This window comes from Pseudoduganella violacea (assembly GCF_014191875.1).
In the GTDB taxonomy this organism is placed as follows: domain Bacteria; phylum Pseudomonadota; class Gammaproteobacteria; order Burkholderiales; family Burkholderiaceae_D; genus Rugamonas; species Rugamonas violacea_A.
Genome location: NZ_JACHXD010000003.1, coordinates 1 through 111,315 on the forward strand (window position 1 = coordinate 1; position 111,315 = coordinate 111,315).

103 protein-coding genes and 3 tRNA genes (1 of these 106 only partly in view) are annotated in these 111,315 nt (G+C 64.9%); 38 read left to right on the forward strand and 68 right to left on the reverse strand.

Annotated features, from left to right (window positions below; translation table 11 throughout):
• Window positions 1–223: 223 nt before the first annotated feature.
• The 6 genes from FHS03_RS05705 to FHS03_RS05730 all read right to left on the reverse strand — a co-directional run bounded on the left by FHS03_RS05705 (window position 224) and on the right by FHS03_RS05730 (window position 4,676).
• Window positions 224–610, reverse strand: coding sequence for a hypothetical protein (locus FHS03_RS05705; RefSeq protein ID WP_183440077.1), 387 nt, complete (start codon window positions 608–610; stop codon window positions 224–226).
• On the reverse strand, window positions 598–1,101 hold the full coding sequence (locus FHS03_RS05710; RefSeq protein ID WP_183440078.1) for a GNAT family N-acetyltransferase: 504 nt from the start codon (window positions 1,099–1,101) through the stop codon (window positions 598–600). The genes FHS03_RS05705 and FHS03_RS05710 overlap by 13 nt, the downstream gene beginning before the upstream one ends.
• A 166-nt stretch (window positions 1,102–1,267) precedes the next feature.
• Complete coding sequence (locus FHS03_RS05715; protein ID WP_229426088.1) at window positions 1,268–1,834, reverse strand: nucleotidyltransferase family protein; 567 nt, start codon at window positions 1,832–1,834, stop codon at window positions 1,268–1,270.
• 114 nt (window positions 1,835–1,948) lie between these two features.
• Entirely contained in the window at window positions 1,949–3,532 is a 1,584-nt protein-coding gene (locus FHS03_RS05720; RefSeq protein ID WP_183440080.1) for a methyl-accepting chemotaxis protein, read from the reverse strand.
• A gap of 13 nt (window positions 3,533–3,545) precedes the next feature.
• Window positions 3,546–4,031, reverse strand: a complete 486-nt coding sequence (locus tag FHS03_RS05725; protein WP_183440081.1) for a chemotaxis protein CheW — start codon at window positions 4,029–4,031, stop codon at window positions 3,546–3,548.
• Window positions 4,032–4,169: 138 nt separating this feature from the next.
• Window positions 4,170–4,676, reverse strand: a complete 507-nt coding sequence (locus FHS03_RS05730) for an energy transducer TonB (RefSeq protein WP_183440082.1) — start codon at window positions 4,674–4,676, stop codon at window positions 4,170–4,172.
• 130 nt (window positions 4,677–4,806) lie between these two features.
• Between FHS03_RS05730 and FHS03_RS05735 the strand changes: the two genes are divergently transcribed.
• The 4 genes from FHS03_RS05735 (at window position 4,807) to FHS03_RS05750 (ending at window position 8,603) form a co-directional block, all read left to right on the forward strand.
• Complete coding sequence (locus FHS03_RS05735; RefSeq protein ID WP_183440083.1) at window positions 4,807–5,472, forward strand: HD domain-containing protein; 666 nt, start codon at window positions 4,807–4,809, stop codon at window positions 5,470–5,472.
• The gene (locus tag FHS03_RS05740; protein ID WP_183440084.1) at window positions 5,469–6,755 is read left to right on the forward strand and encodes an MFS transporter; all 1,287 of its coding nucleotides are present in this window, start codon (window positions 5,469–5,471) and stop codon (window positions 6,753–6,755) included. Before FHS03_RS05735 ends, FHS03_RS05740 begins: the two co-directional genes overlap by 4 nt.
• A gap of 67 nt (window positions 6,756–6,822) precedes the next feature.
• The gene (locus FHS03_RS05745) at window positions 6,823–7,662 is read left to right on the forward strand and encodes a substrate-binding periplasmic protein (RefSeq protein WP_183440085.1); all 840 of its coding nucleotides are present in this window, start codon (window positions 6,823–6,825) and stop codon (window positions 7,660–7,662) included.
• Entirely contained in the window at window positions 7,659–8,603 is a 945-nt protein-coding gene (locus FHS03_RS05750; RefSeq protein ID WP_183440086.1) for an EamA family transporter, read from the forward strand. The genes FHS03_RS05745 and FHS03_RS05750 overlap by 4 nt, the downstream gene beginning before the upstream one ends.
• Here FHS03_RS05750 and FHS03_RS05755 read toward each other — a convergent pair.
• Window positions 8,600–9,271, reverse strand: a complete 672-nt coding sequence (locus FHS03_RS05755; RefSeq protein ID WP_183440087.1) for an SDR family oxidoreductase — start codon at window positions 9,269–9,271, stop codon at window positions 8,600–8,602. The genes FHS03_RS05750 and FHS03_RS05755 overlap by 4 nt on opposite strands.
• Window positions 9,272–9,439: 168 nt before the next feature.
• Here FHS03_RS05755 and FHS03_RS05760 point away from each other — a divergent pair, with 168 nt between their 5' ends.
• Window positions 9,440–10,390, forward strand: a complete 951-nt coding sequence (locus FHS03_RS05760; protein ID WP_183440088.1) for an AraC family transcriptional regulator — start codon at window positions 9,440–9,442, stop codon at window positions 10,388–10,390.
• Here FHS03_RS05760 and FHS03_RS05765 read toward each other — a convergent pair.
• Entirely contained in the window at window positions 10,377–12,302 is a 1,926-nt protein-coding gene (locus tag FHS03_RS05765) for a CocE/NonD family hydrolase (protein WP_183440089.1), read from the reverse strand. The two genes, FHS03_RS05760 and FHS03_RS05765, sit on opposite strands and share 14 nt — an antisense overlap.
• 155 nt (window positions 12,303–12,457) lie before the next feature.
• Here FHS03_RS05765 and FHS03_RS05770 point away from each other — a divergent pair, with 155 nt between their 5' ends.
• The 3 genes from FHS03_RS05770 (at window position 12,458) to FHS03_RS28610 (ending at window position 14,728) form a co-directional block, all read left to right on the forward strand.
• Window positions 12,458–12,874, forward strand: a complete 417-nt coding sequence (locus tag FHS03_RS05770) for a YXWGXW repeat-containing protein (protein WP_183440090.1) — start codon at window positions 12,458–12,460, stop codon at window positions 12,872–12,874.
• Window positions 12,875–13,087: 213 nt separating this feature from the next.
• Complete coding sequence (trpS, locus tag FHS03_RS05775) at window positions 13,088–14,101, forward strand: tryptophan--tRNA ligase (RefSeq protein WP_183440091.1); 1,014 nt, start codon at window positions 13,088–13,090, stop codon at window positions 14,099–14,101.
• 3 nt (window positions 14,102–14,104) lie between these two features.
• A complete protein-coding gene (locus FHS03_RS28610; protein WP_371871603.1) occupies window positions 14,105–14,728 on the forward strand; it encodes a DUF1294 domain-containing protein in 624 nt (207 codons plus the stop codon).
• Here FHS03_RS28610 and FHS03_RS05785 read toward each other — a convergent pair.
• On the reverse strand, window positions 14,681–16,024 hold the full coding sequence (locus tag FHS03_RS05785) for an erythromycin esterase family protein (protein WP_183440092.1): 1,344 nt from the start codon (window positions 16,022–16,024) through the stop codon (window positions 14,681–14,683). The genes FHS03_RS28610 and FHS03_RS05785 overlap by 48 nt on opposite strands.
• A 94-nt stretch (window positions 16,025–16,118) precedes the next feature.
• Here FHS03_RS05785 and FHS03_RS05790 point away from each other — a divergent pair, with 94 nt between their 5' ends.
• Complete coding sequence (locus FHS03_RS05790; RefSeq protein ID WP_183440093.1) at window positions 16,119–17,075, forward strand: DMT family transporter; 957 nt, start codon at window positions 16,119–16,121, stop codon at window positions 17,073–17,075.
• Between the two features lie 72 nt (window positions 17,076–17,147).
• Here the strand turns inward: FHS03_RS05790 and FHS03_RS05795 are convergent, their stop codons facing one another.
• The 3 genes from FHS03_RS05795 to FHS03_RS05805 form a co-directional block, all read right to left on the reverse strand.
• Window positions 17,148–17,441 carry an H-NS histone family protein gene (locus FHS03_RS05795; RefSeq protein ID WP_050408272.1) on the reverse strand — a complete coding sequence of 98 codons (294 nt, stop codon included), beginning with the start codon at window positions 17,439–17,441 and terminating at the stop codon, window positions 17,148–17,150.
• A 276-nt stretch (window positions 17,442–17,717) separates the two neighbouring features.
• Window positions 17,718–19,796 (reverse strand): TonB-dependent receptor family protein, encoded by a 2,079-nt coding sequence (locus FHS03_RS05800; RefSeq protein WP_183440094.1) that lies wholly within the window; start codon window positions 19,794–19,796, stop codon window positions 17,718–17,720.
• Window positions 19,797–19,925: 129 nt separating this feature from the next.
• Window positions 19,926–22,175, reverse strand: a complete 2,250-nt coding sequence (locus tag FHS03_RS05805; RefSeq protein ID WP_183440095.1) for a TonB-dependent receptor plug domain-containing protein — start codon at window positions 22,173–22,175, stop codon at window positions 19,926–19,928.
• A gap of 154 nt (window positions 22,176–22,329) precedes the next feature.
• Here FHS03_RS05805 and asd point away from each other — a divergent pair, with 154 nt between their 5' ends.
• Both asd and FHS03_RS05815 read left to right on the forward strand, forming a co-directional pair.
• A complete protein-coding gene (gene asd, locus FHS03_RS05810) occupies window positions 22,330–23,175 on the forward strand; it encodes an archaetidylserine decarboxylase (RefSeq protein WP_183440096.1) in 846 nt (281 codons plus the stop codon).
• 73 nt (window positions 23,176–23,248) lie between these two features.
• Entirely contained in the window at window positions 23,249–23,569 is a 321-nt protein-coding gene (locus FHS03_RS05815; RefSeq protein WP_183440097.1) for a hypothetical protein, read from the forward strand.
• 7 nt (window positions 23,570–23,576) lie between these two features.
• Here FHS03_RS05815 and FHS03_RS05820 read toward each other — a convergent pair whose 3' ends face one another.
• On the reverse strand, window positions 23,577–24,485 hold the full coding sequence (locus FHS03_RS05820; RefSeq protein WP_183440098.1) for a LysR family transcriptional regulator: 909 nt from the start codon (window positions 24,483–24,485) through the stop codon (window positions 23,577–23,579).
• Between the two features lie 141 nt (window positions 24,486–24,626).
• Here FHS03_RS05820 and FHS03_RS05825 point away from each other — a divergent pair, with 141 nt between their 5' ends.
• The 3 genes from FHS03_RS05825 to FHS03_RS05835 all read left to right on the forward strand — a co-directional run bounded on the left by FHS03_RS05825 (window position 24,627) and on the right by FHS03_RS05835 (window position 26,798).
• Window positions 24,627–25,226, forward strand: a complete 600-nt coding sequence (locus FHS03_RS05825) for an FMN-dependent NADH-azoreductase (protein WP_183440099.1) — start codon at window positions 24,627–24,629, stop codon at window positions 25,224–25,226.
• Window positions 25,227–25,254: 28 nt separating this feature from the next.
• Window positions 25,255–26,163, forward strand: a complete 909-nt coding sequence (locus FHS03_RS05830; protein WP_183440100.1) for a pirin family protein — start codon at window positions 25,255–25,257, stop codon at window positions 26,161–26,163.
• 167 nt (window positions 26,164–26,330) lie between these two features.
• Window positions 26,331–26,798 (forward strand): hypothetical protein, encoded by a 468-nt coding sequence (locus FHS03_RS05835; RefSeq protein ID WP_183440101.1) that lies wholly within the window; start codon window positions 26,331–26,333, stop codon window positions 26,796–26,798.
• On the opposite strand, the gene FHS03_RS28370 is transcribed toward FHS03_RS05835, so the two are convergent.
• The 5 genes from FHS03_RS28370 to FHS03_RS05855 all read right to left on the reverse strand — a co-directional run bounded on the left by FHS03_RS28370 (window position 26,795) and on the right by FHS03_RS05855 (window position 30,414).
• Window positions 26,795–26,923 carry a hypothetical protein gene (locus tag FHS03_RS28370; RefSeq protein WP_260108775.1) on the reverse strand — a complete coding sequence of 43 codons (129 nt, stop codon included), beginning with the start codon at window positions 26,921–26,923 and terminating at the stop codon, window positions 26,795–26,797. The two genes, FHS03_RS05835 and FHS03_RS28370, sit on opposite strands and share 4 nt — an antisense overlap.
• Window positions 26,923–27,330 (reverse strand): DUF1444 domain-containing protein, encoded by a 408-nt coding sequence (locus FHS03_RS05840; RefSeq protein ID WP_183440102.1) that lies wholly within the window; start codon window positions 27,328–27,330, stop codon window positions 26,923–26,925. The genes FHS03_RS28370 and FHS03_RS05840 overlap by 1 nt, the downstream gene beginning before the upstream one ends.
• Window positions 27,287–27,508 carry a hypothetical protein gene (locus tag FHS03_RS05845; RefSeq protein ID WP_183440103.1) on the reverse strand — a complete coding sequence of 74 codons (222 nt, stop codon included), beginning with the start codon at window positions 27,506–27,508 and terminating at the stop codon, window positions 27,287–27,289. The genes FHS03_RS05840 and FHS03_RS05845 overlap by 44 nt, the downstream gene beginning before the upstream one ends.
• Before the next feature lie 109 nt (window positions 27,509–27,617).
• Complete coding sequence (locus FHS03_RS05850) at window positions 27,618–29,111, reverse strand: TonB family protein (RefSeq protein ID WP_183440104.1); 1,494 nt, start codon at window positions 29,109–29,111, stop codon at window positions 27,618–27,620.
• Between the two features lie 157 nt (window positions 29,112–29,268).
• The gene (locus FHS03_RS05855) at window positions 29,269–30,414 is read right to left on the reverse strand and encodes an acyltransferase family protein (protein ID WP_183440105.1); all 1,146 of its coding nucleotides are present in this window, start codon (window positions 30,412–30,414) and stop codon (window positions 29,269–29,271) included.
• An 81-nt stretch (window positions 30,415–30,495) separates the two neighbouring features.
• Between FHS03_RS05855 and FHS03_RS05860 the strand changes: the two genes are divergently transcribed.
• Together FHS03_RS05860 and FHS03_RS05865 are read left to right on the forward strand one after the other, a co-directional pair.
• Entirely contained in the window at window positions 30,496–31,455 is a 960-nt protein-coding gene (locus FHS03_RS05860; RefSeq protein ID WP_183440106.1) for a succinylglutamate desuccinylase/aspartoacylase family protein, read from the forward strand.
• A gap of 80 nt (window positions 31,456–31,535) precedes the next feature.
• The gene (locus tag FHS03_RS05865; RefSeq protein WP_183440107.1) at window positions 31,536–32,315 is read left to right on the forward strand and encodes a substrate-binding periplasmic protein; all 780 of its coding nucleotides are present in this window, start codon (window positions 31,536–31,538) and stop codon (window positions 32,313–32,315) included.
• 67 nt (window positions 32,316–32,382) lie between these two features.
• On the opposite strand, the gene FHS03_RS05870 is transcribed toward FHS03_RS05865, so the two are convergent.
• Window positions 32,383–32,796, reverse strand: a complete 414-nt coding sequence (locus FHS03_RS05870) for a helix-turn-helix domain-containing protein (RefSeq protein ID WP_183440108.1) — start codon at window positions 32,794–32,796, stop codon at window positions 32,383–32,385.
• A gap of 59 nt (window positions 32,797–32,855) precedes the next feature.
• Between FHS03_RS05870 and FHS03_RS05875 the strand changes: the two genes are divergently transcribed.
• Window positions 32,856–33,707 (forward strand): class I SAM-dependent methyltransferase, encoded by an 852-nt coding sequence (locus FHS03_RS05875; protein WP_183440109.1) that lies wholly within the window; start codon window positions 32,856–32,858, stop codon window positions 33,705–33,707.
• A 26-nt stretch (window positions 33,708–33,733) separates the two neighbouring features.
• Here FHS03_RS05875 and sugE read toward each other — a convergent pair whose 3' ends face one another.
• Complete coding sequence (sugE, locus tag FHS03_RS05880; RefSeq protein WP_183440110.1) at window positions 33,734–34,054, reverse strand: quaternary ammonium compound efflux SMR transporter SugE; 321 nt, start codon at window positions 34,052–34,054, stop codon at window positions 33,734–33,736.
• A 207-nt stretch (window positions 34,055–34,261) separates the two neighbouring features.
• On the opposite strand from sugE, the gene FHS03_RS05885 reads away from it, so the two are divergent.
• Both FHS03_RS05885 and FHS03_RS05890 read left to right on the forward strand, forming a co-directional pair.
• Window positions 34,262–34,558: an ArsR/SmtB family transcription factor gene (locus FHS03_RS05885; RefSeq protein WP_183440111.1), complete on the forward strand. Its 297-nt coding sequence runs from the start codon at window positions 34,262–34,264 to the stop codon at window positions 34,556–34,558.
• A gap of 27 nt (window positions 34,559–34,585) precedes the next feature.
• Window positions 34,586–35,641, forward strand: coding sequence for an alkene reductase (locus FHS03_RS05890; protein WP_183440112.1), 1,056 nt, complete (start codon window positions 34,586–34,588; stop codon window positions 35,639–35,641).
• A 28-nt stretch (window positions 35,642–35,669) separates the two neighbouring features.
• On the opposite strand, the gene FHS03_RS05895 is transcribed toward FHS03_RS05890, so the two are convergent.
• The 7 genes from FHS03_RS05895 to FHS03_RS05925 all read right to left on the reverse strand — a co-directional run bounded on the left by FHS03_RS05895 (window position 35,670) and on the right by FHS03_RS05925 (window position 43,333).
• Complete coding sequence (locus FHS03_RS05895; protein WP_183440113.1) at window positions 35,670–36,629, reverse strand: MBL fold metallo-hydrolase; 960 nt, start codon at window positions 36,627–36,629, stop codon at window positions 35,670–35,672.
• A gap of 73 nt (window positions 36,630–36,702) precedes the next feature.
• Window positions 36,703–38,064: an acetate kinase gene (locus tag FHS03_RS05900; RefSeq protein ID WP_183440114.1), complete on the reverse strand. Its 1,362-nt coding sequence runs from the start codon at window positions 38,062–38,064 to the stop codon at window positions 36,703–36,705.
• Window positions 38,065–38,091: 27 nt separating this feature from the next.
• The gene (locus tag FHS03_RS05905; protein ID WP_183440115.1) at window positions 38,092–38,583 is read right to left on the reverse strand and encodes a hypothetical protein; all 492 of its coding nucleotides are present in this window, start codon (window positions 38,581–38,583) and stop codon (window positions 38,092–38,094) included.
• 10 nt (window positions 38,584–38,593) lie between these two features.
• Entirely contained in the window at window positions 38,594–39,280 is a 687-nt protein-coding gene (locus FHS03_RS05910; RefSeq protein WP_183440116.1) for a C39 family peptidase, read from the reverse strand.
• Window positions 39,277–39,738 (reverse strand): hypothetical protein, encoded by a 462-nt coding sequence (locus tag FHS03_RS05915; RefSeq protein WP_229426089.1) that lies wholly within the window; start codon window positions 39,736–39,738, stop codon window positions 39,277–39,279. Before FHS03_RS05915 ends, FHS03_RS05910 begins: the two co-directional genes overlap by 4 nt.
• 73 nt (window positions 39,739–39,811) lie before the next feature.
• Window positions 39,812–41,713: a hypothetical protein gene (locus FHS03_RS05920; protein WP_183440117.1), complete on the reverse strand. Its 1,902-nt coding sequence runs from the start codon at window positions 41,711–41,713 to the stop codon at window positions 39,812–39,814.
• Between the two features lie 258 nt (window positions 41,714–41,971).
• Window positions 41,972–43,333, reverse strand: coding sequence for a sigma-54 dependent transcriptional regulator (locus FHS03_RS05925; RefSeq protein WP_183440118.1), 1,362 nt, complete (start codon window positions 43,331–43,333; stop codon window positions 41,972–41,974).
• A gap of 237 nt (window positions 43,334–43,570) precedes the next feature.
• Between FHS03_RS05925 and FHS03_RS05930 the strand changes: the two genes are divergently transcribed.
• On the forward strand, window positions 43,571–44,140 hold the full coding sequence (locus FHS03_RS05930; RefSeq protein ID WP_371871604.1) for a 1-acyl-sn-glycerol-3-phosphate acyltransferase: 570 nt from the start codon (window positions 43,571–43,573) through the stop codon (window positions 44,138–44,140).
• Between the two features lie 50 nt (window positions 44,141–44,190).
• Here the strand turns inward: FHS03_RS05930 and FHS03_RS05935 are convergent, their stop codons facing one another.
• The 3 genes from FHS03_RS05935 to FHS03_RS05945 form a co-directional block, all read right to left on the reverse strand.
• Window positions 44,191–45,945 (reverse strand): DUF885 domain-containing protein, encoded by a 1,755-nt coding sequence (locus FHS03_RS05935; RefSeq protein WP_183440120.1) that lies wholly within the window; start codon window positions 45,943–45,945, stop codon window positions 44,191–44,193.
• Entirely contained in the window at window positions 45,942–47,588 is a 1,647-nt protein-coding gene (locus FHS03_RS05940; RefSeq protein WP_183440121.1) for a SulP family inorganic anion transporter, read from the reverse strand. The genes FHS03_RS05935 and FHS03_RS05940 overlap by 4 nt, the downstream gene beginning before the upstream one ends.
• Before the next feature lie 198 nt (window positions 47,589–47,786).
• Entirely contained in the window at window positions 47,787–49,277 is a 1,491-nt protein-coding gene (locus tag FHS03_RS05945; RefSeq protein ID WP_183440122.1) for a GGDEF domain-containing protein, read from the reverse strand.
• Window positions 49,278–49,479: 202 nt separating this feature from the next.
• Between FHS03_RS05945 and FHS03_RS05950 the strand changes: the two genes are divergently transcribed.
• Both FHS03_RS05950 and ku read left to right on the forward strand, forming a co-directional pair.
• Window positions 49,480–50,469, forward strand: a complete 990-nt coding sequence (locus FHS03_RS05950; protein ID WP_183440123.1) for an SDR family oxidoreductase — start codon at window positions 49,480–49,482, stop codon at window positions 50,467–50,469.
• A gap of 4 nt (window positions 50,470–50,473) precedes the next feature.
• Entirely contained in the window at window positions 50,474–51,418 is a 945-nt protein-coding gene (gene ku / locus FHS03_RS05955) for a non-homologous end joining protein Ku (protein ID WP_183440124.1), read from the forward strand.
• Here ku and FHS03_RS05960 read toward each other — a convergent pair.
• On the reverse strand, window positions 51,318–52,229 hold the full coding sequence (locus FHS03_RS05960; RefSeq protein ID WP_183440125.1) for a LysR family transcriptional regulator: 912 nt from the start codon (window positions 52,227–52,229) through the stop codon (window positions 51,318–51,320). The two genes, ku and FHS03_RS05960, sit on opposite strands and share 101 nt — an antisense overlap.
• 131 nt (window positions 52,230–52,360) lie before the next feature.
• Between FHS03_RS05960 and ycaC the strand changes: the two genes are divergently transcribed.
• Window positions 52,361–52,987, forward strand: coding sequence for an isochorismate family cysteine hydrolase YcaC (ycaC, locus tag FHS03_RS05965; RefSeq protein ID WP_183440126.1), 627 nt, complete (start codon window positions 52,361–52,363; stop codon window positions 52,985–52,987).
• Here ycaC and ligD read toward each other — a convergent pair.
• Window positions 52,977–55,475 (reverse strand): DNA ligase D, encoded by a 2,499-nt coding sequence (ligD, locus tag FHS03_RS05970; protein ID WP_183440127.1) that lies wholly within the window; start codon window positions 55,473–55,475, stop codon window positions 52,977–52,979. The two genes, ycaC and ligD, sit on opposite strands and share 11 nt — an antisense overlap.
• A gap of 188 nt (window positions 55,476–55,663) precedes the next feature.
• Here ligD and FHS03_RS05975 point away from each other — a divergent pair, with 188 nt between their 5' ends.
• Window positions 55,664–56,041, forward strand: a complete 378-nt coding sequence (locus FHS03_RS05975) for a hypothetical protein (RefSeq protein WP_183440128.1) — start codon at window positions 55,664–55,666, stop codon at window positions 56,039–56,041.
• A 193-nt stretch (window positions 56,042–56,234) separates the two neighbouring features.
• The gene (locus FHS03_RS05980; protein ID WP_183440129.1) at window positions 56,235–56,417 is read left to right on the forward strand and encodes a hypothetical protein; all 183 of its coding nucleotides are present in this window, start codon (window positions 56,235–56,237) and stop codon (window positions 56,415–56,417) included.
• Between the two features lie 75 nt (window positions 56,418–56,492).
• On the opposite strand, the gene FHS03_RS05985 is transcribed toward FHS03_RS05980, so the two are convergent.
• From FHS03_RS05985 to FHS03_RS06010, 6 genes are all read right to left on the reverse strand, one after another.
• Complete coding sequence (locus tag FHS03_RS05985) at window positions 56,493–56,969, reverse strand: cache domain-containing protein (protein ID WP_183440130.1); 477 nt, start codon at window positions 56,967–56,969, stop codon at window positions 56,493–56,495.
• 200 nt (window positions 56,970–57,169) lie between these two features.
• Entirely contained in the window at window positions 57,170–58,660 is a 1,491-nt protein-coding gene (locus FHS03_RS05990) for an efflux transporter outer membrane subunit (RefSeq protein ID WP_183440131.1), read from the reverse strand.
• Window positions 58,660–61,842 carry an efflux RND transporter permease subunit gene (locus FHS03_RS05995; RefSeq protein ID WP_183440132.1) on the reverse strand — a complete coding sequence of 1,061 codons (3,183 nt, stop codon included), beginning with the start codon at window positions 61,840–61,842 and terminating at the stop codon, window positions 58,660–58,662. The genes FHS03_RS05990 and FHS03_RS05995 overlap by 1 nt, the downstream gene beginning before the upstream one ends.
• Before the next feature lie 5 nt (window positions 61,843–61,847).
• Complete coding sequence (locus FHS03_RS06000; protein ID WP_183440133.1) at window positions 61,848–63,089, reverse strand: efflux RND transporter periplasmic adaptor subunit; 1,242 nt, start codon at window positions 63,087–63,089, stop codon at window positions 61,848–61,850.
• A gap of 190 nt (window positions 63,090–63,279) precedes the next feature.
• On the reverse strand, window positions 63,280–64,140 hold the full coding sequence (locus FHS03_RS06005) for an alpha/beta hydrolase (RefSeq protein WP_183440134.1): 861 nt from the start codon (window positions 64,138–64,140) through the stop codon (window positions 63,280–63,282).
• Window positions 64,137–64,325 carry a hypothetical protein gene (locus FHS03_RS06010; protein ID WP_223306029.1) on the reverse strand — a complete coding sequence of 63 codons (189 nt, stop codon included), beginning with the start codon at window positions 64,323–64,325 and terminating at the stop codon, window positions 64,137–64,139. Before FHS03_RS06010 ends, FHS03_RS06005 begins: the two co-directional genes overlap by 4 nt.
• 154 nt (window positions 64,326–64,479) lie before the next feature.
• Between FHS03_RS06010 and FHS03_RS06015 the strand changes: the two genes are divergently transcribed.
• The 3 genes from FHS03_RS06015 to FHS03_RS06025 are packed head-to-tail and all read left to right on the forward strand — an operon-like array spanning window position 64,480 to window position 68,634.
• Complete coding sequence (locus FHS03_RS06015; RefSeq protein WP_183440135.1) at window positions 64,480–65,433, forward strand: LysR family transcriptional regulator; 954 nt, start codon at window positions 64,480–64,482, stop codon at window positions 65,431–65,433.
• Entirely contained in the window at window positions 65,430–66,374 is a 945-nt protein-coding gene (locus tag FHS03_RS06020) for a D-2-hydroxyacid dehydrogenase (protein WP_183440136.1), read from the forward strand. Before FHS03_RS06015 ends, FHS03_RS06020 begins: the two co-directional genes overlap by 4 nt.
• Before the next feature lie 4 nt (window positions 66,375–66,378).
• On the forward strand, window positions 66,379–68,634 hold the full coding sequence (locus FHS03_RS06025) for a sensor histidine kinase (RefSeq protein WP_183440137.1): 2,256 nt from the start codon (window positions 66,379–66,381) through the stop codon (window positions 68,632–68,634).
• A gap of 5 nt (window positions 68,635–68,639) precedes the next feature.
• On the opposite strand, the gene FHS03_RS06030 is transcribed toward FHS03_RS06025, so the two are convergent.
• The 8 genes from FHS03_RS06030 to FHS03_RS06065 all read right to left on the reverse strand — a co-directional run bounded on the left by FHS03_RS06030 (window position 68,640) and on the right by FHS03_RS06065 (window position 75,855).
• Window positions 68,640–70,310 (reverse strand): hypothetical protein, encoded by a 1,671-nt coding sequence (locus FHS03_RS06030; RefSeq protein ID WP_183440138.1) that lies wholly within the window; start codon window positions 70,308–70,310, stop codon window positions 68,640–68,642.
• 14 nt (window positions 70,311–70,324) lie between these two features.
• The gene (locus tag FHS03_RS06035) at window positions 70,325–71,737 is read right to left on the reverse strand and encodes a glycosyltransferase family 2 protein (RefSeq protein ID WP_371871605.1); all 1,413 of its coding nucleotides are present in this window, start codon (window positions 71,735–71,737) and stop codon (window positions 70,325–70,327) included.
• Window positions 71,734–72,786 carry a HEAT repeat domain-containing protein gene (locus tag FHS03_RS06040; protein ID WP_183440139.1) on the reverse strand — a complete coding sequence of 351 codons (1,053 nt, stop codon included), beginning with the start codon at window positions 72,784–72,786 and terminating at the stop codon, window positions 71,734–71,736. Before FHS03_RS06040 ends, FHS03_RS06035 begins: the two co-directional genes overlap by 4 nt.
• Window positions 72,764–73,528: a YaiO family outer membrane beta-barrel protein gene (locus FHS03_RS06045; protein ID WP_183440140.1), complete on the reverse strand. Its 765-nt coding sequence runs from the start codon at window positions 73,526–73,528 to the stop codon at window positions 72,764–72,766. Before FHS03_RS06045 ends, FHS03_RS06040 begins: the two co-directional genes overlap by 23 nt.
• A complete protein-coding gene (locus FHS03_RS06050; protein ID WP_183440141.1) occupies window positions 73,525–73,914 on the reverse strand; it encodes a response regulator transcription factor in 390 nt (129 codons plus the stop codon). The genes FHS03_RS06045 and FHS03_RS06050 overlap by 4 nt, the downstream gene beginning before the upstream one ends.
• Window positions 73,915–74,019: 105 nt before the next feature.
• Window positions 74,020–74,250, reverse strand: a complete 231-nt coding sequence (locus FHS03_RS06055) for a hypothetical protein (RefSeq protein WP_050408316.1) — start codon at window positions 74,248–74,250, stop codon at window positions 74,020–74,022.
• 41 nt (window positions 74,251–74,291) lie between these two features.
• Window positions 74,292–75,446, reverse strand: coding sequence for an alpha-hydroxy acid oxidase (locus tag FHS03_RS06060; RefSeq protein ID WP_183440142.1), 1,155 nt, complete (start codon window positions 75,444–75,446; stop codon window positions 74,292–74,294).
• A gap of 67 nt (window positions 75,447–75,513) precedes the next feature.
• Complete coding sequence (locus FHS03_RS06065) at window positions 75,514–75,855, reverse strand: hypothetical protein (protein ID WP_183440143.1); 342 nt, start codon at window positions 75,853–75,855, stop codon at window positions 75,514–75,516.
• 106 nt (window positions 75,856–75,961) lie between these two features.
• On the opposite strand from FHS03_RS06065, the gene FHS03_RS06070 reads away from it, so the two are divergent.
• A complete protein-coding gene (locus tag FHS03_RS06070; protein WP_183440144.1) occupies window positions 75,962–77,776 on the forward strand; it encodes a sensor histidine kinase in 1,815 nt (604 codons plus the stop codon).
• A complete protein-coding gene (locus FHS03_RS06075) occupies window positions 77,736–78,383 on the forward strand; it encodes a response regulator transcription factor (RefSeq protein WP_183440145.1) in 648 nt (215 codons plus the stop codon). Before FHS03_RS06070 ends, FHS03_RS06075 begins: the two co-directional genes overlap by 41 nt.
• A gap of 141 nt (window positions 78,384–78,524) precedes the next feature.
• Here FHS03_RS06075 and FHS03_RS06080 read toward each other — a convergent pair whose 3' ends face one another.
• From FHS03_RS06080 to FHS03_RS06105, 6 genes are all read right to left on the reverse strand, one after another.
• On the reverse strand, window positions 78,525–81,614 hold the full coding sequence (locus FHS03_RS06080) for a molybdopterin dinucleotide binding domain-containing protein (RefSeq protein WP_183440146.1): 3,090 nt from the start codon (window positions 81,612–81,614) through the stop codon (window positions 78,525–78,527).
• Window positions 81,615–81,625: 11 nt separating this feature from the next.
• On the reverse strand, window positions 81,626–82,717 hold the full coding sequence (nrfD, locus tag FHS03_RS06085; RefSeq protein WP_221208058.1) for an NrfD/PsrC family molybdoenzyme membrane anchor subunit: 1,092 nt from the start codon (window positions 82,715–82,717) through the stop codon (window positions 81,626–81,628).
• A 2-nt stretch (window positions 82,718–82,719) separates the two neighbouring features.
• Window positions 82,720–83,460, reverse strand: coding sequence for a sulfate reduction electron transfer complex DsrMKJOP subunit DsrO (dsrO, locus tag FHS03_RS06090; protein ID WP_183440147.1), 741 nt, complete (start codon window positions 83,458–83,460; stop codon window positions 82,720–82,722).
• 165 nt (window positions 83,461–83,625) lie between these two features.
• Window positions 83,626–83,702, reverse strand: a tRNA-Arg gene (locus FHS03_RS06095).
• A 54-nt stretch (window positions 83,703–83,756) separates the two neighbouring features.
• A tRNA-Arg gene (locus FHS03_RS06100) sits at window positions 83,757–83,833 on the reverse strand.
• A gap of 101 nt (window positions 83,834–83,934) precedes the next feature.
• Window positions 83,935–84,011, reverse strand: a tRNA-Arg gene (locus FHS03_RS06105).
• Window positions 84,012–84,193: 182 nt separating this feature from the next.
• Here FHS03_RS06105 and FHS03_RS06110 point away from each other — a divergent pair.
• The 3 genes from FHS03_RS06110 to FHS03_RS06120 all read left to right on the forward strand — a co-directional run bounded on the left by FHS03_RS06110 (window position 84,194) and on the right by FHS03_RS06120 (window position 89,291).
• Window positions 84,194–85,015 (forward strand): response regulator, encoded by an 822-nt coding sequence (locus FHS03_RS06110; protein WP_183440148.1) that lies wholly within the window; start codon window positions 84,194–84,196, stop codon window positions 85,013–85,015.
• 135 nt (window positions 85,016–85,150) lie between these two features.
• Window positions 85,151–88,060 (forward strand): hybrid sensor histidine kinase/response regulator, encoded by a 2,910-nt coding sequence (locus tag FHS03_RS06115; protein WP_183440149.1) that lies wholly within the window; start codon window positions 85,151–85,153, stop codon window positions 88,058–88,060.
• A gap of 214 nt (window positions 88,061–88,274) precedes the next feature.
• The gene (locus tag FHS03_RS06120) at window positions 88,275–89,291 is read left to right on the forward strand and encodes a GGDEF domain-containing response regulator (protein WP_183440150.1); all 1,017 of its coding nucleotides are present in this window, start codon (window positions 88,275–88,277) and stop codon (window positions 89,289–89,291) included.
• 55 nt (window positions 89,292–89,346) lie between these two features.
• Here the strand turns inward: FHS03_RS06120 and FHS03_RS06125 are convergent, their stop codons facing one another.
• Window positions 89,347–89,757 carry a hypothetical protein gene (locus FHS03_RS06125; protein WP_183440151.1) on the reverse strand — a complete coding sequence of 137 codons (411 nt, stop codon included), beginning with the start codon at window positions 89,755–89,757 and terminating at the stop codon, window positions 89,347–89,349.
• Window positions 89,758–89,956: 199 nt separating this feature from the next.
• Between FHS03_RS06125 and FHS03_RS06130 the strand changes: the two genes are divergently transcribed.
• Window positions 89,957–91,636 (forward strand): response regulator, encoded by a 1,680-nt coding sequence (locus FHS03_RS06130; RefSeq protein ID WP_183440152.1) that lies wholly within the window; start codon window positions 89,957–89,959, stop codon window positions 91,634–91,636.
• Window positions 91,637–91,672: 36 nt separating this feature from the next.
• On the opposite strand, the gene FHS03_RS06135 is transcribed toward FHS03_RS06130, so the two are convergent.
• The gene (locus tag FHS03_RS06135) at window positions 91,673–92,185 is read right to left on the reverse strand and encodes a hemerythrin domain-containing protein (RefSeq protein ID WP_183440153.1); all 513 of its coding nucleotides are present in this window, start codon (window positions 92,183–92,185) and stop codon (window positions 91,673–91,675) included.
• 164 nt (window positions 92,186–92,349) lie between these two features.
• Between FHS03_RS06135 and FHS03_RS06140 the strand changes: the two genes are divergently transcribed.
• On the forward strand, window positions 92,350–93,057 hold the full coding sequence (locus FHS03_RS06140) for a sensor histidine kinase (RefSeq protein ID WP_183440154.1): 708 nt from the start codon (window positions 92,350–92,352) through the stop codon (window positions 93,055–93,057).
• A 28-nt stretch (window positions 93,058–93,085) separates the two neighbouring features.
• Here FHS03_RS06140 and FHS03_RS06145 read toward each other — a convergent pair whose 3' ends face one another.
• From FHS03_RS06145 to FHS03_RS06170, 6 genes are all read right to left on the reverse strand, one after another.
• Window positions 93,086–94,384, reverse strand: a complete 1,299-nt coding sequence (locus tag FHS03_RS06145) for an NAD(P)/FAD-dependent oxidoreductase (protein WP_183440155.1) — start codon at window positions 94,382–94,384, stop codon at window positions 93,086–93,088.
• Window positions 94,385–94,428: 44 nt separating this feature from the next.
• Window positions 94,429–94,920, reverse strand: coding sequence for a type 2 periplasmic-binding domain-containing protein (locus FHS03_RS06150; RefSeq protein WP_183440156.1), 492 nt, complete (start codon window positions 94,918–94,920; stop codon window positions 94,429–94,431).
• A gap of 108 nt (window positions 94,921–95,028) precedes the next feature.
• Window positions 95,029–95,865: a transporter gene (locus FHS03_RS06155; RefSeq protein WP_229426090.1), complete on the reverse strand. Its 837-nt coding sequence runs from the start codon at window positions 95,863–95,865 to the stop codon at window positions 95,029–95,031.
• Window positions 95,866–95,923: 58 nt separating this feature from the next.
• Window positions 95,924–97,519, reverse strand: a complete 1,596-nt coding sequence (locus FHS03_RS06160; RefSeq protein WP_371871606.1) for a hypothetical protein — start codon at window positions 97,517–97,519, stop codon at window positions 95,924–95,926.
• 81 nt (window positions 97,520–97,600) lie between these two features.
• Window positions 97,601–98,056: a hypothetical protein gene (locus tag FHS03_RS06165; RefSeq protein ID WP_183440157.1), complete on the reverse strand. Its 456-nt coding sequence runs from the start codon at window positions 98,054–98,056 to the stop codon at window positions 97,601–97,603.
• A 69-nt stretch (window positions 98,057–98,125) separates the two neighbouring features.
• On the reverse strand, window positions 98,126–98,620 hold the full coding sequence (locus tag FHS03_RS06170) for an Lrp/AsnC ligand binding domain-containing protein (protein ID WP_183440158.1): 495 nt from the start codon (window positions 98,618–98,620) through the stop codon (window positions 98,126–98,128).
• Window positions 98,621–98,733: 113 nt separating this feature from the next.
• On the opposite strand from FHS03_RS06170, the gene FHS03_RS06175 reads away from it, so the two are divergent.
• Window positions 98,734–100,023 (forward strand): D-amino acid dehydrogenase, encoded by a 1,290-nt coding sequence (locus FHS03_RS06175; RefSeq protein ID WP_183440159.1) that lies wholly within the window; start codon window positions 98,734–98,736, stop codon window positions 100,021–100,023.
• 101 nt (window positions 100,024–100,124) lie between these two features.
• Window positions 100,125–100,964 carry an HDOD domain-containing protein gene (locus FHS03_RS06180; RefSeq protein ID WP_183440160.1) on the forward strand — a complete coding sequence of 280 codons (840 nt, stop codon included), beginning with the start codon at window positions 100,125–100,127 and terminating at the stop codon, window positions 100,962–100,964.
• A gap of 3 nt (window positions 100,965–100,967) precedes the next feature.
• On the opposite strand, the gene FHS03_RS06185 is transcribed toward FHS03_RS06180, so the two are convergent.
• The 6 genes from FHS03_RS06185 to FHS03_RS06210 form a co-directional block, all read right to left on the reverse strand.
• On the reverse strand, window positions 100,968–101,612 hold the full coding sequence (locus FHS03_RS06185; protein ID WP_183440161.1) for an FABP family protein: 645 nt from the start codon (window positions 101,610–101,612) through the stop codon (window positions 100,968–100,970).
• 57 nt (window positions 101,613–101,669) lie between these two features.
• Window positions 101,670–103,892: a hybrid sensor histidine kinase/response regulator gene (locus FHS03_RS06190; protein WP_183440162.1), complete on the reverse strand. Its 2,223-nt coding sequence runs from the start codon at window positions 103,890–103,892 to the stop codon at window positions 101,670–101,672.
• Between the two features lie 7 nt (window positions 103,893–103,899).
• A complete protein-coding gene (locus tag FHS03_RS06195) occupies window positions 103,900–105,063 on the reverse strand; it encodes a pyridoxal phosphate-dependent aminotransferase (RefSeq protein ID WP_183440163.1) in 1,164 nt (387 codons plus the stop codon).
• A 99-nt stretch (window positions 105,064–105,162) separates the two neighbouring features.
• Window positions 105,163–107,874 (reverse strand): bifunctional diguanylate cyclase/phosphodiesterase, encoded by a 2,712-nt coding sequence (locus FHS03_RS06200; RefSeq protein WP_183440164.1) that lies wholly within the window; start codon window positions 107,872–107,874, stop codon window positions 105,163–105,165.
• Complete coding sequence (locus tag FHS03_RS06205; RefSeq protein ID WP_183440165.1) at window positions 107,874–108,311, reverse strand: type 2 periplasmic-binding domain-containing protein; 438 nt, start codon at window positions 108,309–108,311, stop codon at window positions 107,874–107,876. Before FHS03_RS06205 ends, FHS03_RS06200 begins: the two co-directional genes overlap by 1 nt.
• Window positions 108,312–108,322: 11 nt before the next feature.
• Window positions 108,323–109,645, reverse strand: a complete 1,323-nt coding sequence (locus tag FHS03_RS06210; protein ID WP_229426091.1) for a hypothetical protein — start codon at window positions 109,643–109,645, stop codon at window positions 108,323–108,325.
• 291 nt (window positions 109,646–109,936) lie between these two features.
• Between FHS03_RS06210 and FHS03_RS06215 the strand changes: the two genes are divergently transcribed.
• Entirely contained in the window at window positions 109,937–110,377 is a 441-nt protein-coding gene (locus tag FHS03_RS06215) for an NUDIX hydrolase (RefSeq protein WP_229426092.1), read from the forward strand.
• 1 nt (window position 110,378) lies between these two features.
• Here FHS03_RS06215 and FHS03_RS06220 read toward each other — a convergent pair whose 3' ends face one another.
• Complete coding sequence (locus FHS03_RS06220) at window positions 110,379–111,119, reverse strand: SDR family oxidoreductase (protein ID WP_183440166.1); 741 nt, start codon at window positions 111,117–111,119, stop codon at window positions 110,379–110,381.
• 37 nt (window positions 111,120–111,156) lie between these two features.
• Window positions 111,157–111,315 carry the end of an FAD-dependent oxidoreductase gene (locus tag FHS03_RS06225; protein ID WP_183440167.1) on the reverse strand. The gene runs 1,380 nt beyond the window's last position, so the window shows 159 of its 1,539 coding nt (coding positions 1,381–1,539); the start codon falls outside the window, past its right edge; its stop codon occupies window positions 111,157–111,159.

Genomic DNA, 111,315 nt, shown 5'->3' on the forward strand with positions numbered 1-111,315 from the left:
ATCAAATGTTTTACGTTTTCTTGTCGTCATGCTTTAACTCCTCAGATAGTGGATTTTCCACCTATTGAGGTGTCCGGGCAAATTAGACCACGGCAGTACTGCTCAACGGATACGACTTTGATTAATTCCATACCCTCTATCTCAACAGGTTGCTCGAAGGTCCGTTGATGGCCGATAACAGGCTATCGGAACTTCATCATACTCACGGATGAGCTGCGAAAGCTTATATTTCATATTTATCCTTCAGCTCAAGATAAACGCGCCGGCAATGTTCGAAGTATTCCTTTTCGTCGCGCTTTCTCTCCGCCGCAGCTTCTCCGCTAATAGGCGCATCTACTGCTGAGGTTTCGATCAGCTGGACGGTGATCGTGTCGCCAACCTGGAGCGGCTGCATCTTAAGCCATCCAAGATGCTCGTCCGATGCACCATCTCGCCGTCCAGTCAGACCACCAATACTCACATGCAGATCCACGGCTTGCTCGGTCCCATTTGGCATCGTTGCCGGTCCAAGCTGTCCCACGCAATTGATAATCGTGTTCAAAACCGCCAAATCATCGGCGCCTGCCACGATCGGCGCACCATCGTTGATGCTGACTTTTAAAGCATACATTCCTGGCTTCTCCATTCCATTTTCTGCACTTTGATGTGCGGATGGCTCTCCAATGTTTCCCATTCCGGCAAGAAGGAAAAACCCTGCTTTTGATAGAGCGCTACCGCCCGGCTGTTTTCGGGCGAGACGGTCAACACGATCCGCTGATGTCCTTTCGCACCGGCGCCGGTCTTCACGGCTTCCACCAAGCCAGCGGCAATTTCCTTGCCTCGAAATTCCGGATGCACCCACATGGCGATCAGATTGCATTCCGATGCGGCGCTTAGACCATAACCGATCAGTCCCACAGCCTTATCGCCGGCAAACGCCAGCAGATATGTTCGTGGCGTGCGGCCAGCAGCGTTGTCGCGCCACAGCTCTTCACCGCTGGCAGCGGCGGCCTCGTAATTCCATCCAAATGCGGTGGGCGATTCGAGCAAGGAGGCAAGCCGCAGTTCTTTCAAGGCTTCCCAATCGGATTCAGTAGTGGAGCGGATAACTATGGTGGACATAAAAGCTTTACTTAAACAGGTTGGTGCCGAATATCGCATCCAATGCTTTCGCATCAAGGCTTATTTCAGGGCTATCGGGTTAGCATAACATTTCAACAGCGCATCGTTGACACAGGCATGGGAAGCAATGGACTCCGCGTTCGGCGTTCGCATGAAACAAAGCTCCTTACAAAATCACCGAGGCCCGAGGCCATCGTTTTTCATACTGCTTTTGCTCGATCCGCTGGCGGTAAGTCTCCAGGCTGACGCGCGCCGGATTACGCCGTATCACCATGGCGAAGAGATCATCCAGGCCATGCGGCGCAATGACTTTCACCGCGCTGCTGGCGTCCAGAAAAACGCCAACCGAGGTGGCATATTCAGGCCAGGACGCCACCGCATCGTCCAGCGAGGCCAAAGCGCCTACAGCATGACCAAAGTGCTGTTCGAACCAGAGGTGAACGCGAGCCTGGTTGGAGACTTCCCATCTTTGCGATGGCATCAACTGCGACAGCCGCCGCTGCAAACCGGCCTCACGCTCGCCATCCAGATCATCGGCATCGAAGTAAGCCAGATCGATATCGGCAAGCTGGCTTGGCGCGGCGTAGCCGTGCAGATGGTCCCACACCAGATTGCGTACAGCTCCCGCGCCGATACACCACGACGCCAAGCCAAGGCTGGCGGCGCTGCGCAGACAGTCCATAAACCATGGCGTGGCGGCCGCGATGCCGGCCAGGCGCTGCTCCAGAAGCAAATTCGTTTCGTCTCTCATTCCAGCATGATATCGGGACGAAGCGCTTAAAGGTCCACCAACTGTCACAAAAGACAAAGGGCGCCGCAGCGCCCTTTGTTCAACAAGGAAAACGTATTACCGTCCCAGGCGCAGCGTATGTTTGCCGCCCGTCTGGCCGACGTTGAACACGCTGACCACTTGCGCCAGGCTGTGCGCCTGGTGCTGCATGGATTCGGCCGCCGCAGCCGATTCCTCGACCAGGGCCGCATTCTGCTGCGTGACCTGATCCATCTGACCGATAGCGCGCGAGACCTCTTCGATGCCCACGCTCTGTTCCGAGCTGGCCGCCGTGATTTCGGAAATGATGTCGCTGACGCGGTGCACGCTGGCGACGATTTCTTCCATCGTGCTGCCGGCTTCGGCCACCAGTTTGCTGCCCTGGTTGACCTTCTCCACGGAGTCGCCGATCAGTTCCTTGATCTCTTTCGCCGCCGACGCCGAGCGCTGCGCCAGATTGCGCACTTCCGACGCCACCACCGCGAAGCCGCGGCCCTGCTCACCGGCGCGCGCCGCTTCCACCGCCGCGTTCAGCGCCAGGATATTGGTCTGGAAGGCGATGCCGTCGATGACCGAGATGATGTCCACGATCTTGCGCGAGGATTCGTTGATCGACTCCATCGTGCCCACCACATTCGTCACCACACTGCCGCCGCGCACCGCCACCGAGGCGGCAGCGCTGGCCAGTTGATTGGCCTGGCGCGCATTGTCGGCGTTCTGACGCACGGTCGAAGTCAGCTCCTCCATCGAGGATGCGGTTTCTTCCAGCGCGCTGGCCTGTTCCTCGGTACGCGAGGAAAGATCCTGGTTGCCGGCCGCGATTTCGGAGGATGAGGTATTGATGCTGTCGGTGCCGTTGCGCACTTCGGTCACGATATTCAACAGCGATTGGTTCATATCCTTCAGTGCTTGCAGCAGTTGGCCGGTTTCATCACTGCCCGCCACGTCGATATGGCCGCTCAAATCGCCCGAGGCGACGCGGCGCGCGGCGTCCACGGCGCGGCCCAGCGGTGCGGTGATGCCCACGGTCAGCAGCCAGGCGCAGACGGCGCCAAAGCCGAGCACCAGCACCGACAGCACCAGCAGCAAGGTGCGGCTGTTGATGGCGATGCCTTCGATGTGGCGCGCGGTGGCGTCGATCTTCTCGCGCTGCATTTTCAGCAGATCCTGCACCAGCGATTGGTATTTGGCCGCGCCGGGCACGAAGGTTTTCTCGAACACTTCCTGCGCCGGTTCCAGTTCGCCCGCCGATTTCAGCTTGGCCACCTGGTCGCGCGAACTCAAATAAATCTTGCGCTGCTCCATGGACTTGGCGAACAGCGCCTTCTCATCCTCGTCCTGCAACAGGTCTTCGATTTTCTTTTGCAGTTCGGCCGACGCGGCGCTGGACGATTTTGATTCTTCGGCGAAATAGGCGCCCAGGCTCTGGTCGCTGCTGCGCGCGATGGCCGTGGTGCGGCGGATGGCGCTGTCGATGCGGCTGTGCCAGTCGCTGATCATGCGTTCCTTGGCCAGCGGGGTTTCCATCATGTCCTTGGTCGCTTGCGCTACTTGCTGCAGGCGCCACATGCCAATGCCGGTGATCAGCATGCAGAAAGCAAGAATGATGGCGAAGCCGATCGCCAGGCGTTTACCGATGCTGATGTGGTTCAATGCGTTCATGGCGGCAGCCTCCTCAGGCGACAGCGCTTTCGATCAGACCCATGTCTTCGCTGGACATCAGCTTGTCGATGTCCACCAGGATCAGCATGCGCTCTTCCAGCGTGCCCAGACCCACGATATGTTCGGTATTGATGGTCGAACCCATTTCCGGGGCCGCTTTGATCTGCTCGGGTTCGAGCGTGGTCACGTCGGACACGCTGTCCACCACCATGCCGACTACGCGCGAGCCGATGTTGAGGATGATGACGACGGTGAACTGGTTGTAATTCGGCGTGCCCAGGTTGAATTTGATGCGCATGTCCACGATCGGCACGATCAGACCGCGCAGATTGACCACGCCCTTGACGAATTCCGGCGCATTGGCAATACGGGTCGGCGTTTCGTAGCTGCGGATTTCGCTGACTTTCTGGATGTCGATGCCGTATTCTTCCTGGCCCAGGGTGAAGGCCAGGTATTCGGCTGCCGCGCCGGTCGATTGCACTTGTGCGTCTTGGGACATGATGATTCCTTATCGTGGGCGATTTACCGCGCCGCTGTATCACTTGCAGCACGAAAGTTCATTGGTAAATATCAGCCCTCAATGTTACCCCAAGCCAAGTCTTTTAGCAGCAAATTTAATGCCACGCAGCAACTAAAACTAGCGTTCGTGCGTCAATTCGGCCCTAAACAGGAAATTTTGCTGGCAAGGTTTCCCGCCACACAAGGCCGGCTTAAATTTGGTGGACATCAATACCAAAGCCATTGTTTCGCTGGCTCGCGCATCAGGCGTTTTATACACCAGCACATTTAACGGCTTGCCATCTCGGTCCACCACCACTTCCATATCGATCGCGCCATCCTCATAGATATACCCGTGAATTGTGTGCATCGCCTTGTAGATGCTGGCCAGACCTTTTTCCGGGAAGGGAGGCTCGTCGCCCTCACCCATACTGGCGTAGGGGGCTTTTACGATCAGCTGCTGCTCCGGCGTCAAGTCCCCATAGCTCTTATTCAAAGGCAGCCGGCCAATCGCGGCGTCACGTTTGATATTGCTGCCAATCGGCGGGTCGTCCCGCTTCAGCGTATAGCGCTCCTGAGCAAGCGCCCCCATGCTCGCTGCCAGTAAAGTGCCAATCAAGGCCACCATCAAACTTGCAATACGCATACCGCCCCCGGGGTTATCGAAAAAATATTATTATCCCAGAACAATAAATTAACAACTACGAGTTACAACGAGGCTGCTGCATTCATGCCACAATGGCGTGCTTCCCCGAACCCGAAACAGAAGAGCAAGAATGAATGAACTGTTGAACAGCTGGCAGCCGCGTCTGATCGCGCTGGCCAACGCGGCGAGCGACAGCGATGGCGCGCACGACACCAGTCATTTGCATCGCGTCTGGCGCAACGCCTCCCTGCTGCTGAACGATTATCCCGAGGCCGATGCGCTGGTCGTGCTGGCGGCCTGCTATCTGCACGATCTCGTAAACCTGCCCAAGAATCACCCGGAACGCCATCTGGCTTCGCGCCAGGCCGCGGTGCTGGCGCAGCAGCAGCTGGCCGCGCTGGACTTCCCGCCCGAACGCCTGGCCGCCGTGGCGCATGCGATCGAAACGCACAGCTTCTCGGCCGCCCTGCCGCCGCACACCATCGAAGCCAAGATCGTGCAGGACGCCGACCGCCTCGACGCCCTCGGCGCCGTCGGCCTGGCACGCCTGTTCTACACCGCCGGCCGCATGGGCTCAGCCCTGGCACACGCCGATGATCCGCTGGCCGAGCGCCGCGCGCGCGACGACAAGGCCTATTCCCTCGACCATATCGAAGTCAAGCTGGCCACCCTGCCCGGCATGATGCAGACCGCCGCCGGCAAACGCCTCGGCATGGAACGCATGCAGCAGCTCTACGCCTTCCGCGACAATTTCGTGGCCGAGTGGACCGCGCTGCCAGCCACAGAGGCGCCATGAGCCAGCCTGAAATGCAGACCTCCGCCAGCGGCAGCCAAAGCACGGCCGACGCCAATGGCGCGGTCAATGGCGGCCGTCTCGGCTTCGTACTGGTCTCCATCTTTATCGACATGCTGGGCCTGGGCCTGGTGGTACCGGTGCTGCCACTGCTGGTGGGCGAATTCGTCCCGGTGCGCGACCAGCAGGCGCTGTGGTACGGCATCATGGGCGCCATCTTCGGCCTGATGCAGTTCTTCTGCATGCCGATACTGGGCGCGCTCAGCGACCGCGTGGGCCGCCGCCCGGTGCTGCTGTATTCGATGGCCGGCATGGGCCTGAGCTTCCTCATCACCGCCTGGGCGCCCAGCCTGGCCTGGCTGCTGCTGGCGCGCGTGGTAGGCGGGATGTCCTCGGCCAGCATGGCGGTGGCGTCGGCTTACGCCTCCGATATCTCGACGCCGGAAAACCGCGCCAAGAGCTTCGGCAAGATCGGCGCCTCCTTCGGCCTGGGTTTCATCTGCGGCCCGATGCTGGGCGGCCTGCTGGGCGATATGAGCCTGCACCTGCCCTTCGTCATCGCCGCCGCGCTGTCGGCCGCCAACTTCATCTACGGCTGGTTCTTCGTGCCGGAATCGCTGCCAGCCGAACGGCGCGGCAAATTCAATCTGTCGAAGCTCAATCCTCTGGCCGGCCTGGCGCGCCTGGGCCGCCGCCGCGACATTCGTGGCCTGCTGGTCGCCTACGGCTTCATGGTCCTGGCCCAGGTCGGACTGCACAGCACCTGGGTGCTGTACAACCACTTCCGCTTCGGCTGGAATCCAACCCAGAACGGCATTTCCCTGTTCTGCGTGGGCCTGATGGCGGCCGTGGTGCAGGCCGGTCTGCTCGGCATGCTGATCAAACGCTTCGGCGAAGTGAAGCTGGCCCTCATGGGCCTGGGTTCGGGCTTCGTCGTGTATATGCTGTATGGCATGGCGACGCAGGGCTGGATGATGTATGTCTTCATCTTCTGCAACCTGCTGGCCTTTACCACGGGGCCGGCTATGCAGGCCATCTTCTCCAAATCCACGCCGCCGGCCGAACAGGGCGAGTTGATGGGCTCCCTGCAATCGATCAACGCGGTCGGCATCATCTGCATGCCCCTGATCGGCAGCGCGATCCTGGGCGAGGTGAGCCACCTGCCCGCCGGCGACTGGCGCATGGGGGCCAGCTTCTTCATGTGCGCCATCCTGCAGGGCCTGGCGATTGTCGTGGCAAGGCGCTATTTCACCCGCAGCAGCTTGGCTTTTCAGGCAAATTCATAGAGAATGAAGTCAGCCAGGACGCCAGCCTGCGGGGGCGGGCAGCGTCCGGCGTCTTGAGCGAGATGCCATGAAGAGCAGACTTTCCCATCGCTGGCCTGCCTGGAGCCGGACTGCGGCGCTGACGCTGTGGCTGGCCTGCGCCGCCGCCCCAGCCATGGCCAGCGGCTGCTCGCGCGACATCATCGTCCCCGTCGCCCCCATCGGCGTCAGCGTGGTCGTCAACGGCAGCAGCGTGGAAGGCATTTACGCCGACATGCTGCGCAGCCTGGGCGCCAAGGCCGGCTGCAATTTCGTCTTTTCGGTGGTGCCGCGCGCGCGCCTGGAAGTCATGTTCGAAAGCGGCAAGGCCGACCTGCTGCTGCCCGCCAACCGCACCCCGGCGCGCGACCTGCTGGGCCACTTCATCCCCATGATCGGCCACCGCGCCACCCTGATCACCCTGCCCAGCGAACGTCCGCCCATCCGCAATGCCCAGGAGCTGCTGGAAAAGCACGAGCTGCGCGTGGCCGTGGTGCGCGGCTTCGACTACGGCGAGCAATACCAGTCCATCGTGCGCGAGCTGACGCGCCAGGGACGCCTGTTTCTCGAAGTCGACGCCAACGCCGTGGCGCGTCTGATGAATGTCGGTTCGGTCGACGTCACCATCATGGGGCCGACCATCCTGGCCGCCGCCATCCGCCGCGAGCCGCGCGTGCAGGGATTGATGGAGAAGCTGCGCATCGAACCGATCCCCGAGCTGCCCTGGGGCCATAGTGGAGTGTACTACTCGCGCCGCTCGCTGAACGCGGAAGACCAGGCCGTCCTGCGCGAGCTGCTGGAAAAGGCCGCCAAATCTGGAGCCGTGTACGAAGGCTTCCAGCGCTACCACCGTCCCGACGTGATGTCAGAAAGCGTACGCCCCCGTTGAATCCCACTGTTGTCGCGATTGTCCTGCTGGCGGCTTTTCTCCACGCAGGCTGGAACGCCCTTGTCAAAGCCGGCAAGGATGCCTTTCTGACCAGCGTGCTGGTTGCATCGGGCGCGGCCCTGATCTCGCTGGCCGCCCTGCCCTTCCTGCCTGCCCCCGCGCCGGCCAGCCTGCCCTATGTACTGGCATCGACGCTGATCCACTTCTTTTACTACGGCCTGCTGTCCGCGGCCTACCGCCATGGCGACATGAGCCTGGCTTACCCTTTGATGCGCGGCAGCGCCCCGCTGCTGGTCGCCGTCGCCAGCCGGCCCCTGCTCGGCGAAGTCCTGAATCCGCAACAATACCTCGCCATCGCCTACATCTGCAGCGGCATTTTCGGCCTCTACCTCGCCACCCGCCGCCCCACTCCAGCCGAGGCCGCCGGATCGGCCGTCCCGTCCACCTTGGGGGCAGACCCCAATCGGACACGAGCACGGCTAAAGGACGCACAAGCTACAGCCGCCCCCACGGGTTCGGCTCGGCGGGCGACGCTGTTTGCGCTGCTGAATGCGGTGGCGATTGCGGCGTATACGCTGGTCGATGGGATCGGGGCGCGCAAGTCGGGCGCGCCGGCGGCCTATACGATGTATCTGTTTGTGCTGACAGCCATTGGCCTGCTGGCGTGGACGCTGGCGCGGCGGCCGGCCGCTTTGCGCGCCTACGCCCGCCAGCATTGGCGCGTGGCTTTGCTGGGCGGCCTGGGTACGCTGGCTTCCTACGGCCTGGCGCTGTGGGCGATGACGGTGGCGCCGGTGGCCGCCGTGGCGGCGCTGCGCGAGACCGCCATCCTGTTTGCGGCGGCCATCGCGGCGCTCTTCCTGCGCGAGAAGATCGGCTGGCGCCGCGCCGCCGCGATCGGCTTCATCGCCGGCGGCGCGGCCTTGATGCGCTTCGCCTAGCCGGAACCGGTCTGCGGGCCTGCTCCGTCGCCGCTGGCATCGGCGCTTTCGGGTAGCACGATGGCACTGCGGATGGCGTGGGCCAGCGCGCCGGCGCTATCGTCCTGGCCGCAGGACGACACCAGGCTGACGCGAATCTCGCCGCCCACTTCCTGCCGCAGCCCTGCCGAAATCGCCGCCACCGCCGAACGGGTGGCGCAGTAGACGGCGGCTTCGGCGCCGACCTGCTGCCCATAACCGCCGCCGATATTGACGATCTGGCCCGCGCGCGCCACCTGCATCAGCGGCAGCACCGCCGCGATGCTGTGCAAAACGCCGCGCACATTCACGTCGATCATGCGGTCCCATTCGCGGATCTTCATCGCATCCAGCCGCGAAAGCGGCATCTCGGCATGGCTATTTACCAGCACATCGACGCGGCCATGCTTGCGGTGCGCGGCCAGCGCGAAGCTTTGCGCGTCGTCGGCGTCGGTCACGTCCAGCAGGTGCAGGTCGGCCTGGCCGCCGGCGCTGCGGATTTCTTCGCCCAGCCGCTCCAGGCTGCGGCGGCAGGAACCGCCCAGCACCAGGCGGTGGCGGTCGCGCGCCAGCAGGCGGGCCGCCGCCGCGCCCACTTCGCCGCAGGCGCCGGTAATCAGGATCACTTTGGATGAATGACGCTTTTTCATGCTTGCCTCCATACTGTTGGTCGATAACAGAAAGTCTAGGCGGCGCAGCGCGCGCGGGCATGCACGAAAATACGCAATTCTTGCCTAATCCTCTTTCCGCTCTCGCGCGAACGGTAAAATGGCGCAAAATAGCTGCCTGAATCTATTGCCAACCGCCGATGGAGCCGTATGAGCGCATCCCCCGATCCCAACCTGGCGCGCCAGGTCCGCATGGCGCAGCTGATCGACCGCCTTGCGCCGGACGAGGGCTATACCCTGTGCACCCTGCCCGGCCTGCGCTTCATGCGCGCCAACCGCTCGGTGGCGCGCACGCCAGTGCTCTATGAGCCGAGCATCGTGGTGGTCTGTTCGGGGCGCAAGCGCGGTTATATGGGTGGACGGGTATACCACTACAACGCCCAGCAGTTCCTGGTGCTGTCGGTGCCGCTGCCGTTTGAAGGCGAGACCGACGCCAGCGAGGCGGAACCGATGCTGGCGATGTCCATCCCCATCGATCTGCAGGTGGCGGCGGAAATAGCGATGGAGCTCGATAATGCGGGTGTGCGCATCGCCGAAGCGCCGCTCGGCATCATGTCCTCGCCGCTGGACGAGCGCTTCGGCAATACCCTGCTGCGCCTTCTGGAAGCCCTGCTCTCGCCGGTGGAAGCGCGCCTGCTCGGCCCCGGCATCCTGCGCGAAATCCTGTATTGCGTGATGACCGGCAGCCAGGGCGGCGCCCTGCGCGCGGCGCTGGCCCACCGCAGCCAGTTCGGCAAGATCAGCAAAGCCCTGCTGCGCATCCACCGCGACTACGCCGGGCCTATCGACGTCGCCACGCTGGCGCAGGAAGCCGGCATGAGCCTGGCCGCGTTCCACGCCGGCTTCAAGGCCGTGACGCTGACTTCGCCCATCCAGTATTTGAAGACGACCCGCCTGCACAAGGCGCGCCTGCTGATGGCGCAAAGCGGGCTGAATGCGGCCACCGCCTCCAGCCGCGTGGGCTACGAAAGCAGCTCGCAGTTCAGCCGCGAATTCAAGCGCTACTTCGGCCGCACGCCGCTGGAAGAGGCGCGCCAGATGCGCGGCCTGCTGACGCAGGCGCCCGGCGCCGCCGAATCGCCCTTCGTCAGCGCGCAGTAGGACTCACCACCGGCAGCTCGATGAAGCTGTCGTGGTAGATGCGCTGCGTGGCCTTCTTATAGTCCCCCGGCTTGGCGTAAAAGATGTTCGGCACATAGCTCTGGGGATTGCGGTCGTACAGCGGGAACCAGCTCGATTGCACCTGCACCATCAGGCGGTGGCCGGGCTGGATCACGTGGTTCACATTGGGCAGCGCAAAGCGGTAAGTCTGCACCTCGTTGGCCGGAATGGCGGATGGCTTTTCCAGGCTGTCGCGGTAGCGCCCACGGAAAATATCCATGGACAGCGCCAGCTGATAGCCGCCCAGCTCCGGCTGCGAAGGCACTTCGTCGGGATAGACGTCGATCACCTTGACCACCCAGTCGGCGTCGCTGCCGCTGGTCGACGCCGCCAAGTGCACCTGCGGCGCGCCGGACAGCGTGAGGGGCGCCTTCAGCGGCTCTGAGACATAGGTCAGTACGTCCGGCCGGTCGGAGGCGAAGCGCTGGTCGCTCACCAGCCATGGCCGCCACACATTGGCGTCGCCCATGCGCACCGGGCGCGGCACGAAAGGCACGGGCTTGGCCGGATCGGCCACATATTCGTCGTAGCCGGGAGCCGCGCCGGCCTTGGGCGCCTCGAAGCCCAATTTGAAGCCTTCCTTCAGATACACCAGGCGCGCCGCCGATGGGCAGCCTTCGGCGCAGGACAGCGGCCAGCGCGGCAGGCGCTGCCAGCGGTTGCTGCCGGTCTGGTAGAACCACACGGGCGGCGTGTCGGCGGCCGGCGCGCCGTCCTTCAGATACTGGTTAAGGAAGGGCTGCATCACGTCGCGCCTGAACTGGTAGGCCGTATCGCCATTGAATTTGAGCGCGCCCAGGCTGGAGCCTTCGTAATTGACGCCGCTGTGGCGCCATGGGCCGACCACCAGGAAGTTCATGCGGTTGTCCTTGTCCTGCGGTTCCAGCGCGGCATAGGTGGCGTAGGGGCCATAGATATCCTCCTGATCCCACTGGCCCACCACGTGCATGGTCGGCACGCTCAGCTTGCGCGCGCCGAGAATGCGGTCGAGCGCCTGCTCCTGCCAGAAGCTGTCGTAAGCCGGATGTTCGAACAGCTTCTTGGTGAAGTTCAGGCGCTCCAGGCCAAAGCGCTTGGCGTAGCCGTAGGCGGAACCGGCGCGCAGCATGCTCTCGTATTCGTCGAAAATGCCGGTCGCCAGCTGCTCGCCGCCGCCGCGCGCCGCGGTCTGGCTGGCGATATAGGACATGGTGGGCATGCGGAAGGCGCCGTTGTGGAACCAGTCGTCGCCGCGCCAGCCATCGACCATGGCGCTCATTGGCACCGCCACTTTCAGCGCCGGATGCGGATCAGCCAAGGCCATCAGCACGGTAAAGCCTTCGTAGGAGGAACCCAGCATGCCTACCTTGCCATTGCTCTCGGCGACATTCTTCACCAGCCAGTCGATGGTGTCCCAGGCGTCGGTGCCGTTATCGGTCTTGCTCTTATTGAGCGGGCCGCGCAAAGGTCGCGTCATCACATACTCACCTTCCGAACCATGCTTGCCGCGCACGTCCTGGAACACGCGGATATAGCCCTCGCCGGCAAACACCTCGTCGCCCTGCGGCAGGGTGGCCAGCATGCTGGGACTGACGCTGCGCTGGGCGCGCTTGGCGGCGTTGTAAGGCGTGCGCGTCAAGATCATGGGCGCTTTGAGCGCGCCCTTGGGAATCACGATCACGGTATGCAGCTTGACGCCGTCGCGCATCGGGATCATGACCACGCGCTTGATATAGTCGGCGTTGTCGTCCGGCGCTTCCAGACGCGGCCCGATATCGGGCGTCATCGGCGAAGTCTGGGCCAGCGCGGCGCTGCCGGCGAAAGCGGAAAGCAGAATCAGTCCGGACAGCCGGACGGATGGGGAAAGGCGCATGCGAAGTCTCCTGAATAATCTGTTCTTCTGCGGCCCGGGACTGGATGCCTGGACTCAGGGCGATACTAGCATGCCCGATAGTAAGAGCGTGCGCGCACAGATGGCCTTGCCTGTTGCGGCGACACTGGAGCGGCAAAATCAAAGAGGAGCTAATCATGAACAAGCTACTGATCGCAGCCCTGCTGGCGTTTGGCGGGGCCGTGGGGATGCTGCCGCAACCGGTCGCCGCGGCCGATATCATCGTGGTGCGCACCGAACCGCCGCCGCCGCGCAGCGAGCCGGTGCCGGAGGCGCGCCGCGGCTATGTATGGGCGCCCGGTTACTGGCGCTGGAGCGGCAACCATTATGTCTGGGTGCGCGGCAAATGGATGCGCGCGCGCCATGGCTACCACTGGCGCCCGTCGACCTGGGAGTCGCGCGGCGACCGCTGGCAGATGCAGCACGGCGGCTGGGTGCGCGGCGATGGCGACCGCGATGGCGATGGCATCCCCAACCGGATGGACCGCGACCGCGACAACGACGGCGTGCCGAACCGCTACGACGCGCGCCCCAACAACCCTGAACGGCGCTGAACGGCCGTGGCGGCGCTGCGACTTGACAGCGGGCCGCCAAACTGCAACCATAACGGCATGAAAGCAATTCAATCACATCCGTCTAGTCTGTCCTGGTGGCGCCGCTGACAGCGAGCGGCCACTGCAAAGTGATGTGATTTTAATATCAACGCCGCCTCAGCCAGGTGGCGTTTCTTATGGCGCAGCTGACGGGGGCAAGTACAAGGAACCCCGATGAGCAAGCCCTCCACCCCTGACGTGATCCTGACCGGCGACCGCCCAACCGGTCCGCTGCACCTCGGCCATTACGTCGGCAGCCTGCGCAACCGCGTCACGTACCAGAACCAGTACAAGCAGTTCATCATGCTGGCCGACTCGCAAGCGCTGACTGACAATATGGATGACACCAACAAGGTGCACCGTAATGTGGTCGAAGTGGCGCTGGACTATCTGGCCGTGGGCATCGACCCGGCCAAGTCCACCATCCTGATCCAGTCGCAGATTCCGGAACTGGCCGAACTGACCTTCTACTACCTGAATATGGTGACGGTGGCGCGCCTGGAGCGCAATCCGACCGTGAAGGCGGAAATCGTGCTGCGCGGCTTCGAACGCGATATCCCGGCCGGCTTCCTTACCTACCCGGCGTCGCAGGCGGCCGACATCTCGGCCTTCAAGGCCTCCCTGGTACCGGTGGGCGAAGACCAGATTCCGATGATCGAGCAGACCAACGAAATCGTGCGCCGCTTCAACCGCATTGCCAACCGCGACCTCCTGGTCGAATGCAAGGCGCTGGTGCCGGAAATCGGCCGCCTGCCAGGCATCGACGGCAAGGCCAAGATGTCCAAATCGCTGGGCAACACCATCAATCTGGGCGCCACGGCCGAGGAGATCACCGCCGCCGTGAAAAAGGTGTATACCGATCCGCTGCACCTGCGCGTGCAGGACCCCGGCCACCTGGAAGGCAATGTGGCCTTCATCTACCTGGACGCCTTCGACACCGACAAGGCGGCGCTGGAAGAAATGAAAGCCCACTATGTGCGCGGTGGCCTGGGCGACTCGATCGTGAAGAAGCGCCTGGAAGTGGTGCTGCAAGAGATGCTGGCGCCGATCCGCGCCCGCCGCGAAGAGTACGCGAAGGACAAGGGCTATGTGATGCAGGTGCTGAAGGAAGGCACGGCGCACGCGCGCGAAGTGGCGGCCCGCACCGCCGACGAAGTCAAAGCGGCCCTCGGCCTGAGCTACTTCTAAACCGTGGCCGCAGCCAGCAAGGAAGGCCGCGACGGCGGCAGGGCCAAGGTCTCCACTGCCGGCGCATCCGGCCGTGGCAAGGCTGCTGGCGGCGGCTCGGCGCGCGCCACACCAGCGCGTAGCGGCACGAACAAAGGTGACGGCGCTGGCCGCGGCGGCGCCAAAACCACTGGCCGCGGCACGGCGGCCAAAGGCGATTTCGTCAAGCGCGGCGGACGCGCCGATGCCGGCCAGGGCGGCGGCGCGGCTGGCGCCTGGAGCTATCTCGCCCTGCCCGTCTTCGCCCTGCTCTATCTGGTGGCCGTCCTCAAATGGAAGCTGGACCAATGGCCAGCCGCCGTCTACGGCGTGGCCAGCGTGCTGGCGTTCATCTTCTACGCCATCGACAAATCGGCGGCGCGCTCCGAACGCTGGCGCACGCCCGAATCCACCCTGCTGCTGCTTGGCCTGGCCTGCGGCTGGCCCGGCGCCCTGCTGGCCCAGCAATGGCTGCGCCACAAAACCGTCAAAACCTCCTTCCAACTGATGTTCTGGACCACGGTGCTGCTGAACATGGCCGCTTTCGCCGCCTACGCCCGCTTACAGGCCGGAGGGGTAAGTCTCGGGCGTCTCCTCGCGCTGCCATAGGGCGGAAGACTCCATCGGCGGCAGCGCCGTGCTGTGGTCGATATGGATCAGGGCATCGAACTGGCGCGCCGTGTCGGCATAAAAATAGTGGCTCTGGCGCTCCGTCTCCGGCCGGTAGATGACGCCGATGGCGCGCTGCAGATAGCGCCCCGGCAAACGTTCCAGCGCGCTGTCATGGCCGCGTAGCGGCAGCAGGAAATTGCCCTGACCCGTGGCGTGCAGCAGGTGCTCGATACTGCCCGGCAGCGAAGGCACGATGTGCATCAGCTGCGCCGGGCCATCCCATTCCGAAGCCGCCGTCACCGCCCCAGTGTGCGTGGTAAAGCCAAGCAGGAAGGAATCTTCGCGCCGGTAACGCTCGCGCACCAGCTGCCCCAGATTCAATTGCCCCTGCTCGCCCGGCTCGGTGGCGCGCGCATCGCCCAGATGCGAGTTGTGCGCCCACACTACCAGCCGCGCCGGTTTACCGTTGCGCAGGGTGAGATGTTCGCGCAAGGCTTCCAGCGTGTCGGCCATATGCGTGTCGCGCACATTCCACGACGCTTCGCGGCCCAGGAACATGGCGCGGTAATAGGCTTCGGCATTGCGCGCCACGCGCGCGTTCTGCTGGGCGTAAAACAATTCATCCGGCACGCCGCCGGCCGGCGCGGCCGACAATTGCCGCGCCGCCTGCCGGCCCAGCTCATTCAGCTGCTGCAGCAGCTCCTGCGCGCAGTTCTCGCGCAAGCCATAGGCGGCGGCATAGCCGTACAACTGGGGATCGCCGCCCACATGGTCCATGCAGGCATAGCGCTGGCGCGCCCGCCGCGCCGCTGCCGGATCAGCCAGGTCCAGATAGGCCAGCACCGCTGCCATTGAAGCGTGCAGGCTATACAGGTCCAGGCCATAGAAGCCCGCGCGGCGCGCCGGACTGACGGCATGGGTGTTGTGCACGCGCAGCCAGTTCACCAGCTGCAGCACTTCCTCGTTACGCCACATCCACTGCGGGAAGCGCTTGAAATTGGCCAGGGCCTGCTCGGCGCTTAGATCGCCGCCGCCATGCTGCACAAAGCGGCTGACGCGCAACGCGTCCGGCCAGTCGGCTTCGACGGCGATGGCGTCGAAGCCCTTTTCCACGATCAGGCGGCGGCTGATCTCCGCGCGCAGCCGGTAGAATTCGCGGCTGCCATGGGTCGCTTCGCCCAGCAGCACCAGCGCGGCGCCGCCGATGCAGTCGAGCAGATAATCGACATCGTCGCTGTGGGCGATGGCTCTGGCCTCGCCGGCCAGCGCGTCAATACAGGCTTGCTCGCTCATGGCTCACCTCCTTGCTGCAAGATCTATCTGCACGATAGTCCAAGCTGTGAGAAACTGTCGCAGCCTTAAAATCAGGAAAGAAACAGGAAGAAGTATGTGGAATGGGGTTCTGTGCGGCCTGCTGGCCGGCGCCATGTGGGGCATGGTCTTTATCGTGCCGGAGCTGCTGGCCGCTTTCTCGCCGCTGGAACTGGCCGTGGGCCGCTATGTGGCCTATGGCGTCATCGCGCTCGGCCTGATGGCGCCGCGCCTGTCCGGCCTGCTGCGCCGCTTGGAGCGCAGCGATTGCAGCGCGCTGCTGCGCCATGCGCTGTCCGGCAATATCGTCTACTACATGTTCGTCGCGCTGGGCGTGAAGCTGGCCGGCGTGGCGCCGACCTCGCTCATCGTCGGCGTACTGCCGATCTCCGTCACCCTGATGGGACGCAAGGACCACGGCGCCCTGCCCCTGCGCCAACTGGCCCTGCCGCTGCTGGTGGCGGCCGCCGGCATCGCCTGCATCAATATCGATGTGTTCGCGCATACGCAGAGCACGGGCGGCCAGCTTGGCCGCACCATCGTCGGCCTGCTGTGCGCCACCGGCGCCCTGCTGTGCTGGAGCTGGTACACCCTGGACAATGCACGCTACCTGAAACGCCACCACCATTTCAGCAGCGCCGAATGGTCGGCCCTGTATGGCCTGGCGACCGGCCTGATCGCCCTGCTGATCGGCGCCGTGGCCTTCGCCATCTGGCACCAGGATGTGACGGGCGCGGCCGGCGCGGCCAGCGGCCGCGATTGGACACGGTTCTGGATCTGCAACAGCCTGCTCGCCCTGGGCGCCTCCGTCATCGGCAACCATTTGTGGAATGTGGCCAGCCGCCGCGTGCCGGTCACGCTCTCGGGCCAGCTGATTCTGTTCGAAACCCTGTTTGCCCTGCTGTATGGCTTTATCTATAAGCAACAATTCCCGCGGCCGCTGGAAATCGCCGCCATCGTGCTGCTGGTCGCGGGCGTGCTGTGGTCGGTTCATGCCCACGCCCAGGAAGAAAAAGCCGTCAGCCCGGCCTGAAAACAGTTCGGCCCGCGCAAGGCGGGCCGATTCCTGAACTGCCGCGCCCAGCCGGGCCGGCTTTCCTGAGACTTACTTGATCAGGAACTGGTTTTTGTCTTTGCCTTCCAGCCACTTTGGTGCGCGGCCGCGGCCGGTCCAGGTTTGGCCGGTGACATCGTCGCGGTATTTCATCGGCACTGGGGCGCGTGGCTTTACCGGTTTATTGCTGCGTGCGGCTGGGCCCAGATCGGCCAGGGTCAGACCATATTCGCGCATAAGGCTGGCGATTTTCTCTTTAGCCTGGGTCAGTTCGTTTTTGCGCGCGTTATCGGCCAGATTTTGCAGCTCGGCGATCTTTGCCTGATATTCCTGGTAGGTGGTCATCTCGGTTTCCTTTATGGGTTACGGGGCGAATTTCGTGATCTGGGCTTGCTTTAAACGGCAACAAAAACCCGTGGTGTGACAATCGGTGAGAATTCTAAGCGAAATTTACCACAAGTGCGACAGGATATTCTAGTTATATGTGTAATAAATTCGGCGGTGGAATGCAAGGTGATTTGATTCCACAACACTTTACGATGAATATAAGCGACAAAATGGCGGCGGGCGGTGGAAAAAACCACCGCCCGCCGGGAAGAATAATTCAGAAATGAAAGGTGTTTAGAAAGCGGCGCGCAGTTGTACAAATACCATGCGCGAGGCACCCGGCAGCTTGCCCAGATTGGTATCGGTGGTACGGGTGAATGTGCGCTTATTGCCGAGATTATTCACGCCCAGCTGCACCTCATAGCCTTTATAGCCCGGCACCAGCCAGCTGACATTCGCATTCCACAGGCGGTAGCCGGGAATCAGTCCCAGCGCCCCATTCGCGCTTTCGGCCACGGTATTGGCATCGTCGGCATATTGTTTCGACTGGTGCGTGGTATTCAAGTCGAAGCGCCAGGCGCCGCGCTGGTAGAGCAGACCCTCGGTATCGGTATGGCGCGAATAGAATGGCACGTCATTGCCGGAATATACCCCTTGTTTCTGCGTGGCCTTGGTATACGCATACGTGGCATAGGCGCTCAGGCCAGCCAGGGCGCCGCTGCGGTCGAAAGCATAGTCGGCGCGCGTTTCCACGCCGCGATGGCTGGTTTTGCCCAGGTTTTTATAGTAAACCGGCGGTGTATTGACATATACAATCTGGTTCGAGAAATTCAGATTGAAGGCGGTGGCTTCCAGTTTCCATTGCTTTCCGGCATAACGCGCGCCCAGCTCGGCCGTTTTCGCGGTTTCCGGTTTCAGGCTGTCGGCCGAGTTTTGCAGATTCAGTTGCAAATGCTGGATACTGCCGAACGAGGTGTTGTAATTGGCAAACAGCGTCAATTCCCGGTTCAGCAAATAGGCCAGGTTCAGCGAAGGCAAGGCCTTGGTATTTTTGATCGCTTCATGGAACGCGGCCAGGCGATTATCGCGGCCCATTTCAATGTTCTCGTAGCGCAGGCCCGGCGTCACGCGCCATTTGCCGTAGGCGATCTGGTCGTCGATATACAGGGAATGGGCGTCGGTGGTATTCGCCGAGGAACGCGCCAGGGTCGCCGCGCCATTGCTGATGCGGGTATTGATATTCCTTTCGTCGGCGCGTTCGCGCAGGAAGCGGTAACCGACCGTGACGTCGTTGCGCAGCGCGCCCAGTTCAAAGCGCTGGGTATAGCGCGGCTCGATGCCGAGTACACGGTAATTGCGCGGCTGATTGCTGATCGAGGTGGCCACGCCATCGATGCCATTCGCCAGACCGCTTTGGCGCGCGCTGTCGTTGTAATAAGCGCGGATTTCCAGTTCCTGGGTCGCCGACAGCGTATGCAGATAGCCGATATCGAAGCTGCTGCGATGGCCGCTCCAGAAATCGGATTTACGGTAAGACTTGGACGGATCGAGATTGTATTGCGCCACCGTCAAACCACCGGGAATGCTGGAACGCGCGCTGTAATAGGCCAGCTTGGCCGTCAGCTCGGCATTCGGACCCAGCGGATAACTGAATTTCAGCGCCAGATCGTCCACCTTGTCGGTGCTGTGCTCGCGGTAACCCGAGCCGTCGACGCCCGAATACAGCAGGGCCATGCCCAGGCCGCCTTCGGCGCGGCCGCCGATGAAGGCGTTGTACAGGGTGCTGGAATTGCCGCCCTCGAATTTGTTATAGCGCACCGAGGCGTCACCGACGAAATCGGCGTTCGGGAGGGGGCGCGTCTTGAAGTTGATGATGCCGCCCACGTTCTGTGGGCCGTAGCGCACCGCGCCGCCGCCACGCACCACGTCGACCGACTCGATATTGGCCAGCGAGACGGGGGCGAAGGACAGCTGGGGCTGGCCATACGGCGCCACGGACAGCGGAATGCCGTCCAGCAGCACGGTGGAGCGCGGCGAATAGCGTCCCTCCAGGCCGCGCACGCCGATATTCAGCGAAATGGCGCTGCCGCCGCTGGACGAGTTGTCCGTCACCTGCACGCCGGGAATGGCGCGCATCACATCGCTGATGCTGGTGGCGCCCGAGGCCTGGATGTCCTCGCGCTTGACCACGGTGCGCGCGCCGGCGAAGTTCTTTACGCTCTGCTGGCCGGAACCAAGCCAGTTGCCCACCACTTGCACGGTTTCCATCGCCGTCTCGCCCTGGGGCGCGTTTTGCGCGGCGGCGCTGTGGGAAATAAGGATCAGGCAGGCGGCGCCGATGGCGCTCAGACGGAAGGAGTGAACTTTAGACATGGTGGCGGCGGCAGCGGACAACGGCGGAATAAAAAGCAGGTAGTGTAGCAATAATGCGAATAATTCTCAATTGCACATTGCTAGCCGCCTGCCCTTCCCCCGCCGTGGCGCGCCGCGCGCCGGTCCGCCTTAGAACTTCATTTCCAGGGTCAGGCGTACCGCCGCGCTGCCCGCCATGACGCTGCTCTGGCGCATGACGCCATTCTGGTCGCTGAAGCTGCTTTCGCTGCGATAATCCTGGTCCAGGATATTCGACAGCGCCAGGCGCAGCTGCTGCTTGGGATCGAACTTCCACAGCGCGTACACATCCAGTTCGCGGCGCGCCGTCTGGTAGGAACTCTGGGTTTCGGTGATACGCACCGGGCCGCCGGCGCGGAAGCTGAAGCTGCCGCCCGTGCTGAACTTGCCGTCCTGGGTCTTATAGTCCATGCCCAGCGTGGCCGACAGCGGCACCTGCTGGTCGAGGCGGTTGTGCGGCCCCGGCACGGCCTTCACGCGCGACCAGTTGCGGCTGACGCTGGCGCGCAGGTCGAGCTGGGGCGCGTCCTTCATCACGGCCTTGAGCGGGAACTTCGCTTCCAGCTCAAGGTTGCGCACGATGGCGCTGCCGTCGTTGACCGGCATCGACACCCAGCGCTCGCCTTCCAGCACCAGTCCCTGGCGCGTATAGCCATTGATACGGCGTACCGAGGCGGCGGCGCTGAGCAGCGCGCTCTCGGCCCAGTAATGCTCGAAGGAGAGGTCAAGACCGGTCGCCAGTTCCGGCTTCAGGTTCGGGTTGCCGTGATAGTCGGGCGAGGTCTGCTTATTATCGGTCGAAGTGAAGCGGCGCGGCGACAGCATGGACGTCGGCGGCGCCTTGTAGGTGCGGGTCAAGGCGAAGCGCAACTGGTCCTGGCTATTCGGCAGCTTCCACAAGGTTTGCAGCAGCGGGCTGAAGACGCTGGTGCGCGATTTCACGTCATCGATGCCGCTGCCGCTGACGCTGGTCTGCACGCCTTCCCAGCGCAAGCCCACATACACCGACCATTGCGGCGTGATATTCCACTCGTCCTGGGCGAAGGCGGCCAGGCGCGTGACTTCGGCGCGGAAGCCTTCCTCGCAATTGATCGGTGCCGGCACCGGGATGCTGCTATCCGCCGGACGCAGCGGCCGCAGATCGGCGTCGCGCTGGTGGCGCTCATCGTTGCGGCGGCTGATGCCGCCATCCCAGCCCATGGACAAGGCGTGGCCGGGAATCAGCGGCGTGGAATACTTGCCGGTACTGCTGAAGCCATGCTCGCGCGATTCGCGTTCCACCCGGCGCGCCAGCTGCTGCACCGGGCCGTTCGAACCATACTGGATCAGCGTGCTTTCATTCCGATTACCGTTATACCCCAGCTTGGTATCCAGCTTGGCGCCCTCGGCCAGCTTGTGCACCCAGTTCAGGTCGCTGCGCAGGAAGGCGTTGCGGCCGTCGGAGCGGAGGAACATGCGCGGCGACAGGCTGCTGCGGCCGATTTTCGCGCGCTCGTCGGCATCGCCGGTGTTGCGGAAGCGGTTGGCGCTGATGAAGCTCTGCCAGGTCACGGTGTCGCCATTGGCCAGCGTCCAGTTCAGGCGCGGACCGAGGTTGATGCTGTCCGAGCGGCCGATATCGAGCTGATTGCCATGCACCTCGCGGGTCACTGTGCCGTCGGGTGCGGTATCGAGCGCGTCCGAAGGCGACTGGCGGTGGTAGTTATAGCGGCCCATATTGCCGTTCAGGGAATAGGAGAAATTGCCGTCGCGGTCGGACATGGTCAGGTTCAGCCAGGGCGAGGAAAAATCTTCTCCCTTGCCCTGGCTGAACTTGAATTCGCGCGCGGCCGTCTTGACCGCCTTCTTCAGCACGATATTGATGGTGCCGGCAATCGACTGGGTACTGTACTCGGCGCTGGCCGCGCGCAAGATTTCGATGCGCTCGATCGAGTCCGGCGTCAGCGAATCGATGGAAAAGCCGGCCGGCGCCTTCTCGCCGTTCAGCAGGATCTGGGTATAGCCATTGCCCAGGCCGCGCATGCGGATATCGGCCCCGCCGCGTCCACCGCCGCCGACCGTGATGCCGGGCAGGCGCTTCAGCACATCGTTGATCGAGGTGTCGCCATAGCGCAGGATTTCCTCATTGCTGACGATGATCTTGCTGGCCGTATCGTCGCGGCGCGGGTCGTAGGCCGCGGCCGAACCCTTGATCTCGACCTGCTGGATCTTCTTGCCCTCAGCCGCCCGGGCTGGTTCTTGCTTGGCCTCCTGCTTCGGCTCTTCCGCGGCGGATAGGGGCTTCTCCTCGGCATAAGCGTGGCAAGCGGCTAAAATGGCGGCGGACAGCGTAAGGCGGACAGGCAAGCGATGGCGGAGCATGTTGGCTTTTGCAAAATTATTAAAAGAGCGCTATTGTCCATCAAATTCCACAGAATTTGGTTTAGCTTTAAAGAAATATTTCTCATCGATTTGACGCCTTTGGCGCCGATCACGCCGCTATAATGCGGCATCGTAAACAAGGAAGACTTGCACCGTGTCCGACCGACTTGCCGTATTGCCGCAATATCTGCTGCCCAAGACCGCCCTCACCAACTTCGCCGGCCGCGTGGCGGGCGCCAAGGGCGGCGCCATGACCACCCGCCTGATCCGCTGGTTCGTGGGCAAATACGATGTGAATATGGCCGAGGCGGCCAATCCGGATATCGCCAGCTACCACAGCTTCAACGATTTCTTCACGCGCGCGCTGAAGCCGGGCGCGCGTCCGCTGGCCGAGGCCGACCTGGTGTGCCCGGTCGATGGCCGCATCAGCCAGTTCGGCGCCATCGAGGATGACCAGATCTTCCAGGCCAAGGGCCATCAATTCAGCACCACGGCCCTGGTCGGCGGCGACCGCGCGCTGGCGGCCCACTTCCAGCACGGCAGCTTCGCCAACCTCTACCTGAGCCCGCGCGACTACCACCGCATCCACATGCCTTGCGACGGCAAGCTGACGCGCATGATCTATGTGCCGGGCGAGCTGTTCTCGGTGAACCCGACCACGGCGCGCGGCATTCCCGGCCTGTTCGCCCGCAACGAGCGCGTGGTGTGCGTATTCGAGACGGCCTTCGGCCCCTTCGTCATGACCCTGGTCGGCGCCACCATCGTGGGCAGTATGGCCACCGTCTGGCATGGCGTGGTCAATCCGCCGCGCCAGCCCGATGTCTGCGAGTGGACTTATGCCGACCAGCATATCGTGCTGAAAAAAGGCGAGGAACTGGGCCGCTTCCTGCTCGGCTCGACCGTGGTGATGCTGTTCCCGAAAGACACCCTGCATTTCAACGCGCAATGGCAGCCGGCCGGTCCGGTGCGCCTGGGCGAGTGCATGGCAAACCTGAAGTAAGCGCACTCTTGTGCGATATCAGCGGCCGGCCCGGAGGCTTTCGCCTAAACTGGGAAATACCCCGGAGGCCGATATGACGATTTCTGATAAAGAGTATTTCGACGCACGATCTGAGACCGTAGACACCAAGTTGCTTGCCATCGATGCAAAGTTCGACGCCAAGTTCGATCAGCAGCGCGCGGAATTGCACGCCCTGATCGCGCAAACAATCAAATGGGTGGCGGCGGTCTCGGCCTCAGGCCTGGTGATTTTCACCACCGTGATCGCCTTTCTGTTCAATGTCACCACGCCGAAAGCGGCACTGCCGGCCGCTGCGGCGCTGCCCGCCCCCACGCCGGTCGTGATCGTGGTGCCGGGCAGTGGCGGCGAAGCGGTCAAGGTATTGCCGCGCTAAGCCGGCCTCAGGTCGGAATCATTTCGCCACGGTAGTGGCACTCCAGCATATCGAGAAACGCCCGGGTCTTGGCCGGCATCAGGCGCCGGCCCGGGAACACCGCCCAGCCCGTCACGGAAGGAAAGGCCCATTCGGGCAGCACACGCACCAGCTCGCCCGTCTTCACCAATTGCGCGGCAAAGCGGTCGGTGCAGGTGGCGATGCCCAGACCGGCGCTGGCCAGCTTGGTCAGCAGCTCGGGCGAATTGCCCGTCATGCGCGTCGGCACGTCGCGCTCCCAGCTGGTTTTACCGCGCAGCAGCGTCCAGTGCGCCAAGCCGTTGTGGGCGCGCGGCAGACTCAACAGCGAATGGCGGAACAACTCGTCCGGGTGCTCGGGCAGGCCGTGCACCGCCGTGTACGAGGGCGCCGCGTATAAACCCCAGGTGCTGAGCACCACCGGCCGCGCCGCCAAAGTCGCATCGTCGGGCAGCGTGCCCATGCGCAGGGCCAGATCGAAGCCCTCGGCCACCAGATCCACGCGGCGCGGCGACAAGTCGAATTCCAGCGAGATGCCGGGATAGCGCGCCATGAAACCGGGCAGCATATCGCTCATATGCACATTGGCGAAATCGGCCGGCATCGATACCCGCAGCAAGCCGCTGGGCGCCTGCTGGCGGTGCTGCGCCAGCGCACCGGCCGCCTCCGTCTCCTCCACCACCTTGCGCGCATGCTCCAGCAGGCTGGCGCCAAACTCGGTCAGCACCAGGCGCCGCGTGGTGCGCTGCAACAGGCGCTCGCCGAGCCGGGCTTCCAGCTGCGACAGGCGGCGCGATACCGTCGACTTCGGCAATTGCACGCGCTGCGCCGCCTCGCTGAAGCTGCCGCACTCGACGATGCGGGCAAAGAGCAGCAAGTCGCTCGGGTCCAGATCCATTCAATTCTCCTGCTTAAAGATCGATTGTTCCATCAGCGGATCAATGTTATCCATTTTACCGGCTTTTTCTTCGATTTTGGAATTGTTAAAGTTCACCCATCGCAGCAAACGCTGCAAAACCAAAACGAAAAGGAGCAACAAATGAACATCCTGCAAATCAACTCCAGCGCCCGCAGCACCGGTTCCGAATCCACCCGCGTGGCCGACGCCATCGTCGCCCGCCTGCGCGCCAGCAATCCCGATGCCAGCCTGAGCCGCCGCGACCTGGCCGCCCAACCCCATCCGGTACTGGACGAAACCACGCTGCAGGCGCTGTTCACCCCGGCCGACCAGCGCAACGCCGCACAAGCCGCCCGCGTCGCCCTGGACGACGCCCTGATCGCCCAGGCGCAAGCGGCCGACGTGATCGTGATCGGCGCCCCGATGTACAACTTCGGCATCACCGTGCAACTGAAAAGCTGGTTCGACGCGCTGGCCCGCGCCGGCGTCACCTTCAAATACACGGAAAACGGCCCGGTCGGCCTGCTGAAAGGCAAAAAAGTGTATGTGGCGATTTCGCGCGGCGGCTTCCACAAAGACGGCCCGACCGACGCCCAACTGCCGCAGCTGAAAGCCTTCTTCAGCTTCGTCGGCCTCGACGATGTGCAATTCGTCTTCGCCGAAGGCATGGGCATGGGCCCGGATTCGGTGGCCCGCGCCCGCGCCTCGGCCGACGAACAAGTGAACGCAGTCCTGGTTTAATCAAGCAGTCCCGCAAAAGGAGAATGATATGGAAACCACGATCAACACCGTTGCCGGCGAGCGCGTGCAGCAGGCGCGCAGCGTGGAGCGCATCGTCCACGGCCAGGCCGTGATGGATGGCGCCGGCGTCAAGATCAACCGCGTGCTGACCCAGGCACTGCAGCGCCGCCTCGATCCCTTCCTGATGCTGGACAATTTCGGTTCGGACCAAGCCAACGACTACATCGCCGGCTTCCCGTCCCACCCGCACCGCGGCTTCGAAACCGTGACCTATATGCTCAGCGGGCGCATGCGCCACCGCGACAGCGCCGGCAACGAAGGCCTGCTCAGCAACGGCGGCGTGCAATGGATGACGGCCGGGCGCGGCGTGATCCACTCCGAAATGCCGGAACAGGAAGAAGGCTTGATGGAAGGCTTCCAGCTGTGGCTCAACCTGCCGGCCAAGGACAAGATGCGCGCCCCCTGGTACCAGGACTTCGCCGCCGCCGACATCCCGCGGCTGCGCACGGAAACCGGCGCCAGCGTGCGCGTGATCGCCGGCAGCAGCCACGGCACAGCCGGCGCGGTGCAGCGCGAAGGCACGGAACCGCTGTATCTGGACGTGGAACTGCCGGCCGGCGCCAGCTTCAGCCAGCAGATCCCGGCCGGGCACAACGCCTTCCTCTACGTCTACCGCGGCAGCGTCAGCCTCGGCGGCAAGGCCGTGGCGCGCGGCGCGATGGCCATCTTCGCCAACGCCGCCGACGCCGACGGCGTGACGGTCGAGGCCAGCGAAGACGCCCGCTTCATCCTGATCGCCGGCCGCCCGCTGAACGAGCCGATCGCCCAGTACGGCCCCTTCGTGATGAACACGCAGGCCGAGATCTTCCAAGCCGTCGCCGACTTCCGCGCCGGCCTGATCGGCGAAGCGGCCCCGGCCAGCCCCACCGCCGTTTGATCTGCCGCAAACAATGTCCAACCCTGGTGTCAGGCACTGGGGTCGGACATTTGCTGATCTAAATCAAAGAATGTCCTACCTTGGTGCCTGACACCAGGGTGGGACATTGTTTGATTTGGCGCAAAGAGCTGGCGGTGGAGGGCTGCGGGCTCGGCTACAATGCGGGGATGCCTATTCCTTTTTCTGATCTATTTGCGCGTTTGAGCCGGGCGCTGGGGTTTGAGACGGCGGAGAGTTTTCCGCCCGGCCATCCGCATGCGCGCACGCGCTGGAACGGCGCGTATTTCGATATCGCCTCGGATGTGAAGCCGGATGAGATCGAGCGCCGCATCTGCGCGGCGATCGCGAATACGCCGCTGGTGTTTGCGCATATCGTGAATCCGACGCCGGCCATGCAGCGCGCGCTGTTCGGCGTGATCGAGCAGCGTCTGCGCCACCGCCACGAGCGCGAGGCGGCGCAGTGCGCGGCGCTGCTGATCGCCGCTTACCGCAGCCCGGATGTGCCGGAGGCCATGCCCGGCCTGCGCCAGTTGATCGACGGCACCAGCGAGGCCGAGGCGCCAGCCCGCATCCGCGCCGTGCTGTCTTTCCTGAGCGACGTGCAGTCGCCTTTCGATGTCATCGATATGCCTTAAGCCGGCATTTCCGGCTGCTCCATGGCGGCGGCCAGCGCGGACTCGGACAAAAACCCGCTGACGCGCATGCGCGGCGGATAGCCCGCCCCCTCTTCCGGCCGCGCCCTCTCCCCTGCCGCTTCCATCACCTGCCGCCAGCGCTGCCAACGCACCCGGCCCGTATCGATCTCCGGCGACCATCCAGGTAGCGGTACATGGCTGCCGACAAAGGCCGCCCGCTTCCTGCGTCCATCTCCGTTCGCGCCAGCGCGATCATGGCCAGCTGCACGGCGGGCGCGTGCAGGGGCGCCAGCAAATACAGGCCGCGTTCCGGCGCCATGACGACCTGCTCAAGGCCGTCGCCGGCGCGGTAGGCCATATCCGGCAGCAGGATGCGCGAACTGTCGTAGGCGTCGCCCCAAGCGCCGGCGATCACGCCATTATCCAGCCGCGAAAACCTGTCCGGGCTGCGCTCGCGCAGATTGTCCAGCGCCACGGCCAACGCCTGCTCAAAGGATACGCCCCAGTCTTGCAAGACCTTCTCGCCGATCATGCTGATCGAATGCTCGCTGTCCGCTGCCGATGACGATGACGATGCGGAAGTTGTCGGCGTCATAGCGCATCGCATCGCTGACGCCCTGCTCCCGAATCCAGGCCATCAGCATTTGGGCAAAGTCGGCCTGGCTGTCGCCGGGATGTTTTTTACGCCGGGAAAAATCGAGCAGTCCCATGGCGGATCAGGGCCGCCACAAAAAACGATTCAGCTGCATACCACCTCCACGCTCTTGAAGATGGCACACAGCATAGCAATAAACCGCGGCAGCCGGCAGCTGCTTCTTTTCAGATGCAGGCGCCGTAGCGGCCGCTGGCCACCGCCGGCACCTGTTCCAGCCAGCGTTGTTCCGGTTGCGGTGGACGCGGTTGCGGCACCTCGGGCAGCTGGTAGCTGCGGATATGGCGTTCGACAATGGGCAATTCGCCCACCTCGCTCAGACGGCTGTAATCGCCCAGCGCCGCAATCGCGTCCTGCTCGCCGCGGTTCTCGGTGTACTGGGCCAGCGCCAGCATGCGCAGGCTGTCGACATTTTGCAGCACCCCGCCCGGCGTATGGGGCTTGACCGCCTGCACCGGGCCACCCGCGATGCCGCGTCCATCCTCGCCGGGAAGGCGCGGGGCGCTGCGCGTCAGGGAGCTGGTTTGACCCACTGCACGGCTGTACCAGGCGGCGGCCTGGGCGAAGTCCCGCGTCACGCCATGGCCGGTTTCGTAGCAGTAGGCGAGGCTGATCTGGCCGGCCAGATCGCCCTGCTCCGCCGCGCGCCGGTACCAGTAGACGGCCAACTCGCGGTCTGCCTCGCTTTGCACATACTCCATCAGCATATCGCCCAGGCGCACCTGGGCGCGCGTGAAGCCTTGGGCGGCGGCGCGTTCGAGCCAGTGGCGCGCCTGCTTGCGGTCGGCCGCCACGCCCAGACCGCGCTCATAGGCGACCGACAGGTTTTGCTGGGCCCAGGCATTGCCTTGGGTGGCGGCCTTGCGATACCACTCGACGGCGACAGCCGGATTCTGTTCCAGGCCTTGTCCGCGCCAATACATATAACCCAGATTATTCTGCGCCACGTCATAACCCTGCAGGGCCGCCAACAGATACATGCGGGCCGCTTCGTCGAAGTCCTTGGGCACGCCGTCGCCGCGCTGGTACATCAAGCCCAGGGCGTTCTGCGCCTGGGCGTTGCCATCGTCGGCCGCCGCCTGATACCAGCGCAAGGCTTCCACCTTATCCTTGGGCAGCAACACGCCGTTGAAGTAGCAGTTGCCCAGCCAAAGCTGGGCTTCGGCGCTGCCGCTTTGCGCCGCCTGGCGATACCAGCGCAGCGCGTCGTCGGGATTGGGCGCCACGCCGCGCCCCTGCTCCAGCAGGCGCGCCAGCAGCAGTTGTTCGGCGGCGCCGCCCTTCTCGGCCGCGGCGCGCGCCTGCAGATATTCGCGCACCAGCGACGGATCGGACACCAGATCGGTCGGCGTATGCACGTAGCGGAATTGCAGCCAGGCGGCGACGGGCTTGCCATCCACCGCGGCGGGCTGGAAACGGCAGGCGCGGCCAGCGGCCAGCGCGGCCTGATCGAAAGCGGTCGAGCCGCTCGATTGCAGCAGGCGGGCGGCCAGCAGCTTGCCGTCCACGCCAACTTGGTATGCCAGGGTCGCCGCCGTCTGCATTTCGACGTCGCCCACGAGCTGGGGCCACTCCGGCTTGAAGCAGTGTGCGAAATCGATGATGGCGGGGGTAGCCGCGCTGGCGGCGGGGGGCTGCTGGGCTGAGACGGAAGCCGCCATGACACAGAGAACTGGCAAAAGCGAAAGCTTGTTCTTCATGAGAGTAAGCCTGATAAACAGTCGGGGTAAAACCGTTTTTTTGCACCATGAACGCCAATGCAATCCTCCACTATAGTCCATGGCAGCTTTGAAAACTTACACGGATTATCACTATGTGTCAGACTTGCCACTCGGCGGCAGGCGCCGGACGCGCCGCGCGCGCGCCGGCTTCGTTGCTGGGCACATAGCGCTCGCGCAGTTTCATGAAGGGCGTCTCGACCAGCAGGTACAGCAGCCAGCCCGCCAGGCCGCTGGCAAGCAGCATGATAGCGATGCCGCCCGCCGACTCCGGCCCCATTCCGTGCTTGAGCAGCTCGGGCTTGAGCAGGATGCAGAGCTGCTTATGCGTGAGGTAGATGGCGTAGGACCAGATGGCGATGGCCGAGGCGCCCGGCACGCGCAGGCGGCACAGCCAGGAGGCCGGACTCAGGGCCGACAGCAACAGCAAGGAGAAGCCCAGTCCCAGCAGCGGATAGCCGGCCACGGTGATGGCCTGGCCGTAGTGGTCGTCATGGAACTGGTTTAGCGCCAGCACGGTAATGAGCAGGCCCGCCGCCAGCGTCCAGTTGCCGTACGCCGTGCAGCGCTCCCACAGCGGCCGGTGGAAATTCTTCAGCAGCGCCAGCGCCACGCCCGCCACCAATTCGTCGAAACGGCACAGGGTCGAGTAGTAGATACTGGTATAGAAGGCGGCGCTGCCGTCGGGCGGCGGCTGCACCTGCTGCCACAGCCAGCCGCGTATCAGCATGCCGGCCGCGAAGCTGGCGAAAATGGCGATCCAGGCCCAGGCCAGCGAACGGCGCCAGCCGGCGATCAGCAGCGCCAGCGCCGGCAGCAGCATATAGAACTGCTCTTCCACGCACAGCGACCAGGCATGGGAAAACAGGGTGCCGGGAATCAGCTGGAAATTCAGGGTGAAGCTGAAGTACTTCCACCACGGCGCCGGCTGCGCGGCGCCGGCGAAATACGGCCAGAAGGCATACAGCGCCAGCACCACATAGTAATTGGGCAAGGTGCGCAGCAGGCGACGCGCATAGAAATGCTTGAGCGAGAAGCCGCCGCGGCGCAGACTGCCGAAAATCTGGTTGCCGATCAGGTAGCCCGACAGCGCGAAGAACAGGTCAACCCCGGCCCAGCCTATCTCGCTGAAAAAGCCGAAGGTGGGTTTGTGGCTGACGAAGATCATGTAATGGTTCATGAACACCAGCACGATGGCGAGCGCGCGCAGGGTGTCCAGACCGTGGAGGCGGGAGCTTGGCTTCATCCCGGCATTTTACCCGCCGCGCCGGCCGCGCCGGGAATCCCGCTAGAATAGCTGCCACTTGCATAATCTTGAGGAACCGGCATGACTTCGGCAGACACGCTGCAATTCAAATCCATCAACTACACCGGCCAAGGCCCGGGGCCGCGCCTGATCGTCACCGGCGCCGTGCATGGCAACGAGGTGTGCGGCACCCAGGCCATCCTGCGCGTGCTGCGGGAACTCGACGAAGGCAGCCTGCGCATCCGCAACGGCAGCGTGACCTTTGTCCCCATCGTCAATCCGCTTGCCTACGCCAAGGGCCAGCGCGCGGGCGAGCGCAATCTGAACCGCAACCTCTTCCCCAAGGAGCCGCCGCAGGATTTTGAAGACCGCATCGGCAACTGGCTCTGTCCCCTGCTGGCCAGCCACGACGTGCTGCTCGACCTGCACTCCTTCAATGCCGCCAGCCAGCCCTTTGTGATGGTCGGGCCGCGCAATAACGATGGGCCGCTGGAACCATTCCGCCACGAGGAAAAGGAGCGCGCGCTGGCGCGCCGTCTGGGCGTCACACGCTTCGTCGACGGCTGGCTGCGCACCTACGGCGCGGGCGTACAGCGCCGCCTGCGCGGCAGCAGCGAACTGGCAACCGTGCTGCGCTACGGCATGGGCACCACCGAATACATGCGCAGCAGCGGCGGCTATGCGCTCACGCTCGAATGCGGCCAGCACGCCGATCCGCAAGCGCCGCAGGTCGCCTACCGCGCCATCCTGAACACGCTCGCCTTCCTCGGCTTGATCGAAGCGACGGCGCCGCAGCCGGTCGATCCGGCCGTGGTGGAAGCGCTCAGCATGGCCGAGGTGTACGACAAGCTGCATGCGGACGACCGCTTCAGCCGCAGTTGGTCCAGCTTCGACCGCGTGGCCCGGGGCGAAGAGATCGGCCGCCGCGCCGACGGCACGCCGGTGCTGGCCGAGTACGACGCCCTCATCCTCTTCCCCGACAGCGGCGCCGCCGCCAACAGCGAATGGTATTACCTGGCCAAGGTGAACCAAGGCTTTTGAATCGAAAGTATGTGGTTTGTACGCACACAAGCTGGCCGCGGGTATTAGGTAAGAATAAAATCTCCTTACAAGGAGACAACATGAAAACGCCGCTGCTCATCTCGTGCGCCGCTGCCGTCCTGGGCGGCCCGCTCCCTGCCGCGGCCGAGCCGGAACCGCAATACACCTTGCGCATCCTGGCGCAGGAAAGCGTACCGCCCAAATGGCTGCCGCGCGAAGGCGGCGTGCCGGCCGGAGTCTGCCCCGACATCCTGGCCGCCATCGAAAAAATCCAGCCGCGCCTGCGCTTCACGGGCATGGAGGACGCGCGCTCCGTGCCGGTGATCGAGCGGGGCCTGGAAAATGGCGGCGTGGGCGCCGCCTGCGCCCTGCTCGACACGCCGCGCCGGCGCCAGATCGCCAGCGTGGCCGGCAAGTCCCTGTACACCGTGCGCCACCGGCTGGCCTCCGCCGCCAATGACAAGGTCAATATCGAAACGCTGGAAGAGCTGGTGCGCCTGCGGCCGCTGATCAACACGCCACGCGGCGCCGCCTACTCCGAGCAATTGCGCATTCTCGGCCTCGAAGTCGACGACAGCACCGGCGACAACCTGACCAATCTGCGCAAGGTCGTCGCCGGCCATGGCCGTTTCATCTATATGAACGAACTGACACTGGCCTGGCTGATCCGCGAGCACGGTCTGCAAAACAAGGTGCGCCTGCAGCCGAATATCCTGAAAGAAGAGCCGATCTACTTCTGGATCAGCAAAAAAGCCGATCCGATCGCCACGCGCCTGGCCGACCAGGCCTTGCACCGCCTGCACAGCAGCGGCGAGCTGGCACGCATCTACCAGCGCTGGTCCAGCCAGCGCCAGCCTTGAACCGGCGCTGCAGGTAATGGGCGATGCCGGTCAAGAACTGAAGCCGGTACTGCCAGGTGCGCGGTTTTCAGCGTTCCGGCCGGCCCAGCGCGCCTTTGGCGGCGGCATTCAAGATGCGCCGGAAGGTGGGGCATTCCAGATGGCTGGCAGCGCGGCAGGCGGCGGCGTGGCGCAGGCCGTCGCGCATGGCGCTCAGCTTGCGGATGGTGCGCTCCAGCTCATCGGCCTTGGTCAGCAGCAGGGCGCGGTCCATTTGCAGGCTGCCGTCGCCGGCGAACATGTGCCCGATCTCGGCCAGCGTGAAGCCGGCGCTACGCCCGAGGGCGATCAGGGCCAGGCGCTCCAGCACCGAGGCGTCGAACAGGCGGCGCAAGCCGCGCCGGCCGGCGGCGGCGATCAGGCCTTTCTCTTCATAGTAGCGCAGCGCCGACGGCGCCAGGCCGGCGCGCCGCGCCACTTCGGCTATATCCAGTTTTTTCATGCTTGACTTCAAGTGAGCTTGAAGTTGCAGAATATCAGAATCAAGCCAAGGAGACTCTTATGACGCAGATTCATCAAGCAAACCAGGACCAGGTGCAGTTGTGGAACGGCCATACCGGCCACGCCTGGGTCGACATGCAGGGAGTGCTGGACCAGCTGTTCACGCCCATGGAGCGGCGGCTGATGCAAGAGGCGGCGGCACTGCGTCCCAGCACGGTGCTCGACGTGGGCTGCGGCACCGGCGCCGTGACGCTGGCCCTGGCGCGCGGCCTGGGCGGCCAGGCGCAATGCACGGGCGCCGATATTTCCCAGCCCATGATCGAGGCGGCCCAGGCCCGCGCCGCGCGCGCAGAGACGCCGGCCAGCTTCGTGCTGGCCGATGCGCAGACCCATGATTTCGGCCAGGCCCGTTTCGATCTGATCGTCTCGCGCCTGGGCGTGATGTTCTTCGACGATCCAGTGCGCGCCTTTGGCAATCTGCGCCAGGCCGCCGTCAAGGGCGCGGCACTGCGCTTCATCGCCTGGCGCGGTCCCGAGGAAAATCCCTTCATGACGGCGGGCGAGCGCGCCGTGGCCCACCTGCTGCCGGCGCTGGCGCCGCGCCCGGCGGACAGGCCGGGCCAGTTCGGCCTGGCCAGCCGGGAGCGCATCATCAGCCTGCTCCAGCAAAGCGGCTGGCAGGACGTCGAGGTGGCGCCGCTGGACCTGGCCTGCGCCATTCCGGAGGCGGATCTGGTGCCGTATCTGAGCATGCTCGGTCCCGTCGGCCCGATCCTGCCCAATGAAAGCGAGGCGCGCCGCCGTGAAATCGTCGGTCTGATGCGGGCCGCCTGCGAACCCTATGTGCATGGCGGCGAGGTGCGCATCAACGCGGCCTGCTGGCTGGCCAGCGCCCGTAACCCGGGCGCATAAAGCCCTCCCCTATGCCGGCCGCGCCTTCAGTGCGTGGCCAGCAGCTTCAGGCCGGCGATGCCCAGCACGATCAGGGCGATGCAGCCGACGCGCGCCGCGCTGGCCGGCTCGTTCAAGACCATGATGCCGAAGATGACGGTGCCGACGGTGCCGATGCCGGTCCACACGGCATAGGCGGTGCCCAACGGCAGTTGGCGCAGCGCGAGGCCGAGCAGGCCGACGCTGGCGGCCATGGCGCCCACGGTGAGCACGGTCGGTACGGGTTTGGTGAATCCGGCGGTATACTTGAGGCCTACTGCCCAAGCGACTTCCAACAAGCCAGCCAGAAAAAGAATGAACCAGGACATGATGTCTCTCCCAAAGTCATGGCAGGGCCGTCCCTGCCTGGCTCCCTTGCTGCGGCGGGGTCGTCCCCGCGGGAGAAGCGCCAGCAGTATACCACCTCCGCTCCCGGCATGTTTTGGAACGGCTTTCAGCAACCCTTGAAATTATATCGTAGAATACCGATATGTTAATCGGAAGTATCCGATATTCGTATCGTTAAAAACCGAATTATGGACATCGACGCAATCCACAAAGCCCTGGCCAATCCGGTCCGGCGCCAGATCCTGGCCTGGTTGAAAGAGCCGCAGCAGTACTTCAGCGAGCAGCACCTTCCGCTCGACATGGGGGTCTGCGCCGGCCAGATCGACAAGCGCGCAGGCCTGTCGCAATCGACGGTATCGGCCCACCTGACCACCCTGCAAAACGCGGGACTGGTGACGGTGCAGCGCCTGGGCCAGTGGAACTTCTTCAAACGCGACGAGGCCACGATTCAGGCTTTTCTCGACCATATGAACAAGGGGCTGTAGCCGGCCCATACACTGCAAGGACACAATATGAGCACCCTCTTCGAGCCGTTTGCCGTAGGCGATCTGACCCTGAACAACCGCATCGTCATGGCGCCGCTGACCCGCTCGCGCGCCGTCGGCGCCGGCCGCGTGCCGAATGCGCTGATGGCCGAGTACTACGCCCAGCGCGCCAGCGCCGGCCTGATTCTGAGCGAGGCTACCTCCGTAACCGCGCAAGGCGTGGGCTATGAAAACACGCCGGGCATCTGGTCCGACGAGCAGGTCGAGGGCTGGAAACTGATCACCGACGCGGTGCATGCGAAAGGCGGCAAGATCTTCCTGCAGCTGTGGCATGTGGGCCGTATTTCCGATCCCAGCCTGCTGGACGGCCAGGCGCCGGTGGGGCCGAGCGCCATCGCGGCCAACGGCAATGTAAGCCTGCTGCGTCCCGTGCGCCCTTACGCGGTGCCGCGCGCGCTGGAAACCGAGGAAGTGCGCCAGGTCGTCGCCGCCTACCGCAAAGGCGCGGAAAACGCGAAGAAAGCCGGTTTCGACGGCGTGGAAGTGCACGGCGCGAACGGCTATCTGCCCGACCAGTTCCTGCAGGACAGCACCAATCTGCGCACCGACATCTACGGCGGCTCGCTGGAAAACCGCGCCCGCTTGATGCTGGAAGTGACCGATGCCTGCATCGAGGTCTTCGGCGCCGGCCGCGTCGGCATGCACCTGGCGCCGCGCCGCGATATTCACGATATGGGCGACTCCGATCCGGCCGCCACTTTCGGCTATGTGGCGCGCGAGCTGGGCAAGCGCAAGATCGCCTTTATCTGCGCGCGCGAAGCGGTGGGCGCGGACAGCCTGGGGCCATTGCTGAAGAAGGAATTCGGCGGTGTCTACATCGCCAATGAGAAGTTCGACCGCGCCGGCGCCGAGCAGCTGATCGCATCCGGCCACGCCGACGCCGTGGCATGGGGCAAGGACTTCATCGCCAATCCCGACCTGCCGCGCCGCCTGCAACTGGACGCGCCGCTCAACCCGCAGCGCCCGGAACTGTTCTACGCGCCGGTTGCCGAGGGCTATACGGACTACCCTGCCCTAGCCTGATTGCGCAGGCCAGGAACGCGCTTCCGCCTCAGCGCGGAATCGTGTAGTTCACCGGGATGAACTGATAGCCTTTGCCATTGCCGCGCAAATGGCCCACGCCCGGGAACGGCAGGTGGGCCGCGCCGATCAGGTAACCCTGTTTGGCGGCGGCGGCAAAAGCGGCTTTGCGCTCCGCGCGCGCGGCCTTGTTGTCGATGTCGAAGGCGATCACCACATCCGGCTCGGCAAATTGCACGGCCTGCACGTGCATCAGATCGCCGATCAGGACCAGCTTCTCGCCCTTGCTCTCAACCACATAGGTCGTATGGCCCGGCGTGTGGCCGAAGCTGGAGGTGGCTTTCACGCCTGGCGCCAGATCGGTATTGCCGTCGAACGGCTGCAGCTTGCCGGCATTCGCATACGGCGACAGCACCTTCATGGCGCCGGCGAAGAAGCCCTTCATATCGGCCGGCGCTTTTTCCATCTGCACCTTGCTCAGCCAGAAGTCGGCATCGCGCTTGTCCATGCGCACCACGGCGTTCGGGAAAGCCATCTGGTCGGCGCTCATCACGCCGCCCACATGGTCGCCGTGCAGGTGGGTGATGTAGATTTCATCGACCTGCTCCGGCTTGTAGCCGGACGCTTTCAGGTTCTCCAGCATCTTGCCCAGGTTCGGGCCAAACAGGCTGCCCGCGCCGGTATCCACCAGCACCAGCTTGCCGCCCGTGTTGATCAGGAAGCTGTTGAACGAGGTTTCCAGCGGCGAGCGCAGGAAGGATTTGGCCAGGGTTTTTTCGGTCTTGCCCGGCGTGTCCTTGAGCAGCTGGTGCACCGGCAAATCCGTCGTGCCGTCGCTCAGCACCGTCACCTCGAAATCGCCCAGCATCATCCGGTAGTAGCCGGGGGCCTGGGTCTTGACCATGGGCGCGGCGGCGAAGGTGGCGCAGGAGGCGAGCGCCAGGGCGCCCAGCACGGCGGCGCGGCTGGCGGAGAACTTGAAAGCGGTCATGGTTTTCCTTCTTATATGAGAGTTGCCAGGACCGCTAAGATAGCGCAAAAATCAATGATGCGTTGACGCCCCTTCAGAAATTCATCGGCACGCGTATCGACAGCGAGACATCGGGCGTGTCGCGCGTCAGCCCGGCGCCGACCGAGATATTCACCGAGCGTTTTTCATTGAAGCGGTAGGTAAAACCCATCAGCAGTGTGCCGAGCTGGGTGCGTACCGACCCCGGCACCGCCTGCCCATTTTGCCTGGTGCGCGCCACCGACTGGTGGTCGTAGCCCAGGCTCAGCGAAGCCTTCTCGTTCAGTGCCAAGCCGATGCCGAAGTTAGCGCCGATCACCGCGCCCGGCGCCACCGTGCCCAGCGCCTCGCTCTCGCCATTGAGGATGCGCCGCGTCACGTTCTTGCGCTTGAAGTTGTGCAGATAACTGACGCTGCCGAAGAAAATGGCCGGATCGGAGGGGAAGAGCCAGGTCAGGCTAGGCTGGACGGCATAGAAGCCCGAGCCGGTGGGCAGGGTCAGCGGCAGACCGGTGCCGCTGGCGTTCTGTCCCACGCAGCGCTGGCTGCAATCGGTCACGACCTCGAACGGATCGCGCCCGGTGCGGCTCTTGACGCGCAAGCCGGCCACATAAAATGGCTTGTCCGCGCCGCCGTCGTTGAGCTGGCGGCGCAGGGCCACCTCCACATCGCCGATGGCGCGGCCGCTGGTTTCAAACACGCGTTCGACCGAGGTGCCGGTGAAGATTTCGCGGCTGACGGTGGAATCGGAACGGTAGACATAGGGCACGCGCATCTCGATCTCGGTGCGGCTATTGATGCCGTAGCGCCCCGTCAGCGCGGCGGTGAAGGTGTTGCGCTTGATCTCGCGCACATCGACCAGGCCAATCAGGATGGCGGGAATGATCGTATAGCCGACCAGGGCCACGCGGTTGCTGGACGAATAGCCGAACTGCACGGAAGGTTCCAGCACATAATGGCCTTTCGGCGTCAGCACGCCCGGCGCTTCGAAAATGGGCGCGACTTCAGGCGGACGCGAATCGCGTTCCGGCGCCTTGCCCACCGCGCCCCCCTCCTGCGCCGCGTCGCGCCGCGCGCTGGGCGCCGCCGCTATGGCTGGTGCCTGAGCGCCTTGGGTGGGAGCCTGTGCCGACGCCCCCTGTCCGGCCGACCCGGCTTGCAGATACGGGCCGCCCGCGCCACGCCGGCTTTCCAGTTCGGCCGCCGACGCTGCCGGCCGCATGGCTTGCAGCTGCTCCATCTCCGTCTTCAAGGCTTTCAGCAAGGCCCGCTGTTCGGCCAGTTGCTGCTTGACGGCCGCCAGTTCCGCCGCCAGGTCGGTGATGCTGCGTTCTTCTTGCTGGCCCTGGGCCAGGGCACTGCATAACAGGAGCGACAGGCCGGCCGATCCGGCGCGCAGGGTGTGGGCAAGCTGCATGCTTCCTCCTTCCGAAGAGTGTGGGACTTAGCGCGGCGTCAGCGCGTCAGCCAGCGCCTGCCGCATGCTGCTTTCCAAATTGATGCCTTTCAGGATTTCCAGACTATTGACGGCGGTGTTGATGGTGGTCTGGCTGCGGATCAGCTGGTCGTTGGCGCTGTTCTGGATCAGCAGGGCCGAGACGGCGGCCGAACTCATGGCCGCTGGCGCGATATTGCCGTCGCCGTTCTGCACCAGCTGGAAGGGGTTCAAGACGCTGCGCGCCATCTCCGCCTCGGCCACGCTCATGCGCGCCACATCGGCGATATTGAACTGGCTGCTCGACACCACGGCGCCATTGATCGACACCATGCGCTCGATGCCGAGCGACACCACCAGGCCGCTGCCGTTATCGAAGCCGCCGCGCGTCGCCTCGAGCGCGCTGTCGGGCAGTGCCACCCAGTCGGCATCCAGGCCGTCGGCATTGGCCAGCCATGTCACGCCGCACAGCAAGGCGGCGCTCCAGCGAAGAATGCGCATCACTCGCTCCTTAGAATTCGCCTCGTACCAGCTTGGGCAAAGTGATGCGGGCCAGACCATCGCGCTCGATGACGTCGGCCGGCAGGGCCTGCGGCGCCACGCGCCAGTCGGCCAACTCATTGAAGCGCGGCTTGCCCGGCCGGTCGTGGATCACAAATAGCAGATGGTTCTGCCATACGGCTTCGAAAGCGGCGCGGCTCATGGCGCGCGTCCCTCCGGCAGGATCGCCTAGCAGCACACGTTCGCCCTGCAGGCCTTTGACCACGACGAAATGATGGTAACCCTTCTCCGCAATCAGCACAATCGCGGGGAAGCCCGCCTTGTGCAGCTTTTCCAACGGCAGTTCAAAGCCATCGGCGATAAAGCCGCGCGCGGCCAGGAAGCGCTTCATGTCCAACAGGGAGAAACCTTCGCGCCGGATCTTCTCCTGATCGCCGTTCTGGAACATCTCCTGGAAAGCTTGCTGTTCGCTGACCGGATAATCATAGTGGTAGCTTAACAACGTCGCCACGGCCGCCGAGCCGCAGCTGAAGTCGAACTGCTGGCGCACGGTGGCGCGGTAGCGCAGTTCCTTGATGCTGGTGATTTTGAGGTGGAAAGGCGCGCCGCCGACGCTTTGCACGTCGGCGGCCAAACCTGTTGCCGCAACAGCCAGCAGCAGGATGCTACCCACACAGCGATAGAGCTGCGTTTTCATTTGAGCTGCACATTCACGATGGTGGCGTTCTGGATCAGCACATTGGCGCCGGAATTCTGAATCACCATCGGCAGGCCGGAGGCATTCGCGAACGAGCCTTCGGTGATGGTATTCGATCCGGTCAAGACCTGCACCGCCTTGTTGTTGCTGACCGCTCCGTTCAACTTCATCTCGCTCCAGGGCGCGTCGCTGCCGCCGCGCAGCTGCGACAACTGCTCCTCCCCGAGCGGCGTGGACAGGATGCCGCTTTCATCCTGCGCCAAACGCACGCCGCTTCCGCTCAGCGCGGCGGCGGCAAACGCTGCCACCACCGGCAAAACGGGCTTGTCTGCCGGTTCGGCAGGTGCCGGCACTAGCGCCGCCGGCTCGGTAAGGATGCTGGCCGCCTGCCGCGCCTGAAGATTCAGGCTAAGCAGGCAAAGCGTCAGGGCCAGTCCTTGCTTGGTGTAGATCCGCATCACAGCCTCCAAGGCCTTGTGAGCAAAGCTGTTTCCGCATGCCGGCGGCGCAAGTCGCGCCGCCGGCCCTGGCTTATTTACCCACTTGCAAATTAGCCTGCACGTTCACGCTTTGCTGCACCAGCGAGGAGAAGCCGTTGTTCTGGCTTACCACCATGATGCCGGCAGCCGACTGGCCCACCGTGTTCATGGTGTTCGACATATTGAAGTCGCCGGCGTTCACGGAAATCGTGCCACCCGCGCCGCCTGCGCCGCCCATGCCGTTGCCTGCGGTCGCAGTACCGCCCGCGGCCGCGCCGCCTGCACCGCCCGCACCGCCGTTGTTGCCGCCACCGCCAGCGCCGCCGGAACCGCCCGTGTTGCCGCCGCCACCGGCGCCGCCTGAGCCGCCCGTGTTGCTGCCGCCACCGGCACCGCCGGAGCCGCCATTACCTGCCGTGGCGCTGCCATTGGTGGCCGTGCCCGAAGTGGCGCTGCCGCCAGTAGCGTTGCCGCCTGCCGCGCCGCTGCCGCCGCTGTTCGAAGCCGAGCCGCTGCTGCCGCCACCGGCACCGGCGCCACCGCCTGCACCGGCGCCGCCGCTGCTGCTGCCGTTGCCGCCGCCGGCGCCGGCGCCGCCCATGCCTGCCGTGGCCGCAGCGCCTGCCCCACCACTATTGCTGGCCGACGCGCCCGCGCCGCCGGCGCCGGAGGTATTGCTGCCGCCGGCAGCGCCTGCGCCACCGGCATTCGACGCGCTGGAGCCGGCTCCGCCACCGCCACCGGTGCCGCCGCTAGCGCCCGCTCCGCCGCCACCTGAGGTGTTGGCGCCCGAGGTGCCCGAGTTGGTGCCGGAGCTGGCAGCGCCGCCGGTGGCGCTGCCGCCGGTACCGGTCACGCTTTGGGTCTGGTCATTGCCGATCAGCGGGGCCGGCGGCTCGCCGCCAGTGCTGCCGGTATTCGTATTCGTGCCGACCGGTGCGCCTACCCGCGCATTGCCGCCACCGCTGCTTTGGCTGGCCGAGGCATCGCCGCCGGCTGCGCGCCCGCCATTGCCGCCATAGCCGCCGTAGCCGCCGGCCCCTGCTGCGCCGCCGTCGCCGCCCGCAGCGCGCCCGGTGCTGCCGCCACGGCCGCCGGCAGAGCCTTCGGCATAGCCGGAAGCACCGCCGCTGCCGCCGCGGGCATTGCCGGTATAGCCGCCGTCGCCGCCAATGGCACGACCGCCGTTGCCGCCGTCGCCGCCGCTGCCGCCGCTGCTGCCGCCGGCCCGCCCGCCGTTGCCGCCGGCGCCGCCGGCACCGCCGGCACCGCCATCGCCAGTGCTGGCATTGCGCGCATTGCCGCCATCGCCACCGCTGCCGGCCCGCGCGTTGGCGCCCGTGGCGTCGCCGCTGGATGCGCTGCCGTTACGCGCATTGCCGCCGGCTGCCGCATCGCCGCCGCTGCCGCCCCGGGCCAGCGCGCCATCGCCACCGCTGCCGCCGCGCGCCGCAGCACCATCGCCGCCGCTGCCGCCTCGGGCCGCAGCGCCGTCGCCGCCGCTGCCTGCCCTGGCGTTGCCGCCGGTGGCATCGCCGCCATAGCCGCCCTTAGCGTTGCCGCCATTGGCATCGCCTCTATTGGTGGCGATATTGCCGATGTGCGAAATGGTATTGCCGCTGACCGAGCCACTCAGCTTGCTGATGGCACTGGCCGAGGACTTGTTGAAGGAATTGGTCATGTTCGACGTGGCCGTGGCGCCGTTGTTGGCCGCCGCCGCAGCGTCGGCGGAAGCCCTGGCTGCACCGTCGCTGTTATTGTTGTTCCTGTTGTGGGTGCTGGAATCGGTACTCGAATCGTTATCGTGGTTGCTACTGCTATCCTGAATGATCTTGGCCTTGGCCGCTGCGTTCACGCCATCGCCGGACTGCTCCACGGCCGGGTCGGTGGTTTGTGCGAATGCGCCGCTAGCGAAGAGCAGCGCGATGGTTGTAGCCAGTATGCTTTTTTTCATTTTCGTGCCTCACCAAAGTTTGGTTGAACGAGACTTCACCGGGAATGCTCACTCCGGGCAGGCAAGCCATACGCAAACTTGGTGCCAGCTTGGCGCAAATGCGCTAAGTGGCTGAATTGGCGGGCTATTTGCCTGCAGGCCGGAAATGCAGGCGCAGCGCGCCGGTCACAGTGCTGTTACAAAAAGAAGACGGCGCCATAAGGCGCCGCCTGGTTACGCTGTCCGGCGTCACAGTAACAACACTGTGACGCTGCTGTTTCACCGTTCGCGCCGGCGTGACGGCAAGTCGATGCCGTGGCGCGCCATCAAGCGATATAAGGTCATGCGCGAGATGCCCAGCTCACTGGCGACCTGGGTCATGTTCTTGCCCGAGGCCAGGCGCTCTTCGAGCGCCGTGCGTTCGGCACGGTTGCGCGCACCGCCCAGCCGTTCGCACGGCGGCGCCTCATGCGCGGCGCTCGCCGGCGTCTCGCTCAATCCCAGGTCGGATGCCTGGATCAGCTTCCCTTCCGCCATCACCGAGGCACGCCGCACCCGGTTCACCAGCTCGCGCACATTGCCCGGCCAGTTGTGGTGCCGTAGCGCCTCCAGCGCCTTACTGCTGAAGCCCCGCACCTGGGCCGCGCGCTCGGTGGCGAAAGCGCTGAAGTAATGCTCGGCCAGTGCCGCCACATCGTCGCGCCGCTCGCGCAAGGGCGGCACCTCCAGCGCCAGCACATTCAGCCGGTAGTACAGGTCTTCGCGAAAGGCGCCCCGCTCCACCGCCTGCGACAACTTGACGTGCGAGGCGGCGATCACGCGCACGTCGACCGCCAGCTGGCGCGTGCCGCCCAGGCGGCAGATGGTCTTCTCCTGCAGGAAGCGCAGCAGGTTCGATTGCAGGTCGAGCGGCAGGTCGCCAATTTCGTCGAGGAAGAGCGAACCACCGGCGGCCGACTCGATCAGGCCATGCTTGTCGCGCGCGGCGCCGGTGAAGGCGCCCTTCTCGTAGCCGAACAGTTCGGACTGAATCAGGCTGGCCGGCATGGCGCCGCAATTGACGGGAACGAAGGGGGCGCCGGCGCGCGGCGAGTGCTCGTGCACGGCGCGCGCCACCAGTTCCTTGCCGGTGCCGCTCTCGCCCCAGATCAGCACCGGCGCACCGGCCTGCGCCACCTTGCGGATCTGCTGGCGTAAACTGAGTATAGCGTCGCTATTGCCGGTCAGCGGCATGCTGGCGCCGCCGCTGTCGCTAGCCGTGTGGCCGGCCAGCGCCGCCAGGCCGTGGGCATGGCCCAGGGTATGGTTCAAGCGCGTACCGTCAATGGGCCAGGTATGAAAGTCGAAACAATGATCGTGTATCAGCTGCCGCACCGGCGGCAATTGCAAGGCATGCGGGTGGAACAAGGCCACCCACTTCAGCCACCAGTGCTCGCACAAGAAGCGGTCAAGCGCCTCCAGCGGACTGCCTTCTGCATCAAGCAAGAGCATTCCCACCATATGCTGGTGCGAGTGCAGAGCATCGCGTGCCTCATTCAGGCCAGCGACTTGATTGATTTCCCAGTCCCCGAGTGCCGCGCTCAACTCCTCTCTTGCGCATCGACCTCCCACGGTCACGCATAAGAGTCGTTTGATTGTCATTTTAAGGTTTCATCTTAGAGTTCTTATAAGGGGTGGCGAATCAGACAAAGCGGCCGGCTTCTTGACCGAAAGCTTGCTGGCCCCGCGGCGCAACGGATAGAATGCGTCCGGATTTTCAGCAAGTGAAATGCCGTCTTGTCAATACTGCATAAACTGCATGGAACAAGATGCGATATGGAGAAAGTTATGAATAACTATAGGCTACAGCCTGAGAAACTGCCAACTTGGAAGCAACGAGTGTCGCTGCGCGTACTCATGTTCTTTGGCTGGCAGCTCCGGTACCGCCCCCTGCCTGGCCCGCGCGGCATCGCCGTGATCTACCCGCACACCTCGAACTGGGACTTTTTCGTGGGCCTGTTCGGCAAGTGGGCGCTGGATCTGCCGTTCCGCTGGCTGGCCAAGGACTCGCTGTTCCGCATCCCTGTCCTGGGCAGCTGGTTCCGCCGCCTCGGTGGCGAGCCGGTCGACCGCAGCGCGCCGAACGGCATGATCAAAAGCCAGGCACAGCGCATGCACGCGGCCGACTGGTACTGGGTCGGCATCACGCCGGAAGGCACGCGCGGCTACCGTCCGCACTGGAAGAGCGGCTTCTACCACCTGGCGCTGGAGGCGAAGGTGCCGCTTTGCCTGGTCTACATGGATTACCCGAACAAGATATTGAGCCTGGTCGACCATGTGTACCTGACGGGCGACAAGGAGCAGGACATGGCGGCCATCCGCGCCGGCTTTGAAGGCCATCTGGGCCTGCACCCGAAAGACATGGCGCCCATCCTGCTGGGCGAACGGCGCGAGAAACCGCGCGACTAAAGGCGGGCGGCAAAGAAAAAGCGGCGCAGGATTCTGCGCCGCTTTTGCGTTTACCGCGCCTGCTTGGGATACGGACTCTTGCCGCCGTCGGCGATGAAGCTGTCGATGCGCGCCTGCAGCACCGGCAGCGGCACCGAACCCAGATGCAGCACCGTGTCGTGGAAGGCGCGGATATCGAACTTCTTGCCCAGCGCCGCCTCGGCTTTCTTGCGCGCCTCGATGATCGCCATCTCGCCCAGATAGTAGGACAGGGCCTGGCCCGGCCAGGAGATATAGCGGTCCACCTCCGTTTCCACCTCGTGCGACGAGAGGGCCGTGTTCTGCATCAGATAGTCCTGCGCCTGCTGGCGCGTCCACCCCTTGGCGTGGATGCCGGTATCGACCACCAGGCGCGAAGCGCGCCAGGCCTGGTAACTGAGCATGCCGAAGACTTCATACGGCGTTTCATAGATGCCCATCTCCGTGCCCAGGCGTTCCGAATACAGCGCCCAGCCCTCGCCGTAAGCCGAGATATAGGCCTTGCGGAAATCCGGGCGGCCGCCCTGCTCCAGCGCCAGCGGCATCTGGAAGGCGTGGCCCGGCGCCGACTCGTGCAGGGTCAGCGCGGGCAGGCTGTAAAGCGCGCGCGAAGGCAGGTTATAGGTGTTCACCAGATACACGCCGGGACCGCCGCGCCCCGAGGTGTAGTACGGCGCCTGCTCCGGCGGCACCGGGATGATGGCGAAGCGACGGCGCGGCAGATGGCCGAAATACTGGTCGGCCTTGGCGTCGAACTTCTTGGCGATCCAGGCGGCGCGCATCAGCAGCTCGTCCGGCGTCTTGGCGTAGAAGCGCGGATCGCTGCGCAGGAATTGCAGGAAGGCCGGCAGGTCGCCCTTGAACTCGACCTGCTGCATCACCTCATGCATCTCGGCGCGGATCTTCGCCATTTCCGCCAGGCCGATCTGGTGGATCTGCTCGGCGCTCAGCGCGGTGGTGGTGTATTCGACGATCTTGGATTGGTAGTAGGCTGGTCCGTCCGGCAGGCTATGCGCGGCCAGCGCCTCGGTCGCCTGCGGCACATACTCCTTGCGCATGAAGTCGAGCAGCTCGGCGTGGGCCGGCACCACCGCTTCGCGGATGGCCTTCAGACCCGCGGCGCGCAGGCTGGCCTGCTCCTCGGCCGGAATAATGGCTGGCATGTCCTTGAACGGCTGGTAGAACGCCACGTCTTCCAGCTTGGCCGCGGTGACGGCGGTAAGCGAGGCGTCGCGGCCCTGCAGGGTCACGCGCGGCGGCGTGAAGCCGCGTTTCAGGCCGGCCCGCATATTCGCCATCTCTTCGCGGAAGTAGCGCGGCACATCGTTCAGCTGGGCCACGTAGTTGCGGTAATCCTCGGCCGTGCGGAAACTCTTGCGCGCCTCGCCCGCCAGATTCGACCAGAAGGAGGAATCCGCGTTCAGCGGCTTCTCGTATTCGCGGAAGCGCTGGTTGGCCAGCAAGGCCGCGATCTGGGCGCGGTAGACGGCGTAGTTGATGCGTTCAGCGGCGGACAGCTTGGCGGCGGGGATGGCGTCCAGGCCTTTCAGCACGCCCTCCCAATAGCGCTGGCGCGCCTGCTGGGTGGCGGGATCGACGCGCGGCAGGCGCGGGCTGATGCCGTTATCGTCGTCCTCCTCGTCTTCCAGCTGCTGGCTCTGGCGCCATTTCCACTCCTGCGTGTAGAGCGCCTTGAAGCGGGCGTCGGCATGGAGCGGGGCGCTGGCCACGCTGGAAGTGCTGGCGGCCAGCAGGATGCAGGCAAGCGCCGCGCTGAAATCTCTCATACGTCTCCCTTATTGTTTTGCAGATGATCGCAAGCCATGGCCGTACTGAGGAACACCTTGCCGTTCAACAGATCGAGCAATTGGCTGTCTCTTAAGCGGTCCATCACCGGACCTTTCACTTCCGCCAGATGCAGGCCGATGCCGCGCCGCTTCAGGCTTTGATTCAACTCCATCAGGCCGAACAAGGCCGTGGTGTCGACCGAACTCACGGCCGACATCACCAGCACCAGCGCGCGCGCCGTGGGGTGGGCGGCCAGCTCCTCTTCCACGCGGTAGGTGACCGCCTCGACATTGCCGAAGAAGAGATTGGCGTCGATGCGCAGCACCAGCATGCCGGGCTGGGTCTCGGCCGAATAGCGTTCGATATTGCGGAAATGTTCGCTGCCGGCGATACGGCCCAGCACCGCGATATGCGGACGGCTGGCGCGCCAGATCAGGGCCGCCATCGACAGCATCACGCCCACCACCACGCCCGCCTCCACGCCCAGCAGCAGCACGCCGACGCCCGTCACCAGCCAGGCCAGCGCGTCCACGCGGTCGTAGCGCCAGGCGGTGCGCAGGGTATCGAGTTCCAGCATGCCCAGCACCGCCACGATGATGGTGGCTGCCAGCACCGGCAGCGGCAGCAGCGCCAGCCAGCCGGTGGGCGCGATCAGGGCAAGGGCCAGCAGGCCGGCCGTGAGGATGCTCGCCAGCGGCGTATTCGCCCCGGCCGCGAAATTGACGGCCGACCGCGAAATGCTGCCCGTGACCGGGAAGCCGCCCGACAGCATGCTGGCCGCATTCGCCGCGCCCAGGCCGAGCAGCTCCTGGTTGCTGACCAGCTTCTCGTTGCGCTTCAAGGCCAGCGTCTGCGCCGCCGACATGCTGATAAGGAAAATGATAAAGCCGATCAGAAGGCCCGGCTTCAGCAAGGTCCCCCAATGCGCGGAGGACGTCGCCAGATTCAATTGCGGCAGGCCGGCCGGCACGCTGCCCGTGGTTGCGATGCCATGCGCGCGCAGATCGAAGAGCGCCAGCAGGACAATCGACACGATCACCAGCAGCATGGGCGCCAGTTTGGAGCCGGTATCCGCCATGCTGGCCCGCATGCCGCAGGCGCGCAGCAGCGCCGCGCCCCAGCGCCGCGCCAGCACCAGAAACAGCAGGGAAGCCAGTCCCATGGCGGCGCTAGGCCCGTGCCAATGCGGGAAATCGGCCCCCAGCAGCGGATGCACCTGCCCCATCGCGATGACGATGGCCGAACCGACGGTAAAGCCGCTCATCACCGGCCGCGAAAAGAAATTCGCCAGGAAGCCCAGGCGCAGCAAGCCGCACAAAATCAGCACCGCCCCGGCCACCAGCGCCAGTTGCGCCGCCAGCACCGCATACAAGGCCGAACCGGCCGCCGCCAAAGGCGCGATGGCCGCCGCCGTCATCAGCGACACGATCGCCATCGGCCCCACCGACTGCGTCATGCTGCTGCCGAAAAGCGCATACACGACAGGCGGCAAAATGCTCGCATAAATACCCGCCACTGGCGGCAAGCCCGCCACCAGCGCATAAGCCATCCCCTGCGGGATCATCATCATCGCCACCACCAGGCCGGCGCTCACATCCCCCGCCAGCGCCGCGCGCCGATAGCCCCTCAACCAACCCAGCATGCAATACCACCCAGCCCAAAAAGACAAAGCGCAAGCCTACCACGATCCCCACCATATTTAATTTCGATCAAATAATGTCCAACCCTGGTGTCAGGCACCAGAGTCAGACATTTGCTGATTTAGATCAAAGAATGTCCTACCTTAGTGCCTGACACCAGGGTGGGACATTGTTTGGTTTGGCGCAAAGGCGGAGCGGACTTAGCTGGCCATGGCGAGTTCGACGCAGTTGCGGCCGGCGCGCTTGGCGCGGTGCAGGGCGGCGTCCAGCCTGTCGAGGGCGGATTGGCCGCCTTCCTCCGGCGCGACCTGGGCGACGGCCAGACTGATGGTGACGGTGTCGCAGCCGGGCAGCTCGGTGCCGGCGATGGTTTCGCGCAGCTTTTCGGCCAGCTTGAGGGCGTCGATGGCGACGGTGTGGGTGGCGAGGATGAGAAATTCTTCGCCGCGCATGCGGGCCAGCACGTCGGAGCTGCGCAGGCGGGTGCGCACGGTTTGCGCGACCACGCGCAGGGCCTGGTCGCCTATCGGGTAGCCGTAAAGGTCGTTCACCGAGCGGAAGTTGTCGATGTCGAAGGAGATCAGGGCCAGCGGCAGCCCGTATCTGCGGGCGCGGCGGATTTCCTGGTCGAGCAGGGTTTCGCCCTGGCGCCGGTTGCTGGCGCCGGTCAGGGCGTCGTTGATGGCGATCTGGGTCAGCTTGCCGGCCAGGGCGTCGTTTTGCTGACGCAGCTCGCTCATGGCGAGGCCGAAGGCGATGAACTGGGCCAGGCTGGCGAAGCAGGCGAATTGTTCGCGCGAGAACTGGATCAGGCGGTCGAACATCAGGCATACGGAGCCGAGCACCGGGCCTTCCGGTTCGCTGCGCAGCGGCAGGGCCAGCACCATGCGCACGTCGCGGTCATGCAGGCTGACGGCCAGCTCCGGGTCGCCGGCTTTTTCGGGCGCGTCGAGCAGGACCAGCTCTCCCGTGCTGACAGCCAGCAGCGGCGGGAAGATCTGATTCAGCGGCGATTCGAGCAGGCGGTTGTGGCGCTGCATCAGGCGCGCCAGGTCGAGGTGGTTGCGCGCTTCCTGCGCCACCAGTTGCAGATTGCCGTGCTCCTTCATGTGCAGCAGCGCGGTGTGGCGCACGCCGGGGAAGCTGCACAGGGCCAGGCAGATTTGCGCGGCCATCGCGCTCACGTCCTCGGCGCCAGTCAGGGCGCGCTGCAGGCTGCGCTGGATGGTGAGCAGGTCGCGCAACTCGCGTTCCTTGTCCAGCAGCTGTTGCTGCATCTGGGCTTGCGGGTCGAGCGGCGGGGTCAGGGTCTGTTCGATGGTTTGCGCCAATTCCTCATTAAGGATGGGGCAGATGCGGTATTGCAGGGGTCCGCTGGCCATCAGCTCGGGAATCCAGGCGGTGTTGGTGTAGGGGCAGAGCAGCAGCACCGGCTCGCCCACGCGCCCGCGCACCAGCCCTGCGATGGCGGCCAAATCGTGGCTGTTGGCACTGTCGTAGCCGTTCAGATCGATGATCAGCAGATCGATGCGGTGGCGTTCCAGCTGTTCGCGCGCCGCATGCACGCTGTCGGCCAAAGTCAGGCGGTCGAACTGCTCGCCGCAGCAGCTCTGGAAGTCGGCCCGCCGCTCGCCGGACGGATTCAGGAACAGGCCAAATCGGGTGGGGCGTCCCGGCGTATCTGCAACCATTTTTGTCTCCCTGCGACTATGTACTTTTTGCTATTGTTCGCTTGCCTTGGTGTGGCTTGGTGTGGCTTATTTTAAGTGTGCCACAAAGTTCACGAACAACAATATTATTTGTGTCAACTACATCGGTTTTATGTGCGTGCGCGCACCGTCTGCAACGCTCGGCCTGCCAATACTGGGGTCTTGTGCGAGCAAGGAGAGCAGCATGGCCACCAGCAAGCAGCCGCCGGCCACGCAGGCCGGCAATCAGCAGCGCGACATCCAGCGGCAGCAGGATGGGCGCGACCAGGCCGGGAACGGCCAACAGCAGCAGCGCGCGCCGGTGCAGGCCGGCCACCACGATTTTCCCGCTCCGCCGCTGCCGCAACAGCATCTGGAAAAACCCGGCATCGAGGCCGGGATGGCGCTCAAGCCGCAATTCCAGGCGCCCTCTTACTGCGGCAGCGGCAAGCTGCATGGCATGGCGGCCATCATTACCGGCGGCGATTCCGGCATCGGCCGCGCGGTGGCGGTGCTGTATGCGCGCGAAGGCGCCGACGTGGCCCTGGTCTATCTGGCGGAAGAGCAGGAAGATGCCGAAACCACGCGCCGCTGCGTGGAAGCGGAAGGCCAGCGCTGCCTGCTGCTGCCGGGCGACGTGCGCGAGATGGCGTTCTGCCGCCAGGCCGTGGACAGCACGCTGCGCGAGTTCGGCCGGCTCGATATCCTGGTCAATAACGCGGCCTTCCAGGAACATGCGGCCAGGCTGGAAGAGCTGTCCGAAGAGCGCTTCGACCTGACCATGAAGACCAATATCTATGGCTACTTCCATATGGCCAAGGCCGCCCTGCCCCATCTGAAGCGCGGCAGCGCCATCATCAATACCGGTTCGGTGGTGGCCTTGCGCGGCTCGGGCCATCTGCTCGACTATTCCGCCACCAAGGGCGCGATCCATGCCTTCACCATGTCGCTCGCATCGAACCTGATGGAGCAGGGCATCCGCGTGAACGCCGTGGCGCCCGGCCCCGTATGGACGCCGCTCAATCCGGCCGACCAGACCGGGGAGAAGATCGCGCAGTTCGGCGCCGACACCGATATGCGCCGCCCGGCCCAGCCGGAAGAGCTGTCGCCGGCTTACGTCTTCCTCGCCGCGCCCTGCTGCTCCAGCTATATCAGCGGCATCGTGCTGCCGGTGACGGGCAGCGTGGGCGAGTAAGGCCATGGCGCGCGCACTGTGGAAAGGGGCCATCAGCTTTGGCCTGGTGCATATCCCGGTCGAGATGCACACGGCCGTGCGCGAGCACGACCTCGATCTGACCATGCTGGACAAGCGCGATTTTTCGCCGGTCGGCTTCAAGCGCTACAACAAGGGCAATGGCAAAGAAGTCAGCTGGGAAAACATCGTCAAAGGCTACGAGTACCAGGACGGCGAGTATGTGGTGCTGTCGGAGGAAGACCTGCGCCAGGCCAATGTGAAGGCCACGCAGACCATCGATATCCTGGCCTTCGTCGATTCCAGCGAGGTGCCGCTGATCTACTACGAGACGCCCTACTATCTCTCGCCCGGGCGCGGCGGCGACAAGGTCTATGCCCTGCTGCGCGAAACCCTGCGCAAGGCCGGCAAGATCGCCGTCGCCACGGTGGTGATCCGCGTGCGCCAGCATCTGTGCGCGCTGGTGGCGGCGGGCGACAGCATCATGATGAATACCTTGCGCTATGCCGAGGAAATCCAGGATGCCGACGATCTGAAGCTGCCCGCCAGCGGCATGAAGGCGGCCGGCATCAGCGACAAGGAATTGAAAATGGCCCTGTCGCTGGTGGAGGGCATGTGCGAGCCGTGGGCGCCCGAGCAGTATCGCGATACCTACAGGGAGGATGTGCTGGCCCTGGTGAAAAAGAAAGTCAAGGCCAAGCAGACCAAGACCATCACCATGCCGTCCAAGGAAGGCGCCGCGGCGCCTGCCAGCAATGTGGTCGATCTGGTGGCCTTGCTCAAGCAGAGCCTGAGCGCCAAAGGCGGCAAGGCGGAAGAAGATGAAGACGAGGAAGAAGCCGCGCCGCCCGTCAGTCCTCGCCGCTCGCGGCAAAGCGCTCCGCCAGAAAGTCGAGCAAGGCGCGCACGGACGGGATCAGCCCCCGCCGAGAAGGAAAGGCGGCATAAATGATTTCGCGGCTCGGCGCCCACTCGGGCAAGAGCCGCAGCAGCCGCCCGGCGTCGAGCTCGGAGCGCACCATCATCGAGGGCAGATGCACCAGACCGACGCCGGCCACGGCGAGATGGCGCAAGGTGGTCATATCGGTCGTCACGAATTTGGGGCTATGGCGCTGGATGGTCTGCGCGCCGTCCGGTCCCTGCAGACTCCACGCATGGCCGTCCATCGGCACGCCGTTGGCCAGGCTGGGCCAGTCCGCCAGATCGGCCGGCGCGGTGGGCATGCCCATGCGCTCCACCAGCTGCGGGCTGGCCACCAGGACTTGCGATGCATAAGTTAGGGTACGCATGGTCAGGCCGCTGGTATCGTTGAGCGGCAGCGGGCGCACGCGCAAGGCCAGGTCCAGGCCTTCGCCGATCACGTCGGCCACGCGGTTCATGCCATGCAGCTGAATGCTCACGCCCGGATACAGGACCGCGAATTCGGCAAGCATCCGGTCCACCTTCGCATGCAGCAGGCCGATGGGACAGGACAGCCTGACCGTGCCGCAAGGCTGGGCGTGGCTCGCTTCGATCAGCGCCTGCGCGGAATCGGCCTCCACCAGCATGGCTTTGCAGCGGCAGTAGTAAGCTTGTCCCAACTCGGTGACGGCGAAGCTGCGCGTGGAACGCTGCAGGAGCCGCACGTTCAGGCGCTCTTCCAGCAGCGCGATGCGCCGGCTCAGTTTCGACTTCGGAATGCCCAATACCCGGCCCGCCGGGGCGAAACCGCCGTTGTCCACCACCTGCACAAAGTAGTACAGGTCATTTAAATCTTGCTGCATGCCGCTTATCGTTCTAACAATGGAACACTGAAACCAAATTTTACTATCTACCGGCTACTTTCTCCCAGCCTTATTCTGTCTTGCATCGGAGCGCAGCCAGGTGGCTGCGCACGTCATACCTGGAGAATAATATGAGCAAACCCTACATCCGCCTGGACAAAAACGATGCCGCCGTCCTGCTGGTCGACCATCAAGCTGGCCTGCTGTCGCTGGTGCGCGACATCGGCCCGGACAAATTCAAGAACAATGTGCTGGCCCTGGCCGATATGGCCAAGTACTTCAAGCTGCCGACCATCCTGACCACCAGCTTCGAAAACGGCCCGAATGGCCCGCTGATGCCGGAGTTGAAAGCGATGTTCCCGGATGCGCCGTATATCGCGCGCCCCGGCAATATCAACGCCTGGGACAACGAAGCATTCGTGAAGGCCGTGAAAGCCACCGGCAAGAGGCAACTGATCATCGCCGGCGTCGTGACGGAAGTGTGCGTGGCCTTCCCTGTGCTGTCGGCGTTGGAAGCGGGCTTCGAAGTCTTCGTCATCACCGACGCCTCCGGCACCTTCGACGAGATCACCCGCCAAGCAGCGTGGGACCGCATGAGCCGCGCCGGCGCGCAGCTCATGAGCTGGTTCGGTGCGGCCGGCGAACTGCACCGCGACTGGCGCAACGATATCGAAGGCCTGGGCGCCCTGTTCGCGGCCCATATTCCGGACTACCGCAACCTGATGACCAGCTACAGCGCGCAGACGGCTAAGGCTTAAAGCCCAGCGCCTTCATGGCCGGAGCGATGCCGCGCGCGCCCTCGCCATACCCGGACCAGGGCGTGTTGCCCTGGTCCAGCCGCGTATGGACGTTATGGATGGTCCACTGGTCGGCGCCATGCAAGGCCGCCAGCTCGCCCCAGCCGCAAGGCACGGAAATGCCCAGTCCTGGACGGCTGCGCGCGGACCAGGCGCACACGGTGGTCGCGCCGCGGCCATTGCGCAGATAGTCGATGAAGATTTTGCCGACGCGGTTTTTCGGCCCGCTCTTGAGGGCGAAACGATCGGGCAGCGTCTGCGCCATATGCTCGACGATGGCTTTGCTGAAGGCCTTGACCGTATCCCAGTCGTAGTACGGCTTGATCGGCACCACCGCGTGCAAGCCCTTGCCGCCGCTGGTTTTGAGGAAGGCTTGCAGATCCAGCTCGTCGAGGAAGGCGTGCAGCAACTGTGCCGCTTCCTGCATCTGCGGCCATGCCACGCCCTTGCCGGGGTCAAGGTCGAACACCATGCGGTTGGGCTTTTCGTAGTTCCGGCCCAGCGCATTCTGGGTATGGAATTCGACCACATTCCACTGCGCCGATTCCAGCAAGCCTTGCACGGTGGCCACTTCCAGCATCGGCGCGTGCTCCGGGTCCAGCTCCTGCGGCAGCGACTTGACGCCGGACAGCTTGCCGCTTTCGACATGCTTCTGGAAGAACAGCTCCCCGCCCACGCCGGCCGGCGCGCGCACCAGGGCCACCGGACGGCCTTTCAGATGTTCCAGTATCAGCGGCGCCACCAGGGCGTAGTAGCGCACCAGGTCGATCTTGCTGCTGCCGCTGGCGGCATCGATCACGCGCTCTGGATTGCTGATCTTGAGCGACGCCGGCAGCTTGCTATGCAACGCGGCGGATGCGCCGCCCTCCCCTCGCGCGGTCTGCGCCTTGGTCTGCGGCTTGTCTTGCACGATATCCTCCGTATGCGCCGGACGCTCGCGCCGGATGGCGCTGGCCTTCTTGTCGCCGCGCAGTCCCTGGAATACGGCGTGGCGCACCGATCCGCTGCGCGTCCATTCGCCAAAGCTGACCTCAGCCACCAGCGTGGGCTTGATCCAATGCGCTTTCTTTTCGATGCTGCGGCTGGGGGCGAAGGGACTATCGGCGGCGTGCAGCTTTTTCAGCCTGGCCGTCAGTTCGCGCAGCGAGCTTTCGTTGAAGCCGCTGCCTACATTGCCGGCATAATGCAGCTTGCCTTCCTCGTCGAAGTAGCCGAGCAGCAGAGAACCGATGCCGGTGCGCGAGCCGCGCGGATCGGTATAGCCGCCGACCACGAATTCCTGGCGCTGCCCGCATTTAAGCTTGATCCAGTCGGCCGAACGGCGCGACACATAGGGCGCGTCGCGCCGCTTGCCGATCACGCCCTCCAGCCCCAGCCTGCAGGCCGCGCTCACGATGTCGTCGGCTTTCGCATCGAGTATCGCGCTCAGGCGCACCTTGTCCGAGCGGATTTTTTCCAGCACGGTTTGCAGCAGTTCGCGGCGCTGCTCAAACGGCAGATGGCGCAGGTCATAGCCATTCAAGTAGGGAACGTCGAACAGGAAGTAGACGATGCGGTCCGCGCGTTCGCCATCGAAAGCCTGCTGCAGCAGGCCGAAATCGGGCAAGCCGTTTTCGTTATGGACGACGATTTCGCCGTCATACCAGCCCGCCGGCAGTTTCATCGACGCCAGTTCCGCGCGCAGCGGCTCCAGCTTGTGCGTCCAGTCATTGCCGTTGCGGGTCATCAGCCGGATCTTGCGGCCATCGATGCGGGCCAGCAGGCGGTAGCCGTCATATTTGACTTCAAACAGCCATGGCTCCGGCTCGGCGGGCGGCGCATCCACCAGCGTCGCCAGTTGGGGACTCAGCTCGGCGGGCAGCTCGGCGGTGCGCGGCGCCGCCTTCTCCTCGGTGGGCGACGGCGGGTCCAGGTCTTTGACGCTGTCCGGCATCTCATCGACTACGCTGAATTCCGCGGCCGGCCGCGCATACTCGTCGTTTTCCTTGATGAGCAACCAGGGTTCCTGCTTCTCGCCGCGCCCCTTCATGCGCACCAGCACCCAGCGCCCATGCATCTTATGGCCGCGCAACTCGAACTTCAGATTGCCCTGGCGGTAGCCCTGCCGCGGGTCGCCGAGCGGATGCCAGCTGCCCTTGTCCCAGATGATGACCTTGCCCGCGCCATATTGTTTGGGCGGAATGGTGCCTTCAAAATCGTTGTAGGAAATCGGATGATCTTCCACATGCACGGCCATGCGCTTGTCGTGCGTGTCGTAGCTTGGACCTTTGGGGACAGCCCAGCTTTTCATGCTGCCGTCCAGCTCCAGGCGGAAGTCGTAGTGCAGACGGCTGGCCCAATGCTTCTGGATGACGAAGCTCAACGCCTCCCCTTGCGCGCCGCCTTCGGCCGGTTCCGGCGTGATGGAGAAATCGCGCTTGGCTTTATAGGTCTTCAGGGAGTCCTTCATGCTGGCACTGTAGCGGCGTGCCGCGCGCAGCACGGTACGCCAGCTAACACAGAGCGGACAAATGTAAGCAGATTAGCGGACTTGTAAGCGCTTGTAAAAGCCGTCAACTGGCTCAGCCAAGGCCGCGTTTTCAGCTCAAGGGCACACACTGGTGCACCGGATAGATAAACCCAAACATGGAGCTTCAAATGAAAAAAGTCATCGCAACCCTGATCGCTGGTCTGTTCGCTTCCGCTGCTTTCGCACAAGCTCCGGCGCCTGCCGCTTCCACCCCGGCCGCTCCCGCCGTCAAAGCTGAAGTCAAGGCCGAACCGAAAGCCGAAGGCCACGTCAAGCACGCCAAGGCGCACAAGGCCGAAAAAGGCGAGAAGGCCGCCGCTGAATCGAAGGACGTGAAAACCGAGGTGAAATCCGACTCCAAGGAACAGAAAACCGAAGTGAAGGCCGATGCCAAAGTGGCCAAGACCGAAGCCAAAGCCGATGCCAAGGTAGCCAAGGCCGACGCCAAAGCCGCCAAGCCTGAAGCCAAGGCCGAGCAGAAGCCAGCCGCCGCTCCCGCCAAGTAATCCCGTCCCGCTTCTGTCCTGAAAGCCTGCGCCGCGGCGCGGGCTTTTCCACAACATCCGGCATGCCGCAAACGCGTTGTGTATCAAGCGAAAATAATGCACTGGGCTGTCAACCGCCATGCGAGCGGCTGCGTTTTTTAAGCCGTGAGACACACCAGTGCATCACTAACATCACCTTATATAGGACTACGCCATGAAGAAAGCTATCGCAACCCTGATCGCAACCCTGTTCGCTACCGCCGCTTTCGCACAGGCTCCTGCTCCGGCAGCCGCTACGGCTCCTGAAGCGCAAGCTGCCACAGCTCCTCACGCTGCCAAGCACACCAAGGCTAAACACAAGCATGCCAAGAAAAGCAAGGCCAAAGCAGCCAAATAATCAACAATAAAAATACGCTTGTGAAAACAAAAAAACCCGCGAAGCACTTCGCGGGTTTTTGCTTCTTCGGGCTGCTTATTTGACGGGCTTGTAGATGCCGCTGGCGAAGTACAGATCGCCCACCCTTTCCACATAAGTGCTCTTCGGTTCGATCTTGCCGCTCAGGGTGTTGGGCCAGCGGTAGTCGACCCAGCCCTTGCCGTCCTTGCTGTTGGCGACATCGCGGAATTTCTGCATGAAGCCCACGCCGTCGAGATCGCGCAAATCGTATAGCCGCTTACCCACCAGCTTCGCATTACCGCCATGCGCAATCACCGGCCCTTCGTCGAGCGGCATGATGAAAACATATAAGTCCTTCTCGCGCAGCAGCGGCGTGCGCAAATTGACTTCAGCGGCGACCTTGTCGCGCCCATGCAGCTTGTAATACGCGATGGCTTTTTTCACCAGGGCCACCGCCTCATCGGCCGTGCCGCGTTCATGGTCCTGCGCGCCGGCCAACATCGTGACGCCGGCAAGCACCACAGCCAGCATCCAGGGCATTAATCTTTTCATACGCTCTCTCCCGCCAGACCATCCTAGCCCGGCACAGGCTTGCTGTGCAAGTGGGACGGAAAATACTGTTTCACATAAGCAACAACAGCCGCGCCAATCATAAAAAAACGGCGGCCTGGGGAGGCCGCCGTAAAGGGCAAATCAATTCCGGTAAGCGGCGGCCGGGGAGCCGCCGCCTTCATCTACATCAGCTACCTACTTCAGTTGCTCGCCTGCGCATTGCTTGCCGGCTTGTCCCAGCCGCCGCCCAGGGCCCGCACCAGGGCCACCGTGGTGACGGCGCGGTTGCCGCGCAATTGCACGGCGCTGCGCTCCACGGCCGCCAGGTTGCGCTGCGCGTCCAGCAGGTCCAGATAGCTGGAGCGGCCGGCGTCGTACAGCTTCTGCGCCAGGTCGGCGGAACGGCGCGCCGACACCACCGCCTCGTCCAGCTGGGCGGTCTGGCCGGACAGGATGCGCAGGCCGGCCAGATTGTCTTCCACCTCGGCGAAGGCGGTCAGCACGCTCTGGCGGTAACTGGCGACCGATTCTTCCAGCGCCGCTTCGCTGCGCACCACATTGTTGCGGTTGCGGCCACCGTCGATCAGCGGCATGGACATCAGCGCGCCCAGCACCCAGGAACGGGTGCTCCACTTGAACACGTCGGAGAAGTGCTCCGCCGCGCCGCCGCCATTGGCGCTGATGTTCAGCACCGGGAACATGGCGCTGCGCGCCACGCCGATGCGGGCGTTGGCCGCCTCCATCGCACGCTGGGCCGCGACGATGTCGGGGCGGCGCTCCAGCAGTGAGGACGGCAGGCCAGCCGGGATGGCCGGCAGCCTGACCGAATCTTGCAGCGGGCTCACGCCCGCCGAATACGCAGCCGCCGGCTTGCCCAGCAGGACCGCCAGGGCATGCTCGGTGGTCACGCGCTGGCGTTGCAGGCCGATCGCTTCGGCGCGCGTGGTGGCCAGCTCGGTCTTGGCGCGCGACAGGTCGAACTCGCCGATATCGCCCAGGTCGAAGCGGCGCTGGTTCACCTTCACGCTCTCTTCGCGCAGGCGCACGGTCTGTTCCACGGTCGCCAGCTCGGCGTCGGTGGCGCGCAGACGGAAATAGGTCTGCGCCACGTCGGCCTGCAGCGCCAGCAGCACGGAGCGGTAATTCGCTTCCACGCCGGCGGCATCGTTGCGCGCCGCCGACACATTGGCGGAAACGCGGCCGAACAGGTCGACCTCGTAGCTGGCGGTCAGCTTGGCCGAATAGCTGGTTTGCAGCGGCATATCCGTGCCTTGCGGACGGCCCGCCTCCAGCGCCGACGGGCGGCTGCGCTGGGCGCCCACGCCGACGCCGATCTGCGGAATGCGGTCGGCCTCGGCCACGCCGGCGATGGCGCGCGCCTGCTTGACGCGGGCGGCCGCCACGGCCAGGTTGGCGTTGGCCTTGGTGGCTTCGGCGATCAGCTCATTCAGGGCCGTATCGTTGAATGCCAGCCACCATTCGCCGCGCGCCTGCTGCTCGGCGGGCTGCGCCTGCTTCCAGCGCGTGCCGTCGGCCGCGGTTTTCACTTCGTTGGCCGCCGGAATCTGCGACTCCTTGAAGGCGGCTGGCGTGTCGATCTGCGGCTGCTTGAACTCAGGCGTCGCGCAAGCCGACAGCAGCAGCGCGGCCATCAGCGGCGCCACGCCTTTTGCAATCATGTGCAATTTCATTAGTGCGTTCCTTCCAGTTTGACGGCGGCGGTTTCGGCCGCCGGCGATTTTTTCTCCAGGCGCTTGGCCAGGGTACGCAGCAGGACATAGAACACAGGCGTCAGGAACAGACCGAAGAAGGTCACGCCCAGCATGCCGGCGAACACCGCCACACCCATCGCGTGGCGCATTTCGGCGCCGGCGCCGACCGAGAACACCAGCGGCACCACGCCCATGATGAAGGCGATCGACGTCATCAGAATCGGACGCAGACGCAGACGGCAGGCTTCCAGCGCGGCTTGCACCACGGTGCGGCCATGCTCTTCCAGCTCGCGGGCGAATTCCACGATCAGAATCGCATTCTTCGACGCCAGGCCCACCAGCACGAACAGCGCGATCTGGGTGAACACATTATTGTCGCCGCCGGTCAGCTTGACGCCTACCAGGGCGCACAGGATGGACATCGGCACGATCAGGATCACCGCCAGCGGCAGGGTCCAGCTCTCGTACTGCGCGGCCAGCACCAGGAACACCAGCAGCACGCACAGCGGGAACACATACTTCATCGTATTGCCGGACAAGATGTCCTGGTAGGTCAGCTCGGTCCATTCGTAAGAGATGCCTTTCGGCAGAGTCTCTTTGGCGATCTGCTCCAGCACGGCCTGGGCCTGGCCGGACGACATGCCCAGGCCTGGCGCGCCGTTCATATCGGCCGCGACGTAGTTGTTATAACGCTGCACGCGATCCGGGCCATAGCTGTCCTTGACGCGCATCAGCGAGGACAGGGGAATCATCTCGCCCTTGTCATTGCGGACTTTCAGCAGCGCGATCTGGTCGGCCTGCGAACGGTAAGGCGCATCGGCCTGCACGCGCACCTGGTAGGTACGGCCAAACTGGTTGAAATCGTTGACGTACATCGAACCCAGGTTGATCTGCAAGGTCTGGTAGATGGTCGCCAGCGGCACGCCCAGCTGCTTGGCCTTGGCGCGGTCCACATCGGCGAACAGCTGCGGCACATTGATCTGGAAGCTGGAGAACACGCCTTGCAAGCGTGGGTCTTGCCAACCCTTCATCTGCATCGCCTGCACCGCCTTATACAGCTCGTCGAAGCCCAGATTGTCGCGGTCCTCGATCATCATCTTGAAGCCGCCGATGGTGCCCAGGCCACTGACCGGCGGCGGCGGGAAGACCATCACGAAGGCGTCCTGCACGGCGCCCATGCGCTTATTGATCTCGGCCGCGATGGCCTCGCCCGACTCGCTCTTCGACTTGCGCTGATCGAATGGTTTCAGCGTGACGAAGACGATACCGGCGTTCGGCGCATTGGTGAAGCCGTTGATCGACAGGCCAGGGAAGGCCACCGAAGCGTCCACGCCGGGAATATCCTTGGCGATGTCGGACATCTTGCGGATCACGGCCTCGGTGCGTTCCAGCGAGGCGGCGTCAGGCAGCTGGGCGAAGCCCACCAGGTACTGCTTGTCCTGCGCTGGCACGAAGCCGGCCGGTACCACCTTGAACATGAAGGCTGCCGCGACAGCCAGCACCAGGTACACCAGCACCGAAGCCGATTTGCGCTTCAGCACGCCCTGCACGCCGGTTTCGTAGCTGTGCGAGGAACGGTTGAAGAAACGGTTGAACCAGGCGAAGAAGCGGCCGAAGATCTTGTTCATGAAGCGGGTCAGCGCATCCGGCGGCGCGCCGTGCGCTTTCAGCAGCGTTGCCGACAGGGCCGGCGCCAGCGTCAGGGAGCTGAAGGCCGAGATCACGGTCGAAATGGCGATGGTCAGCGCGAACTGGCGGTAGAACTGGCCGGACAGGCCGGACACGAAGGCGATCGGCACGAACACGGCGCACAGCACCAGGGCGATGGCGATAATCGGACCGCTCACCTCTTTCATGGCCTGGATCGTCGCATCGCGCGGCGACAAGCCATTCTCGATATTGCGCTCCACGTTCTCCACCACCACGATGGCGTCGTCGACCACGATACCGATGGCCAGCACCAGGCCGAACAGCGACAGCGTGTTGATCGAGAAGCCGCAGGCCATCATCACCGCGAAAGTACCGACGATGGACACCGGCACGGCCAGCAGCGGAATCACCGATGCGCGCCAGGTCTGCAGGAAGATGATCACCACGATCACCACCAGGGCGATGGCTTCGAGCAGGGTATGGATCACGGCCTTGATCGATTCGCGCACGAACTGGGTCGGGTCGTACACGATGTCGAATTTCACGCCTTCAGGGAAGTCCTTGGACAGTTCCTGCATTTTGGCGCGCACGTCGGACGACAGCTGCAGCGCATTGGCGTTCGGTGCTTCAAAGATGCCGATTGCCACGGCTGATTTGTTGTTCAGCAGTGAGCGCAGGGCGTAATTGTTGGAGCCCAGCTCGATGCGGGCCACATCCTTCAGACGCGTCAACGCGCCGTCGGCATTGGTCTTGACGATGATCTCGCCAAATTCCTCGACGGAGCTGAGACGGCCCTGGGTGTTCACGGTCAGCTGGAACTCGCTGCCCTTGGCGGGCGCCTGGCCCACGACACCGGCTGCCACCTGCACGTTCTGCTCGCGGATGGCGCCTACCACGTCGCCCGCGGTCATGCCGCGGCCGGCCACTTTCTGCGGGTCGAGCCAGATGCGCATGGCGTAGTCGCCCGAACCGAAGAAGTTGACCTCGCCCATGCCCTGGATACGGGCCAGCTGGTCCTTCACATTCAGCACGCCGTAGTTGCGCAGGTACAGGTCGTCGTAACGGCCGTCCGGCGACACCAGGTGCACCACCATGGTCAGGTTGGGCGAGCTTTTCACGGTAGTCACACCGATCTGGCGCACCTCTTCCGGCAGGCGCGGCAGCGCGCGCTGCACGCGGTTCTGCACCGCGGTTTCAGCCTGCTCCACATTGGTGCCGATCTTGAACGTCACGGTCAGCATCAGCGCACCGTCCGAGGTGTTCTGCGAGGTCATATACAGCATGTGCTCGACGCCGTTGATCTGCTCTTCCAGCGGCGCGGCCACGGTTTCAGCGATCACCTTGGGGTTGGCGCCGGGATACTGAGCGCGCACCACCACCGAAGGCGGCACCACGTCAGGGTATTCGGAGATGGGCAGCTTGAAGATCGAGATCAGCCCGGCCACGAATATGATGATGGAAAGGACAGCCGCGAAAATCGGCTTGTCCACGAAGAAGCGGGAAAAATTCATCTTTATTATTCCTTGGAAGTGCCGGACTTGGCGTCAGCGGCGGCTACTTTGGCGTCTTTCTTTTTGTCTTCCGGTTTGGCGGCCGGGGCCAGCGGGTCGTAGTCCATCGACACGATCTGCGGCGTGACCGGCGCGCCGGGACGCACGCGCTGCAGGCCGTTGACGACGATCTTCTCGCCGGCTTTCAAGCCTTCGCGCACGATGCGGTAACCTTCGATGGTCGGGCCCAGCTTCACGGCGCGGTACTCGGCCTTGTTGTCGGCGCCGACCACGTAGACGAATTTGCGGTTCTGGTCCGTGCCCACGGCGCGGTCGTTGATCAGCAGGGCTTCGCTCTGCGCCTTGCCGCTGCTCAGCTGCACGCGGGCGTACAGGCCGGGCACCAGGATATGGTCGGCGTTGGCGAAGGTGGCGCGCATGCGCACGCTGCCGGTCTGGATGTCGAGCTGGTTGTCCACGAATTCCAGCTTGCCCTCATGCGGGAAGCCGGTTTCATTGGCCAGGCCCACTTTCACCGTCACCGGTTCGCCCTTCTGCGCCTGGCTGCCCACGCGCAGGAAGGTGTCCTCGTCGCCGTCGAAGCTGGCGTAGATGCGGTCGGTGGACACCACGGAGGTCAGCACGGCCGACGCGTCGACCAGATTGCCCAGGGTGATTTCCGCTTTCGAGACGCGGCCATTGATCGGCGCCACCACCTGGGTGTAGGTCAGGTTCAGTTTCGCGGCTTCATAGGCAGCCTGCGCGGCGCGGGCATTGGCGTCCAGTTCTTTCTGGCTGGAGGCGCGTTCGTCGAATTCGCGCTGGGCGATGGCTTTATCGGCCAGCAGCTTTTCGGCGCGGCTCAGTTCCAGGCGGGCCAGGTCGGCCTTGGCGCGGGCCGAGTGGGCCGCCGCTTCGGCGCGGTTGGCTTCCGCCGCGTAAGGGCGCGGATCGATCACGAACAGCACATCGCCTTTTTTCACTTCGCTGCCCGGCTTGAAGTTGACGGCGGTGATAAAGCCGCTCACGCGGGAACGGATCTCGACGCGCTCGATCGCTTCCAGGCGGCCGGAGAATTCCTGGGTTTCGGACACGGTTTTTTGGACCACGGCCGCCGCCGAAATCGGCGGGCCGCCGGCGGCAGGGGCTTCCGCGGTTTTGCCGGTGGCGTCTTCGCAGCCGGTCAGGGTGGCTGCCGCCAGACCCGCCACTGCCAGGGCGGCGACCAGCGGTCGCGCCAAAGCCGTCAATTGATTCTTGCTTTTCATGGTTTACCCCTTTTGGTATGAAAATTGTGATGACGCAGGTAGCTCCCAGCCCGCATCGCAAAATTGAAGGAAAATACTTGCCCAGCCGTGTCGATTGACACAGTTTTTCTTGTGAAACTAATGGATATGAGTCGTTTACAAATATACTGCTGCCAGCATAATATGTAAACTATTTTGTTTATTTAAACCATTATGCGGATGGGGTTTCCATCCCATCCAGGCTCGCCATAAACCCGGCGATTTCGCTGAGTGCAAACACCTTGCATGCACATTCGTTACGGGCGCCCGGTTCTTCCAGGCGGGAGGGGGGCAAGCGTCGCACGGTGGTCTTGATACCGCAGGAAATCAGCTTGGCGCCATATTGTTCGGCCTCGTCGCGCAAGGGATCGTCTTCCGCCGACAAAATCAGGGCCGGCGGCAGATTCTTCAGCCGGCTCGATTGCAGCGGCGAAGCGTAAGGGTGGGTGCGGTCGGCCGCATTCGGCAGATAACCGCGGTAAGCGGCGGCGCAGGTATCGACCACGGAAGCCTTGTCCGGACAGGTCGGCATCTCGCGCATGGAGCAGGTGGTCAGGCCCGGATCGAGCATGGGCATGATCAGAATCTGGCCCGCCAGTGCCGGGCCGCCCCGGTCGCGCGCCATCAGGGCGCACACGGCGGCCAGATTGGCCCCTGCCTCGATGCCGGCCGACAGCAGCTTTTTGCCGCTCCAGTTCAGCTTCGTCTTGTTCTTCTTGGCCCACTGCAGCACGGCGTGGGCGTCTTCCACGGCGGCCGGGAACGGACTCACGGTCGCCAGCGTATAGTTCGAGGCCAGCACCACATGGCCGGGATTGCAGCTGACCAGGGCGCGCAGGAAGCCGTCGGCCTCCTCCAGATCGCCGCCGACGAAACCGCCGGCATGGAAGAACACGACCAGGGTGTCGCGCCGGGGACCGGGCGCGCCCGCCGCATACAGGCGGGCGGCCAGGGGGCCATGGGCGCCGCCGACTTCCAGGTCGCGGGTCTTGACGTTCAATTCTTCCACTGGCTGCTGCACGATCGCGTTCATTGCTGGACTGGCTCCACATCGGCCGCCGACAAGGTTTGCAGCGCCGCGTCATCGGCGCAGGCCAGCAGCTCATGGTTCAGGGCGTCGAAGCCGCGCGCCTCGATGCGGGCGGCGTGCGAGTACTGATCGGTGTACACCATGCCCGCCAGCGCCGCGGAGCTGAGCACCAGCGCGATCGTTGCCATGATTCCGTTCAAAGTTCTCATCATCACCTCCCGTTTTTGCTGCAATAAATTCAATAATCTTTGTGCGATGCGTCAACTATAGACTTGATCTACAATCTGATAAATATTGCAAAGACGAATTGATTGTTCAGATTTTTGAACAATGGAGCGAAAGATGAATAAACTGCAAGCCATGGAAGTTTTTGTCCAGGTGGTCGACGCGGGCGGCTTCACCAGGGCGGCGGAAAACATGCAGATTCCGAAGGCGACGGTGTCCACCTTGGTCCAGGGACTGGAAACGGCGCTCTCGGTCAAGCTGCTGCACCGCACCACGCGCCAGATCAACGTCACGGCCGACGGCGCCGCCTATTACGAACGCTGCCTGCGCATCCTGGCCGACGTGCGCGAAGCCGAGGAGTCGCTGTCGCGCACCCGGCTCAGTCCCAGCGGACGGCTGCGCGTCGATGCGCCCACCGGCCTGGCCAGCGACGTGCTGATGCCCGCCCTGCCCGCCTTTTTCGACCGCTATCCGGACATCGTGCTGGAACTCGGCTGCAGCGACCGCCCGGTCGACCTGATCGAGGAAGGCGTCGATTGCGCCGTGCGCGGCGGCGCGCTGGACGATTCCACCCTGATCGCGCGCCGCATCGGCGTCATCAACTTCGTCACCTGCGCCGCCCCGGCCTATCTGGCGCGCTTCGGCACGCCCCAGCACCCGCGCGAGCTGGAACGCCACCGCTGTGTGAATTATTTTTCGTCCAAGACCGGCAAAACCTTCGACTGGAACTTCACGCGCGACGGCGAGCGCGTGCAGCTGCCGATGCCCGGCCTGATCGCGCTCAACGATTCCAACGCCTATGTGCAAGCCGGCTTGGCGGGCCTGGGCGTGGTGCAGATGACCGATTTCGCCCTGCTGCCGCTGATACGCGACGGCCGCATGGTGCCGATTCTGGACGACTGGGCCACCGACCCGCTGCCGATCCATGTGGTATATCCGCAAAACCGCCATCTGTCCGCCAAGGTGCGAGTCTTTGTAGAATGGGTGTCGGATCTGTTTGCCAGCCATCCGGGCATGCGCGTCAAGGCGCCGCCTGGACAGGCGCTGCCATCTTTGGAGAGTGCCGCATGAAAATCGTCTTCCTCGACCGCGACAGCCTGATCGCCGATCTGCGCCGTCCCGCCTTTGCCCACGACTGGCAGGACTATCCGGCCACGGCGCCGGCCGACGCCGTGGCGCGGCTGCAGGGCGCGGCCATCGCCGTGACAAATAAAGTGCCGCTGCGCGCCGACACCCTGGCCCAGCTGCCGCAGCTGAAAATGATCGCGGTGGCCGCCACCGGCACCGACAATGTGGACCTCGCGGCGGCGCGCGAACGCGGCATCGTGGTCACGAATATCCGCAACTACGCCACGGCCGCCCTGCCCGAACATACTTTCGCCCTGATACTGGCGCTGCGCCGCAATCTCTTGGCCTACCGCGCCGACATCGAGGCGGGACTGTGGCAGCGCTCGGAGCGTTTCTGCCTGTTCCACCACCCGATCCGCGACTTGCATGGCAGCCGTCTGGGCCTGCTCGGCTACGGCGCGCTGGGCCAGGGCGTGGCGCGGCTGGGCCAGGCTTTCGGCATGGAAGTGGTGGTGCATACGCGCTCGCCGATCGAGGACGGCAGCGTGCGCAGCGTGGGCTGGGACGAGCTGTTGGAAACTGCCGATGTTCTGAGCCTGCACGCGCCCCTGACGGAACAGACGCGCAATATCATCGGCGCGGCCGAACTGGCACGCATGAAGCGCGACGCCCTTCTGATCAACACCGCGCGCGGCGGCCTGGTGGACGAGATGGCGCTGGCGCAAGCCCTGCGCGGCGGCGTGATCGCCGGCGCCGGATTCGACGTGCTGTCGAAGGAGCCGCCATTGCCCGACAATCCCCTGCTCAATCTGCGCCTGCCCAATTTCCTGCTCACGCCGCACGCGGCCTGGGCCAGCGGCCAGGCCATGCAGGCGCTGGCCGACCAGCTGATCGCCAATATCGAAGCGTATGCCGCCGGCCATCCGGCCAATGTAGTCGCCTGAGGCGATGAACAGCGCGCGCTACCGCCCCGGCATCGGCAGCTATCTGGCCATGGCCTTCTGCGCCATGGCGGTGCTGCTCAGCGTGATCCTGTCGCAGGTGCTGGGCGTGATCGCGGGCGGCCAGGTCAAGGCCGATATCGGCGGCGCGCTGGCCGAACTGGCGCTGCAAACCTCGGACAAGCTCGATCGCGGCATGTTCGAGCGTTACCGCGAAATCGAGCTGATGTCGCGCCGCCAGGATCTGCGCTCGCCCGAACTGGACCCGGCCGGCAAACGCGCCATCCTCAATGAACGCCAGGCCACCTACCAGTACTACGCCTGGATCGGTCTCACCGACGCCAGCGGCAAGGTGCTGGCCGCCTCGCAAGGCATGCTGGAAGGCGCGAATGTCGCGGCCCGGCCCTGGTTCGACAAGGCGCTGCAAGGCACCCACGTCGGCGACGTGCACGAAGCGCTACTGCTGGCCAAGCTGCTGCCCGGCGCCGGCGCGGAACCGAAACGGTTCGTCGACGTGGCCTTCCCCCTGCTGGACAAGAACGGCAAGGTGCTGGGCGTGCTGGGCGCGCACCTGTATTGGCAATGGGCGCGCGATGTGGAGCAGTCGGTGATCGCGCCGGTACGGGTGCGGCGCCATGTGGAGGCGATGATACTGGGCCGCGACGGCACCGTGCTGCTTGGCCCGCCCGCCCTGCAAGGCCGCCGCCTCGACCTGGAAAGCCAGCGCGCCGCGCACCGCCAGCGCAGCGGCCATGTGGAAGAGAACTGGCCGGACGGCGGCCGCTATCTGGTCGGCTACAGCGAGACGGCAGGCCACGGCCATTATCCCGGCCTGGGCTGGACGGTGCTGGTGCGCCAGGGTCTGGACGACGCTTACCAGCCCTTGCATCAGATGCAGAAGCGCGTGCTGTGGGTGGGACTGGGGCTGGCCTTGCTGTTTTCCCTGCTGGGTTATCTGGCGGCGTTGCTGATCGCCCAGCCACTCAGCTCTTTGGCCACGGCGGCCGAACGCATACGCCAGGGCGAGGCGCTGTCGCTGCCGCCGGCCGGGCCATATAGCGAGGTGCAAGCCTTGGTCCAGGCATTGAACGCCCTGGTGGCCAACCTGATGCAGCGCAAGAGCGAATTGAATGAGTTGAACCTGACGCTGGAACGGCGCGTGGAGCAGCGCACGCGCGAACTGGAACAGGCGCTGGCCCGCGTCAGCGCCAACGAGCAGCGCATGCAGACCATTATCGCAAGCGCGCAGGACGCGTTCATCGCCGTCGATCCGCAAGGCCGCATCATCGACTGGAATTCGGCGGCCGAACGCATGTTCGGCTGGCGCCGCGGCGAGGTGCTGGGCCAGTCCTATATCGAGGTGCTGGTGCCGCCGCGCTTCCGCGAACGGCAGGAGGAAGCCTTGCTCGGTTTCCGCGACTCGGGGGAAGCCAAGCTGCCCGAGCACCGCCTGCAGCGCCTGGTCCTGCGCCGCAACGGCGAGGAGTTGGCGGTGGAAGTGACGGTGGCCCTGGCCGGCGCGCGCGACGAGAGCTTTTTCAGCGCCTTCCTGCGCGACGTGTCGGCACAGCGCAAGGTCGAGCAGATGAAGAGCGAATTCATTTCCACCGTGTCGCATGAACTGCGCACGCCCATGACCTCGATCCAGGCCTCGCTGGCCATGCTGGCCGACGGCAGCGCGGGCGAGCTGTCGACCGACACCCGGCACCTGCTCGATATCGCGCAAAAAAGCAGCGAGCGCCTGGTGCGGCTGGTAAACGACGTGCTGGACATGGAGAAGATCGAAGCGGGCCGCATGGATTACCAGATGCGGCGCCAACCCATCCTGCCCTTGCTGGAGCAGGCGCTCGACGCGGTGCGCGGCATGGCCTCCCAACGTCCGGCGGGCTTGCAGCTGGAAGCGGCCGTCGATGGCGTCGAACTGAGCGTGGACCACGACCGCATCATCCAGGTGCTGGTCAATCTGCTGTCGAACGCCGTCAAGTTCTCGCCGCAGTTCAGCACCGTGACACTGAGCGCGGAACGCAACCTGGATTGGCTGGCCATCGCCGTCGCCGACCAGGGCGAAGGCATTCCACCGGAGTTCCAGGGCAGCGTCTTCGAGAAATTCGCCCAGGCCGATGGCTCGGACCGGCGCCGCAAGGGCGGCACGGGACTGGGACTGAGCATCTGCAAGAGCATCGTCGAAGCGCATGGCGGCCGCATCGGTTTCGACACCCATCCCGGCAAAGGGACGGTGTTCCGCGTCGAACTGCCGCTGTAAGCCAGCTATTTCAGCTCGTGCAGGGCGATGCCGTTGAAGGATGGCCAGGCGGAGAAGTCGGCCTCCAACGCGGGCAACAGGCGCAACAACGCAGCCGGATCGGCGTGGAAGGTGGTGGCGCTGCCGTCCAGCACACGTTCGCTCTGCAAGCGGAACGATGCGCCATGCGGATTGGCTTGCGCGCTTTTCAGCAAGACCAGCAGCGGCACGCCATCCAGTTGCACCAGCCAGGCCTCGCCCGCATCGGCGCGCGCGTAACGGCGCTGCAATTCGGGCGGCAAATAGCCGGCTTCGAGCGCGATCCTGACCTGCTTTTTATGCGCTACGCCCCAGTCCAGGAAGGGCTGGGCGAAGCGGCGGATCTGGGCCGGGTCGGTGCGGTAGTCCATCACCGCGACGCCGCTGGCGTATTCGGCCAGCCCCTGCAGCAGCGCGCTCTTGCCGCTCCACCAGAACGGCACGACAAACTCCAGCGCCAGGCCGTCCGCCTCGCGCCGCAAGCCGCGCAGCAGCGCCAGATAGGCGCGGTCCAGCTCCGCGGCGGCGCGCTCATAGCCGGGCAGCAGATAGTGTTCGATGTCGAACTGCACGCCGCGCAAACGTGCCGGCGCATCGGCCGCCGCGTTGTAGGCGGCATAAGCGCGCATGCGCGCCAGCGTGCCTGGCTGCTCGCTCTCCAGCACCATGCGCGGATCGCCATCGACCGGCCAGAGCGCAATACCCTGCGCGGCCGCACTGCGCGCGAAAGCGCCCAGGCGTTCGGGCTGGGCCACCGCCATGCCATCCGCCGCCGCCGTCAACGGCACCGAGATGAACAAGGTGCGCAGGCCGTGGCGCGCCGCCCATGCCAGCATGCTGTCGCCCTCCTCCATCCACTGTTTTGCCTGCCATACCCAGGCCGAGCGCCCCGGCGCCTTGCCGGGAACGGGCTGCAAACGCAGGCTGGCAAGTTCCAGCTGCGCCGCCTGCTCCGGACAGGCAATGCTGAAGTGCTGCCACGACGCGCCATCCAGCCGCGTCGGCAAGGCAAACGATGTTGCGCTTCCGAGGACGCCGATGGGCGCCGCATCTTCCCGCGCCGCGCGCGCCGCATCGGCAACGCCAAGCGCGAAGGCGGCGTCCGCTGGGGATGGCGACGAGACGGCAGCGTGCAGCCGCATCGCCGCCGCGGACAGATGCCAGGGTCCCGCCAGCAGCAAACCGGCTGGCTTGGCGCCAGCGCGGCAGTCGATCCGCAAACGGCCGTCTTTCAGTTCGGCGGCGATGCGTTCTTCCACGCCATATGGGCGCAGCGTCAGCAGCGGCAGCAGATTTTCCCGCACCGGCATGGCATGCCTGCCCTGGCGCGGCGCTTCCACGCCACTCTCCACGGAGGCGATGCGCTCGCCGCCGGCGTCCATCTGCACCAGCAGCGTGCCTGCCAGAGAGGCCGCTTGAGCGGGCGTCAAGGCATGGACGGCAGTGACGGCGGCGGGCGCCACCGGCAATGGCAGGCTGGCGCAGGACGGCAGCGCGGCGGAGGCGGCGCGCAATTGCACTTGCAGCAGCCTTCCATCGGGATGGGTCAACATCCCCTCCTGCGCAGCCGCGCCCTGCGGCGCCGGGCAAAGCTGCAAGGCGCTTCCAGAAGCGGCAGCACCGCCGGCGGCGCCGCTCAGGATGGTCAGGATCGCCATCGCGCGCCGCATCGTCAGACCTTGCGCTGCCAGCTGCCTTTGCGCGTCATCGCGCCCCAGCTGGCCTCCCCCTGCGTCGCCCAGCGGTATAGGCCCACCAGCCGCCACCAGGTATTCAGCTGGCGGTAGCCGAAATTCTCGGCGATGACGATGAGGGCCAGCATCAGCAACTGGCGCGGCTTGGGATAGATGTGGAAGGACATTTCTTCAAGCAGCAAGCCTGAAGTCGAAAGCAGGATGCCCAGGCCGATCGCCACGAACAGGAAGACGGCAAACGCCTCCCAGGACACCCAACCGAAATACCAGGCAAACACCATAAAGACATAGCCACCCAGTTCCACCAAGGGCCCCATCCACTCGAACAGCAGCATGAAGGGAAAAGCCAGCCAGCCCGGCACGCCGCCGCGCCGGCTGAACATCAGTCCCCAGTTGGCGCTCAGGCTTTCCGACAAGCCGCGCTGCCAGCGGATGCGCTGGTTGCGCAGCGTTGCCTTGTCTTCCGGCGCTTCGGTCCAGCACACGGGATCGGGAATGAAGTCGATGCGGTACGGCTGCTTTTTCTCGCGCAGCAGACGGTGCATGCGCACCACCAGCTCCATATCCTCGCCGATGGTCTTGGGCTTGTAGCCGCCCGCCGCCAGCACCGCATCCTTGCGGAACAGGCCGAACGCGCCCGAGATAATCAGCATGCCGTTGATCACCGACCAGCCCAGGCGTCCGAACAGGAAGGCACGCAGATACTCGACCACCTGGAACAGCGCCCAGACATTGCGCGGCAGCCCGACCCGCGTCAGATAGCCGCCGCGCACCTCGCAGCCATTCGCCACGCGCACCGTGCCGCCTGTGGCAACCACGGTGGAATCGGTGAGGAAGGGCTTGACCAGCCGCTGCAGGCTGTCGCGCTGCAGGATGGAGTCGGCATCCACGCCGCAAAACAGCGGATAGCGCGAGGCGTTGATACCCGCGTTCAGCGAATCGGCCTTGCCGCCATTGGCCTTGTCGATCACGCGCAGATTCGGGTAGCGCGTGGAGCGATAGAAGCCGCGCACCGCTTTGGTCTCGATCTGGACGCGGTAAGCCTCGGGAAAAGCCTGCAAGCCGAATTCCTGCTTCAGCACCTCCAGCGTGCCATCGGCCGAGCCATCGTTGATGACGATGATCTCCATCTCCGAATAGGATAGTTGCAGCATCGAGCGCACCGAAGCGGCAATCGTCGCCTCCTCGTTATACGCCGGCACCAGCACGCTGATAGGCGGTTCCAGCGCCGAATACACCTGCGGCAGGTCGTCGAGAATGATCTCCTGGCTGCGCCGCCGCAGCGAGATCATGGACAGGAAATTCAGCAGCAGATAGCCGCCGTTCAGCAGCACGAAATAGCTCAACACAAACACCGTGGTGAAATGGACGACCAGCTCATGCGTGTTCACGCTGCCTCCTGTTCCGCTCTGACCTGCTTCAACATATCGAGCGCATAGCGGTCCATGCCCTCCTGCTGGAGAGCGGCCAGATCGTCCGGCGTCAGAAACGGCAAGCCAAGCAAGGCTTGCGCCGCGCGGTAGCGCACCCACCACTGCTGGTCGCCCAGCAGGCGGCGCAAGCGCTCCACATCGCTATGGTCACCCAATTGTCCCAGCGTGCGCACCGCCTGCACGCGCACGCGCCAGTCGCCGTGATTGAGCTGGCGTCTGACTTCATCGAGCAGATCGGGCGTGGCCGCCAGCCGCAGCGCGCAGGACACCACCTCGGCCACCGGATGGTTCAACAAGCCGCGCAATTGCCGCGCCGGCAGCGACAGGCGCAGCGCGGCCAGCAAGCGCAGCGCATGCGGCAACTGTTCCTGGTTCGTTCCCGCCACCGCGTCAGCCAATACCGGCTCCCACTCGGCGCGCGCATCCTTGAGGATATTCGCCAGCTGCGACATGGCCCAATCTTCGCGCTGCAGCAGCATGGGCGCCGCGTCGCGCGCGGCGCGCGCGGCGTCGGCCTGCACCAGCGCCCAGAGCGCATGCACGGAAGCGGCGCTATCGCTGCCATGCACCACGTCCAGCAGCTCGTCCCAGGCGGCTGCGTCGCGCAAATGGCCGAGCGCCAGGATCGCCAGCAGGCGCTGGGCGCGATTCCCCGTGCTTAGCAAGCGGCGCGCATAGGCATCACAGCCGAGACGGTAAGCCACCTCATTCAGGCCGCCGCTTGCTTCGCCGCGCACCGACTGGTGCAAATGCACCCACAGCTTGAGGAAAAGGATGCGCTCGGCCGAACGCAGGCCCGGCAGCGAAATTTCGCTGACGCCGACAATGGCGGCGTTCAAGGCGGGTCGCCAGCGCGCCGTCAATGCCTGTTCGCGCCGTTTCAGGCGCCGCGCCGCCAGGCGCAGGTAGACGATCTGCGCGGCGATCAGGAGCGTAAGCAGCAGCGCGCCAACGCCGGTCCAGAAGGCGGCCAGAAGATAAATATCAGAATGCAGCCTGGAGTCCAAGACTGAACCCGTTACGGATATAGAAATCGCCCTGGCGCGTGTGGCCCAGGCTGTAGTTGAGCGCCCAGTCCTTGCCCAGCCAGTGGCGGCCGACCAGGGCCGCCGAACGCAGGCTGCTCAATTGCACGCCGCCGCCGATATTCGCCGCCTCCTTGCCGCCGGCGACGATGATGCCGACCGAATCGCGGTCGCTGTAATAGTAGCTGGCGCGCAGCTCCAGTCCATGCGCCGTGGCGCCAAAGGCGCGCGCCGGACGCCAGGCCAGGCTGGCGCCGAAATCGGAAAAATAATGCTCCAACATCAGCAAGCCCTGGTTCACGCGCACATCGTTATAGCGCGTGCTGCGGCCGCCGCCATGCAGCAGCCAGCCGCGCGCAAATTCGTATTGCAGCGCCCCGCCCAGAGCGTTCTTCGCCAGCACATGGTGGCTGCTGCTGGCATTGGCCTCCAGCGACAGCACCAGGGCGGCGCCCAGCGGCGTCACCAGGCCGGCATTGACTTGCGTATCGTTGAGGCCAAAACGGCGCGTGCGGGTCAGGCCCAGGCCGACGCTCTGGCGCGGCGCCAGGCCATAATTGAGTTGGAGGCTGGTTTCGCGCCAGTCGGGCGAGCCATTGCTCAAGTGCTCCTTGCCGCTGGCCAGGCCGATGGTGCTGCGCGGCGTTTCGTCGGCTTGGACGCTGAAGTGGGCGGCACAGGCCAGCAGCACAAAGGCAAGCCGGGCCAGCGCCGCCCGCCTCATTGCTGCTCCCGCAGATAGCGCCGCACGCGCGCCAGCAATTCGTTCGGCTGGAAGGGTTTGACCACATAATCGTTGGCGCCCGCATCAAGGGCGCGTACGATGTCCTGTTCGGTGTGTTTGGCGGTCAGCATCAGCACCGGCACATCCTTCCACTCGGGGCGGTCGCGGATCAGGCGCACCACTTCAAAGCCATCGATATAGGGCAGCATCACGTCCAGCAGCACAAGGCTGGGCAGCTCGTCCGCTTCCTCAATCGCTTTGCGCGCGGCCAAACCATCGGCCGCGAGCAGCGTGCGGTAGCCCTGCCGTTCCAGCATATAAATGAGGATCTGGCCGATATGCTCGTCGTCTTCGATTACCAGAATCAGGGTGTGCTTGGCATCCATGACAAATCGTTGAGCTGGGATAAACCCATTCTACGGATATTTGCCGATGCACGCCAAGGACTTAATGAAGCGAACGCACGCCCTGCCGCAGCGCGGCGCCGTCGCTTACTCGCCCGCGAATTCGGCGGCGGCCTTGGCCGACCACAAAGCCTTGTCGTAGCTATCAAAAGGAATGTCATAGCGCTCCGTCTCGCCATCGTCGCCGACAAAGACGGTCCACCAGCCGGCGGCGTCGCGCACGATGGCGATATCGCCGGGATTGCATTGCGCCAGCACTTGTTCGCCCTGTTCCAGCGTGATGATACGGGTACCCCGGTGCAGTATTTCAGTGTTCATGTCCGGCTCCGCTCAGATGTCGTCCCCGCATTGTACCGCTGTCACGGCGCGCCACGGTCGTCGCCGAGCAGGATTTTTCGGTCCACCTGGCGTACATCGCGCAAGCCGCAAAAAGCCATGGTCAGATCCAGCTCGTTGCGGATGATCTCGAGACAGCGCGTCACGCCCTGCTCGCCCATCGCGCCCAGCCCGTAGAGGAAAGGACGGCCGATATACACGCCTTGCGCGCCCAAGGCCAGCGCGCGCAGCACGTCCTGGCCGGAACGCACGCCGCCATCCATATGCACCTCGATGTGGCCGCCCACCGCGTCCACAATGGCGGGCAAGGCAGCGATCGAGGATGGCGCACCGTCCAGCTGGCGGCCGCCGTGGTTGGACACGATCAGCGCATCGGCCCCGGAAGCGGCGGCCAGGCGCGCGTCTTCCGCGTCCATGATGCCTTTCAAAATCAGCTTGCCGCCCCAGCGCTGCTTGATCCACTCCACATCCTTCCACGACAGCGTCAGGTCGAACTGCTGGCTGGTCCACGCCGCCAGCGAGGACATATCCGAAACCGAACCGGCATGGCCGACGATATTGCCGAAGTAGCGCCGCTTCGTCCCCAGCATGCCGAGGCACCAGCGCGGCTTGCCCGCCATATTCAGCAAGTTGGCGACGGTGAGCTTGGGCGGGGCCGACAGACCATTGCGCAAATCCTTGTGGCGCTGGCCCAGCACCTGCAAGTCCAGTGTCAGCACCAGGGCCGAGCAGCGCGCCGCCTTGGCGCGCTCGATCAGGCGCTCGATAAAGCTGCGGTCCTTCATCACATACAGCTGGAACCAGAACGGCTTGCTGGTGTGGGCCGCCACATCCTCGATGGAGCAGATGCTCATGGTCGACAGGGTAAACGGCACGCCGAACTGCTCGGCGGCGCGAGCGGCCAGGATTTCGCCGTCGGCGTGCTGCATGCCGGTCAGACCGGTGGGCGCCAGCGCCACCGGCATGCTCACCGGCTGGCCGATCATGTCCGATTGCAGCGAGCGGTTTTCCAGATTGACGGCCACGCGCTGGCGGAATTTGATCCGCTCGAAATCGCTGCAGTTGGCGCGGTAGGTGGATTCGGTCCAGGAGCCGGAGTCGGCGTAGTCATAAAACATGCGCGGAACGCGCTGTTGCGCCAGTTGGCGCAGATCTTCGATACAGGTGATGAGGGACATGCTGGCTCCGCGTTTGTCTTGTTTCGACAAATCATCGGATATTTCGCAACAATTGCCAACTGCTATCTCAGAATAGCTGGTGCAACAGCAGCATATACAAGGGCAGGATGGCGGCGATATTGGCGCTGGTCGTGATCAGGGCCAGCTTGCGCATTTCCGCCTTGGTGGCCAGGTGCGGCAGCTGGGCCTCGATCGCGGCCAGGCGCTGACCATGCTCCAGGCGCATTGCCACAAACTCCGCATAGAAGCTGTCCAGGCGCGCCTCCAGCCGCGCAATATCGGCCTTGACCGCCTCCAGATCCGTCTTGGTAGCATACTCCCTGCGCATCGCGGTCAGCTCGGCCATCACATCGTTCATCTGTTTGTCCAGAAAGGAGAGGCGGACATTCTGGCTTTCATCATTGGGCATGGCATCCTCACTGTCAAGCAAGCTCTGGGCCAATTGTGCTCGCCCGCGCCGGGCGGAATGATGAGGCAGATCAGACGCCGCCAATAAAGGTATACTAGCGCCACTTATGCGATTCTTCCCGTCTTGTTGGCGGCGATCCGCGGCGAGTCTGATCGCGGTTGCCTGCCTTGTCCCAAGCGCGTTTGCGCGCGATGTCAGCATCGGCGTCTTTGCCTATCAGGGCGAATACGCGGCCGTTTCCGACTGGTCGCCGCTGATCTCTTACCTCAACCACAGCCTGCCCGAACACCGCTTCCAGATGCACAGCTACGACGCGGCGGGCATGCGCAAGGCGATCGGCGACGGCCAGATCGACCTGGTGATCACCAACCCCGGCTACTACGTCACGATGGAGGCCGAATTCGGTTTGAGCCGCATCGCCACGCTGGAGTCTATGCAAAGCGTGCGCGCCGGCCACGCCAGCGGCTCGGCCATCATCGTGCGCGCCAGGGATTCGCCGCTGCGCGAATTGACCGAACTCGATGGCAAGCGCGTGGCCGCCGTGGCGCCGGAAGCGTTCGGCGGCTATCTGGTGGCCGCGCGCGAACTGCTGCGCTTCGGCATCGATATGGAATCCGATCTGCAGGAACTGCGCTTTGTCGGCCTGCCCATGATGAATGTGGTGCAGGCGGTGCGCAGCGGCACGGTCGATGCGGGCATCGTGCGCAGCTGCTTCCTGGAGCAGATGGAGGCGCGCGGGCAGCTGCGCATGGCCGATTTTCGCGTGCTGTCGCCGCGCCGCGAAAGCGGCCTGCCCTGCGCCGTCTCGACCGCCCTGTACCCCGATTGGCCGGCCGCCGTCACGCGCCAGACTGACCCGGTTCTGGCCAAGGCGGTGGCCCAGGCGCTGCTGGCCATGCCCGCCAGCGCCAGCGGCATGAGCTGGTCGGTGCCGGCCGATTATCAACCGGTGCATGAGCTGTACCGCGAGCTGCGCGCCGGCCCCTACGCCTATCTGCGCGAAATCACGCCAGGCGGCCTGGCGCGCCGTTTCTGGCCCTGGCTGCTGGGCCTGACCGCGCTGGTGGCCGCCTGGATCGTGCATACGGTGCGCGCCGAGCAGCTGGTGCATCGCCGCACCGCCGAGCTGCGCGAATCGTTGCGCGCGCGCCAGGCGGCCGAGGCGCGCATGCGCGACAGCCAGGAACAGATGGAACACCTGTCGCGGCTTTCCGTGCTGGGCGAACTGTCCGGCAATCTGGCGCACGAAATCAACCAGCCGCTGACCACCATCGGCAACTACGCGCGCAGCGTGCTGCGGCGCCAATCCGACAGCAAGCTGACGCCGGAGGCGATCACCGAAGCCTGCTCCGAAATCGTCAGCGAAGCCGAACGCGCGGGCGGCATCGTGCAGCGCATCCGCCACTTCGCCAAGAAGCGCAGCGCGGTGCGCGAACCGCTGGCGCTGACACCGCTGGCGCATGAAGCCAAGCGCCTGGTCAGCGGCATGCTCGCCAACGCGCCCGACATCGTGATCGAGAGCCGCACGCCGGGCGGCTGCTGCGCCCTGGCTGACGGCCCGCAGATCCAGCAGGTGCTGCTGAATCTGATCAAGAACGCCATCGACGCCGGCCGCGGCCTGCCGGCCGAGCGCCAGACCATCCGGGTCGAAATCGGCGCGGCCGACAAACGCACCCTGGTGCAGGTGATCGACCAAGGCGCCGGCCTGCCGGAAGAACAGCGCGAGCAGCTGTTCCAGCCCTTCTTCACCACCAAGCCCGATGGCCTGGGCCTGGGCCTGTCGATCTGCAAGACCATCATCGAGTCGCACGGCGGCCGGCTGTGGGCTGAGGCCAATCCGGACGGCTGCGGCATGCGCTTTATCTTTACCCTACCCTGTCATGAATATTCCACCGCATCAGTGTCTTGTCCACGTTGTTGACGACGATCCCGGCCTGCGCCGTTCGCTGCGCTTCCTGCTCGAATCGGTGGGCTGGAATGTGCGCCTGCACGCCTCCGCCGAAGAATTTCTCGAAGTATGCGACACACTGGACCCGCCGCTGAACCAACAGCCTTGCTGCATGCTGCTCGACATCCGCATGGCCGCCATGAGCGGACTCGAACTGCAGCAGGTCTTGCAGGAGCGCGGCATCGGGTTGCAGATCATCTTCATGACCGGCCATGCCGATGTTTCGATGGCCGTGCAAGCCATGAAATCGGGCGCCGCCGACTTCATCGAAAAACCCTTCAAGGACCAGCTGATGCTGGACGCCGTCGCCGCCGCCGTGCGCCGCAGCGCCGAAACCCTGCAGGAGGCCCGCATCCGCCAGGAGGCGATGGACATGCTGGCCGCCCTCTCGCCGCGCGAAAGCGAAGTCGCGCGCCTGGTTGCCCTGGGCCAGCCCAACAAGCTGATCGCCGCCGCCTTGGGCATCAGCGAAAAGACCGTCCACATCCACCGCCAGCACGTCATGGAAAAAGCCGGCCTCTCCTCCGCCGCCGAGTTGGCCCGCCTCATGCTGCGCGCCGACCCCAGCGCCCTCAACTAGCCTTCATTTGCGCTAAATCAAAAAATGTCCAACCCTGGTGTCAGGCACTGGGGTAGGACATTCTTTGATCTGGCGCAAACAATGTCCACCTCTGGTGCCTGACACCAGGGTTGGACATTGTTTGATTAAGATCAAACCGCGTCAGGCGCGGCGCAGCTTGGCCGGGAGGCCGTTGCGGACTGAGGTGCCGGAGATGGCATCGACCCAGGGCGCTTTGTCGGGGCGGGTGGGGTCCATGATGCCGATGTCGTTCAGGTTGACGCCGGCCGCGAGCTTGCGGTTTTCGGGCTGGCGCTCGCCGCCGATGCGGTGCGACCGCGCGCCCAGTTCGCGGTGGCCGAAGCCGTGTTCGAAGGCGGCGACGCCAGGGGTGATGCCGGCATGGATCATGACGCGCGCTTTGAGGCTGCCGTCGGGGGTGCTGATTTCGGCCAAGTCGCCCATCCGCAGATGCATGCGCTCGGCGTCGTCGGGGTGGATCAGCACCGGATTTTCGGGATGCACCGAGAGCAGGCGCGTGGCGCCGATCGAGTAGGGATTCTGCAGCGCCGATTTGTAGCTGATCAGCTCCAGTGGCCAGTCCTTCCGCGGATACAGCTTGCGCATCGGCGTGCCGTCGGCGAAAGCCGGCTCCTTCCACGTGCCGCAGCCGGTGTTGCGCTTGCCGGACAGGCTGTTCTTCGAGCCGCCCACATTCTCGTTCCACAGATGGCACATGGCTTTCATCGGATTGCGCATCCACTCGGGATGGTCCTCGTCATACGCGTCCTTGCCGGGCTGGTAGCGTCCACCGCGGCTGTACAGGAAGCCGACCTTCGCCACCTCTTCCGGTTTCAGCGTTTTCTCCAGCAACGGGCGCAGACGCTCGACGCCCGACAGCAGCAGGTCTTCCGCCGTCGCATCGGGCACCGGCTCCTTGCCCAGCCAGGCCACGTTGGCGCCGGCGCGCAGATACCAGTCTTCCGGTCCGTCCAGCGCGTAGCTGTTGCCGTCGGCGTCGCTCAGGGCGCCGGCGCCGAAGCCGGGCAGTTTCATGGCTTTGGCCAGCGCGATGAAGAAGGTTTCCATGCCGACCGGACGGCCGTCCGGTCCTTTCTGAGCCTTCGGTTCGATCACCGGCCAGCGCGCGCCCATGGACTTGGTCGGCACGCCGTTCCAGGCGGCGACCCAGCCCCAGCTCTCGTACATCAGCGAGTCGGGAATGATGTAGTCGGCATAGGCATTGCTCTCGTTGATGAAGGGATCGATCGAGATAATCAGGGGCAGCTTCTTCGGATCGGCGATGTCGCGCGCCAGCCGCGTGCGCAGACCCGGAATGCCGTACAGCGGATTGGAGGACCACAGCACCAGCGCCTTCAGGCCATATGGATAGCCTTGCATCGCGCCCGGCAGCAGCTCGGTGGTCAGGCCCGAGGCGTTCGGGAACCATGGCGCGCTGGCCGGATAAGGTTTGCCCTTGGCTTTGCCGGCCGCGAACTCGGAGGTTTTCTCGTAGGGCACATTACGTCCCAGCGGCAGGCCGGAAGGCTTGACCTGTCCGGCGAAGGTTTCCAGGTTATAGCGCGGACCATTGCCGTCGTCCTTGAAGCCGCCGCCATTGGCGACGAAGCCGCCCTTCCAGTTCACATTGCCCAGCAGAGGGTTGATGCTCATCAGCGCATAGGCATTGTAAAAGCCGCTGCCGCTCATCATGCCACCGTGGGCGACCACCGAGGCGCGCTTGCTGTGCGCGGACAATTCCTGCGCCAGCGCCGCCAGCGTCGCAGCCGGGATGCCGCAGGCGTCGGCGTAGGCCTGCATCTCCTTGCGCATGGCCTCTTCGCGCAGCAGTTGCAGCGAGGATTTCACATGCAGCTCCTTGCCATCCACCAGCAGGCGGGTATCGACAAAGAGCTGGGCCGCCGCCTTGGCCTGGTCATGCAGCACGGTCTTGCCGTCCGCGCCGAGGCAGATGAAGGCGTCGCCTTCCTTGTAGCGCTGTTCCTCTTCCACCGCCACGCCCAGGTCGGAGGCGCGCAGCATGCGTCCCTGGCGCGCGTGGCCCGGCTCCACCACCACCAGATGGGTGGCGTTGCTGAACGATGGTTCGCCGTTCTCTTTCGCCAGCGCCGCGTTGGGGAAGCCGAGGAAGCGGCTGTCGATGCGCTCATTCTCGAACAGCCAGCGCATGATGGCCATGGCCAGCGCGCCGTCGGTGCCGGGACGAATCGGCAGCCAGCGGCCACGGTCGCCACTGGCGCGGTTGCTGGAGTGGTTCAGCACCGGATCGACCACCACATAGGACAGCTTGCCCTCGGTGCGCGCCTTGGCGATCAGCGTGCCCTGGCGCTTGAAGGGATTGCCCGCCTGTCCTGGCGCGGTGCCGACGAAGAGTACGAATTCGGCGTTGCTGAAGTCAGGCTTACAGTGCGGCATTTTCTTCAGGTCGCCGAACAGCGCGCCGGAACCGGAGCGGTAGGCGCCGCCGCAATACGAGCCGTGGCCGAAGAAGTTGATGGTGCCGTAGGCTTGTTGGAAGAAGCGGCGCGCGAAGCCTTCGCGGCCGTCGTTCACGCTGGACAGCACGGCCACCTGGTTCACGCGCGGTCCCAGTTCCGGCTTGTCGGCATTGATCGGCGTTTTCAGGTCGCGCAGGCTGCCCAGGCCTTCGACCGGTCCTTCGCCGAACAGGTCGCCGCCCTCGACCACTTCGCGCACCAGCTGTTCGAAGGAGATCGGTTCCCAGCGTCCGCTATTGCGCGGGCCGACGCGCTTCATCGGCGTCAGCACGCGGTAAGGCGAATCGATCTGCTGGGCCACGGCGTTGCCGCGGCCGCAGGCGGTCGAACGGCCGGCCAGTCCTTTGCCTTCGAAGGCGGTCAATGATTTGAAGCTGTCGCGCACACTGGCCTTCATCGGCAGGTGCGGGTCGGTGGACAAAGGGCTGTACGGATTGCCGGTCACGCGCAGCACCTTGCCCGAAGCGCGCTCGATGCGCACGCGCACGCCGCACATGGTGGTGCAGCCCAGGCAGGTGGTGTAGCTCACCTGCTGCGCCGGATTCACCGACAGATGGCCCTGCGCATCGATGCGGAATTCCGGTTCGGGCGCATCGCCGGCGACGCGGTGTTTCGGCTTGTCGTGGCCGGCCAGCTTGCCGACCATGCGGCCGGCGGTTTCGGAAAAGCCGGCGGCGAAGGCGGCCACGCCGCCCGCGGCCAGGATGGTACGACGTTTGCTGATGTTTTTCATGATGCTCTTTCTCAGGCTTTCACTGTTTCGTCCCAGCGCATAAAGCTGGTCAGCACGATGTAGATGGCGCAGCACAGGCCGGCGGTGCCGATGATGCCGAGCAGGCTGTCGGGACGCATGCTGAGCACATAGGGGTAGCCGGTGGCGCCCAGTTTGGGGATGCTCTGGCCGCCCATGAAGACGATCCAGCGCAGCAGCCAGGCGCTGTGCAGCGCCAGCACGGCGGGCAGCAGCAGGCTATGCGTGCGGTAGCGCGCCACCCACAGCAGCACCAGGATGCTGGCCAGCAGCCAGGCCAAGGTTTGCAGCCAGCCGCTCGAATCGCCTACCGCGTCGAGCATGCCGGCCGCCGCCGGCGACAGGCCGCTGATGCCGGCAGCGAACCATGCGCCCAGCAGCAGCAAGGTGGCCCATTGGCTATGCGCCAGCCAGCGGTTCAGCAGCGGCGCCGACGCGTTCTGGCGCGCCAGTCCTTCGAACAGGGCGATGATGCCCAGGCCACCGGTGAAGGCGCTGAAGGCGAACAGCAGCGGCAGCAGCGCGCTATTCCACAGCACGCGGGCCTGCACCACCATCACTTCCATGCCGGTGTAGAGCAGGATCAGGGCGGCGCCCAGTGCGGCCATCAGCGCGGCCAGGCGGATGGCGCCCGCATTGTCATGGCCGCCGTAGGCCAGCCAGCGGTACAGCGCGGCCATGCGTGGCGGCGTGTCCGCCTCGGCGGCGATATGCGCCAGCGTGGGACGCAAACAAAGCCAGGCATACAGCGCCAGGCCAAACAGATACAGGGGGATGAAGAAGGAGCCCCAGGCCATCCACGATCCCAGATTCGGATGCAGGTAGAAGTTCATGAAGCGGCCCGGCTGGTGCAGGTCGGCCAGCAGCGCGACCGGCGCGCTCAAGCCGCAGACCAGGGCCGCCAGCAAGGCGCGGCGGCCGATGCCGCGCCAGGCCGGCCGGCGCCACACCAGGCCTGGCAGCGAGAGGAAGAAGGCGGCCGTGGACAGGCCGATCAGGAAGAAGTACTGCACGGCCCAGGGCAGCCAGCCCGGTTCGCGCGCAAAGCCGAGCACTTCGACGATGGAATTCACGCTGGTACTCATGCTCATGCTCCTTGCATCTCGGGACGCCACATCATTTCGGCGGCGGAATCGCCGTCGACGCGGCCGGCCAGCTCCTTGTCCAGGCCGATGTAGAAAACGTGGGGCTTGGTGCCCGCTTCCGGTTTCAGCACGCTGACCTGGCCTTCCGCTTCTTTCAGGCGGCGGCTGATTTCGCTGTTGGGATCATTCACGTCGCCGAAGATGCGCGCGCCGCCGACGCAGGTTTCCACGCAGGCCGGCAGCAGGCCGACATCCACGCGGTGCACGCAGAAAGTGCATTTGTCGGCCTTGCCGGTGTGGTGGTTGATGAAGCGCGCCTCATACGGACAGGCTTGCACGCAGTAGGCGCAGCCGACGCAGCGGTCGCCGTCGACCAGCACGATGCCGTCCTCGCGCTTGTAGGTGGCGCTGACCGGGCAGACCGGAATGCAAGGCGGTTCTTCGCAGTGGTTGCACAGGCGCGGCAGCACAGCCAGGCCGGACTGGCCGGTTTCGGTGCGCACGGCATAGGTGGCGACAGTGGTGCGGAATTGGCCGATGGGCAGGTCGTTTTCCATCGAACAGCTGATGGTGCAGGCTTGGCAGGCGATGCAGCGGCGCGTGTCGACCAGCATGCCCCAGTGCGGCGCGCCCTGGCCGGCGGGCGCGGCGTCGGCCTGGGTGGCGGTGGCGGCCAGGCCGGCCGTCACGGCGGGCAGCGCGCTCAGGAAAAAGCGCCGGGAGAGATTGGCTTGATTGCTCATGTGAAGCTCCGTAGTTTTACGGCTTCACTTTATTCTTTTAAGCAATATTCGGAAATTGGAAGAAATATCGAGCGGGATAGGGAAAACTCCCTATTACAAGTCACGCTACTCAAGGCGGAAAAGAAAAAGGGCCAGCGCTTTCACGCTGACCCTTTTTCCTACTACTGGTGCGGCTGGCAGGAATCGAACCCACGACCCCTTGGTTCGTAGCCAAGTACTCTATCCAGCTGAGCTACAGCCGCAAAACTTTCACTTCCAACCCATCGCTCGACAGCGACAGGCCTTACTACACAATCTGGTGCGGCTGGCAGGAATCGAACCCACGACCCCTTGGTTCGTAGCCAAGTACTCTATCCAGCTGAGCTACAGCCGCAAAAACTTCTCACAATAATAACAGGCGCTTTACAATACTTCAAACCCTGCTATTTTTACTGCACCCCGCCGCTCGACAGCGGCAAGTCTTACTGCAAATTCTGGTGCGGCTGGCAGGAATCGAACCCACGACCCCTTGGTTCGTAGCCAAGTACTCTATCCAGCTGAGCTACAGCCGCTTAAGCAATACTGCAAAACTATCTGCTTCTTGCTTTCTTTCGTAACGTTGTTCGCGAAAGAAGCAAGATTATAGGGAGGCTTTGCCCTCTTGTCCAGAGTGAAGTAAAAGAATTTTTCAACGGCAGAGTCTGTGGATTGGTGTACGATTTCCCCCAGTTTGCGTTTTTATAATGATGGAAGAATGACTGGAGAAGACAAACTGGCTGCCTGCGACTGGTCGCGCAGCCCCCTCGGCCAACCGGCCCAGTGGCCCCATACCCTGCGCCTGAGCGTGGACATCATGCTCAACAGCCCCCAGCCCATGCTGCTGATGTGGGGCCGGCAGCGGGTCATGCTGTGCAACGACGCCTATATAGAACTGGCCGGCCCACCCGCGCTGCAGGCGCCGGGCGGCACCGTGCCGTCCATGCTGCCGGCCGCGTGGAGCTGGAATCCGGCGGCGCTGGAACAGGCCTGGCAGGGCCGCGCCCTGGCTTTCCGTGCCCAGGCCTTGCAGCTGTGGCGCGGCGGCAAACCGGCCAGCGCCAGTCTCGACCTGTATTACACGCCGCTGCGCAATGCCGAGGGCGGCGTCGAGGGCATCCTGTGCGCCCTGCGCGAAGCGGCGCCGCTGCCCGCCGCCGCCGCCGCGGCGCAGGCGCCGGCCGGCCTGCGCATTCTGGTGGTCGAGGACAATCTGGATGCGCAATACCTGGTGTGCGAAATGCTGCAAACCTTCGGCCACCAGGTGCAGGCCGTGGCGCGCGCCGAAGACGCGCTGCAGCGGCTGGACGCGTCCAGCTTCGACATCCTGTTCAGCGATATCAGCCTGCCCGGCATGTCGGGCGTGGAACTGGGCCGCCTGGCCTTGCAGCGCCAGCCCGGCCTGAAAATCATGTTCGCCTCGGGCTATGGCCAAGCCTTGCTGCAACAGCTGGACTTCCCCGCCCTGTCCCTGCAAAAGCCTTACGATATCGAGCAGTTGCAGGCGGCGTTGGCCCGCCTGGCGCCGCCGCCCCGCTGAAACTGCGCTGAAACCGCGCCAGCTACCGGTATTCGGCGTGTAATGGGCGCAACGGTGTGGCCGCTTTGGCAAGGCCGCAGCTACAATGCTTGCACGGCGCGGCAAGGAGGCCGCGCCGCCACCGCGTGAAACTGCATGAGCTATCGACCCCGTCCACCAGGCCCATCCACCCGCCACTCCGCGCCACCGTTGCTGCCCGCGACGGCAGGCGGCTTGCAGCTGTCCGCCGCCCAGCTGCACACGGTATTGGACAGCATTACCGATGGCCTGGCCGTGCTCGATCCGCAGTGGAATATCGTCTATCTCAACGCGCGCGCCGAAGACCTGATCCATGCGCGCACGCCGGAACGCCCCACACCGCTGGGCAAGAACCTGTGGCAGGAATTTCCCGCCCTGCGCCATACCGTGCTGGAAGAACGCTTCCGCCACGCGCTGGCCGGCCAGCAGACCGTCAGTTTCGAGCTCTACTACACGCCGCGCGCGCGCTGGCTGGAAGTGCGCGCCTTCCCTTCCAGCGAAGGGCTGACCGCCTATATCCAGGACATCACCCGCCGCAAGGACGATGAGCGCGCCCTGCGCGACAGCAGCAAGCGCCTGCAGGTGGCGCTGAGCACCGGCCAGCTCGGCGACTGGAGCGGCGATATGCACAGCCGCACCGTCATTCTCGGCCGCCGCGCCGCCGTGCTCTTCGATCTGCCGGAAGAAACGCCCCTCCCCTGGACAGCACTGCGCGACCGCGTGCTGCGCGAGGACTGGGACGCGGTCTGGCAAGCGTTCCAGCAGGCGCGCGCCAGCGCCAGCGATTTCCAGACCGAGTGCCGGGTGCAGCATGGCGGCGGCGAGCGCCTGTGGCTGCGCGTGGCGGGCCGCTTCAACTATGGCGAGGGCGGTGAGCTGCTGGGCATGACCGGCATGGTGCAGGACGTCAGCACGCGCAAGGCGGCCGAAGACACGCTGCGCCACAGCCAGGAAGAATTACGCGCCCTGGCCAACTCGATTCCGCAACTGGCCTGGATCGCCCACTTCGACGGCAATATGGTGTGGTACAACGAGCGCTGGTATGAATACACCGGCACCTCGCCCGAGCAGGCGTTGAACCATGGCTGGGAAGAAGTCTACGAGCCGGACTCCCTGCCCGCCATGAAGGCGCGCTGGCGCGAATCGCTGCGCAGCGGCACGCCCTTCGAAATGGAATTCCCGATCCGCGGCGCCGACGGCCATTACCGCTGGTTCCTGACGCGCGCCAATCCCGTGCGCGACAGCACCGGCCAGTTGCGCTGCTGGTTCGGCACCAGCACCGATGTCGACCAGGTCAAGCGCGCGCAGGAAGCGCTGCGCGAGGAAAGCAAGATGCTCGAAGTGCTGAACAGCACCGGCAATGCGCTGGCGCAGCGGCGCGAGCTGCGCCCCCTGCTGCAGGACGTGACCGCCGCCGCCGCCGACATCAGCGGCGCGCGCTTTGCCGCCTTCTATTACCGGGACGAAGGCGGCGCACCGCTCTACACGGTGGCCGGCCAGGCGCCCGACGCCTTCCGCCGCCTGCCGCTGCGCCGCGCCGCCGCGCTGCTGGCGCCGGTCTTGCGCGGCGCCGCCATCCTGCGCAGCGCGGATGCGCCGGACGACCCGGCCTTGCGCAGCTATCTGGCGCTGCCCGTGCGCTCGGGCAGCAGCGCGGTGCTGGGCGCCCTCTTCTTCGGCCATCCGGAGCCGGACATGTTCAGCGAGCGTACCGAACGCATCGTCGCCGGCTTTGCCGCCCAGGCCGGCGTGGCCCTGGACAACGCCCGTCTCAACGAGGCGATGCGCCACGCCGCCGAGGAGCGCCGCCTGCTGCTCGACAGCGAACGCGGCGCGCGCGCCGAGGCCGAGCGCACCAGCCAGATGAAGGATGAATTCCTGGCCACCCTGTCGCACGAGCTGCGCACGCCGCTGACGGCGATCCTGGGCTGGGCCCAGGTGCTGCGGCGCGGCAGCCGCGACCAGGCCGACCTCAACCGCGGCCTGGAAACCATCGAGCGCAATGCGCGCGCCCAAGCCCAGTTGATCGAGGACTTGCTCGATATGAGCCGCATCACCTCGGGCAAGGTGCAACTCGACATGCAACAGATCTCGCCGCTGACCATCCTCGACGCCGTGATCGAAACCGTGCGCCCGGCGGCCGAGGCCAAGCATATCCGCATCGAGCGCGACTACCAGGCCAAGGTGCTGGTGGCGGCCGATCCCAGCCGCCTGCAGCAGGTGATGTGGAATCTGCTCAGCAATGCGCTCAAGTTCACGCCCCATGGCGGCGCGGTCCAGCTCAGCGTCGGCCTGGTCGGCGGCCTGGTCGAGATCGTCGTCAGCGACAACGGCATCGGCATCGAACCCGCATTCTTGGCCCATGTCTTCGAGCGCTTCCGCCAGGCCGACGCCTCGACCACGCGCCGCCACGGCGGGCTGGGCCTGGGCCTGTCCATCGTCAAGCACCTGGTCGAGCAGCATGGCGGCACGGTAGCCGCGGCCAGCGCCGGCGCCGGCCGCGGCGCCAGTTTCACGGTGCGCCTGCCGCTCGCGTCCGGTCCGGCCCTGCCGCTGCGGCCGGCCCGCCCGCCGGCGCCGCCGCCGGCGGCCGCCTTCGCCTTGCCGGACCGCCGCGAACTGGGCGGCCTGCGCGTGCTGGTGGTGGACGACGAGACCGATGCGCGCGAGCTGATCCAGCGTATACTGGGGGATAACCAGGCCAGCGTGACGCTGGCCGCCAGCGCGGCCGAGGCGCTCAAGCTGGCGCGGCGCCAGCGCTTCGACCTGTTGCTGACCGATATCGGCATGCCCGGGACCGATGGCTTTGAACTGCTGGCGCGCATCCGCGCCCTCGGTGCGGCGCGTGGTGGCAATCTGCCGGCCATTGCGCTGACCGCCTTCGCCCGCTCGGAAGACCGGCTGCGCGTGCTGGAAAGCGGCTTCCTCGACCACTTGGCCAAGCCGGTCGAGCCGGCCCAGTTACTGGCCGCCGTGGCGCTGGCGGCGCGCCAGGCGGGCCGCGCGGCGCCACCCGCCCTGGCTTGAAACGCCATGGCTTTATTACACGGGTTGTTATTAAATAATTTATAATTGTTTCTGCAGCTCCTACTCAAACACGCGGCAATGTCCTACAAGCAACTTGTTCACTCTTTGCTACACTGCAAAGACTGAGGTGCGCCGTCTGGGAAACCGGCGCGCTACACTTTGAGTTTCCCACTGCGGCCCCAGCCGCGGTAGATGAAAGCGATGCGAGAACACTATGCCCAGTCCAGATGAGATCCTGAACGCCAAGATCCTGGTGGTGGACGACTGCGCCGACAATATCGAGCTGATGCTCGAAATCCTGCGCGAGGCCGGCTACACCAATGTCACGGCGACAATGCTGCCCGAGCAGGTGTGCGCCCTGCATCGCCAGCATTGCTACGACCTCATCCTGCTGGACTTGCAGATGCCGGAATTGAACGGCTTCCAGGTCATGAAGGGCTTGAAGGAAATCGAGCAGCAAGGCTATCTGCCGGTGCTGGCCCTGACGGCCCAGCCCAGCTTCAAGATCGCCGCGCTGGAAGCGGGCGCGCGCGACTTCATCAGCAAGCCTTTCGACCTGCTCGAAGTGCACAAGCGCATCCACAATATGCTCGAGGTGCGCCTCTTGTATAAGGAATTGGCCCAGTACAGCCGCCAGCAGCAGGAGCTGGCCCTGCACGACCCGCTGACGGGCCTGCCCAACCGGCGCCTGCTGGAAGACCGCATCGCCACCACCTTGCAGCACGCCGCGCGCCACCAGCGCAAGGCGGCCGTCATGTACCTGGACCTGGATGGCTTCAAGGCCATCAACGACACCCACGGCCATGCCTATGGCGACGACATCCTGAAGCAGGTGGCACAGCGCCTGGTCGGCTGCTCGCGCAAGGAAGACACCGTGGCGCGCGTGGGCGGTGATGAATTCGTGATCGTGCTGGGCGAGGTGGGCGGCCTGGGCGACGCCCAGGAACCGGCGTCCAAGCTGATCGAAGTGGTGGCCGAACCCTACCAGGTCAATGGCCTGACCTTGAGCCTGTCGACCAGCATCGGCATCGCCCTCTATCCCGAAGACGCCGGCAGCGTGGAGGAGATCATCCACGCCGCCGACAACGCCCTGTACGAAGCCAAGCGCTCCGGCAAGAACCGCTTCTGCGCCGCCGCGGCCCTGCACCAGGCCCAGGCGCATGCCCAGCCGCTGCCGGCCGCCGGCGCGCGCCACCTGACGGCGCAAGCGGCCATCGGCAGCGCCGCCTGATGCGCCCGCCTCGGCGCGGGGCGCGGCGGCGGGTCGACTTCCTGGCAAGCAGGCCTCAATGCGTGGCCGCCTTGTCCTTCTCCGCCGCCTCCTCGATCTTGCCGGCATGCTGGTGGTCGCCTTGCGCATCGACCATCTCCGGCGCCACCTCGATGCGCGTGATGCCGGCATCGACCGAGATCGGGTCGCTGGCCGGGAAGGTCATTTCCACCGCCTCGTCCAGCAGGGTTTCCTTGGCCTTGTCTTCGGGCCGGTCCTGTTCCTCGTCGGCCAGGGTGGCGATGGCGCAGGCCCATTTGACGAAGTTCAGGTTGGCCAAGTCGCGCACGGTGGTCACATTGAAGGCTTGCTGCAAGGCTTTGGCGTCCTTGCCGCTGAGGCCGCGCAGGGCGCTGACCGGCGCCGACGCCAAGTCCTTGAAACATTTGCCGACGTAATCCTGGTCTACCACGGTATCGATATTCATGATGCGTCCTTTCTCGGAGTGGGTTTCCTGTATGCACGGTGACACTATGGCATGGCCCTTGCGCGCTGTATGTGCGGAAGCGAACACCCCTTGCGCGCAATTGGAACGCCGTTTTTTTCTTTGAATCAGCCGTGCTATGATCGGCTCGATGCTTGTCCCTCAGCATCGTTGCGGCAGCAGACTAAAGTAGAACGATAAAGTGCCTAAAGCAGACAAACCCAAGATTCTGGTCGTCAACGACGACGCCAACAGCCTGTTCGCACTGACGAGCTTGCTGGCGCAATGGGCGGAACAGGAATCCTATGAAGTGGTGGCGGCCCGCTCCGGCGAGGAGGCGCTGCGCCAGGTACTCACGCATGACTTCGCCGTCATCCTGCTCGACGTGAATATGCCGGGCATGGACGGCTTTGAAACGGCCGAAGCCATCCACCAGCGGCCGCGCTCGGCCGATATCCCCATCATCTTCATCACCGCCTTCGTGGCCGACGAGCTGGACCGGCTGAAAGCTTATCAGCAGGGCGCCGTCGATTTCCTGTTCACGCCGGTGATCCCGCAAGTGCTGTTCGCCAAGATCGCCGTCTTCGTCACCTTGGCGATGAAAAACGAGGAATTGAAGAAGCAGGCGCGCCAGCTGAGCCAGCGCACCACCGACCTGATTGCCAGCAACGAGCGCTTGATGCGCGAGATCGAGGAGCGCAAGACGGCCGAACGGCAAAACCATGCCAAGGACGAGTTCCTGGCCATGCTGGGCCATGAGCTGCGCAATCCGCTCTCGGCCATCAGCAGCGCCGCCTCGCTGATCGGCCTGCCCGGCGTGTCGGTCGAGGCGGTCGGCCGCGCCAAGCAGATCATCCAGCGCCAGAGCGGCCACCTGGGCCGCATCGTCGACGACCTGCTCGACCTGAGCCGCGCCATGTCGGGCAAGATCCTGCTCAACCGCGCGCCGCTCGACCTGGCGGCGCTGGCCGCGAGCTGCCTCGACACTTACCGCACCACGGGGCGCAGCGCCGGCTACGACATCACGCTGGCGGCCGAACCCTGCTGGGTCGAGGGCGATGCCACGCGGCTCGAGCAGATCCTCAACAATCTGCTCGACAATGCGCTCAAATACACCCAGCCCGGCGGCCAGATCGAGGTCACGGCCGAGGTGGAAGACGAGGACGTGGTGCTGAGCCTGCACGATAGCGGGGTCGGCATCGCGCCCGAACTATTGCCCCATGTGTTCGACGTGTTCGTGCAGGGCACCAGCACGCTCGACCGCGCGCAAGGCGGCCTGGGCATCGGCCTGGCCCTGGTGCGGCGCCTGGTCGAACTGCATGGCGGCAGCGTGACCGCCCATAGCGACGGCGGCGGCGGCGAAGGCAGCACCTTCGTCATCCGCCTGCCGCGCACCGAACGTCTCCCTGTAGCGAAAGACTGCGATATGGACTCCCTGCAACAAGGCAAACCCGCCGTCCTGCTGATCGAGGACAATGAAGACGGCCGCGAAATGATGTCGATGATGCTGAGCTGCTACGGCTATCAGGTGCACCATGCGGCCGACGGCCTGCAAGGCCTGGCCGTGGCCGCCAGCGCGCGGCCCGATGTGGCCCTGGTCGATATCGGCCTGCCCGGCATCGACGGCTATGAAGTGGCGCGCCGCCTGCGCGCCAATCCCGCCACCCGGCAGATCCGCCTGATCGCCCTCACCGGCTACGGCCTGGCCGAAGACCAGCGCCGCGTGCTCGACGCCGGCTTCGATATGCATCTGGTGAAACCGGTCGACATCGACAACCTGATGCTGGCGATCGGCGGCGCGCCGTCCGCCGCGGAGGCTGCCCCGCCGGCGCCCGCCGCCGTGCCGGCCAGCGCCCCGGCCACGGCCAGCGCCGGCCATTAAGCCCGCGGCGCGCCGGCTAGCGGCCGCCGCCCCGGCTCAGGCATGGGGTCGGCCGCGCTGCGGGCTGGCGCCGGGCAGCGGACGCGGCGGCACGAAGTCGATTTCCTCCTTGCGTGCCGCGACCTGCTGGCCCAGCGCCTGCAAATCCAAGCCGGCCCGCTTGGCGCTGGGGAAGATCTCCCCCTCCTCTTCCTTGACGTGGTGCAGGATATATTCGCTGAGCACCTTGAGTTTGGCGTCATACAGCTCATCGTGCGGGTCGGCTTCCATGATCTGGGCAATCAGCTCCTTGGCCGAAGCATGTTCCACGGTCGCCTCGTCGATCAAGTCTTCATTCTCGCGCGCGGCGGCGCGGATGGCCGGATAGAACACCTCTTCCTCCGCCGTGGCGTGACGGGTCAGCTCCAGGCAGATTTCCTCGGCCAGCTTTTTCTTGCTGGCGAAGGCCCGGTCGCCCAGTTCTTCATATTGCTGGAACATGGCTTTCACATTGGCATGGTCTTGCTTGAGCAGGCTCAAAACGTCCTGCGACTTGGCGGCGGCGCTCATAAAAACTCCCGGAAAAGGTTGGAAAGAGCGCCAAGCATCCCAGTTCCGGCCGGCGCCGTATGTGCGCGGACTAACGATTGCGCCAGTGCGACATTGCTTGCCAACCTCGGGTATCATCGCGCCATAACAACAAACCGGACTCACCTCCACTACTCTTGCGACCTATGTCCTTACCGGTACACCCCCTTCCCCCGGAGAGCGCCGACGTGGCGGAGCTGCGCGAACTGCTGGGCCACGTCTACACTTGCTGGGATAATGAAAAGCGCTTGCTGGCGCGCCAGCTGCACGACAGCATGGGCTCCTCGCTGACGGCCCTGACCATGCACCTGGGCCTGCTGGCATCCAAGCTGCCGCAGGAACCCGCCCTGCTGGACCGGGCGGCGCAGATGAAAAATCTGCTGCACGCCATCATCGACACCAACCGCCAGATGCAGCACAAGCTGTGGAATGACAAGCTGGAATTTCTCGGCGTGCGCGTGGCGCTGAGCGAGCTGGTCGAGCAATTCGGCCAGCAGCACCGGCTGACGGCGCGCTGCAGCCTGCCCGATGACGAGCCGATGTGCCCGCGCGGCCATAGCGTGGTGCTGCTGCGCACGCTCGAAGAAGGCTTGCGCAATGTCCTGGCCCACGCCCAGGCCAGCGAAATCGATGTGATCGTGGACGATAACGATGAGCAGATCATGCTCACTGTGCGCGACAACGGCGTCGGCCCGCAGCCGGCCAAGGACAGCGACGGCGCGACCCGCTACAGCCTGCGCGCCCTGCGCGAACGCGCGCTCTACCTGGGCGGCAGCCTGAACCTGCTGGCCGCCACGCCCGGCCCCGGCGCCTGCTTGACCGTGATCCTGCCGAAACCAGCGCCGGCCGTCTGAACGCTGCTGGCGCCGTCTTGCGCCGCCGCTAGTGCAGCTTGACCAGCGGCGTGCTGCGCTTGATCAGGAAGCGTGCCAGCGCCAGCACGCCGGTGCGCACCGTGCCCAGCACCGCCTGGTGGTGCAGCAGGTGCAGGCTGACGTACATCAGGCGCGCAAACAGGCCTTCCACGAACCAGTTCAAGCCTTTGAGCGATCCCATCAGACTGCCCACCGAGGTCGACTGGCCGAACGACACCAGGGAGCCGTAATCGCGGTAGGCATACGGCGCCGTTGGCGGCGGCCGGCCCTCGGCCTGGCGCACAAACGTTTCCAGCAGATAGTCGGCCTGCTGGTGGGCGGCTTGGGCGCGCGGCGGCACCGGCTTGCCGTCGGCGCCGACGCAATGGGCGCAATCGCCCAGCGCATAGATATCGGGGAAGCCCGGCACGGCCAGGTCGCCGCCGACCTCGATCTGTCCGCCCTTGGCCAGCGGCAGGCCCAATTCGCCGAGCAAGGACGGCGCCTTGATGCCGGCGGCCCAGACCACGAGGTCGGCCGCGTACTCCTGCCCGCCCTGCACCGTCACTTTCTCATCCGTGATGGCGGTGACGCGGGTCTCCGTCGCCACCGTGATGGCCCGCTGCTGCAGCAGCTTGAGCGCGGCCGCGGACACCCGCTCCGGCAGCGGCGCCAGGATGCGCGGCGCGCCTTCGAGCAGGGTGATGCGCACATCCTGGAGCGGATCGAGCTGGCCGGAACCGTAGGTGGCGTACACGCCGCTCGCCTCGCGCAGTTCGGCCGCCAGCTCGACGCCGGTGGCGCCGCCGCCGATGATGACCACATCCACGCCGCTGCGCGCGCGGCTGGCCTTTTCCAGCTCGGCCTTGACCAGCAGCTTGAGCAGGGTCAGACGGAAGCGTTCCGCGTCTTCGGTGGCGTTCAGGGAAATCGTGTGTTCGGCCGCGCCCGGCACGCCGAAGTAATTCGAGGTGCTGCCGACGGCCAGCACCAGGGCGTCGTAGCCGATCTGGCGCTGCGGTAAGATGGTTTCGCCACGCTCGCCGTCGATGGCGCCCACGGTGAAGCTGCGGCTGGCGGCATCGAGCGCCGTCAGCGGACCGTAGACATAGGTGAAGTGGTTGTCATGCGCCAGCATCTGGTAGGACAGGCCTTCCTGGTGGATGTCCAGGGTGCCCGCCGCCACCTCGTGCAGCGAAGGTTTCCAGATATGGTAGAGCCGGCTATCCACCAGCATCACCTGGCCGGGTCCGAGCTTGCGGCCCAGCTTGCAGGCCAGTTCCAGGCCGCCCGCCCCGCCTCCAACGATCACAAACTTGCTATGCAAACCTTGCTCCTTTCGTGTGGAAGGCCATGGCGGCGGCAGCGGCCTCAGTCGCGATGCTTGCCGTGGCCCCGGTTGTGCTTATCCTCGTGCTTGTCGTGCTTGTCGTGCTTGTCGTGGCCCTTGCCATGGCCATGCCCATTGCCGTGGCCGTGCTCCGGTTCATGGCGTCGCTCTTCGCGATACTCATGGTGGTGTTCGTTGCGATGGCGCGGCGCGTAGTCGTTCAGATACCAGTCATCGCGCACGAAATAGACTTGGCGGCCGCAAGCGTTATACCGGCCGCAATGCTTGCTCCAGTGCTTGGCATGGCCGGGCGGCACGCGCAGGTACAGCGGCTCGCGGATCACGCGCACGGGGCGCTGGATGATAACGGGCTGGGCGTACAACACGGGCGGCGGCGGCATATTGCCGATATCGATGCGGCCGTAAAAACCGGGCTGGCCGATATTGATGGATACGCCCACATCGGCGGCGCTGGCGGCCGGTGCGGCGGAAACGGCGGCCAGCAGGCTGGCTGCGAGGATCAGGGTCTTCATGGCTATCTTACTAATGGCTGGTTCAGGGGGCGTTCTCATCTGCGCACCCTTGTGACATTGTAACGAAAGCGCTTTCTGTCCGTATGTTCGCCAGCGCACATAGCTTCCTTAGCGGAAATTTGCCAGCGGGAATACCACGCCCGCGAACATCGACCAGTCCGTGCTGCGCGTATTGAGCCCCTTGGCCACGCCGACATCGAAGGCCAGGCGCGAATGCGGGGTATAGGCGGCGGCCAGCAGCAGCTGGGCCGTACTGCCGGCGCCATGGCGCTGCGTGCCCGACAATTCCGCCGTCGCGCCCCAGCGCTCGGCCACGGGCAGGGAAAAGGAGGCCGACACGCCCTTCTGCAGCCGTCCCGCGCCCTCGTCCACCCGGCCCAGGCGCTGCAGGTTCAGGTTGGCATCCAGATGCAGGCGGCCGAAGTCGCGGCTGTAAATGCCGTTCACGCCGTAATCGCTTTTGCCGCTGCCCAGGCCATCGCGCGCGGTGGGCGCCTTGGCGCTCAGCTCCAGGCCCAGCACCGTGGCCTCGTCCAGGCGCAGCGCGCGCTTCAGCGTCGCCGTCAGGTCGCCGATGCCGCGCTGGCGGCCGCTGTCCGGCGCGCGGGCGCTGATCCAGGCTTCGCCGCCCAGCAGCACACCCCAGTCTTCATTGAACGCCAGCTTCAGCAGCACGGGCAGACTGGCGCGGCGCGCACCGTCGTCGCGCGCGCGCAGGCCACCCACTTCCATTTCCAGCTGGCCCGGCGCCGGCAAGGAGGCCGGACTCGAGACCGAAGGCCGGTAAGGCAGGACCGGCGGCCCGTCCTCGGCGGCCTGCGCCGGCCAGGCCAGCGCCGCGCCGGTTGCCATCAGCAGCGCGGGCGCCAGCCGCCGGAACGGCGCCGCATCCACGCCGGCGGCACGGCGCGCACCCACGGTTTTTCCCTGCGATGTCTTCTGCATGATTGTGCTTTCCGCTCGCGCCCCGGCCGAAACCGGCCGGATGGCGCAGCTCATCTTATCAGGCGCGGGCCAAGTCTGCTTGCAGCTGGCTGATGGCGGCCCGCGACTGGCTGATCACCTTGTCGGCGATGCGCTTGCGCATGCTCTGCACCCGCCCCGCCGCCTCCGCTTCGAGCAGCAGCGGCGTCAGCAACTGCACCGCCGATTCGTGGAAGCTGGCGGCAATGCGGTCGAGCTGGGCGCAGAAGACGGCGTCGGCATCGTTCAAGCGCTTGCGCAAGCCTTCCTCGAAAGCGCGGCGCTTGTCCTGGATTTCCGAACGCTTGCGCCGGCCGCCATCGTTGAGCCATTTGAAGGCGCCCGCCAGCAGCACCGCGCCGCCGACAAAGGGCGCCACCGGCGCCACAGCCGGCAACACCACCGCCATGCCGAAGATGTACAGGGCGGTGCCGGTACCGGCCGCCGCCACCGCGCCGCCCATCAGCGTGACATTGGCGGCCGTGTCGACGCGGTTGGCCAGCCGCGTGCCGATGCGCAGGCGCGGCATCAGGCGCGCCAGGGCCGCGTGGTGCTGGCGTTCCAGCGCCGTCGACTGGCCGCCGCGGATATCGGCCTGGAACAGGCGCAGATCCTGGTTCAGCAACTCCAGCGCTTCTTCCTTGCGCCGCACCACGCGGTCCAGGCGGCGCTCCATTTCCTGGCCGAACTGGTCGCGCGCGATGCTGTCCCACACATCCTCGTCCTTCCACTGGTCGGTGTGCAGGCGCTCGGTGATGGCCAGCTCGATGGCGTTGCCGGCGTCGTGCACCACGTCGTCGATGTCCTGCCACAACATGCGGCGCTCATAGGCGACACGGGAATCGACCAGCGCCAGCCGTTGCTGCACCTGGCGCTTGAGCTGGGAAGCCGCCATCAGCAGGCTCGACGCGCCCGCCTCGCAAGCCAGCACCGGGCCGGCGTTCTCCTGGTAGACGGCGATGCCCTCGCTGATGGCGGCAATCGCCTCGCGCACCAGGGCCAGCAATTGCTGCTGGTCCGGCATGCCGCCCTTGAAGCCGCGCGCGTGGTCGAGCAGCTCGGCCTGGCCGGTGCTGCGGCCGAAATCGGCCACCGCGTCAACCAGGCCGCGCCCCATGACCAGCTTGCGCGCCTGGCTGCCCAGATTGTTCAGCAGGCGGCGCTCGTCCTCGGGCGGCAGGCCGAACAGCTGGTCGGGCCGCAGCCGCAGGTTCAGGGCGCGCGCGAACTTGTGGGCCAGCGGCCGCGCCTGCCGGCCTTGCAGGGCCAGCAGGGGCTTGACCAGGGCGAAGGCGCCGTCGCGGGCGGCGGCATCGGTATCGGCGCTGGCGCGGCCCAGGGTGCCGAGCGCCCAGTCCACCGTGACGCCCGACTCGATGGCGTTGAGCACCACGGCGGTAAACAGAGCCGAGGCCTTGCCTTCGCCGGCGATATCGGTAATGGCGGCAAACTGGGCCAGGGTGAGCGTGCCATCGGCGGCGGCAACGGCGCCGACGGCGCGCGCCAGGCTGGCATGAAAGCCCAGGTCGGAACAGAGGTACTCGTCCAGCGAGCGGATGTGGACCACATGCTCGGGGACGGCGGCAACGGCGGCGGGGGCAGCGCTGGAAACGGTAGCGCCAAAGATGCTGTTCACAGCTTTCTCCTTTCGCTCCAGAATGCGTCTCTGGCATTCTAGCCGAATCGCAAAAAAGCGGAAGGCCGTACAGGACAATATTCAGCGCAGCAGATTCATGGCCGTCAGCATGAAGCCGAGTTGGGTCAGCAGCATGACGAACATCCAGCGGAACATATCGGCGCGCAGCTGGGCGATCTGGGCGCTCAGACGGCCTTCCATCTGTTCGAGCTGCAGTTTGACACTCAGGTCTTGGGCCGCCATACGGGCGTGATGGAGCTTGTCCTGCTCCGCCTTTTGCTCATTTCTTTCTTCGCGGTAGAGCCTTTCCCGCTCCTTCATGTACGCGCGAAATTCCAGGATATCGGCTTGCACGCGCTCCATGGCACTGCGGTTTTCCGCTTGCACGCGCTCCATGGCGCAGCGGTTTTCGTATTCAACACGCTCCTTCACGGCCTGGATTTCGGCGCGGGTGCGCTCATCCAGGCCTGACAGCTCGCTGCGCAGCAGCTTCATATCGGATTCGTGCATGACGGGATCGGAACGGGCGTCGGGCATGGCAGGCTTCATGTAGAAACCAGTATAGTGCGCCGCCCCCGCCCATGTCACCCTGATCCGGCGCAAGCTTCAGGGCGCCGCTTCGGTCGACAGCACCAGGGTTTCCTTGATCTCTTCCATCACCACATAGCTCTTGGACTGGGCCGCGCCCGGCAGGTTCAAGAGCATATCGCCGAGCAGCTTGCGGTACTCGGCCATCTCGTGGATGCGCGCCTTGATCAGGTAATCGAAATCGCCCGACACCAGATGGCATTCCTGCACCTCGGGAATGCGCAGCACCTCGCGCCGGAACTGCTCGAACACCTGGGCCGATTTCTGGTTCAGCGTGATTTCCACAAACACCAGCAGGGTTGCCCCCAATGCCGGCGGGCTGATGCGGGCATGGTAGCCGGTGATCACCCCGTCGCGCTCCATGCGCTTGACGCGCTCGATGGCCGGTGTGATCGACAGGCCGACCTGTTCGCTCAGGTCCTTCATCGAGATGCGCCCATCCTCTTGCAGGATGCGCAGGATCTTGCGGTCCAGCTTATCCAGGCCGCGCACGGATTCCTTTTGGGTTCTCATGATTTATTAATGAATATCACACGTTTTATGGTAACAAACACTGGCACAACCAACTTATCATAGTAAAAATCCCCGCACAAGTAATAATTAATAATTAATACATAGGAAGAGACATGCGCGTCGTCGTTCTTGGAAGTGGCGTCATCGGCGTAACCACCGCCTACTATCTGGCCAAGGCCGGCCACGAAGTCACCGTACTGGACCGCCAGCCCGGTCCCGCCCTGGAAACCAGTTTCGCCAACGCCGGCCAGATTTCCCCCGGCTACGCCTCGCCCTGGGCCGCGCCCGGCATCCCGCTGAAAGCGATGAAATGGATGCTGCAGCGCCACGCTCCGCTCTCGATCACCCCGGACGGCACCCTGTTCCAGCTGCAATGGATGTGGCAGATGCTGCGCAACTGCAATGCCGCCAGCTATGCCGTCAACAAGGAACGCATGGTACGCCTGGCCGAGTACAGCCGCGACTGCTTTAAAGTGCTGCGCGCCGCCACCGGCATCGAATACGAAGGCCGCCAGCAAGGCACGACCCAGCTGTTCCGCACCCAGAAGCAGCTCGACGACGCCGCCAAGGATATCCAGGTGCTCGAAGAAACCGGCGTGCCCTACGAGCTGCTGACGCCCCAGCAGCTGGTCAACGCCGAACCCGGCCTGGCCGCCTCGCGCCACCAGCTGGCCGGCGGCCTGCGCCTGCCCAACGATGAAACCGGCGACTGCCAGCTGTTCACCACCCGCCTGACGGCCATGGCCGAAGAACTGGGCGTCAAATTCCGCTACAACGTCGATATCGGCAACCTGGCCATGAGCGGCGACGAGGTCAAGGGCGTGCGCTGCGGCGCCGAACTGGTGACCGGCGACAGCTTCGTGGTGGCGCTGGGCGCCTACTCGACGGCCTTCCTCAAGCCCCTGGTCGAGATCCCGGTGTATCCGCTCAAAGGCTACTCGATCACCGTGCCCATCGTCGACGGCGGCAAGGCGCCCACCTCGACCATCCTGGACGAAACCTACAAGATCGCCGTTACCCGCTTCGACGACCGCATCCGCGTCGGCGGCATGGCCGAAATCGCCGGTTTCAACCTGGACCTGAACCCGCGCCGCCGCGAAACGCTGGAAATGGTGGTCAACGACCTCTTCCCCGGCGCCGGCAACACGGCCGAAGCGACCTTCTGGACCGGCCTGCGTCCGATGACCCCGGACGGCACGCCCGTGGTCGGCCGCACCGGCCTGCGCAACCTGTTTACCAACACCGGCCACGGCACGCTGGGTTGGACCATGTCCTGCGGCTCGGCCCAATTGCTGGCCGACCTGATCTCGGCCCAGCGTCCCGCCATCCGCGCCGACGACCTCTCGGTCAGCCGCTATCGTCAAGAAAGCGGCGCGGGCCGTCCCGAGCTGGTCAACGCCTGAAGCGAAGCCGGGGACAGACCACGTTTTTGCAGCAATCTTGTCTGCGACAATATTGCTGCAAAAACGTGGTCTGTCCCCGGTTTTCTTCTATAATTTTCCACATGAATAAACTGGAAGCCTTCGGGCATATAGCCGCGCTGGCAATGCGCGGCGATCTGGTGTTCCCCACCAGCGTCAACGCCGCCCTGCGCGTCCAACTCGCGCTGGACGATCCCGACTGTCCCATCGATGAGGCGATCCGCCTGGTGCTGGCCGAGCCGCAACTGGCCGCGCGCACCGTGGCGCTGGCCAATTCGGCCATGTTCAGCCGCAGCGGCGGCGCCGTCGTCACCAATGTGCGCGCCGCCATCATGCGCATCGGTTATCACAATCTGTTCGCGCTGGCCGCCGCCATGGTGGTGCGCCAGTTCGGCAGCAAGATCACCGATCCGGAATTGCGCAATATGGCCGAGCAGCTGTGGGACCACACCATCCATGTGGCCTGCCTGTCGCGCATCATCGCGCGCGAAGTGACGTATGTGAATCCGGATACCGCGCTGTTCGCGGCCATCGTGCATGAAGTGGGCGGCTTTTACCTGCTTTCGCGCGCCGACGAATTCCCCGGCCTGCTGGAACCGGACCCGGAGAACTGGCAGCCGGCCAGCGAGGAAATCATCACGCGCGAAGTGATGCACAAGCTGGGCATCCCGGAACCGGTGGCCACGGCCATCGAGGGTCTGCGCGACGGCTTCCTGCAAATCCCGCCCGACACCCTGCTCGACACACTGCTGCTGGCCAACCATCTGGCGCCCGTGGCCTCGCCACTGCCGTCCGCGCCGCGCGAGGAACCGGCCCATTCCGAATCGATCATCGATCTCTTCATCGACGAGGACAAGCTGGCGCGCATGCTGGACGAATCGAAGGCCGATGCGGCCTCGATGAACGCGGCCCTGCTGGTGTAGTTTTCAGGTCCGGGCGCGCGCCAGCGGGTTCGGCGTCGGCTCGGCCACCTTGTGCAGCAGGTTGCGGTCGATATGGTGGAAAGGCTCGTCTTCCTTGCCGCGGATGAGCATCACCGTATCCTCTTCATAGCCCCAGCTGCCATCGTCATTCTGCGTCACCTTGATGCGGTATTCCACCGTCTTGAAGCCGAATTCCAGGAAAGGATTGGAGCGGATGCCATAGGTGTCCGATTCCAGCTTCGCCACCAGTTCAAACTCCTTGGCATCGGGCGCCACGGTGCCGGCCGCCATCGCGATCTGGCCGCGCGGAATGGCCAGGGTCTGGATCACGGTCCGGGTGGCCGGCTCCCACAGCCAGTAGCCGACCTGCTCATGGTAGGTCTTCACATTGTCCGGCTTGTTGATGATGATCAGGTAGCGCAGGCCGTAGAACAGCTGCGGGCCATTGGTCACGGGATCGATCGGCTGCAGCTCGATGCGCTCGACGAAAGCCTGCTTGCGCGGGCCGTCGGCCTTGGGCTTGATATCGAGGCCGCGCTGGCCTTCCCAGATGCCGGCCATGGCCGTCAGCGGGCCAAGGTTGGCGAGGGTGTCGATGTCGACATTGCTTGGTTCAGTATAGATATCGTCGGAGAATTGTTGGCTCATGGCTTGGTCGGCTTATCGGGCTGTGAATGCAGATAGGCAATTGTAGCCTAAGCCCACTCACGCCGGTTCGCCCGCCATCACGCCCAACAGGTGCACCAGTTTGCTGGTATCGAGCGGCTTGACGAAATAGTGGTCGAAGCCGGCCGCCAGCGCGCGGTCCTGGTCTTCCTTGCGGCCATAGCCGGTGACGGCGATCAGCTGGCAGCGCCCCGTCTGCGGCAACTGGCGCAGATGCTCGGCCAGCTGGTAGCCGTCGATATCGGGCAGGCCGATGTCGAGGAAGCAGATCTGCGGCGCCGTGGCGCGCGCCAGTTCGATCGCCTCGGTGGCGCGGTGGGCGATGAAGACGCGGTGGCCGGCCGCTTCCAGGAACAGGGCCAGGGTCTGGGCCGCATCGACGTTATCGTCCACCACCAGGCAGCGCAGGCCATGCTGGGGCGGCAGGCTATGCTCGGCCGGCTGGTCCAGGCCCGGCGCCACCTCGCCCTGCGCCGCCGGCAGCTCGATGGTGAACTGGCTGCCGCGGTCCGGCCCCGCGCTCTCGGCGCGCACGCTGCCGCCATGCAGCAGCACCAGGGTGCGCACCAGGGCCAGGCCCAGTCCCAGGCCGCCCTGCGAGCGGTCGGAGGTGCGCTCGCCCTGGGTGAACAGTTCGAACACCCGCCCGCACAGCTCGCGCGTCATGCCGATGCCGTCATCCTCGACCAGCAGGCGCACGCGCTCGCCGTCGCGGCGCAGGCGCACCTCGATCTGGCCATGTTCGGGCGTGTACTTGGCGGCGTTATTGAGCAGATTGGCCACTACCTGCACCAGGCGCTTATGGTCGCCGCTGACGGCCTGCGCCTCGTCCGGCAAATCCAGGTTGAGCTGCTGGCGCTTGCTCTTGAACAGCGGGTAGGTCTGCTCCACCGCATCTTCCACCACATGGCGCAGGTCCAGCACCTGGCGGTTCAGCTTGACCAGGCCGCGCGTCACGCGCGACACGTCGAGCAGGTCGTCGATCAGGCGCGTCATATGCTCGACCTGGCGGCTGATGATGTCGGCCGTGCGCGCCACCGAAGGATTGTCGCCATGCGCCATCTTCAGCACCTGGGCGCCGGAACTGATCGGCGCCAGCGGATTGCGCAGCTCATGCGCCAGCATGGCCAGGAATTCATCCTTGCGCTTGTCGGCCGCCTGCAGCGAGGCGGCGGCGGCGTCGCGCTCCCACTCCTTCTTCTGCAGGGCCAGGGCCATATCATCCAGCGAGCGCGCCAGGTCGCTGATTTCCTCGTTCTCGTACTGCATGCCGGTGCGCGTATCGAGCGAGCCGGAGGCGATGCGGTTGGCGGTGCGCGCCAGCGCCTGCACCCGGCGCACGATCAGCACATCGCCACCGAACCAGGCCGCCAGCAGGGCCAGGGTGACGGTGGCCGCCAGGCCGATGGTGGCGATCAGCTGGTCGCGCTGGGCCGCCGCCACGATCTCTTCCTGCGGGATGCCGATCATCACGGTGTAGTCGGAGACCTCATGGCGGCCAACGCGGGCGAAGGCGTACATGCGCTCCACGCCATCGTCGTCGGCGATCAGGATCGGCGTCTTGGGCGGATGCAGCAGGCCTTTCTGCAGCGGCGCCGGCAGCTTCTTGCCGAACCAGGGGCCGGGATCGGGACGGCGCGAAATGATGGTGCCTTGCGAATCGGCGGTCCACAGCACGGCGCCCGGCGAGAGCTGCACATCGAGCACGAATTTATCGAGCTCGGTCAGGTCCATGGCGGCGAACAGCACGCCCACCACCTCGCCCTTCTTGATGACGGGATAAGTCAGGTTGATCGTATGCTTGCCGATCACGCGGCCGAACACATAATTGCTGGCGACGAAGCGGCGCTCGCTGATGGCGCGCTGGAAGTGGGCGCGGTCGCCCAGGTTGACCATGCCGATCGAGGCCACGGCGCTGCAGGTCACGTCGCCGTTCAGCCGGATCAGGCCGAAATTCACGTAATCGAGATTCTTGGACAGGATGTCCGACATCAGCACGCTGCAGTCGCGCTGGTCGCCCAGCACGTCGGGCACGCTGGACAGGTCGCGCAGGATCTGGCGCGCGCCCTCCAGCGACTGCGCCTCGTTGGCAGCGGCCAGGTTGGCCACGCGCTGCAGGTTCTCGCGCGCCACCTCGATGGCGTGTTCGCGCTCGCGCACCCCGGTCAGCACCGTCATGGCGGCCATCGGCGTAATCGCCAAGGCCACCAGCAGAATCAGGCGCCCACGCAGGCTGTTCAGGCGGAACACGTTCATCGGCATGCGGCTCCTAGGCTGCCTGGCCGGCGGCGGCCAGCTTGTTGCCCAAGGCGATGATGGCGTCCACGCCGCGCTTCAGGGTGGCCACATCGTCGGCGATATAGCCGATGCGGATAAAACCGGCGCAGCCGAGCGCCTCGCCCGGCATGATGGCGACGCGGTATTGCTCGATCAAGGTTTCGGCAAAGGCGTTGGTGTCCATGGTCAAGCCCGAGATATCGCCCCACAAATAGGGACCGGAATCGGGACGCGTCATTTTAATCCAAGGCACGGCAGAAAACATCCCCACCACCAGATCGCGCCGCGCGCGGTAGTCGGCCACCAGTTCCGGCACGTCGCCGGTGGCGAACGCCGCTTCGGCCGCCACCTGGCTCAGGGCCGGCACGGCGGCCGTGATCGGGCCTTGCAGCGCTTCCATCGCTTTCACCAGCGCGGCCGGGGCCACGGCGAAGCCGGCGCGCCAGCCCATCATGGCATAGCTTTGCGATGCCGAGAAAATGGTGACGACGCCGATATCGGCCCAATCCTTGGCCAGGGCGGCCAGGCTGTGGTGCCGGCCCTCGAAAATCAGCTTTTCATAGCTTTCATCGACGATGCAGTGGGCGCTGCGGGCGCGTAGCCAGGCGGCGATGGCGAGCAGCTCGTCGCGGGCAAACACCTTGCCGCTTGGATTGTGCGGGTTGTTGACGATCAGGACTTTGGCGCGCGGCAGCGTGTCGAGGAAGGCGGCGTCGATGCGCGCCGGCTGGTCGACCAGCACGATATTCAGGCCCAGCAGCTGGGCGGTGGCGACGTAGGCCGGCCAGTGCGGACGGAACACGATCACGGTATCGCCCGGATCGCTCATCACATACAGGGATTGGTACAGCGCCTGCTTGGCGCCATTGGTGACGATCACTTCGGCCGCGCCGGCCGTGATGCCGTTTTCGGCGCCCACCTTGGCCGCCAGTTTCTGGCGCAGCGCCGCCGCGCCGCCCACGGCCGTGTAAGGCAGCAGCGGCTGCTGCACCGCTTCGGCCACGGCGGCGCGCACATGCTCGGGCGCCGGGAAGTGGGAAATGGCGATCGAAAAGTCGATGACCTCCTCGCCTTGCAACTTCAGTACATCAACGCGTTCGTGCATGGCCGTGGTGGCCAGTGGCCGGGCGGCCGCAATCCGTTTAGATACCTGCATGTCGGGGCTTACCTTTCTTGAAAAGTTTGCCAAAACATTTTACCAAAATGCAATAAAATTGCACCCAGGTTTTTCTATCGTGCGATTGGCCGGCGCCCCTCAAACGCAGAGCGAGGCGGAGGCTGGCGTGGGGGTTTTTCCAGCTTGCGGAATGGAAGCCGTTGCTGTTCCAGCCTGCAACAAGGCGGCAATGCCCGCGGCCGCCAGCGGCGGGCTGAGCAAATAGCCCTGCAGCTCGTCGCAGCCGTTGGCGCGCAGGAATTCGCACTGTTGCGCCGTTTCCACGCCCTCGGCGATGACCCGCATCTGCAACTGGTGCGCCAGCGAGATGATGGCGCGCGCAATGGCCTGGTCGTCGGCGCTGTTGGCCAGGTCGCGCACGAAGGATTTGTCGATCTTCAGGCGGCCGATGGGGAAGGATTTCAGCGCCGCCAGGCTGGAATAACCGGTGCCGAAATCGTCGATCGACAGGGCCAGGCCCATGGCTTCGAGTTCGCGCATCTTGGCCACGGCCTGTTGCACATCGCGCATGATCAGCGACTCCGTCACCTCCAGCTCCAGCCAGCGCGGCGCCAGGCCGCTTTGCTGCAAGGCTTCGGCCACGCGCGCTTCCAGGCGCAGGTCGTCGAACTGGCGCGGCGAAACGTTGACTGAAATCGTCAGCGGCGGCAAGCCGGCGTCCTGCCAGGCGCGCGCCTGGCGGCAGGCTTCGCGCAGCACCCATTCGCCGATGGCGACGATGGCCCCGCTCTCCTCGGCCAGCGGGATGAACTGGTCGGGCCGGATCGCGCCGCGCTCGGGATGCTGCCAGCGCAGCAGCGCTTCGACGCCGAAGATGCGGCCGCTCTCCAGGTCCAGCTTGGGCTGGTATTCCAGGCGCAGCTGCTGCTCGTCGACGGCCTTGCGCAAGCCGTCCATCAAGGCCAGCTTCTCTTCCAGCGAGGCGTTCATCTCGCAGGCATAGAACTGGTAGTTGTTCTTGCCGCCATCCTTGGCGCGGTACATGGCGGCGTCGGCGTTCATCAAGAGGGTGCCGGGATCGGCGCCGTCGCGCGGGTACATGGAGACGCCGATGCTGCAGCTGACCTGCACCTCCTGCCCTTCCAGCATCACCGGCCGGATCACTTCGGCGCGGATGCGTTCCAGCAGCGGCGCGATGCCGGCCGCCTCGCCGCTGGCCTGCGGCAGCACCAGTACGAATTCGTCGCCGCCGAAGCGGCCCACGGTGTCTTCGCGGCGCAGGCACAGGGCCATGCGCTCGGCCACCTGCTTGAGCAGCTCGTCGCCGGCATTGTGGCCCAGGCCATCGTTGACCAGCTTGAAGCTGTCCAGGTCGATGAAGGCCACGGCCACGGCCTGCTTCTCGCGCCGCGCGCGCTCGATGGCCTGGCGCAGACGTTCGCCGATCAGGCTGCGGTTAGGCAGGCCGGTCAGGGTATCGTGGTGGGCCATATGGTAGATGCGCTCTTCGGTCGCCTTGCGCTCGCTGATATCGCGCACAATCGCCACCACGCCGCCCTCCACGCCCACCACCTGCCAGTGCAGCCAGCGCGCGTCCACCTGGGGCATGATGTTTTCCATCTCTTCGTGATGGGTGCCGCCCAGATTGGTGATGCGTACCAGCTTGTCGAAGATGCCGTTATTGCGCGTCTCGGGCAGCCAGGCGCACAGGGTCTGGCCTTGCAGTTCCTGCTTGCTCAGGCCCGTCATCTTTTCGGCGCGCGAGTTGGCGGTGGTGATGCGGAAATCGGCGATCGCGCCCTGCTCGTCGCGCAGGGCGCGCAGCACGAAGAAGGAATCCATATTCGCTTCGGACGCGGCGGCATAAGTTTCCTGCGCCAGGCGGATGCGGCGGCGCGCGCGCGCGCCCTGCCAGCACCACAGCCAGGTCATGGCCATGGCCAGCAGCAGCACGGCGCTGGCCACGCCGGCCTCCCACAGATGATTCAGGCGGCGCTGCTCGACGCTGGCCATCACTTCGCTTTCGGCCATGCCGGCCACCGCCGTCAGCGCGAAGCCGTGCAGCGGGCGCGCCGCCATATAGCGGCGGATGCCGTCCCAGGGACTGGCCTGGGGCTGGCCCTGGAGATGGGCCAGGGATTGCGGCGCGCGCGCCAGGCTCTGGCCCCAGGAGATTTTCTCGCCCACGCGCAGCACGCGCAATACGCCGTCCTGGCCCAGCAAGCCCTGCACGCCCAGCTCGCCCTGGCGCGAACGCTCGTAGCCGCTGGTGAAATAGGCGGGATCGACTTCGACGATGGCGATGCCGGCGAAATTGCCGCCGCCATCGTTCAGGCGGCGCGTGAAATGCAGGTGCCAATCCTGGTTCGACTGGTCGCGCATGGTCTGCGCCACATACACGCTATCGCTATTGCGCGCCTTGTGCACCTTGAAATAGTCCTGGCCGCTGACCGGGATATTGCGCGCCGCCGGGCTGCTGGCGATGGTGTTGCCGCGCGCATCGGTCAGGCTGACCACGAACACCAGGCCGGAAGGCAGCAAGCCTTGCTGCGACAATTCCTTGAGCGCCTGCTCCGGCCCCTTCTTCTCGGTCACGTATTTGAGCAGCTTGAGGGTCTGGTCGATGCCGTTCAGGTTGCGCGCCACCTGCGCCTCGTAGGTGGCGATCAGCTCCTGCACCGACTCCACGGCGGCGGCGCGCGCGGCGGCGCGCTCGGCGTCGATGAAGTGCAGGGTCACGCCCCAGATGGCAGCCAGCAGCACCAGGGTAAACAGCGGCAGGGACAGGAAAGCGTCCTGCCACCAGCGCAGCCAACGCATGCCGCGGCTTTCGCGTCGCAGTTGGCCCATCAGTGCACCACCAGCACCGGCTTGACGCTGGCGTCCAGCGCGCCGCGTTCGATATAGCCGATCATGTTCGGATTGTCCGCCACCAGCTTGCGCACGGCGGCGCTGCTGCCCATTTCACGCGGCGGCTGGCCGCGTCCCGTAAAGATCATCTTGGTCCAGTAAGCCTTCATCAGGGCCGGGCTTTTCGCCGCCACCTTGCTGTAAAACTCATTGCGCAGCGGCGTGTTGATGGCCTGGTCGATGGCGACCGCTTCTCCGCCTTCGGGAAAACGGGCCACTTCGGCCAGGAAGATGTCGGCCACCTGCTCGGCGCGCAATTGCGCCACCGGGCTGCGGCTGGAGACGATCACCACCAGCTCGGCCGCCACGGCCGGCACGCTCAGCGCAGCGCTCAGCGCAGTGATCAAGAGAGGCGCTGCCAGTTTGCTTAGTCGCATGACGGCCTCCGTCAAAATACGAAATCGACCACAACGCTGCTGACGCCGAAGGCCTGGCCGGAGCGGAAGCCCGGCTGCACATTGATCAGCGTTCCCGACGTGCCGCCATGCGGACGCACGCGGTCGTACTGCATTTTCAGCGCGACCGAAGGCGCCACATCCCAGCGCAGGCCGGCGGCCACCGTGTCCTGCACCGAAATCATGCTGAGCCAGGCATTCAGGCCGCCGTTCAGGCGGCGCGCCCGCTCGGCCGCCTGCGGACGCAGGCCGCGCATGGGAATGCCGCGCACCCAGGTCGGGGTATTCGCGTGCACCTTGCCCGCCACCAGATAAGGCGTGAAGGGGCCGATGCGGTAGCCGCCGCTCAGATACATGGCGGTCTTGTCGCCCAGGAAGGAGCGCGTGTTGATGCGGCCCGCCTCGCCCATCAGGAACCAGTTGCCCGGATCGTAGTTGAAGCCGAGGCTGACCACGCTGACGCGGCGCTCGCTGGCATCGTAGCGGTTGGCCAGGCGCTCGCCGTAGCGGCCGAAATGGCGGAAGGCGTTGAAGAAATCTTTGCCGTAATTGATGCGCAGGTCGGCGCTGAGCAGGCTGGCGCGCACGCTCAGCGCGCCGATGCTGGCCGTGTTGGACAGGCCGGACAGATCGCTGGCCTTGGCGCGGAAGGCGCGGCTCACGTCGATCTCGGTGCGGCCGTACAGCAGTTGGGTCACGTTCTTGACGCCGCCCAGCTGCCAGCGGTAGCTGGCGTCGATGCCGTCGCTGCTGCTGATGGGCAGGGTGCCGTACAGCTCGACCGGCGGCCGCACCCAGGGCAGCGCATAACCGGCCTTGCGGTAGTCGGCGGTGACGAACAGCGGCAAGGCGATGCGGCCGACGCGCAGGCTGAGGTCGGGCGTGGCCTGGTATTTGATATTGGCCCACTCGACCTTGGGCTGCCAGGAATCGAGCAGGCGGCGTTCGGACACCACCTGCACCACGGCCGACCAGTTGCGGTCGAACTGGGCGCCGAGCTGCACGCCGAAGCGGCTGTCCACCGCCGTGCTCCATTCATGGCTATGGCCGGCCTGGCCCGGGTTCAGGGGATTGGCCGTGAAGTCGGCCTGCTTTTCGCCGGAACGCACGGCGCCCAGGCTGCCGAAACCGCCAAAGGTCCAGCTCGGCAATGCGCTGGCCGGCGCGGCGCCCGCCTCCACGCCGGCGCTGCTGGTCTCGGCAGGGCTTGCCAGCGCCGGTTCGGCGCTGTCCTTGATGGTCTGGGCATGGGTTGCGGCCACGGGTAGGGCCAGGGTCAGACAAGCGAAGGGAATCAGATGACGCTGCTTCTGCATGAATATGTTTCCGATAAACTAATCGCAGCAGGAAAGCAGCACACAAGGCTGCACGCGGCCTGTTCCAGCACCGCGGACACTTCCTGCAAGTGGTAAAGGTGGCAGCGCCAACTGCGGCTGCGTGGATCAACGGAGGCGCGCACGGCGCGTCTTGAATTCTCACACTTTATAACAGCCCCTCGGGACTGTCGATAAATTTCCTTAGAGAATCACTTCTATTTTTATGGAAACATTTTCATTCTTGCCAAGGCAGGGCGCGCCGCGGCGCCTGCCGTACAATGGCGTTTTTGCATGAAGGAAGGACCGGCGGTGAGCATGCAGCTTTCTTGCGGCACCTTGATTGTCAACACGGCGGGCGAACTGCTGCTATGTCATGTGACCGGCACCGCCCATTGGGATATTCCCAAAGGCTTGCTCGACCCGGGCGAAACGCCGCTGCAGGCGGCGCGGCGCGAACTGCGCGAGGAAGCCGGCCTGGAGCTTGACGCCGCCCTGTTCCGCGACCTGGGCGAGTTCGACTACCGGCGCGACAAGCGCCTGCACCTGTTCCACGTCGCCGCCGGCGACGGCCTGTGCCGGCTCGACCAGCTGCATTGCAGCAGCTTCTTTCCCCACCACCGCACCGGCGCAGCCACGCCCGAATGCGACGGCTTCCGCTGGGCCAGCCGCGACGAAGTCCGCACCCTGTGCTGGCCGCGCATGGCCCAGCGCCTGCTGTCGCTGGACTGGTGAGCTACACCCCGCCGCCGCAGCGCAGGGTGGTCGCCGTCACATAGGAGGCGGCCGGGGACAGCATCCACGCCACCGCTTCGGCGATTTCCTCCGGCTGGGCCGGACGCTGCATGGGGATGCGCGAGGTCACGCGCTGGGCCCGGTCCGGCTCCCCCGCCGCGGCGTGGATGTCGGTCAGCGCGAAACCGGGCGCCACGCCGCAGACGCGGATGCCTTCGGTCGCCAGCTCCTTGCCCAGGCCCATGGTGAAGCCGTCCACCGCCGCCTTGCTGGAGGCATACCAGACGTATTCGTGCGGGCTGCCGCTGGCCGCCGCCGTGGACGAGACATTCACCACCACCCCGCCCTGCCCGCCGCGGCGGAAAGCGGCAATGGCGGCGCGCGTGCAATCCATCAGGCCCAGCACATTGGTGCGGAACACCGCTTCCACCATGACGGGATCGGCCTCGGGAAATTTGCCGAGGCGGCCGGTGATGCCGGCGTTATTGACCAGGGCCGTGGGCAGACCCAGCTCGCGTTCCACCGTGGCGAACAGGCGCCGCACCTGCTCCGGCACGGCGACGTCGGCCTGCACGGCCAGCGCCTTGCCGCCAGCGGCGCGGATGCCAGCCACCACCGACTCGGCCGCCGCCGCGTCGCGCTGATAGTTGACGGCCACCGCATAGCCTTCGCGCGCCACCCGCCTGGCCACTGCCGCGCCGATGCCGCGCCCTGCCCCCGTTACGATCACCACCTTGTCCATGCTCCACCCCGTGAGAAACAAACATGGCAAGACCATATCACGGCGTGGGCGGCAGCGCAGCGGGCGTCAGGCCCGTGGCCGCCGGGCCATGCAGCACCTTGCCGTCGACGCCGAAGCGCGAACCGTGGCAGGGGCAATCCCAGGACTGTTCCTGGCCGTTCCAGTGCACCGCGCAACCCATATGCGGACAAGCCGC

What these genes read in the sequence shown, in the direction of transcription:
- FHS03_RS06110 (WP_183440148.1), top strand. Translation starts at nt 84,194, where the DNA reads ATGACTGGAGAAGACAAACTGGCTGCCTGCGACTGGTCGCGCAGCCCC.
- FHS03_RS05815 (WP_183440097.1), top strand. Translation starts at nt 23,249, where the DNA reads ATGACGATTTCTGATAAAGAGTATTTCGACGCACGATCTGAGACCGTA.
- FHS03_RS05825 (WP_183440099.1), top strand. Translation starts at nt 24,627, where the DNA reads ATGAACATCCTGCAAATCAACTCCAGCGCCCGCAGCACCGGTTCCGAA.
- FHS03_RS05785 (WP_183440092.1), bottom strand. Translation starts at nt 16,024, where the DNA reads ATGAGCGAGCAAGCCTGTATTGACGCGCTGGCCGGCGAGGCCAGAGCC.
- FHS03_RS05925 (WP_183440118.1), bottom strand. Translation starts at nt 43,333, where the DNA reads ATGACAATCAAACGACTCTTATGCGTGACCGTGGGAGGTCGATGCGCA.
- FHS03_RS05760 (WP_183440088.1), top strand. Translation starts at nt 9,440, where the DNA reads ATGAGCGCATCCCCCGATCCCAACCTGGCGCGCCAGGTCCGCATGGCG.
- FHS03_RS05940 (WP_183440121.1), bottom strand. Translation starts at nt 47,588, where the DNA reads ATGCTGGGTTGGTTGAGGGGCTATCGGCGCGCGGCGCTGGCGGGGGAT.
- FHS03_RS06005 (WP_183440134.1), bottom strand. Translation starts at nt 64,140, where the DNA reads ATGAACGCGATCGTGCAGCAGCCAGTGGAAGAATTGAACGTCAAGACC.
- FHS03_RS05705 (WP_183440077.1), bottom strand. Translation starts at nt 610, where the DNA reads ATGTATGCTTTAAAAGTCAGCATCAACGATGGTGCGCCGATCGTGGCA.
- ku (WP_183440124.1), top strand. Translation starts at nt 50,474, where the DNA reads ATGGCGCGCGCACTGTGGAAAGGGGCCATCAGCTTTGGCCTGGTGCAT.
- FHS03_RS05915 (WP_229426089.1), bottom strand. Translation starts at nt 39,738, where the DNA reads ATGCGGATCTACACCAAGCAAGGACTGGCCCTGACGCTTTGCCTGCTT.
- FHS03_RS06125 (WP_183440151.1), bottom strand. Translation starts at nt 89,757, where the DNA reads ATGAATATCGATACCGTGGTAGACCAGGATTACGTCGGCAAATGTTTC.
- FHS03_RS05725 (WP_183440081.1), bottom strand. Translation starts at nt 4,031, where the DNA reads ATGTCCCAAGACGCACAAGTGCAATCGACCGGCGCGGCAGCCGAATAC.
- FHS03_RS06045 (WP_183440140.1), bottom strand. Translation starts at nt 73,528, where the DNA reads ATGAGGCGGGCGGCGCTGGCCCGGCTTGCCTTTGTGCTGCTGGCCTGT.
- FHS03_RS06000 (WP_183440133.1), bottom strand. Translation starts at nt 63,089, where the DNA reads ATGAAAAGCAAGAATCAATTGACGGCTTTGGCGCGACCGCTGGTCGCC.
- FHS03_RS06205 (WP_183440165.1), bottom strand. Translation starts at nt 108,311, where the DNA reads ATGCGACTAAGCAAACTGGCAGCGCCTCTCTTGATCACTGCGCTGAGC.
- FHS03_RS06200 (WP_183440164.1), bottom strand. Translation starts at nt 107,874, where the DNA reads ATGGGCCAACTGCGACGCGAAAGCCGCGGCATGCGTTGGCTGCGCTGG.
- FHS03_RS05770 (WP_183440090.1), top strand. Translation starts at nt 12,458, where the DNA reads ATGAACAAGCTACTGATCGCAGCCCTGCTGGCGTTTGGCGGGGCCGTG.
- FHS03_RS06190 (WP_183440162.1), bottom strand. Translation starts at nt 103,892, where the DNA reads ATGCCGATGAACGTGTTCCGCCTGAACAGCCTGCGTGGGCGCCTGATT.
- FHS03_RS06140 (WP_183440154.1), top strand. Translation starts at nt 92,350, where the DNA reads ATGTCCTTACCGGTACACCCCCTTCCCCCGGAGAGCGCCGACGTGGCG.
- FHS03_RS05790 (WP_183440093.1), top strand. Translation starts at nt 16,119, where the DNA reads ATGTGGAATGGGGTTCTGTGCGGCCTGCTGGCCGGCGCCATGTGGGGC.
- FHS03_RS05755 (WP_183440087.1), bottom strand. Translation starts at nt 9,271, where the DNA reads ATGAAAAAGCGTCATTCATCCAAAGTGATCCTGATTACCGGCGCCTGC.
- FHS03_RS05870 (WP_183440108.1), bottom strand. Translation starts at nt 32,796, where the DNA reads ATGAAAAAACTGGATATAGCCGAAGTGGCGCGGCGCGCCGGCCTGGCG.
- FHS03_RS05875 (WP_183440109.1), top strand. Translation starts at nt 32,856, where the DNA reads ATGACGCAGATTCATCAAGCAAACCAGGACCAGGTGCAGTTGTGGAAC.
- FHS03_RS05840 (WP_183440102.1), bottom strand. Translation starts at nt 27,330, where the DNA reads ATGATCGGCGAGAAGGTCTTGCAAGACTGGGGCGTATCCTTTGAGCAG.
- FHS03_RS06155 (WP_229426090.1), bottom strand. Translation starts at nt 95,865, where the DNA reads ATGCAGAAGACATCGCAGGGAAAAACCGTGGGTGCGCGCCGTGCCGCC.
- FHS03_RS05830 (WP_183440100.1), top strand. Translation starts at nt 25,255, where the DNA reads ATGGAAACCACGATCAACACCGTTGCCGGCGAGCGCGTGCAGCAGGCG.
- FHS03_RS28370 (WP_260108775.1), bottom strand. Translation starts at nt 26,923, where the DNA reads ATGGAAGCGGCAGGGGAGAGGGCGCGGCCGGAAGAGGGGGCGGGCTAT.
- FHS03_RS05950 (WP_183440123.1), top strand. Translation starts at nt 49,480, where the DNA reads ATGGCCACCAGCAAGCAGCCGCCGGCCACGCAGGCCGGCAATCAGCAG.
- FHS03_RS05850 (WP_183440104.1), bottom strand. Translation starts at nt 29,111, where the DNA reads ATGGCGGCTTCCGTCTCAGCCCAGCAGCCCCCCGCCGCCAGCGCGGCT.
- FHS03_RS05805 (WP_183440095.1), bottom strand. Translation starts at nt 22,175, where the DNA reads ATGCTCCGCCATCGCTTGCCTGTCCGCCTTACGCTGTCCGCCGCCATT.
- sugE (WP_183440110.1), bottom strand. Translation starts at nt 34,054, where the DNA reads ATGTCCTGGTTCATTCTTTTTCTGGCTGGCTTGTTGGAAGTCGCTTGG.
- FHS03_RS06185 (WP_183440161.1), bottom strand. Translation starts at nt 101,612, where the DNA reads ATGAGCCAACAATTCTCCGACGATATCTATACTGAACCAAGCAATGTC.
- FHS03_RS05985 (WP_183440130.1), bottom strand. Translation starts at nt 56,969, where the DNA reads ATGAAAAGATTAATGCCCTGGATGCTGGCTGTGGTGCTTGCCGGCGTC.
- FHS03_RS06210 (WP_229426091.1), bottom strand. Translation starts at nt 109,645, where the DNA reads ATGCAGAAGCAGCGTCATCTGATTCCCTTCGCTTGTCTGACCCTGGCC.
- FHS03_RS06220 (WP_183440166.1), bottom strand. Translation starts at nt 111,119, where the DNA reads ATGGACAAGGTGGTGATCGTAACGGGGGCAGGGCGCGGCATCGGCGCG.
- FHS03_RS05980 (WP_183440129.1), top strand. Translation starts at nt 56,235, where the DNA reads ATGAAGAAAGCTATCGCAACCCTGATCGCAACCCTGTTCGCTACCGCC.
- FHS03_RS05905 (WP_183440115.1), bottom strand. Translation starts at nt 38,583, where the DNA reads ATGCGCATTCTTCGCTGGAGCGCCGCCTTGCTGTGCGGCGTGACATGG.
- FHS03_RS06135 (WP_183440153.1), bottom strand. Translation starts at nt 92,185, where the DNA reads ATGAGCGCCGCCGCCAAGTCGCAGGACGTTTTGAGCCTGCTCAAGCAA.
- FHS03_RS06075 (WP_183440145.1), top strand. Translation starts at nt 77,736, where the DNA reads ATGAATATTCCACCGCATCAGTGTCTTGTCCACGTTGTTGACGACGAT.
- FHS03_RS05845 (WP_183440103.1), bottom strand. Translation starts at nt 27,508, where the DNA reads ATGGGACTGCTCGATTTTTCCCGGCGTAAAAAACATCCCGGCGACAGC.
- FHS03_RS05765 (WP_183440089.1), bottom strand. Translation starts at nt 12,302, where the DNA reads ATGCGCCTTTCCCCATCCGTCCGGCTGTCCGGACTGATTCTGCTTTCC.
- FHS03_RS06195 (WP_183440163.1), bottom strand. Translation starts at nt 105,063, where the DNA reads ATGCAGGTATCTAAACGGATTGCGGCCGCCCGGCCACTGGCCACCACG.
- FHS03_RS05895 (WP_183440113.1), bottom strand. Translation starts at nt 36,629, where the DNA reads ATGACCGCTTTCAAGTTCTCCGCCAGCCGCGCCGCCGTGCTGGGCGCC.
- FHS03_RS05975 (WP_183440128.1), top strand. Translation starts at nt 55,664, where the DNA reads ATGAAAAAAGTCATCGCAACCCTGATCGCTGGTCTGTTCGCTTCCGCT.
- FHS03_RS05730 (WP_183440082.1), bottom strand. Translation starts at nt 4,676, where the DNA reads ATGCGTATTGCAAGTTTGATGGTGGCCTTGATTGGCACTTTACTGGCA.
- FHS03_RS05885 (WP_183440111.1), top strand. Translation starts at nt 34,262, where the DNA reads ATGGACATCGACGCAATCCACAAAGCCCTGGCCAATCCGGTCCGGCGC.
- FHS03_RS05900 (WP_183440114.1), bottom strand. Translation starts at nt 38,064, where the DNA reads ATGCAGCTTGCCCACACCCTGCGCGCCGGATCGGCCGGCCTGTCGCTC.
- FHS03_RS05740 (WP_183440084.1), top strand. Translation starts at nt 5,469, where the DNA reads ATGAGCCAGCCTGAAATGCAGACCTCCGCCAGCGGCAGCCAAAGCACG.
- nrfD (WP_221208058.1), bottom strand. Translation starts at nt 82,717, where the DNA reads ATGAGTACCAGCGTGAATTCCATCGTCGAAGTGCTCGGCTTTGCGCGC.
- FHS03_RS05745 (WP_183440085.1), top strand. Translation starts at nt 6,823, where the DNA reads ATGAAGAGCAGACTTTCCCATCGCTGGCCTGCCTGGAGCCGGACTGCG.
- FHS03_RS06165 (WP_183440157.1), bottom strand. Translation starts at nt 98,056, where the DNA reads ATGCCCGACGCCCGTTCCGATCCCGTCATGCACGAATCCGATATGAAG.
- FHS03_RS06015 (WP_183440135.1), top strand. Translation starts at nt 64,480, where the DNA reads ATGAATAAACTGCAAGCCATGGAAGTTTTTGTCCAGGTGGTCGACGCG.
- FHS03_RS05960 (WP_183440125.1), bottom strand. Translation starts at nt 52,229, where the DNA reads ATGCAGCAAGATTTAAATGACCTGTACTACTTTGTGCAGGTGGTGGAC.
- FHS03_RS06080 (WP_183440146.1), bottom strand. Translation starts at nt 81,614, where the DNA reads ATGAAAAACATCAGCAAACGTCGTACCATCCTGGCCGCGGGCGGCGTG.
- FHS03_RS06070 (WP_183440144.1), top strand. Translation starts at nt 75,962, where the DNA reads ATGCGATTCTTCCCGTCTTGTTGGCGGCGATCCGCGGCGAGTCTGATC.
- FHS03_RS05945 (WP_183440122.1), bottom strand. Translation starts at nt 49,277, where the DNA reads ATGGTTGCAGATACGCCGGGACGCCCCACCCGATTTGGCCTGTTCCTG.
- FHS03_RS05735 (WP_183440083.1), top strand. Translation starts at nt 4,807, where the DNA reads ATGAATGAACTGTTGAACAGCTGGCAGCCGCGTCTGATCGCGCTGGCC.
- FHS03_RS05795 (WP_050408272.1), bottom strand. Translation starts at nt 17,441, where the DNA reads ATGACCACCTACCAGGAATATCAGGCAAAGATCGCCGAGCTGCAAAAT.
- FHS03_RS06170 (WP_183440158.1), bottom strand. Translation starts at nt 98,620, where the DNA reads ATGAGAACCCAAAAGGAATCCGTGCGCGGCCTGGATAAGCTGGACCGC.
- FHS03_RS06215 (WP_229426092.1), top strand. Translation starts at nt 109,937, where the DNA reads ATGAAGGAAGGACCGGCGGTGAGCATGCAGCTTTCTTGCGGCACCTTG.
- FHS03_RS06120 (WP_183440150.1), top strand. Translation starts at nt 88,275, where the DNA reads ATGCCCAGTCCAGATGAGATCCTGAACGCCAAGATCCTGGTGGTGGAC.
- FHS03_RS05855 (WP_183440105.1), bottom strand. Translation starts at nt 30,414, where the DNA reads ATGAAGCCAAGCTCCCGCCTCCACGGTCTGGACACCCTGCGCGCGCTC.
- FHS03_RS05860 (WP_183440106.1), top strand. Translation starts at nt 30,496, where the DNA reads ATGACTTCGGCAGACACGCTGCAATTCAAATCCATCAACTACACCGGC.
- trpS (WP_183440091.1), top strand. Translation starts at nt 13,088, where the DNA reads ATGAGCAAGCCCTCCACCCCTGACGTGATCCTGACCGGCGACCGCCCA.
- FHS03_RS05890 (WP_183440112.1), top strand. Translation starts at nt 34,586, where the DNA reads ATGAGCACCCTCTTCGAGCCGTTTGCCGTAGGCGATCTGACCCTGAAC.
- FHS03_RS06050 (WP_183440141.1), bottom strand. Translation starts at nt 73,914, where the DNA reads ATGGATGCCAAGCACACCCTGATTCTGGTAATCGAAGACGACGAGCAT.
- FHS03_RS06020 (WP_183440136.1), top strand. Translation starts at nt 65,430, where the DNA reads ATGAAAATCGTCTTCCTCGACCGCGACAGCCTGATCGCCGATCTGCGC.
- FHS03_RS06055 (WP_050408316.1), bottom strand. Translation starts at nt 74,250, where the DNA reads ATGAACACTGAAATACTGCACCGGGGTACCCGTATCATCACGCTGGAA.
- ycaC (WP_183440126.1), top strand. Translation starts at nt 52,361, where the DNA reads ATGAGCAAACCCTACATCCGCCTGGACAAAAACGATGCCGCCGTCCTG.
- dsrO (WP_183440147.1), bottom strand. Translation starts at nt 83,460, where the DNA reads ATGAGCAATCAAGCCAATCTCTCCCGGCGCTTTTTCCTGAGCGCGCTG.
- FHS03_RS06060 (WP_183440142.1), bottom strand. Translation starts at nt 75,446, where the DNA reads ATGTCCCTCATCACCTGTATCGAAGATCTGCGCCAACTGGCGCAACAG.
- FHS03_RS05800 (WP_183440094.1), bottom strand. Translation starts at nt 19,796, where the DNA reads ATGTCTAAAGTTCACTCCTTCCGTCTGAGCGCCATCGGCGCCGCCTGC.
- FHS03_RS05990 (WP_183440131.1), bottom strand. Translation starts at nt 58,660, where the DNA reads ATGAAATTGCACATGATTGCAAAAGGCGTGGCGCCGCTGATGGCCGCG.
- FHS03_RS05935 (WP_183440120.1), bottom strand. Translation starts at nt 45,945, where the DNA reads ATGAGAGATTTCAGCGCGGCGCTTGCCTGCATCCTGCTGGCCGCCAGC.
- FHS03_RS06175 (WP_183440159.1), top strand. Translation starts at nt 98,734, where the DNA reads ATGCGCGTCGTCGTTCTTGGAAGTGGCGTCATCGGCGTAACCACCGCC.
- FHS03_RS06150 (WP_183440156.1), bottom strand. Translation starts at nt 94,920, where the DNA reads ATGAAGACCCTGATCCTCGCAGCCAGCCTGCTGGCCGCCGTTTCCGCC.
- FHS03_RS06115 (WP_183440149.1), top strand. Translation starts at nt 85,151, where the DNA reads ATGAGCTATCGACCCCGTCCACCAGGCCCATCCACCCGCCACTCCGCG.
- ligD (WP_183440127.1), bottom strand. Translation starts at nt 55,475, where the DNA reads ATGAAGGACTCCCTGAAGACCTATAAAGCCAAGCGCGATTTCTCCATC.
- FHS03_RS06025 (WP_183440137.1), top strand. Translation starts at nt 66,379, where the DNA reads ATGAACAGCGCGCGCTACCGCCCCGGCATCGGCAGCTATCTGGCCATG.
- FHS03_RS06030 (WP_183440138.1), bottom strand. Translation starts at nt 70,310, where the DNA reads ATGGCGATCCTGACCATCCTGAGCGGCGCCGCCGGCGGTGCTGCCGCT.
- FHS03_RS05920 (WP_183440117.1), bottom strand. Translation starts at nt 41,713, where the DNA reads ATGAAAAAAAGCATACTGGCTACAACCATCGCGCTGCTCTTCGCTAGC.
- FHS03_RS06065 (WP_183440143.1), bottom strand. Translation starts at nt 75,855, where the DNA reads ATGCCCAATGATGAAAGCCAGAATGTCCGCCTCTCCTTTCTGGACAAA.
- FHS03_RS05865 (WP_183440107.1), top strand. Translation starts at nt 31,536, where the DNA reads ATGAAAACGCCGCTGCTCATCTCGTGCGCCGCTGCCGTCCTGGGCGGC.
- FHS03_RS05720 (WP_183440080.1), bottom strand. Translation starts at nt 3,532, where the DNA reads ATGAACGCATTGAACCACATCAGCATCGGTAAACGCCTGGCGATCGGC.
- FHS03_RS05820 (WP_183440098.1), bottom strand. Translation starts at nt 24,485, where the DNA reads ATGGATCTGGACCCGAGCGACTTGCTGCTCTTTGCCCGCATCGTCGAG.
- FHS03_RS06180 (WP_183440160.1), top strand. Translation starts at nt 100,125, where the DNA reads ATGAATAAACTGGAAGCCTTCGGGCATATAGCCGCGCTGGCAATGCGC.
- FHS03_RS05835 (WP_183440101.1), top strand. Translation starts at nt 26,331, where the DNA reads ATGCCTATTCCTTTTTCTGATCTATTTGCGCGTTTGAGCCGGGCGCTG.
- FHS03_RS05995 (WP_183440132.1), bottom strand. Translation starts at nt 61,842, where the DNA reads ATGAATTTTTCCCGCTTCTTCGTGGACAAGCCGATTTTCGCGGCTGTC.
- FHS03_RS05710 (WP_183440078.1), bottom strand. Translation starts at nt 1,101, where the DNA reads ATGTCCACCATAGTTATCCGCTCCACTACTGAATCCGATTGGGAAGCC.
- FHS03_RS06010 (WP_223306029.1), bottom strand. Translation starts at nt 64,325, where the DNA reads ATGGCAACGATCGCGCTGGTGCTCAGCTCCGCGGCGCTGGCGGGCATG.
- FHS03_RS05910 (WP_183440116.1), bottom strand. Translation starts at nt 39,280, where the DNA reads ATGAAAACGCAGCTCTATCGCTGTGTGGGTAGCATCCTGCTGCTGGCT.